This window comes from Priestia sp. YIM B13491 (genome assembly GCF_042787605.1).
Classification (GTDB): domain Bacteria; phylum Bacillota; class Bacilli; order Bacillales; family Bacillaceae_H; genus Priestia; species Priestia megaterium_E.
Window position 1 is genome coordinate 1089701 of record NZ_JBHZOR010000001.1, and the last position, 97224, is coordinate 1186924.

At 34.9% G+C, this 97224-nt stretch carries 105 protein-coding genes and 4 pseudogenes; 76 read left to right on the top strand and 33 right to left on the bottom strand.

What is annotated here, in order from left to right; translation table 11 throughout:
- Positions 1-380 precede the first annotated feature (380 nt).
- On the bottom strand, positions 381-758 hold the full coding sequence (locus ACFX4E_RS05635) for a winged helix-turn-helix transcriptional regulator (RefSeq protein ID WP_060747240.1): 378 nt from the start codon (positions 756-758) through the stop codon (positions 381-383).
- Positions 759-877: 119 nt separating this feature from the next.
- Here ACFX4E_RS05635 and ACFX4E_RS05640 point away from each other — a divergent pair, with 119 nt between their 5' ends.
- Both ACFX4E_RS05640 and ACFX4E_RS05645 read left to right on the top strand, forming a co-directional pair.
- Positions 878-1450, top strand: a complete 573-nt coding sequence (locus tag ACFX4E_RS05640; RefSeq protein ID WP_098334106.1) for an NAD(P)H-dependent oxidoreductase — start codon at positions 878-880, stop codon at positions 1448-1450.
- 486 nt (positions 1451-1936) lie between these two features.
- Positions 1937-2200, top strand: coding sequence for a DUF3973 domain-containing protein (locus ACFX4E_RS05645; protein ID WP_051421118.1), 264 nt, complete (start codon positions 1937-1939; stop codon positions 2198-2200).
- A gap of 47 nt (positions 2201-2247) precedes the next feature.
- On the opposite strand, the gene ACFX4E_RS05650 is transcribed toward ACFX4E_RS05645, so the two are convergent.
- Positions 2248-2889, bottom strand: coding sequence for a DUF1232 domain-containing protein (locus ACFX4E_RS05650; RefSeq protein ID WP_264388212.1), 642 nt, complete (start codon positions 2887-2889; stop codon positions 2248-2250).
- A 62-nt stretch (positions 2890-2951) separates the two neighbouring features.
- Between ACFX4E_RS05650 and ACFX4E_RS05655 the strand changes: the two genes are divergently transcribed.
- Together ACFX4E_RS05655 and ACFX4E_RS05660 are read left to right on the top strand one after the other, a co-directional pair.
- Positions 2952-3590, top strand: a complete 639-nt coding sequence (locus tag ACFX4E_RS05655; RefSeq protein WP_377258942.1) for a manganese efflux pump — start codon at positions 2952-2954, stop codon at positions 3588-3590.
- Positions 3591-3966: 376 nt separating this feature from the next.
- Positions 3967-4536 (top strand): MEDS domain-containing protein, encoded by a 570-nt coding sequence (locus ACFX4E_RS05660; RefSeq protein WP_377258897.1) that lies wholly within the window; start codon positions 3967-3969, stop codon positions 4534-4536.
- Between the two features lie 122 nt (positions 4537-4658).
- Here the strand turns inward: ACFX4E_RS05660 and ACFX4E_RS05665 are convergent, their stop codons facing one another.
- Positions 4659-5111: a DUF4288 domain-containing protein gene (locus ACFX4E_RS05665; protein ID WP_377237791.1), complete on the bottom strand. Its 453-nt coding sequence runs from the start codon at positions 5109-5111 to the stop codon at positions 4659-4661.
- Positions 5112-5279: 168 nt separating this feature from the next.
- Between ACFX4E_RS05665 and ACFX4E_RS05670 the strand changes: the two genes are divergently transcribed.
- The 6 genes from ACFX4E_RS05670 to ACFX4E_RS05695 all read left to right on the top strand — a co-directional run bounded on the left by ACFX4E_RS05670 (position 5280) and on the right by ACFX4E_RS05695 (position 9418).
- Positions 5280-5777 carry an ankyrin repeat domain-containing protein gene (locus ACFX4E_RS05670; RefSeq protein ID WP_377237790.1) on the top strand — a complete coding sequence of 166 codons (498 nt, stop codon included), beginning with the start codon at positions 5280-5282 and terminating at the stop codon, positions 5775-5777.
- Between the two features lie 101 nt (positions 5778-5878).
- Positions 5879-6373 (top strand): DUF3267 domain-containing protein, encoded by a 495-nt coding sequence (locus tag ACFX4E_RS05675; RefSeq protein ID WP_377258945.1) that lies wholly within the window; start codon positions 5879-5881, stop codon positions 6371-6373.
- Between the two features lie 631 nt (positions 6374-7004).
- The gene (locus ACFX4E_RS05680) at positions 7005-7190 is read left to right on the top strand and encodes a hypothetical protein (RefSeq protein WP_377237789.1); all 186 of its coding nucleotides are present in this window, start codon (positions 7005-7007) and stop codon (positions 7188-7190) included.
- Between the two features lie 81 nt (positions 7191-7271).
- Positions 7272-7553: a hypothetical protein gene (locus ACFX4E_RS05685; RefSeq protein WP_025749994.1), complete on the top strand. Its 282-nt coding sequence runs from the start codon at positions 7272-7274 to the stop codon at positions 7551-7553.
- Between the two features lie 283 nt (positions 7554-7836).
- Positions 7837-8292, top strand: a complete 456-nt coding sequence (locus ACFX4E_RS05690; RefSeq protein WP_377237788.1) for a hypothetical protein — start codon at positions 7837-7839, stop codon at positions 8290-8292.
- Positions 8293-8899: 607 nt separating this feature from the next.
- Positions 8900-9418, top strand: a complete 519-nt coding sequence (locus tag ACFX4E_RS05695; protein WP_336128570.1) for a YfiT family bacillithiol transferase — start codon at positions 8900-8902, stop codon at positions 9416-9418.
- 208 nt (positions 9419-9626) lie between these two features.
- Here ACFX4E_RS05695 and ACFX4E_RS05700 read toward each other — a convergent pair whose 3' ends face one another.
- The 5 genes from ACFX4E_RS05700 to ACFX4E_RS05720 form a co-directional block, all read right to left on the bottom strand.
- Complete coding sequence (locus ACFX4E_RS05700) at positions 9627-10097, bottom strand: hypothetical protein (RefSeq protein ID WP_028409834.1); 471 nt, start codon at positions 10095-10097, stop codon at positions 9627-9629.
- A 4-nt stretch (positions 10098-10101) separates the two neighbouring features.
- On the bottom strand, positions 10102-10890 hold the full coding sequence (locus tag ACFX4E_RS05705) for a hypothetical protein (RefSeq protein ID WP_263033854.1): 789 nt from the start codon (positions 10888-10890) through the stop codon (positions 10102-10104).
- 243 nt (positions 10891-11133) lie between these two features.
- The gene (locus ACFX4E_RS05710; RefSeq protein ID WP_102812878.1) at positions 11134-11625 is read right to left on the bottom strand and encodes a CBO0543 family protein; all 492 of its coding nucleotides are present in this window, start codon (positions 11623-11625) and stop codon (positions 11134-11136) included.
- Positions 11626-11999: 374 nt separating this feature from the next.
- Positions 12000-12512, bottom strand: a complete 513-nt coding sequence (locus ACFX4E_RS05715; protein WP_013058453.1) for a DUF3231 family protein — start codon at positions 12510-12512, stop codon at positions 12000-12002.
- 331 nt (positions 12513-12843) lie between these two features.
- The gene (locus ACFX4E_RS05720) at positions 12844-13053 is read right to left on the bottom strand and encodes an alpha/beta-type small acid-soluble spore protein (protein WP_013058452.1); all 210 of its coding nucleotides are present in this window, start codon (positions 13051-13053) and stop codon (positions 12844-12846) included.
- Between the two features lie 670 nt (positions 13054-13723).
- On the opposite strand from ACFX4E_RS05720, the gene ACFX4E_RS05725 reads away from it, so the two are divergent.
- From ACFX4E_RS05725 to ACFX4E_RS05770, 10 genes are all read left to right on the top strand, one after another.
- Entirely contained in the window at positions 13724-13930 is a 207-nt protein-coding gene (locus ACFX4E_RS05725; protein WP_013084439.1) for a hypothetical protein, read from the top strand.
- Positions 13931-14063: 133 nt separating this feature from the next.
- The gene (locus tag ACFX4E_RS05730) at positions 14064-14246 is read left to right on the top strand and encodes a hypothetical protein (protein WP_028409838.1); all 183 of its coding nucleotides are present in this window, start codon (positions 14064-14066) and stop codon (positions 14244-14246) included.
- A 220-nt stretch (positions 14247-14466) separates the two neighbouring features.
- Complete coding sequence (locus tag ACFX4E_RS05735) at positions 14467-15210, top strand: HAD family hydrolase (protein ID WP_263033855.1); 744 nt, start codon at positions 14467-14469, stop codon at positions 15208-15210.
- Between the two features lie 130 nt (positions 15211-15340).
- Positions 15341-15529 (top strand): hypothetical protein, encoded by a 189-nt coding sequence (locus ACFX4E_RS05740; protein ID WP_028409840.1) that lies wholly within the window; start codon positions 15341-15343, stop codon positions 15527-15529.
- A gap of 187 nt (positions 15530-15716) precedes the next feature.
- The gene (locus tag ACFX4E_RS05745; protein WP_377237787.1) at positions 15717-16055 is read left to right on the top strand and encodes a CotD family spore coat protein; all 339 of its coding nucleotides are present in this window, start codon (positions 15717-15719) and stop codon (positions 16053-16055) included.
- Positions 16056-16256: 201 nt separating this feature from the next.
- Positions 16257-16364, top strand: coding sequence for a YjcZ family sporulation protein (locus tag ACFX4E_RS05750; RefSeq protein ID WP_016766356.1), 108 nt, complete (start codon positions 16257-16259; stop codon positions 16362-16364).
- A gap of 287 nt (positions 16365-16651) precedes the next feature.
- The gene (locus ACFX4E_RS05755) at positions 16652-16804 is read left to right on the top strand and encodes a YjcZ family sporulation protein (protein WP_013058439.1); all 153 of its coding nucleotides are present in this window, start codon (positions 16652-16654) and stop codon (positions 16802-16804) included.
- Positions 16805-16995: 191 nt separating this feature from the next.
- Positions 16996-17409, top strand: a complete 414-nt coding sequence (locus tag ACFX4E_RS05760; RefSeq protein ID WP_098334117.1) for a helix-turn-helix domain-containing protein — start codon at positions 16996-16998, stop codon at positions 17407-17409.
- Positions 17410-18370: 961 nt separating this feature from the next.
- Positions 18371-19795, top strand: coding sequence for an SLC45 family MFS transporter (locus tag ACFX4E_RS05765; protein WP_377258900.1), 1425 nt, complete (start codon positions 18371-18373; stop codon positions 19793-19795).
- A gap of 166 nt (positions 19796-19961) precedes the next feature.
- On the top strand, positions 19962-20519 hold the full coding sequence (locus ACFX4E_RS05770) for a sugar O-acetyltransferase (protein ID WP_377237785.1): 558 nt from the start codon (positions 19962-19964) through the stop codon (positions 20517-20519).
- A 305-nt stretch (positions 20520-20824) separates the two neighbouring features.
- Here the strand turns inward: ACFX4E_RS05770 and ACFX4E_RS05775 are convergent, their stop codons facing one another.
- Entirely contained in the window at positions 20825-21373 is a 549-nt protein-coding gene (locus ACFX4E_RS05775) for a TetR/AcrR family transcriptional regulator (protein ID WP_377237784.1), read from the bottom strand.
- Positions 21374-21589: 216 nt separating this feature from the next.
- Between ACFX4E_RS05775 and ACFX4E_RS05780 the strand changes: the two genes are divergently transcribed.
- Positions 21590-22453, top strand: a complete 864-nt coding sequence (locus ACFX4E_RS05780) for an aldo/keto reductase (protein WP_377237783.1) — start codon at positions 21590-21592, stop codon at positions 22451-22453.
- Between the two features lie 81 nt (positions 22454-22534).
- Positions 22535-22945 carry a cupin domain-containing protein gene (locus tag ACFX4E_RS05785; RefSeq protein WP_114897429.1) on the top strand — a complete coding sequence of 137 codons (411 nt, stop codon included), beginning with the start codon at positions 22535-22537 and terminating at the stop codon, positions 22943-22945.
- Between the two features lie 112 nt (positions 22946-23057).
- On the opposite strand, the gene ACFX4E_RS05790 is transcribed toward ACFX4E_RS05785, so the two are convergent.
- The 3 genes from ACFX4E_RS05790 to ACFX4E_RS05800 form a co-directional block, all read right to left on the bottom strand.
- Positions 23058-23765 carry an SDR family oxidoreductase gene (locus tag ACFX4E_RS05790; protein WP_377237782.1) on the bottom strand — a complete coding sequence of 236 codons (708 nt, stop codon included), beginning with the start codon at positions 23763-23765 and terminating at the stop codon, positions 23058-23060.
- A 131-nt stretch (positions 23766-23896) separates the two neighbouring features.
- On the bottom strand, positions 23897-25066 hold the full coding sequence (locus tag ACFX4E_RS05795; protein ID WP_377237781.1) for an MFS transporter: 1170 nt from the start codon (positions 25064-25066) through the stop codon (positions 23897-23899).
- An 81-nt stretch (positions 25067-25147) separates the two neighbouring features.
- Positions 25148-25657 (bottom strand): cyclophilin-like fold protein, encoded by a 510-nt coding sequence (locus ACFX4E_RS05800; RefSeq protein WP_377237780.1) that lies wholly within the window; start codon positions 25655-25657, stop codon positions 25148-25150.
- Between the two features lie 178 nt (positions 25658-25835).
- Between ACFX4E_RS05800 and ACFX4E_RS05805 the strand changes: the two genes are divergently transcribed.
- From ACFX4E_RS05805 to ACFX4E_RS05865, 13 genes and pseudogenes are all read left to right on the top strand, one after another.
- Entirely contained in the window at positions 25836-26726 is an 891-nt protein-coding gene (locus tag ACFX4E_RS05805; protein ID WP_377237926.1) for a LysR family transcriptional regulator, read from the top strand.
- A gap of 1098 nt (positions 26727-27824) precedes the next feature.
- Positions 27825-28616: a rod shape-determining protein MreC gene (gene mreC / locus ACFX4E_RS05810; protein WP_377237779.1), complete on the top strand. Its 792-nt coding sequence runs from the start codon at positions 27825-27827 to the stop codon at positions 28614-28616.
- 181 nt (positions 28617-28797) lie between these two features.
- Positions 28798-29493 carry a response regulator transcription factor gene (locus tag ACFX4E_RS05815; RefSeq protein WP_028414892.1) on the top strand — a complete coding sequence of 232 codons (696 nt, stop codon included), beginning with the start codon at positions 28798-28800 and terminating at the stop codon, positions 29491-29493.
- A 261-nt stretch (positions 29494-29754) separates the two neighbouring features.
- Positions 29755-30438, top strand: a complete 684-nt coding sequence (locus ACFX4E_RS05820) for a response regulator transcription factor (protein ID WP_028414891.1) — start codon at positions 29755-29757, stop codon at positions 30436-30438.
- Positions 30439-31857 carry a HAMP domain-containing sensor histidine kinase gene (locus ACFX4E_RS05825; RefSeq protein WP_377237778.1) on the top strand — a complete coding sequence of 473 codons (1419 nt, stop codon included), beginning with the start codon at positions 30439-30441 and terminating at the stop codon, positions 31855-31857. It begins immediately after the preceding gene.
- A gap of 140 nt (positions 31858-31997) precedes the next feature.
- Positions 31998-32666 (top strand): phosphatase PAP2 family protein, encoded by a 669-nt coding sequence (locus ACFX4E_RS05830; RefSeq protein ID WP_377237777.1) that lies wholly within the window; start codon positions 31998-32000, stop codon positions 32664-32666.
- A 499-nt stretch (positions 32667-33165) separates the two neighbouring features.
- A pseudogene (locus tag ACFX4E_RS05835) lies at positions 33166-33320 on the top strand (hypothetical protein).
- Positions 33321-33674: 354 nt separating this feature from the next.
- Positions 33675-34004 carry a PadR family transcriptional regulator gene (locus ACFX4E_RS05840; RefSeq protein ID WP_033580026.1) on the top strand — a complete coding sequence of 110 codons (330 nt, stop codon included), beginning with the start codon at positions 33675-33677 and terminating at the stop codon, positions 34002-34004.
- Positions 33991-34554, top strand: coding sequence for an HAAS signaling domain-containing protein (locus tag ACFX4E_RS05845; RefSeq protein WP_165636209.1), 564 nt, complete (start codon positions 33991-33993; stop codon positions 34552-34554). The genes ACFX4E_RS05840 and ACFX4E_RS05845 overlap by 14 nt, the downstream gene beginning before the upstream one ends.
- Positions 34544-35407, top strand: coding sequence for a DUF4097 family beta strand repeat-containing protein (locus tag ACFX4E_RS05850; protein ID WP_377258903.1), 864 nt, complete (start codon positions 34544-34546; stop codon positions 35405-35407). The genes ACFX4E_RS05845 and ACFX4E_RS05850 overlap by 11 nt, the downstream gene beginning before the upstream one ends.
- A 365-nt stretch (positions 35408-35772) precedes the next feature.
- Complete coding sequence (locus ACFX4E_RS05855) at positions 35773-36939, top strand: alanine dehydrogenase (RefSeq protein WP_377237775.1); 1167 nt, start codon at positions 35773-35775, stop codon at positions 36937-36939.
- A 21-nt stretch (positions 36940-36960) separates the two neighbouring features.
- Positions 36961-38379, top strand: coding sequence for a sodium/glutamate symporter (locus ACFX4E_RS05860; protein ID WP_033580029.1), 1419 nt, complete (start codon positions 36961-36963; stop codon positions 38377-38379).
- Between the two features lie 385 nt (positions 38380-38764).
- Positions 38765-39151 (top strand): hypothetical protein, encoded by a 387-nt coding sequence (locus ACFX4E_RS05865; protein WP_377258906.1) that lies wholly within the window; start codon positions 38765-38767, stop codon positions 39149-39151.
- 153 nt (positions 39152-39304) lie between these two features.
- On the opposite strand, the gene ACFX4E_RS05870 is transcribed toward ACFX4E_RS05865, so the two are convergent.
- Complete coding sequence (locus ACFX4E_RS05870) at positions 39305-40417, bottom strand: type II asparaginase (RefSeq protein WP_377258948.1); 1113 nt, start codon at positions 40415-40417, stop codon at positions 39305-39307.
- 207 nt (positions 40418-40624) lie between these two features.
- Here ACFX4E_RS05870 and ACFX4E_RS05875 point away from each other — a divergent pair.
- Positions 40625-40903 (top strand): annotated as a pseudogene (locus tag ACFX4E_RS05875) (glucose PTS transporter subunit IIA); the annotation flags it as partial.
- Between the two features lie 178 nt (positions 40904-41081).
- Complete coding sequence (locus tag ACFX4E_RS05880; protein WP_377258909.1) at positions 41082-41465, top strand: PTS sugar transporter subunit IIA; 384 nt, start codon at positions 41082-41084, stop codon at positions 41463-41465.
- 108 nt (positions 41466-41573) lie between these two features.
- Here ACFX4E_RS05880 and bioC read toward each other — a convergent pair whose 3' ends face one another.
- From bioC to bioF, 3 genes are read right to left on the bottom strand one after another with little or no spacing between them, the layout of a single operon-like run.
- Positions 41574-42398: a malonyl-ACP O-methyltransferase BioC gene (gene bioC, locus ACFX4E_RS05885; protein ID WP_263035569.1), complete on the bottom strand. Its 825-nt coding sequence runs from the start codon at positions 42396-42398 to the stop codon at positions 41574-41576.
- Positions 42391-43137: an alpha/beta fold hydrolase gene (locus ACFX4E_RS05890; protein WP_377237772.1), complete on the bottom strand. Its 747-nt coding sequence runs from the start codon at positions 43135-43137 to the stop codon at positions 42391-42393. Before ACFX4E_RS05890 ends, bioC begins: the two co-directional genes overlap by 8 nt.
- Positions 43134-44312 (bottom strand): 8-amino-7-oxononanoate synthase, encoded by a 1179-nt coding sequence (gene bioF / locus ACFX4E_RS05895; protein ID WP_098433139.1) that lies wholly within the window; start codon positions 44310-44312, stop codon positions 43134-43136. The genes ACFX4E_RS05890 and bioF overlap by 4 nt, the downstream gene beginning before the upstream one ends.
- A gap of 936 nt (positions 44313-45248) precedes the next feature.
- Here bioF and ACFX4E_RS05900 point away from each other — a divergent pair.
- Together ACFX4E_RS05900 and ACFX4E_RS05905 are read left to right on the top strand one after the other, a co-directional pair.
- Positions 45249-46169, top strand: a complete 921-nt coding sequence (locus tag ACFX4E_RS05900; RefSeq protein WP_377258912.1) for a CPBP family intramembrane glutamic endopeptidase — start codon at positions 45249-45251, stop codon at positions 46167-46169.
- Between the two features lie 43 nt (positions 46170-46212).
- Entirely contained in the window at positions 46213-46359 is a 147-nt protein-coding gene (locus tag ACFX4E_RS05905; RefSeq protein ID WP_169305188.1) for a hypothetical protein, read from the top strand.
- A 53-nt stretch (positions 46360-46412) separates the two neighbouring features.
- Here the strand turns inward: ACFX4E_RS05905 and ACFX4E_RS05910 are convergent, their stop codons facing one another.
- Positions 46413-47126, bottom strand: a complete 714-nt coding sequence (locus ACFX4E_RS05910) for a hypothetical protein (protein WP_025749947.1) — start codon at positions 47124-47126, stop codon at positions 46413-46415.
- A 653-nt stretch (positions 47127-47779) separates the two neighbouring features.
- Between ACFX4E_RS05910 and ACFX4E_RS05915 the strand changes: the two genes are divergently transcribed.
- The 5 genes from ACFX4E_RS05915 to ACFX4E_RS05935 all read left to right on the top strand — a co-directional run bounded on the left by ACFX4E_RS05915 (position 47780) and on the right by ACFX4E_RS05935 (position 51969).
- Entirely contained in the window at positions 47780-48349 is a 570-nt protein-coding gene (locus ACFX4E_RS05915) for a TetR/AcrR family transcriptional regulator (protein ID WP_098249003.1), read from the top strand.
- Positions 48350-48654: 305 nt separating this feature from the next.
- On the top strand, positions 48655-49776 hold the full coding sequence (locus ACFX4E_RS05920; RefSeq protein WP_377237770.1) for an ABC transporter permease: 1122 nt from the start codon (positions 48655-48657) through the stop codon (positions 49774-49776).
- Entirely contained in the window at positions 49777-50463 is a 687-nt protein-coding gene (locus ACFX4E_RS05925; protein WP_028409862.1) for an ABC transporter ATP-binding protein, read from the top strand.
- A 411-nt stretch (positions 50464-50874) separates the two neighbouring features.
- Positions 50875-51384, top strand: a complete 510-nt coding sequence (locus ACFX4E_RS05930) for a GNAT family N-acetyltransferase (RefSeq protein WP_377239001.1) — start codon at positions 50875-50877, stop codon at positions 51382-51384.
- A 417-nt stretch (positions 51385-51801) separates the two neighbouring features.
- On the top strand, positions 51802-51969 hold the full coding sequence (locus ACFX4E_RS05935) for a hypothetical protein (protein ID WP_169305189.1): 168 nt from the start codon (positions 51802-51804) through the stop codon (positions 51967-51969).
- Positions 51970-52367: 398 nt separating this feature from the next.
- Here the strand turns inward: ACFX4E_RS05935 and ACFX4E_RS05940 are convergent, their stop codons facing one another.
- Positions 52368-52559, bottom strand: coding sequence for a hypothetical protein (locus ACFX4E_RS05940; protein ID WP_195696209.1), 192 nt, complete (start codon positions 52557-52559; stop codon positions 52368-52370).
- 476 nt (positions 52560-53035) lie between these two features.
- Here ACFX4E_RS05940 and ACFX4E_RS05945 point away from each other — a divergent pair, with 476 nt between their 5' ends.
- The gene (locus tag ACFX4E_RS05945) at positions 53036-53926 is read left to right on the top strand and encodes a LysR family transcriptional regulator (protein WP_028409867.1); all 891 of its coding nucleotides are present in this window, start codon (positions 53036-53038) and stop codon (positions 53924-53926) included.
- Between the two features lie 344 nt (positions 53927-54270).
- The gene (locus tag ACFX4E_RS05950) at positions 54271-55473 is read left to right on the top strand and encodes an iron-containing alcohol dehydrogenase (RefSeq protein WP_377239000.1); all 1203 of its coding nucleotides are present in this window, start codon (positions 54271-54273) and stop codon (positions 55471-55473) included.
- Positions 55474-55582: 109 nt separating this feature from the next.
- On the opposite strand, the gene ACFX4E_RS05955 is transcribed toward ACFX4E_RS05950, so the two are convergent.
- Positions 55583-56812 carry an MFS transporter gene (locus tag ACFX4E_RS05955; protein WP_028409869.1) on the bottom strand — a complete coding sequence of 410 codons (1230 nt, stop codon included), beginning with the start codon at positions 56810-56812 and terminating at the stop codon, positions 55583-55585.
- 395 nt (positions 56813-57207) lie between these two features.
- Between ACFX4E_RS05955 and ACFX4E_RS05960 the strand changes: the two genes are divergently transcribed.
- From ACFX4E_RS05960 to ACFX4E_RS28245, 8 genes and pseudogenes are all read left to right on the top strand, one after another.
- Positions 57208-58200 carry a LacI family DNA-binding transcriptional regulator gene (locus tag ACFX4E_RS05960; protein WP_098334131.1) on the top strand — a complete coding sequence of 331 codons (993 nt, stop codon included), beginning with the start codon at positions 57208-57210 and terminating at the stop codon, positions 58198-58200.
- Positions 58201-58439: 239 nt separating this feature from the next.
- Complete coding sequence (locus ACFX4E_RS05965) at positions 58440-60149, top strand: alpha-glucosidase (RefSeq protein WP_377238999.1); 1710 nt, start codon at positions 58440-58442, stop codon at positions 60147-60149.
- A 54-nt stretch (positions 60150-60203) separates the two neighbouring features.
- Positions 60204-61718, top strand: a complete 1515-nt coding sequence (locus ACFX4E_RS05970; protein WP_377238998.1) for a glycoside hydrolase family 32 protein — start codon at positions 60204-60206, stop codon at positions 61716-61718.
- Between the two features lie 160 nt (positions 61719-61878).
- Positions 61879-62076, top strand: a complete 198-nt coding sequence (locus ACFX4E_RS05975) for a ChaB family protein (protein ID WP_377238997.1) — start codon at positions 61879-61881, stop codon at positions 62074-62076.
- A 438-nt stretch (positions 62077-62514) separates the two neighbouring features.
- Positions 62515-63147: a TetR/AcrR family transcriptional regulator gene (locus tag ACFX4E_RS05980; RefSeq protein WP_098966727.1), complete on the top strand. Its 633-nt coding sequence runs from the start codon at positions 62515-62517 to the stop codon at positions 63145-63147.
- 136 nt (positions 63148-63283) lie between these two features.
- Complete coding sequence (locus ACFX4E_RS05985) at positions 63284-64981, top strand: MFS transporter (RefSeq protein ID WP_377238996.1); 1698 nt, start codon at positions 63284-63286, stop codon at positions 64979-64981.
- Positions 64982-65181: 200 nt separating this feature from the next.
- A complete protein-coding gene (locus ACFX4E_RS05990) occupies positions 65182-65688 on the top strand; it encodes a DinB family protein (protein WP_272801181.1) in 507 nt (168 codons plus the stop codon).
- Positions 65689-65760: 72 nt separating this feature from the next.
- Positions 65761-65907, top strand: a pseudogene (locus ACFX4E_RS28245) (SF0329 family protein); the annotation flags it as partial.
- Positions 65908-66306: 399 nt separating this feature from the next.
- Here the strand turns inward: ACFX4E_RS28245 and ACFX4E_RS05995 are convergent.
- A complete protein-coding gene (locus tag ACFX4E_RS05995; RefSeq protein ID WP_377258915.1) occupies positions 66307-66501 on the bottom strand; it encodes a hypothetical protein in 195 nt (64 codons plus the stop codon).
- A gap of 564 nt (positions 66502-67065) precedes the next feature.
- Here ACFX4E_RS05995 and ACFX4E_RS06000 point away from each other — a divergent pair.
- Positions 67066-68511, top strand: a complete 1446-nt coding sequence (locus tag ACFX4E_RS06000) for a DHA2 family efflux MFS transporter permease subunit (protein ID WP_377238994.1) — start codon at positions 67066-67068, stop codon at positions 68509-68511.
- A 252-nt stretch (positions 68512-68763) separates the two neighbouring features.
- Positions 68764-69231 (top strand): hypothetical protein, encoded by a 468-nt coding sequence (locus ACFX4E_RS06005; RefSeq protein WP_045293493.1) that lies wholly within the window; start codon positions 68764-68766, stop codon positions 69229-69231.
- Between the two features lie 264 nt (positions 69232-69495).
- On the opposite strand, the gene ACFX4E_RS06010 is transcribed toward ACFX4E_RS06005, so the two are convergent.
- The gene (locus tag ACFX4E_RS06010; protein WP_045293495.1) at positions 69496-70794 is read right to left on the bottom strand and encodes a CitMHS family transporter; all 1299 of its coding nucleotides are present in this window, start codon (positions 70792-70794) and stop codon (positions 69496-69498) included.
- A 728-nt stretch (positions 70795-71522) separates the two neighbouring features.
- Complete coding sequence (locus ACFX4E_RS06015; protein ID WP_048019337.1) at positions 71523-72374, bottom strand: MurR/RpiR family transcriptional regulator; 852 nt, start codon at positions 72372-72374, stop codon at positions 71523-71525.
- Positions 72375-72810: 436 nt separating this feature from the next.
- Between ACFX4E_RS06015 and ACFX4E_RS06020 the strand changes: the two genes are divergently transcribed.
- The 4 genes from ACFX4E_RS06020 (at position 72811) to ACFX4E_RS06035 (ending at position 76100) form a co-directional block, all read left to right on the top strand.
- Positions 72811-73491 (top strand): RraA family protein, encoded by a 681-nt coding sequence (locus ACFX4E_RS06020; RefSeq protein WP_377238993.1) that lies wholly within the window; start codon positions 72811-72813, stop codon positions 73489-73491.
- Between the two features lie 20 nt (positions 73492-73511).
- Entirely contained in the window at positions 73512-74402 is an 891-nt protein-coding gene (locus ACFX4E_RS06025; protein ID WP_045293501.1) for a prephenate dehydrogenase/arogenate dehydrogenase family protein, read from the top strand.
- 45 nt (positions 74403-74447) lie between these two features.
- A complete protein-coding gene (locus tag ACFX4E_RS06030; protein WP_377238992.1) occupies positions 74448-74600 on the top strand; it encodes a hypothetical protein in 153 nt (50 codons plus the stop codon).
- A gap of 1023 nt (positions 74601-75623) precedes the next feature.
- Positions 75624-76100 carry a hypothetical protein gene (locus ACFX4E_RS06035; protein ID WP_377238991.1) on the top strand — a complete coding sequence of 159 codons (477 nt, stop codon included), beginning with the start codon at positions 75624-75626 and terminating at the stop codon, positions 76098-76100.
- 244 nt (positions 76101-76344) lie between these two features.
- On the opposite strand, the gene ACFX4E_RS06040 is transcribed toward ACFX4E_RS06035, so the two are convergent.
- Genes ACFX4E_RS06040 through ACFX4E_RS06050 form a run of 3 tightly spaced genes read right to left on the bottom strand, consistent with a single transcriptional unit; the run spans position 76345 to position 77694 of the window.
- A complete protein-coding gene (locus ACFX4E_RS06040; protein WP_377258918.1) occupies positions 76345-76755 on the bottom strand; it encodes a DUF5360 family protein in 411 nt (136 codons plus the stop codon).
- A 4-nt stretch (positions 76756-76759) separates the two neighbouring features.
- Positions 76760-77122 carry a DMT family transporter gene (locus tag ACFX4E_RS06045; protein ID WP_328107772.1) on the bottom strand — a complete coding sequence of 121 codons (363 nt, stop codon included), beginning with the start codon at positions 77120-77122 and terminating at the stop codon, positions 76760-76762.
- Positions 77123-77136: 14 nt separating this feature from the next.
- Entirely contained in the window at positions 77137-77694 is a 558-nt protein-coding gene (locus ACFX4E_RS06050; protein ID WP_328107773.1) for a TetR/AcrR family transcriptional regulator, read from the bottom strand.
- Between the two features lie 271 nt (positions 77695-77965).
- Between ACFX4E_RS06050 and ACFX4E_RS06055 the strand changes: the two genes are divergently transcribed.
- The 9 genes from ACFX4E_RS06055 to ACFX4E_RS06095 all read left to right on the top strand — a co-directional run bounded on the left by ACFX4E_RS06055 (position 77966) and on the right by ACFX4E_RS06095 (position 84804).
- Complete coding sequence (locus ACFX4E_RS06055) at positions 77966-78331, top strand: DUF2089 domain-containing protein (protein ID WP_377238989.1); 366 nt, start codon at positions 77966-77968, stop codon at positions 78329-78331.
- An 11-nt stretch (positions 78332-78342) separates the two neighbouring features.
- Positions 78343-78732: an SHOCT-like domain-containing protein gene (locus ACFX4E_RS06060; RefSeq protein WP_016766321.1), complete on the top strand. Its 390-nt coding sequence runs from the start codon at positions 78343-78345 to the stop codon at positions 78730-78732.
- 10 nt (positions 78733-78742) lie between these two features.
- Positions 78743-79024: a hypothetical protein gene (locus ACFX4E_RS06065; RefSeq protein WP_377238988.1), complete on the top strand. Its 282-nt coding sequence runs from the start codon at positions 78743-78745 to the stop codon at positions 79022-79024.
- Positions 79025-79563: 539 nt separating this feature from the next.
- Positions 79564-79962, top strand: a complete 399-nt coding sequence (locus ACFX4E_RS06070; RefSeq protein WP_377238987.1) for a DoxX family protein — start codon at positions 79564-79566, stop codon at positions 79960-79962.
- Positions 79963-80103: 141 nt separating this feature from the next.
- Entirely contained in the window at positions 80104-81042 is a 939-nt protein-coding gene (locus ACFX4E_RS06075) for a ring-cleaving dioxygenase (protein ID WP_377238986.1), read from the top strand.
- 155 nt (positions 81043-81197) lie between these two features.
- The gene (locus ACFX4E_RS06080; protein ID WP_028409904.1) at positions 81198-81764 is read left to right on the top strand and encodes an NADPH-dependent FMN reductase; all 567 of its coding nucleotides are present in this window, start codon (positions 81198-81200) and stop codon (positions 81762-81764) included.
- Between the two features lie 174 nt (positions 81765-81938).
- Complete coding sequence (gene ycaC, locus ACFX4E_RS06085; RefSeq protein ID WP_377238985.1) at positions 81939-82583, top strand: isochorismate family cysteine hydrolase YcaC; 645 nt, start codon at positions 81939-81941, stop codon at positions 82581-82583.
- Positions 82584-82839: 256 nt separating this feature from the next.
- The gene (locus ACFX4E_RS06090) at positions 82840-83931 is read left to right on the top strand and encodes a low temperature requirement protein A (protein ID WP_141235301.1); all 1092 of its coding nucleotides are present in this window, start codon (positions 82840-82842) and stop codon (positions 83929-83931) included.
- A 36-nt stretch (positions 83932-83967) separates the two neighbouring features.
- Complete coding sequence (locus ACFX4E_RS06095; protein ID WP_217598715.1) at positions 83968-84804, top strand: alpha/beta fold hydrolase; 837 nt, start codon at positions 83968-83970, stop codon at positions 84802-84804.
- Between the two features lie 337 nt (positions 84805-85141).
- Here the strand turns inward: ACFX4E_RS06095 and ACFX4E_RS06100 are convergent, their stop codons facing one another.
- Entirely contained in the window at positions 85142-85759 is a 618-nt protein-coding gene (locus ACFX4E_RS06100) for a methanogen output domain 1-containing protein (protein ID WP_098334154.1), read from the bottom strand.
- Between the two features lie 303 nt (positions 85760-86062).
- A complete protein-coding gene (locus ACFX4E_RS06105; protein ID WP_377254505.1) occupies positions 86063-86962 on the bottom strand; it encodes an alpha/beta hydrolase family protein in 900 nt (299 codons plus the stop codon).
- 210 nt (positions 86963-87172) lie between these two features.
- Between ACFX4E_RS06105 and ACFX4E_RS06110 the strand changes: the two genes are divergently transcribed.
- The 3 genes from ACFX4E_RS06110 (at position 87173) to ACFX4E_RS06120 (ending at position 89230) form a co-directional block, all read left to right on the top strand.
- Positions 87173-87955 (top strand): GNAT family N-acetyltransferase, encoded by a 783-nt coding sequence (locus tag ACFX4E_RS06110; protein ID WP_377258921.1) that lies wholly within the window; start codon positions 87173-87175, stop codon positions 87953-87955.
- A 250-nt stretch (positions 87956-88205) separates the two neighbouring features.
- Positions 88206-88637 (top strand): terpene synthase, encoded by a 432-nt coding sequence (locus ACFX4E_RS06115; RefSeq protein WP_377254499.1) that lies wholly within the window; start codon positions 88206-88208, stop codon positions 88635-88637.
- Positions 88638-88804: 167 nt separating this feature from the next.
- Entirely contained in the window at positions 88805-89230 is a 426-nt protein-coding gene (locus tag ACFX4E_RS06120) for a GrpB family protein (protein WP_377258924.1), read from the top strand.
- A gap of 622 nt (positions 89231-89852) precedes the next feature.
- Here the strand turns inward: ACFX4E_RS06120 and ACFX4E_RS06125 are convergent.
- A complete protein-coding gene (locus ACFX4E_RS06125) occupies positions 89853-90443 on the bottom strand; it encodes a LysE family transporter (protein WP_098966773.1) in 591 nt (196 codons plus the stop codon).
- 113 nt (positions 90444-90556) lie between these two features.
- Between ACFX4E_RS06125 and ACFX4E_RS06130 the strand changes: the two genes are divergently transcribed.
- Positions 90557-91111, top strand: coding sequence for a helix-turn-helix domain-containing protein (locus ACFX4E_RS06130; RefSeq protein ID WP_377258927.1), 555 nt, complete (start codon positions 90557-90559; stop codon positions 91109-91111).
- A gap of 748 nt (positions 91112-91859) precedes the next feature.
- Here the strand turns inward: ACFX4E_RS06130 and lepB are convergent.
- Together lepB and ACFX4E_RS06140 are read right to left on the bottom strand one after the other, a co-directional pair.
- Positions 91860-92414, bottom strand: a complete 555-nt coding sequence (gene lepB / locus ACFX4E_RS06135; RefSeq protein WP_377239140.1) for a signal peptidase I — start codon at positions 92412-92414, stop codon at positions 91860-91862.
- Positions 92415-92974: 560 nt separating this feature from the next.
- Positions 92975-93379: a hypothetical protein gene (locus tag ACFX4E_RS06140; RefSeq protein ID WP_377239139.1), complete on the bottom strand. Its 405-nt coding sequence runs from the start codon at positions 93377-93379 to the stop codon at positions 92975-92977.
- A 554-nt stretch (positions 93380-93933) separates the two neighbouring features.
- Here ACFX4E_RS06140 and ACFX4E_RS06145 point away from each other — a divergent pair.
- Positions 93934-94347 carry a DUF6892 domain-containing protein gene (locus tag ACFX4E_RS06145; RefSeq protein ID WP_098332770.1) on the top strand — a complete coding sequence of 138 codons (414 nt, stop codon included), beginning with the start codon at positions 93934-93936 and terminating at the stop codon, positions 94345-94347.
- A gap of 65 nt (positions 94348-94412) precedes the next feature.
- Positions 94413-94751, top strand: coding sequence for a hypothetical protein (locus ACFX4E_RS06150; RefSeq protein WP_377239138.1), 339 nt, complete (start codon positions 94413-94415; stop codon positions 94749-94751).
- Between the two features lie 170 nt (positions 94752-94921).
- Here the strand turns inward: ACFX4E_RS06150 and ACFX4E_RS06155 are convergent, their stop codons facing one another.
- Complete coding sequence (locus tag ACFX4E_RS06155) at positions 94922-95548, bottom strand: type 1 glutamine amidotransferase family protein (RefSeq protein WP_136789749.1); 627 nt, start codon at positions 95546-95548, stop codon at positions 94922-94924.
- A gap of 493 nt (positions 95549-96041) precedes the next feature.
- Between ACFX4E_RS06155 and ACFX4E_RS06160 the strand changes: the two genes are divergently transcribed.
- Entirely contained in the window at positions 96042-96482 is a 441-nt protein-coding gene (locus ACFX4E_RS06160) for a YaiI/YqxD family protein (RefSeq protein WP_028409936.1), read from the top strand.
- 114 nt (positions 96483-96596) lie between these two features.
- Here the strand turns inward: ACFX4E_RS06160 and ACFX4E_RS06165 are convergent, their stop codons facing one another.
- Both ACFX4E_RS06165 and ACFX4E_RS06170 read right to left on the bottom strand, forming a co-directional pair.
- Complete coding sequence (locus tag ACFX4E_RS06165; RefSeq protein WP_028409937.1) at positions 96597-96896, bottom strand: DUF2653 family protein; 300 nt, start codon at positions 96894-96896, stop codon at positions 96597-96599.
- Positions 96897-96909: 13 nt separating this feature from the next.
- A pseudogene (locus tag ACFX4E_RS06170) lies at positions 96910-97224 on the bottom strand (hypothetical protein); the annotation flags it as partial.

Consider the following 97224-nt stretch of genomic DNA (forward strand, 5'->3'; position numbering starts at 1 on the left):
TCAAGATAAAGATAGGGAAAATGGTGAAGGAAGCATTATTTATAAAGGACCCAATAAAGATAATATTGGAGAAGTTACATATAAAATTGAAGGTAGTTATGGCAGTATCGATGTAACTTCAACACCAGTGGATGGCAAAATGGGTATCAATGATGCTTGTGAAGGGTGTGCAAAACAAGATAGTTCTGATCCCTTTCATGTAACTATCAAATGGGACGGTAAAACAGAAGAATTTGATTTAAAAGCAAAATAAAAGGTGGTGAAAGAGAAACTTCTTTCACCACCTTTTATTTTTACTACCTAGAATGGTAATTACGGTAACTACTCGTGTATAGGCCATATCTAAAATACACTAATTTATTAATTAATATATTCGATGTTTAAATTTCTTCTTTTTCTACTGTTCTCGCACTAATAATTCTGTTCTTATGTGTTTCTCCCCAGTCTTTCATAAGTAAAATGATTGGTTCGAGAGATCTTCCAAATTCGGTTAGGGAGTACTCTACTTTTGGAGGAATTTCTTTATAGATCTCACGGTGAACAATCCCGTCCTTTTCTAATTCTCTTAATTGCAAGGTCAGCATCCGCTGGGTAATAGCAGGATACAGTTTTCGGAATTCATTAAAACGTTTCTTTCCATCGATAAGGTGATAAAGTATAATCCCTTTCCATTTTCCCCCTATTACGTCTAATGTGGTTTCGACCGGGCACCCGACTTTAGTGGGGGGGTAATCAAATCCCATTTTTTGGTTTCTCATCCATTTTCACTCCCTGTAGTATACAGTTTTATACTATGTTTAATTAATGTGCGTACTTCCTCTAATTTATTACAAAATATACAATATAATCATACCAAAAATAACAAGGAGGTCTAGATATGAAAACATTAGTGCTTATTGCACATCCAAATATTGAATCTTCCCGAGTAAATAAAAAGTGGAAGGAATCAGTTTTGAATGAAACGGATCTAACAGTTCATGACCTTTATGAAACATATTGTGATCAGCCTATTAATGTGGAATTTGAACAACAGCTGCTTCTTGCCCATGATCGTATTGTTTTTCAGTTTCCACTGTACTGGTATAGCAGTCCGCCACTTTTAAAACAGTGGTTTGATGAAGTGTTTACCTTTGGCTGGGCTCATGGTCCTGGCGGAACGAAGCTGATAGGAAAGGAGTGGGTATTGGCTATTTCTATCGGTTCACCTGAACATTCTTATCAAGCAGGCGGGTATAATTTATTTTCGGTAAGTGAATTAACAAAGCCGTTCCAAGCATCTGCTAGTTTAGTGGGGATGAGTTATCTTCCTCCTTTTGTCGAGTATCGTGCAAATAAAATCAATGACTATGATATCATTCAAAGTTCAATTCGCTATGTAAAGCATATTACAAATACAGAATTAAATTCGAAAATTCGCCTTCGTAACTATTTAAAACAGCTAGCTGAATAATGTGTGAGGAACTGACTTTATAGAATATTTAATTTTATGGGAAATGAGATGTTAGATTATTTACTATTTAGAAGTATTGAATATCTTGAGGATGAAGCGTATAAAGATATGTAAAAAAAGTTGAAGATAAAATTAATCATCACTTTTTTTAACGCAGAAAAAGCTCCCTATTTCCGTAGGGAGCTTTTCTGCTAGGAGAATTATTCTCACATAGTCGATACGTTGCGGTATCTTGAGTAGTTTAAGCAAAAAGTGGAATATTATTCGTTCTTTAACTAACAGCTTTTAGTTTTGATTTAGAGTTCAAGCTCCATAAGCTAAATAGTACGGTTATTAACCCAAGTATGATGCTAGATTGAGGTGTGTTGAATATCCTTCAACGCCTGTTGAGATTTTTTCAACTTTTAATATAGGAACAAGCACTTCTGTTGATGAGTTCTCATAAGATGTTTCAAAATCAAATATAAGAAAGAGAGTGGAAAACGAATGTACTATTGCGTTACTTGCTGCAGATTGCAAAATGAAAATGTTATTAAGAGTACGCTGTTTGAAAATGGATTTTATATAGATCCATTTTTAGGAGAGAAAATTCCTTTAGGTATGTGTGCACATAGGTGTAACCATGAGCTATGCAAAAAAGAAAAAGTGATTAAAAAGATTGCGCCAAAGGAAGTATTTAAATTAAAGAAAGCAATAGAATATTTACCTGCTCATCGTCATGATCAAGAAAAAGTTCCATTTTCACAATAAATAGAGAGCGGTATGCCACGTTCATTTCACTTAATAGAAAGCCGTTGTTATTCCGCAAGTTGATTCATTACCAGTTGTACAGCTATTGCATCGTCTAAATAGCCGATTGGAAAGACATAGTCTGGGATAATATCGGTAGGCAAAATAAAATACAGTAGCGCACTTCCCAATATCGAGCGCTTGGCAGCTGATGTTTTTTCATCACAATATTCAAGATACATTTGCTTTAATTGATCAATAAAGGTTCCGACGCTGCCGACTTGCTCTATTTTGGTTTGAAAGTTATTACAAATCATGCTGTGTCCTTCGTCTGTTTGTGCATATTGCTTATATTTTGTTAGCTCTTGTTCGACACGTTCAATCGTAAAGTTTGTATCTACTATATTAAAAGATTTAAGTATTTCTTGAATTTTATCAATGGAGTAATGAATGCCTGTTTCTAATTCATTTTCTGTATTGTTTGAAGCAGCTCCAGCAGGATCAATTAATGCTTCAAGAGGAGTATTTAAATAGTGCGCAAATTGTTTTAAATGATGTAGATTTGCTTGCTGTTTTCCATTTATAATCCGTGAGATAGTTGCCGTATCAATCCCCGTAAGTGAGCTAAGTTTCCGCATAGATAAAGCATTTTCCTTTAATAAAGACCTTAATAACAAACCAAGGCTTTGATCATTTTGGATGTTAGACATAGCGGTTCACCTCTTTCTATTTTTCAACGCGCAGTAATCATTTTATTGAAGGTTTATCAACAATATATGCAACAAGGAAGCAAATCTCCTCAACATTATCAACAAAAGGAGAATACAAAATGGAATGGTTATTCATATTAGGTTTTGCACCATCGTCGAGTATAGATAACTTCGGTGTAGGAATATCATACGGAGTTCGAAAGGTAAGGATAAAATGGCTTTCTAATTTACTGATAGCGGCTATTTGTTTCCTCTTTAGCATGGTGGGGATTACGTTTGGCAGGTGGATTTCAACCATCTTGCCAGGGGTGTTCCATGTTATTGTAGCCGTCGTATTATTAACGCTAATTGGGATTCGCATTATTTTATTAGTTGGATCTCAAAGAAATAACGGAAGTGATGAATTAGATAGTAGTGGTCAAGAAAACGTACGATATATTGGATGGATCGAAAGCAGTGTCCTAGGTGTTGCACTTTCAGCAAATGCACTCACAAACGGTCTGGGAGCAGGCTTACTGGGTTTATCGCCTTTAGCTATTTCGCTTACATCAGCCTTTGGCAGTTTTATAACAGTATGGCTAGGAGTAATGGTGGGGAAAAAAGCCGCAAATGTGCAAATCGGGAAATTTACATTGAGTCAATTTGGAACGTTAATAAGCGGGATTACAATTTTAATTGTAGCTTTTACTCAAATATTTTAAAAGAAAAGGCGCCACTTACTAAAGCAAGTGGTGTTTTTTCTCTGTATTTTGTAGCAACTAGTTTTAAATAGGTTATACAAAGTAAAAAATAAATGGCTAATACTCCTATCAATGCTGCATGAGAATTTATTTTAATGAAAGGATAAGTAAACTTAAGTCTGTCATTATTTTTTATTAGGTTTTAATCATATTCAAAAAGGGTATAGTATCCTTTAGTCAAGGCCTTAGAATAACTGTCTCACCTCAAAATAAAGGCTAGAACATCCAGCTTTGACAGACAAGAGCGCGAAGCGTAAAATCGTTCTAATAGATAGACAGTTTACTAGTTTAAGCATTTTAAAAATTAGGTTGATCTTATATAAGGGAGCGTACACACTTGAAGAATCAGTTTGCTCAATTGATAGAGAATAATAAAAGCGTTCATATTTACTATAATATTGACGATATGAGAAGTTACGTAGACAATCTTGTGTCTTATATTGTTTCGGGGGTTGAACAGGAGAGACATACGTTAGTGATAGAAAGTGAAAGACTAATTCCGCTGATTTTCAAAAGATTAGAGGGGATTTTAACTAAAGACCAATTAACATATATACATACCATTAATAATTTTGATTATTACTGTTCAAGTGGAAGTTTTCAGCCTGCCATAATTTTTGAACATCTTTCTAAACATTTAGATCCTTTCTATAAAAACAATACATCTTTTCAAATATGGGCTCATGTAGAATGGGGACAGCAAGAAGGAATCATACCTATTTTAGAAGAGTTTGAAAATGAAGCAGACACCTTAGTAACGGAAGGCGGATTATATTTAGTATGCGCGTATGATGAAGAGAGAGTACCAGAAGCTCTGAAACTCGCTTTAATGAAATGCCATCCATACTTAATTTTAGAAAACAAAATTAGGTCATCTGATTTATATATAATGACAGGTGCAGTGTAATTAATAGTGTGCTTGAGCTTTTATTCTTGAAAAACAAAGGTAAATAGAGAACAAATAAAGAGCCTTATTTAAGGCTCTTTGTTTGTTGTTTCCACAGAGTATGGATACCATATACCGAATCTTCAATTAAAATCTCTATCCCTTAAAATGAAGTTTTTCCGTATCTGCTCTGTTTCATTTTCCATAACTTCTGGATAGTGCCTAGATAAGACATTAGCTAAACTTTCTTCTTTAGATATATGCAAAAAACGTGAATATACTTCCGTACCGCTTGGTAGCTCATCTTCTTCACACAAGAGAAAGGCATCTAAACTCTCAATCAATTGGAAGTTCACAGTCTGGTCATAAACGTTGATATAGCTATCTTCATATTCTTTTGCTTTCTTTTCTGCAATTTCATAGGCTTGGTCAAATGATCGGGCTTTAATTAATAAAATACTTTCTTCAAATATCTGATGTTCTTCATAATTTTCGTCAATCTTTTCTATATTAGGTTTATCCACTATTAAGTACTTATAAAGAACCTTTACGCCATACCACTGGAAGTCTAACTCTTCGCTATTAGTTGTTTTCATATCAACTCTCCATTCTTAACTAAAGGAACTATAATAATTAATTTTATCATCGTATTCTTTATTGGATTTCTTACTTATATACCTAAGTTTGTATGTCGTGTTCATCCACTAACCTATGATAAAATGGAAATATAATCAAGGTATTTCTATATATTAGGGGGATGTAAAATGGAGTATATTGATCAAATAACAAATGCGGCGGTGAATGGAGAAAGTGAAGAGATAAAAGCGTTATTAAATAAAGAGCCATCTTTACTTAACGCTTTTAATTCAGATGGGTGGACGCCTTTACATTTAGCTTGTTATTTTGGGCAAGTGGATAGCGCTAAGTTATTGTTGTCGCTAGGGGCGGATATTCATATTAAGGCTAAAAATTCGAATGAAAACATGCCTCTTCATGCAGCAGTAGCAAATAAGCAAATTCAAGCTGCAGACTTGTTGCTTACAAAAGGCGCAGATGTAAATGCAAAACAAAGCGGTGGATGGACGAGCCTTCATGAAGCCTCGTTGCTAGGAGATGAAAATATGATTAAACTTCTCATCGAAAAAGGTGCAGATATTGAGATACAAAAAGGTGATGGGAAAACACCTTTAGAGGTTGCAGTAGAGAAAAAACAAGAGAGCGCAGTTCATTTGCTTACTCAGTATTTAAATAATAAAGCTTAATATAGAGTAGGAAATTCTATTTTAAATAAATTAGCGGAAGTTTACATGAAGGAGAGGGAACGCCTATCATCATTTGGTTTCGCCACTTGCCACAAATAAGCATGAACTTTTCTGAATGGACGCCTTTTATCCAGAATACGTGGTATCGAAAATACTATATGAAGTTTGTATATTTACTTCAGATTATTATTCTATTGATACCTTATTTCTTTGAAGCAGACTTTACTCACATCAATCTATTTTATCTCATCATAATAGGTATCGTTGTCTTTGTTATTCACGAATGGCTACACGTTTTAGTCGTATATAAAAAAGGTGACATGAGCTTGACATTTAGCGGGATATTTTTCTGGCTCAATACAAATGCAACTCTATCTAAAACGAGATATTGGATCTTTATGAGCTTGCCTTTTCTTGTATTATCGGTAGTTCCAGCTATTACGTCGTTCTATGTATCAGGAAACATCAAATCAATCTTATTATTTGTATGCTGGATAAATGCGTTCATTTCTGGCTCGGATATCTATAATTCATTTTTAATTGCGATTAAACCGAAGAACTCGTTTTTTTGCAGAGGTTATTATCAAGTGAAGTAGTAGGACAGGGGTCTAGTTGTATTAATACCTAAAAAGGAGCACTTATAGTAATTAGGTGCTCTTTTTGTGCTGATAATCGGTTTTATACTAGTTCATTTCGCATAACATATCTCTGTTAAAACAGTACCCTGAAGGTATGTTAAAATGTAATTATAAGGAAGAAGAGGTGAATATAGTTATGTTGACTGCAGTAGCTGTAACTGTTTCTATTTTGGCGTTAGCTTGGGTTACTGGACAAAGAGAACAACGCCAGTAACTTTATATATTATTTATATATAGAATTGAGATGGTTATATAAATGAGCAAAAGAAATGTTTTAGTCAAATTGATGTTCTTTTTGGGATCATTTTCTATTATAATTTTTGGGTTTGTTTTAAAACAAGGATTAACAGGACTACTTTTATCGGCTGCTTGTATTATATCCGCAGGGTTTTTAATGAAAACTTGAGTTACAAAAAGAAGGGGAAATTAACGCAGCTTAGCTTTTGCTTCTTTCTCCTTCTTATAAAGTACTACGGTGACTACATTTAAATATTGTACACAGTGTAAAAATGGAAATAACTATTTAATAAGTGAAAAAAACATAATTATGTTAATATATAACTATATTTGTTTTTTGGTGGTGAAATAGATGGATAATCGAAGCTTGGGATTAGTTCTAGTCGGTACAGGAACAGTCTTTTTGATTTTGACTTTAACATTACATATTACGGGATTACTATATGGTGTTATTTTAGGTAGCAGCATCGTATTAAATGTTTCAGGTGCAGGTATACTTATGAAGTCTATAGCTGATAAAAAGCTGGCTAATCTGTAGAGGCCTTATAAAGTAAGGTCTTTTTTTTTATGAATTTTATGATGGGATTTATTTTATGAGTATGTTTGGAGGTATCCTACTTTGGAAATGAACTTTTTTTGGTTAGCGTTAGGATTAGCTGCCCTTGGTTATTTTATAGGCGATGGTTTAAAGAATTTCAGCAAACCTCAAAGAAAATCAAAATATCCTTATTTGATTAAAGAAAAAGATCTACACTATCACTTTCACTTAAGCAAAGGTGAAATTGAAGAACTGTTAACTAAATATCCCGGAGCTCCAAAGATAGAGCTGAAAGGGACTACCTATTATCCGTATCATCAATTCGTTGACTGGCTGTCGTCTAATGAAATTTATAAGGTGTAAAGGAGAGGAAGCATTTAGTCTTTAAAGGCTAGATGCTTCTTTTTTGAAGGTTGGATTCTAATGCCATCGTCACTAAAAATAAACGCTATATCACTAAAAAAATAATTTAACCTTATTAAGATTCACCATTAAAAAGTGCAAAAGTAGAACCGTTTGGAAATATAAAAATTCATGCATGTCATCCTTAGCTGGTTTATCTTTGCTTGAAATTATTGCAGCATTACATAAACCTTCAATTTTAGGTAATAATATTTCCGAAACTATAGTTTGAGGAGAAAATTACATGCGTAAGTATAAAAGAAAATTGATCATTTCTTTAAGTGTACTAATTTTCCCATGGTTAACCGCGCCTTTTATAGGAACAAAATCATTTGTCCGCTTTTTGCCTGTAGCTACTTTCGCTAACCTATTCATCATTGTGTTTACCGTCATTGCCAATCAGAAAAAATGGTTTAGAAACAACAATCCTTTATTTCCTAAAGCTCCGATAGATTTCACTTATATTTTAGGTCCGCACTTAATAGGAACGCTTTGGATATTTAAGCTAACGTACGGCTCTTTTCTAAAATACATACTTGCCAATACGGTGTTAGACTGGTTTAATATTTTTCCTTTTGGCGGTGCCTTGAAAAAAGCGGGTATATTTAAAATGAAAAGGATGTCGCCAAGCATGTACTGGGGAATGACTACGGTTTTAGCCGTTGTTTTATATGGATATCAGTACATCGTGGAAAAGTGATTAGGCAAACAAATGATTCTCAATCAAGATTACAAACGCTTAAAGCAAATATCCAAAAAAGACCTTCCAATAGCTGAAGGTCTTCTTTTATTTCTGTGGGGATTATGACGTATTTATTTAACTCTTTTTATTTTCCATAATAAGTTTGCAAGGAAGGCACTAAAAAAGCCAATAGAAATTAAACAAAAACCAATTTGATACAAGATGAAATTCCAGCTGTCTCCAAAAGAAAAAAGTGTGATTCTCCCTGATTCTATAATATCAACACTAATAAATAAGGAAACGGTAATAAAATATATTAAAAAGAACTTACTGTAGAAATAGCTTTTATAATCACTGCTCAATTTGCTCACCTCAACTTAATTTTACGGCAAGTTTATCTATATGTTTATTGTTTTAATTAAAAGGGGCCTAATTCAGGAAAATAATTATCATGAATTATAGCAAAGGCAGATCTTTGTACTGCGGAGAAGGTACATGATGGTAACTGAAAGTACATACCATATTTATAAATTATAATTTTTCACCTATATTTAATTCCGAATATTTAAATTTATTTAAAATTGCTATAATAGATAGTAATAAAAATAGAAAGAGAGGCAGAAATATGTTTAATCAATATCCTATTGGGAAATTTACGGTGAAAGAAAATATTCAGAAAGAAGATATTCAAGGGTGGATTCATGACATTGGAGATGCCCCAAAGCAATTAGCTGATGCTGTAGAAGGACTGACAAAAGAACAATTAGCCACGCCTTACCGAGAAGGCGGTTGGACATTAAGTCAAGTTGTCCATCATTTAGCTGACTCACATATGAATGCTTATACTCGTTTTAAACTAGGCTTAACAGAGCAAGCGCCTACTATTAAGGCTTATGATGAAGTGGCTTGGTCAACTCTGCCTGATAATGATTTACCGATAGAAGTTTCTCTTCAACTTTTTTCAGCTTTACATAAGCGGCTTCATAAAGTGTTGAACTCACTTGATGAAATAGATCTAAAGAAAACGATCCACCACCCTGAAAACGGGGAAGTGACGATTGAGCAATTAATAGCTACTTACGCTTGGCATGGAAAGCATCATATTGCTCATATTACGACATTAAGAAATCAAAGAGGTTGGTAGAATGGCATTTAATTAACATATGTTAGAACCAAAAAAGCTCTTTTTAAAAGCTTTTTTGGTTCTAATAAATGACATTATATTAACTAAAGAGTATACAGCTTAAAAACAGAAAAACTCCCTCAATGCGTTAAGGAAGTTATCTCTAATCCTGAATAGTAATTTATTCATCCTGTATCTGGTCATTATATTGTACGATGATGACTTATTTTTATAAGCCATCAGATCGGACTTTTGAAACACCTAAGGCAAGGTTTTTCCACAAAGTTTGTTCAACAACTCCGGCGTCCACCGTACGACAATCAACAATGAGTATGACTTCAGAATGTTTGCCGCGTAAAAGCCGTTGGTTTTTCCTGATTACTTTAAACATAAATAGTTTAATTCCTAGCCCTAAGATAAATCCGATAAAAGCACTAATTATTCCCCAGTAGATGGGGCCCCAGCTTAGTTTAAACCCAATGCTTGCACCAATGACTGAAAAGGCTGTGGCTAGAGCCATTCCTAGATCAATAAGAGAAACTCCATCTGCTCGATGAAGGCTATCAAAAAGCCGGCGATCTTCCGTTCGATTATTAAGGGGGACAATAAATATATCTTCTTTCTTTATCCCTTTTTTTTCTAGCTCTGAAACAGCTAATTCTATGTAACTGGAGTATTCAAATGTAGAAAAGACCTGCATGTTTTCACTCCACCTTTTTTCTTCTCCCAATACAAAAGCTTGGATGTTGATACGTTTTCTCAAAGAAGTTTTTCTGCACTTTTTCAGCAAGTTTATTATTCTCAACCGTATTTATATAGGAATCGAAGGTAGCAAAACCATATAGGGAAGGGAAAAATAACAGCCATTCTTTATTTAAAACGGAAGTAGCCTGTTTTATTTCTCCTAAAAATAGAAGAGAAATTCCTTCAAGCAGGTGAGAATAATAAAAGAAAATGACTGCCCAAATGATAACAAAGAAAGCACCAATGATGCGATGAATATAGAGTTGTCCTAGACCTGGCATCACCAAGGACCAGAAAACGGACAGGATGGGATTCCGTTTATCTAAATAGTTTATTTCCATGGCTCCTATACTGAAGGTGTTGAACCGATGGTTTTCTCGTTCAGCTAACACGTATATTTTATTTAAATCAACGGTTGTTCGGTAACTATCCCATATAGCAAAAATATAAACGGGAATATAAATAAGAAGCCACCTTGTATTAAGCACGTCTTTGGCCATATCAATGTTTCCTTGAAAAGAATAAATCATAGCTAAATTCACATGAGATTTAAGGTTTATGACGACTTCCCATACAAATAACACAAAGCCGCGAAGGTATTTAGACAGTAGTAGGTGCCCAAACCCTGGAAAAGCTGCTGACCACCAAGCGATAATATAGGGGTTTCTTAAATGGATTTGAGTCGTTCCAAATATACTGACATGAGCAATATAGCGTCTTGCAGTATTGTCATTTTTATAATTATTCATTTACGATCTCCTATGGATTCGAAAAAATATACTTTTTATACCTATCATCCATATTTAATATGGTCTTGTTCATTTATTTTATACAGTTCATTGATATACAACTAATCTTTATCGAAATGAAGAGTTCTTTGACGAGAAAAAGCTCTTTATTTTTCCATAAAGAGGTGGTTAGATGCTTCACGGCTTCTTGACTCATTTGTTCAAGATATAGAAATATCTTCAACTTAGTTTTTATTTCATGAATCAAGAACTTTTTTCTACTTTTTCATCTAATGCTCTTATAGCCCCGATCATTAACCTGTTTAATACTGATTTGACTGTAAGACTAAGTAAAGTATGATACCATTTCCAAGGTCTTCTCCATCTAATTAAATTTGTCTTTTTTTCTGCCCAGAGTTCAATTAAAAACATTGGAAAGATGAATAAAATAATTTTATATATGATAACTAAGGGTTTATCGTTTTTTGTTAGTTTGTTGATGATAACGGAGACAGTTGGATATAGCAAAAAGTCAAATAGAACATGTATCTTAAACTCTTTTCGAAAATAGCGTACAGGATATTTAATGAGCTTATGAGTAATAACAAATCTGTCAACTATGCCGTTGGTATACCCATTAAGTAGAAAAGTCAATATTGAGTCTTTCACAGGAGGCTTTCTTAATAAAAAAGGCAAACCCGATAGAGTTAAAATAAAGATAACCCTCAAAAAACGCTTTTCAAATTTATTATTCAATTGGTTTTATCTCCTTAACTATACTGGAAGTATCTTTTTGTACATTGTTAGTAGTTTCTCTTAAAAGATTATTGTGTATTCCAGAATTAATTTGGTACTGCTTATAAACGTAGATTATGTTCGCGATCTTTTTCTATTCTCTACAGTATCAAAATGGAAAAAACTACTGCTTCTGTGCAGTAGTTTTCCTAGTCGTTGAAATATAGATGTTATTATATTGATAATGCTCTACTGCATCTTGAGTAGTTTGCTCTCATTAGTGCTCTTTATTCGAGAAAGAATTACTAATGTGGAATGAATCAGCAGTTCTTTCTTATAGCGTGCTGTGGGGTTGACTTAATGTGAAATCTTCACGTTTTATACGAATTTTACGATTAACAATCCGTGTTTTTTGACTTGTGAAGAGGTGGTGGAACTAACCAGCCTTTTTCTTTGTTAAGTCGCAAAAACTTTCCACCAAGAGCTACTTTTTGCATGTGAATTTGACCAAACATTGCTGCAATATCTTCGCGAATAGATTGGCCAATCAGTTGACTGCAAGCAACTAGACCAGCAGCTATATCCAGTGAAATAGCCGCAGCAACTTCGGGGTCTTGAACACGTGCACCTACTGGAATATCATCTAAACAAGCTTCTGGACGTTCAGGCGGAGTTGGAGGTAAAGCCACTCCATTTTCTTTTAATAGCTTTTCTACACCTTTCATTTCCTGCTGACATTGTTCAATCGTTTCTTGTACCAACTTATGTAGATCCTTGTCTCCTACATGATTTAGAAACGTTTGATAACCAGCTACTAATCCTTTTGAAGCAGAAAGAAACGACCATGTTCCAAAGACTTCACCGTAATGCATCGGTTCATCTGTAGGATTTCCACTTAAAATACCCATTGTTAGCCTCCTTAACATATTCATAGCAATGTGCCACCTTTCTTACTATGCACACACTTAACGTCTCCATATCATGTTTGATTATTCTTCTAGATATAAAAAAGGAATTTTATCAGTGAATACAATCTACTATTTTACACATACTATTCAAGATGCCTATAAGGGCATCAGTCACAATACCCTTGTTATAAAGAGAGCTGCCTTCTTTGGCAGTTTTTTGTTTTGTCGTGCTTTATGTGGTTTTCTGCTTGTGATGTTCAATAGAAAATGTCCATAATAAAAGGAAGAGTGGATAACCACTCTTCCTTCAGCCATCAATTATAAAGTTGTCTTAGAAGCGTCCGCCGCCAAGTTGTTGCTCAGCTAATTGCACAAGACGTTTTGTGATTTCGCCACCTACTGATCCGTTTGCACGTGCAGTTGTATCAGCACCAAGGTTTACACCAAACTCGCTAGCGATTTCATATTTCATTTGATCGATTGCTTGTTCAGCACCGTATACTAATAATTCATTGTTGTTGCTGCTTTTGTTGTTTGCCATGTTGTGTCACCTCCTTGTTTTTCTTAAGTTTCCTAGAGGCCAAGAGGTATATGCGTGGTAAATGATGGATGTTTATTTTGTTTTCAGGATGACATACTAGTTTTTAGAAACAATCGACACTGTAAAAAGTGGAATTAGATGTTTCATTTCCTTGTGACTAAAAATTAAACGCTTGCCATGTGTAGGAGAAAGAATGACATTTCGTTTGTCATTCTTTTTTCATGTTCATGTGTATACCATTTAAATGACAAATGACTAACATCTTTTGGTGATCCATGAGATGTCCTCCTCGTCATGTAAAAGGATAAAGTGATCAAGCTTATTTATTTTCTCTTCCTTCTTGCTGATTCTGTCCTTTTTCAATTCCAGTGTTTGACTGAAATCCGACTCGATAAGTTCCTGATTTTTGTTGCTTTACTGACTCTGGCATTTGATACTGCTTTAAATCATCCTGAAACTATCTTGTGTTTGGATTTCTTTCCACTTATATTCCTTCTCAGTAAAGTGAGTTTTGACGTTTTAGTTTCCCCAGTTCGTAAAACAATTAAGCATGTTGTACATGTCTCTTAGCAACCCGTATCTAATTAATTCTCGGGAAATAAAAATATAACTTAACCTTCCACTTATTTTATCTTCAAATTTTCAAACAATAGGGCTAGGAGGTGTTTTTATGCCAAAGAAAGACTTTACAGGCGTTGATAATTCAGGAATTGCAGAAAGAGTTGATTATAACAACTATAAAAATAAAGATAGCAATAATGATCCTACGCTTAACCGTATTGTCGAAGAAGATGGGCGTGCTCTCGACCCGAGGGAAACCTTAGAAAATTTCTTTACTGACCTTGAAGGTGAAGAGCCACAAGAAATTACAACTTAATAAAAAAAGTAGAAAATGACGGATCTTTTTTAGCGAAAAGACCTATGAAACGCAGATATTTTCATTAAAGAACCTGCTGTAAACGAGTTAACAGGATTTGAAAAAATGAGGGCTATTAATAGAGGTGAAGTTAATGTCGCACACAGAAACTGAACGAAAAACGTATATGTATGATCCTTTCACTATACAAGGTCTTGAAATGAATATACCTAAAGAAGGCGAAGGCAGCCAACCGCTAATAAATCGTTCAGGACTGAGTACCTCTACGTTCAAAACAAACATGAATAGAAAACATTTTGAACGTTATATGTATTAGCAGGAATATCCTGCAGCTTTTTATCTTATAAAAAGATCCTTCTATTTTATACGCTAGAAGGGTCTTTCCACTAAATATTCTCATTTCAGTATAGTAATCAATTGCTTGTGCCTAACGTATTGGGAAATTCACCTTCGTGTTAGGTTTGGATAGATAATAAAAGTGGTTAGTGTTTTTTTATATATTGTCTGTACATCCATTGTAGAAAGGATTTAACGAAATGCAGAAGCAAACCTTACTTTTTAATTTAGACGATACGCTTGTTCACTGTAATAAATATTTTAGAGACACCATAAATGCTTTTGTGGCTCAATTGCAGGAGTGGTTTGAGAATCTGACTAAGGAAGAAATAAAACAAAAGCAGTTAGAGATAGATTTAAAAAGTATTGAAAAGTATGGCCTTCATTCTTCCCGTTTTCCAGAATCATTAGTAGCTACTTATTTATTTTTTAGTGAACAAAATCATCAAGATATCCATGAAGATAGAGTCGAACGAGTGAAAAAAATTGGTCAAAGTGTATTTGAAGTACCGATAGAGCCTTTGCCAAATATGTATGAAGTATTAGATAAGCTAAAAGAACAAGGACATAATCTCTACTTACATACAGGTGGAGACGAGGAAAATCAAGGTAGAAAAATTGTTCAGCTAGAGCTAGCTAAATACTTTGAAAAAAGAGTGTTCATTTCTGAACAGAAAGATACATCTGCATTAAAAGAGATACTAAACCAAATTAAGTACGATCCAAAAAAGACTTGGATGATTGGCAATTCATTAAAAACCGATATAAGACCGGCAGTAGAAGCTGGAATACATGCGATTCACGTGCCTTCTGAACTGGAGTGGAGCTACAACGAAGTTAAAATTGATATTGCGCCAAAAGGTAAATTGATAACCGTTAATTCGTTGCTGGAAGTTCCAGAAATCATCCAAAAGCATGCTCAAGAAACGGTTGTGTCCACCTAATATTAGGTCATATGTAAACACAATATACAGAAACAGCCAACCGTTGATTAAACCTTACCCAACAGTAGCCAGATAAAGTTCTTATGTTTTTTCTAATCAACTCACATACTATACAGAGGAGGTGACTGATATGGCGGATCAATCCAAAGAATCAGAAAAAATGATATGTGAAGATCATAATTCTCCAGTTGATGAAAGAAGCTACGATTTATACAAAGCGACGCGTAATTCACTTTTACGTAATGAATTAGATGATAAAAACAAAACCATTTTAAATAATATTGATAACGCAGCGATGGATGTTAATCTTGAGGAATAATGGACATTAAAAAACCTTCTATTTCTTAGTCTCATAGCTATGTTACTAAGGATACATGTTTCTTTTTCTCTTGGTAAAGAAGACCCTAAATCATTAGGGTCTTTTTTAGGTATTTGTCCAAACATTCTATGGTTGTTTCACATACAGTAATAGGAGTCTACTAACAGAAAGGAGAAGATTTTTTAATATGAGAAACAACTATCCTTATCAGCACTCTAATTACGGTGGTTATCAAGGGGCTATGTATCCTCAGCAAAGTAATTGCGGTTATCCTCAAGCTAAACCATGTGGTCAATTGCCTCCTCAAACCATGCCTGCTCAGTATGACCCAGTTAAACAAAACACATCTTTTACTGGTCAAAATGTGTTTATACCAGTGGTGCATCCTAGTCATACCACAAATGTTTATCAAAAAAATTATAAATATATGCACTCATTCCCGCATACAGAATCCGTTGTATGTCAGGAAACGCATCAACATTTTTGTGCTCCAAGCTGTCCTCCTAGACCTCGTCCTTGGTGCTGATAGCCAAAAAAGCCCCTTCATTTTAGCAATGAAGGGTTTTTACTATGTGAAATTTAGGATGTTATTTAGCTATTGTTAAACAAAGTAGCCTATTTTTGACAAAAATCCAATCGATATGAGCTATGTCTACATATAATACCTTAACCCATGTATATTTAAAGTTTTTTCCTTTAGTTAAATACCACGAAAAGAGGTGTTTGTATGTCTAGTTATGGTGGAGCTGGTTCTGGTTTTGCTTTATTAGTTGTCTTGTTTATTCTTCTTGTCATTATTGGATGCAGCTGTTACGGCCGCGGATTTGGCTATTAATAACAATAAAAAAGTCTTTCTCTAATGTGAGAAAGACTTTTTTATTCTAGGTTGTGCGGGGGTGCTTTTATATGCAATAGAACTGATCGGGCGGAATTCAAGCAATCTATTGCAGAGGGAGTCAAACTCATATATGGGATCTGAGGATGCTTCATTGTATGTAAAAGAAACTAAAAGGTTATTATTTTTTTATTTATAGTGATATAAAACGTAGTCTATCCACTTCGTGGAGCAAATTTCGTTTTTCATCATATGCTAAATGTATGAACGAGAAGGAGGTGAAGTTTATGTTCTTTGGCGGTTATGGCGGAGGTTGTGGCTATGGTTATGGCGGCGGCTGCGGTTACGGCGGTGGCAGTGGTTTTGCTTTAATTATCGTGCTGTTTATCTTATTAATCATTATTGGCTGTGCTTGTTGGGGAGGATTTGGCGGTTGCTAATTATTAGCCTGCCTTTCTCTCTAACTTAAAAAAGTTAGCTTTATGCTAGCTTTTTTTATTTGTTAAATGAGGACATGTATAGTGATTAGTACTAATACCTGCTGTGTTAACCAATGGTTTACAGCTTGTTACTAAGCGTTTATGGAATTTTTTACATATTTATTGTAAGCTAAGCCTTAGAGGTGATGAAGGTGAATTTAGGGGAACAGCTGCAGAAGTTAAGAGAAGAGAAAAAGATGTCCAGGGAAGAATTAGCTGGGGAAATGAATGTATCTAGACAAGCTGTATACAAGTGGGAGAACAACAAAGGGTATCCGGATATTGAAAACCTTATTAAGTTAAGTGAGTTATATGATGTGACGTTGGATGAATTAATTAAAGGGGATCAGAAGTTTCAAAAGAAAATTGCAATAGATGAAGAGGAAGAGGAGCCATCTACTCCAGGGTTTGTCATAGGGATTATCATTGTATTTATAGGAATATTTTTTGACTGGGGTAAATTTTCATTCTGTGTTTCGATACTAGGGTTTGCAATTATGCTTTTTTATAACGAATTAAAACAAACGTTTTGGAATATAAAAAAGGATTTTAAGGAAGAAAGGTAAGTGGACAGGCTTTAAGGAACCTTAAAGCCTGTTTTTGTACTTGTAGTCATAAAAACATTAACATTGGTTATTATTTTCTTTTAGAGGGTTTATTAAAAATGTTAGTAGTAAGGAAATGAGCGGTTTTCCACAAAATTTCGTAGTCTAATTCACAGTTTCGTCTGTAAACGAATGGTTTACGGGCGAGTACCATACGTTTTCGACTCTATGATTTTTTTGTATGATTTAGGTGTTTATGTTAAGTTATGGGTATCCTCTAATTGTTTTAGAAAGGAGTATTGGATGTTAGTTAAAGCACTAATTACAGCAATCATTGGAGGCATTCTGTTTCCATTGTTCTTCAAGCTATTTACCCGAAAATCCTTAGATAAAAAGACTACTAGTCCTGTCAGTCAAGGATTTTTCTTCGCGGTTATCTTCTTTATAATCCTTATGGTTACAAAAACCTTCAGTTAAAGTTATATTACAGATAATCTCTGTTCTATTATGGATTGCTCCAGAAGGAAATTAAGTGAATTAAAGGAACTCAAACCCAAGGAATACGTATATTCTTTGGGTTTTTTATAAGATTTCAAGAGTAAAGTCTCCTTTTACTTAGAAATATTAAAGCGATGATAATGAGTATGTACGCATAGTGTCACGAGATTCAAAGGTCTTTAAATATTTAAAAAATAATTTGTGCAAACGATTGCATTAAATTATTAGTTTAGTATATAATGTTCAAATAAAAGTATTCTAATGTTTTTAATAATTAGATTTTATGAAAATTTTAAGAAGGTATAAGCGATAGTCAGCAGCTTACGGATGAGCAGATAGTGAAAATTCTTACATACTCAAACAGCATTTTTAGACCAGGACTATTATGCCGTATTCCTGAGGTAAACTAGCAAAATAGAAAACAGCCAGCCAAAGACACTAGCATTTACAGTATTCATCGTTGTTTTGAAAACGTTAACAACATATGTTGTGGCACTTTACATCAGAACATCTATCTTTTGCGACTGTTAATTCAATCATAGGAGGCAGTTATGTTAGAAGAAAAATCGTTGAAATCAGTGAAAAAAGGGTTCAGCCAAACTTACCTTATCTACCGATCAGTACCATATGGTTAATTAGTTTTGGATTTTTAGGTGTACAAATGGCATTCTCATTACAGAGTTCAAATATGGGACGCATATTTCAAACAATCGGTGCTGATCCAACTACATTAGGCTTTTTCTTTATTTTACCGCCGTTGGCTGGTTTAGTGGTTCAGCCCTTAGTTGGTTATTTTTCCGATCGCACCTGGATGCCAAGGCTTGGCCGTCGTATACCTTATCTACTGATTGGCGCAATTGTAGCCGTAATTGTTATGTGTTTGCTGCCAAACGCCGGCAGTTTTGGTTTTAGTGCGGTGGCTGCCATGACTTTTGGAGCTATCACTATTTTGTTTATGGACGTATCATCAAATGTAGCCATGCAGCCATTTAAGATGATGGTTGGAGACATGGTCAATGAAGAGCAAAAAAGTTTTGCCTATTCTATTCAAAGTTTTCTATCAAACAGCGGTGCTGTGCTAGCCTGTATTTTCCCTTTTGTATTAACGGTATTAGGTGTGTCAAATAGTGCACCAAAAGGAGTAGTACCGCAATCAGTTGTTATTTCATTTTATGTTGGGGCCGTTGTGTTAATTATTTGTAGTTTATTTACAATACTTAAAGTAAAAGAATATTCACCTGCAGAATTTGCAGCATACCACGGTATTGCAGACGAAGCTACAAAAGAAAATGTAAACGTTTTTAAACTGCTTCGTAACGCTCCAAAGGTTTTTTGGACGGTCACGCTTGTTCAATTTTTCTGCTGGATGGGCTTTCAATATTTGTGGACGTACGGTACAGGTGCAGTCGCTGAAAACGTTTGGTATACGAATCAGCCGTCTAGCTCAGGCTATCAAGCAGCGGGCAACTGGTTCGGTATTTTATCAGCTGTACAGTCGGTTGCCGCAGTCATTTGGTCACTAGCTTTGTCACGCGTAGCCAACAACAAACGTAAGCCAGCGTATGCTTTTAGTTTACTGCTAGGTGGTATCGGTTTTGGGTCTGTCTTTTTTATTCACAATCAATGGATGCTGATTGCTTCATTTATTTTAATTGGCATCGCTTGGGCTGCTATGATGACGTTTCCGTTTACGATGCTTACCAACGCCCTGTCAGGAAAGAATATGGGAACATATCTAGGATTATTTAATGGAAGTATTTGTTTACCGCAAATTATAGCTTCTTGCTTGAGTTTTGCTTTGTTCCCAATAATCGGATCTTCTATGCCAGGCATGATTTTAATCTCAGGTATTTTACTTGTTACGGGAGCAGCGTCTGTTTCAATTATTAAGGAAACATATACAAACTAATTAGTAACTGTCCATGGTACAAAAGCAGCGTGGTTTCTTAGCTTTTTTGTGTTCGAGCTATTGATCGGAATCTATAAACATCTCATTTTTGTATTGACTATCATGATAGAATGTAAACGAATTCAATTTAGTGGGAAATTTGATAACAAGAATGGAGAATGAATCAATGAAAACTGAAAAAGAAAAAATGGTGGATGGCGAGCTGTATTTTCCAGCAGACCAAGAATTAGTAAAGGACCGGGAAGATGCAAGAAGGCTTGTTCGTTCGTTTAACGATACAGATGAGACGAATTATGAAAAGCGTACGGAGTTACTAAAAAAACTATTCGGTTCAACTGGAGAACGTATCTACCTTGAATCCAACTTTCGATGTGACTACGGATACAATATCCACGTAGGAGAAAATTTTTATGCGAACTTTGACTGCACACTTTTAGATGGGGGACGAATTACTATAGGGAAGAACTGTATGATGGCACCGGGCGTACATATTTATACGAATACTCATCCTGTGAATGCAGAACAGCGAATTACAGAAGTTGAATATACCAAGCCCGTCACGATTGGAGATAATGTATGGATTGGAGGACGAGCTGTCATCAATCCAGGCGTTACAATTGGACATAATGTTGTAATCGCTTCCGGATCTGTTGTGATAAAAGATGTTCCAGATAATGTAGTAGTGGGAGGGAACCCCGCAAAGATTATAAAGAAGTTGGATTAGTTTTTACGAGCTAAACATCGTTTATAAAGCAATTGGAAAATAAAGTATTATCAATAGAAATGACTCCTTCTGTAAAAATCAATATCCGTTAAAAAAAACACAATGTTTGAGCAGCACTAAACCTATGGATACTCAGCAGGTTTAGTGCTGTTCTTTTATGTTGAGATGATCTCTTTATCTGACTGCAAGTCATATCATCTCATCTCTAACTCAGCTTATTAACATAATCTTCTAATAAGAAAGTTTCTGCCACTTTTACACTTTGGGGGAATTTTCATTTATGTGTACGTATAAAACGGATTAAATTATTCCAAATTCCGATCTAACAATATACCGGTTTGCTCCGCTATTACATCGGTTGGAACGTGCATCCCGTTTTTAAACCACCATTCTACTGTCCCTACAACGGCCGAGGCAAAGAACTGAATAACAACCTCTTTACGCAGCCCTTTATTTTCTCCTTCAGTTGTATCAACTTCAGGACCATACTCTTGGATGACTAACTCGAGAAAACGACTCCGAAAATAATGAGCACCTTTACTTTCTAACATGGTTGAAAAGAAGAGATGGTGACCCTCAAAATATTCAAACCAAACATAATTTCCTTCTTGAAACGTCATATCAGCAGCCGAATGACATAGTTCTTCGAGGTTGTTCATATGTTCTTCAATCATCTTATCTAATAAATCATATTTATCCATATAGTGAAGATAAATCGTGCCTCGGTTAACATTTGCTTTGTCGGCAATATCCTGAATGGTAATGTCATCAAATCGTTTTTGGGTCATTAATTCAGTCACTGCGGTTTTTATAGCCTCTTGGCTCTTGAGTATTCTTCTATCCACTTTCGCCATTTTAAAAACCTCACTTTTTTTAAAAGATATTCAACAATACCTCTTCATTTGTTGAGTAATCAACGAATCGCCTTCAATTAACGATTGAAAGGATTTTATTTGCTTTTATAATTATAGACAGATGTTGATTAATCAATCAATATTGATTTACTTTTAACAGGCAGATAGATGCTTTTAAAGTATAGAAAAATAAACAATTCAAAGGAGATAAAAAACATGTTTAACGAAACGTATAAATTATCAAACGGTGTAGAAATTCCACTATTAGGTCTTGGTACGTGGCTGCTTGATGACGAACAGGCAGCTCAGGCAGTGCGCGATGCGGTATCTAGCGGGTATCGCCATATTGATACGGCACAAGCTTATATGAATGAAGCTGGCATAGGCGAAGGAATCCGTTCATGCGGTGTTGCAAGAGAAGAACTTTTTATTACAACAAAGGTTGCAGCAGAAGCAAAAACTTATGAGGAAGTTACGAATTCCATTGATGAGTCTTTAACAAAGTTGGGGTTGGATTACATTGATCTTCTAATTATCCACAGTCCACAGCCTTGGACGGAGTTTAGAGAAGAGAAACGTTACTTCGAAGAAAACAAAGAGGCATGGAAAGCAATGGAGGATGCTTATAAGGCAGGGAAGGTAAAGGCAATCGGCCTTTCTAACTTCCTTCAGGATGATATAGAGAATATTCTTTCTAGCTGTGAAATCAAGCCTATGGTCAATCAAATATTGGCACATGTGAGCAATACGCCTTTGGAGTTAATTGAGTTCTGCCAGAAGAATGGCATCTTGGTAGAAGCATATTCACCAATTGCGCACGGTGCGGTTCTTGATAATAAAGAAGTGAAGGTAATAGCTGATAAATACGGAGTGTCTGTTGCTCAACTTTGCCTGCGCTATGATATTCAGCTTGGTCTTGGAGTCATTCCTAAGACGGCAAATCCAGATCATATGAGAATCAATGCAAAGCTTGACTTTGTGATCAGCGATGCAGATATGGAGACTTTGAAAAATGTAGAACCTATTCAAGATTATGGTGAGCATAGCTACTTCCCGGTATTTGGCGGGAAATTAAAATAAACGGCTAACGAATGAGGACTTTTTATAGCAATGAATGAGCCAAGAGATACAACTATGAATAATAGTATTGGAGGAATCAAAATGGCAAAACATGAAGAAGTAAAAAATGGCGTTATTTTTCCAGCAGGTGAAAAGAATGAAGCATATGCACAATTTTTTGTTGGACAAAGCTATCTTCAAACCTTAATCGCAGATCCTAAAGTGAACGTTGGAGTTGGAAATGTAACCTTTGAACCTGGATGCCGCAATAACTGGCATATTCATCGTGATGGATTTCAGCTTCTATTAGTAACGGGTGGCGAAGGTTGGTACCAAGAAGAAGGAAAACCTGCACAATTCTTAAAAGCTGGAGATGTTATTGTGACGCATGATGGTGTCAAACATTGGCATGGTGCTGCAAAAGACAGCTGGTTTGAACACATTGCGATCACTGCCGGTACGCCGGAATGGTTAGAACCAGTAACGGATGAGGAATATAACAACATAAAATAATAGATCGTATGTATCTTAGAAGCAAAAACCCTACGGATTATTCCTAATAATCCGTAGGGTTTTTATTATGCATTCAAGATGTCATAGGAAATAGCCTTAACGCTATAAAAGTTCACCAATCGATTTGTTTTCCGTCTTTAAAAAAGCCTCCGGAAGGTCCTTCGGGTCCAATCGTTGCTAACCAAAGAATAGAACGAGCAGCTTGCTGCGGCGTTCTTGGAGCTGATGGTCCATCCATATCTGAGCTTACCCATCCCGGATCGACCGCGTTAATTTTGATATCTTTGGTGCTTTCTGCAGCTATTAATTGCGTTAAGCCATTTAGAATAAGCTTGGATAACTTATAAGCGCCCACTCCTGGAGATGACATTTCACTCATTGCGCCATATTCTGATGAAACATTAATAATTCTTCCGTAGGCTTGCTGTTCCATAAGAGGCATAAAGGAACGGATTACGTGGTAAGCACCGAAGAAATTCGTTTCTAGCGTTTTTTCTAGAATAGAAGGGTCCAAGTTCACTAATTTTTGATTTTTATCTAAATATATGCCCGCGTTATTAATTAACACATCTAATCGTCCATATTGTTCACTTACTGTAGCTGCAGCTTGGCGGATACTGGCTTCACTGCTTATATCCATCACTACAAACGAAACATCAAGATGAGAGTCTTTAAGCTTTTGCACGGCTTTATGTCCGCTTTCTGAATTTCGGCTCGTCAAAATGACTTTAAAACCATCCACCGCCAATTGTCTCACTAGTTCATATCCAATACCGCGATTTCCCCCGGTGACGAGTGCAACTTTAGTGTGTTTTTCCATTTCAAGTCCTCCATTTTTTATTTATTAATTCTGTAAGCATTGACTATAATAGAATGCAGCTTTTCATAGATGTAATAAAAGAAAACAAAGGGATCCTACTAGGGATCCCGAAAGAAAGTTGCGTTGATGTCTTATTTTGAAAGTTGACTTACAGGACGTTTCATATAACTTCTTGGTAAAATAAATATTGCGCTCAATACTAATGACAAAATCCCCACTAGTACAACGTATTGTATACCCATTCCTGATATAAACAGTCCACCTACGGCTGTACCAATGGTTGTTCCTAAGTTAACGGATGCTAAAAATAATCCATTCGCGAAATCAGGGGCTTCTGGAGCTGCTGATGAAATCCAGTATTGATTAATATTCGTTCCTATACCAGCAAATATTCCCCAAACTAAAGTCATGATAGCCATCGGCCAAGTAAACTGTCCGATGAAGAATAAAATGATGTAAACGACTCCCAATGCGAAAGGAAAAACGACTACAGTTTTAACGGCATTTTTCGTAAGTAATTTCCCTGCGATAATGTTTCCGATAATATTTGCCACACCGTACAGCACCAGCATGAAACTAATTAATTGTCCAGAGAGGTTCGTAACGCTTTTAAGATACTCAGCAAGATAGCTATATACCCCAAATACTGCTGAATTGAGTAAAAGGACAGCAATGATCGAAAGCCAAGTAACGTGTTTTTTTAATACGCTGAGCTGTGCTCCGTATGAAAGTCTTTCTTTAACAGGCATTGAAGGGAAGAATGCCCACGTAGCAATAAATACTATCGCATTAATAACAGCAAAAAACGTCATGGACAGTTGAAACGAGACTGTACTTGCAAGAAAACTTGCGATCGGCACACCAAGTACCATACCTGCAGATACGCCAATAAAGACTTTTGAAACAGCTTTTGGAGCCTCTTCCTTGCTGACTGAGTTCGCTGCCATTGTAAAAGCTGCTGAAAAATAAATTGGATGAAAAATAGCTGGAATCACACGCGCAATGATGGCAATAGCAAAATTAGAAGTAAAGATAGAGATAATGTTACCTAAAATGAAAATACCAAGTACAAGCAGCATTGCCTTCTTGCGATTGACTCCCGAAAATAATAACGGCATCGTTGGACCGGATATTGACACGGTAAGCGCAAAGAGACTCACCAGCCATCCTGCCTTTGATACACTGATATGAAAGTGATCCGCAATGTAGGGTAATATCCCTATAACGCCCATTTCGGTATTGATAATACCGAAAGCTCCTAAAGTTAAGACAAATATAAATAGCTTAGTTTGTTTAGACATAAAATAAAGATCCTTCTTTCTAAAAAATGTTGTGTTCTAGTGGCTGTAAAGCGGTTTGTTGAAAGGTGTATTGTCATGTTTTTACTTAGTGACTTTTTCAATTCTACCTGTAAAATCACCATCAACATTTTCAACATTTTCTTTTCCTGATTCAATTTGACCTAGTATGATAAGGTCGTTTGTAGCATCTTCAAGACCTTTGTAAAAAATAGCTACATTTCCCCAAGGACCGTAATAAGCAAAGTCTCCTTTTTTGGATAGGTCTTCGGCCTGTACATCATCTATAGATAATCTTTTTTGTAAAATACTAACTTTCTCTTTACCTATATAATCTTCAAACGTTACGGTTAAAGGCAGTTGAGCTAGAAAATCCTTACTTGCTGGGTTATCGTACATCCTAACAAACACTTCTTTGTTGTTGAACGTTAACTTTATTCTTGTATTTGAAATACTATCTTCTTCTGTTTGTTCTGGTACTCGGTTTAAATGCTTACTGGCATTATGGTCGGTTGCAGAAGAATGATTGTTGCCGCAAGCAGTGAGTGCAGCGCTTATTACTAAGATAGAAGGCAGATGTAACATTTTTTTCATCTTAAGATCCTTTCCACATTGAATTATTAAAGATGTTGCTGGTGTGACATGAACTTCTTTGTTGTTTATTCTAACGGCTTCTTCCAAATATAAAAAATACTTATATCTTATATCATGATATGTTTGATAAGCATTTCTGGAGTGTATATACTAAAGCTTATGAAAGGAGGAGAGGGATATAGAAATTCGAGTTTTGCGGTATTTTCTTACGGTTGCAAGAGAAGGAAACATCACGAAGGCCGCTGATGTTTTGCATGTGACACAGCCAACACTGTCTAGGCAATTAAAAGATCTTGAACAAGAGTTGGGCAAAAAATTATTTATTCGCAGCAGTCACAGTATCATTTTGACAGATGAAGGAATGCTTCTGAGAAACAGGGCAGAGGAAATTGTTAATATGGTCGATAAATTAGAGGCGGAGTTTAGTTCCATGGAAGAAACAATAGGTGGTGATATTTATATAGGGGGCGGGGAGACAGAAGCAATGAAACATATTGCACGAGTCGCAAAAGATGTGCAGTTACGTTATCCAAATATACGATATCACCTCTACAGCGGAAACGAAGAAGATATAACGGAACGACTTGACAAGGGGCTGCTTGACTTTGGCATTTTAATTCAACCGGCTGATATTTCAAAATACAATTATCTTAATATCCCTGCCAAAGATGTTTGGGGCGTTGTGATGAGAAGAGACAGTCCTCTTGCCCTCAAAGAAAGCATTCAAGCTGCGGATTTATTGAACGCTCCACTAATCTGTTCACGACAGGCCATGAAACAGACATTTTCAAAAAATGAATTTTCGGATTGGTTTGGCGAAGACTTTCATAAATTAAACATCGTTACTACATACAATCTTGCATATAATGCGGCCATTATGGTTGAAGAAGGCATTGGGTATGCCATAACACTTGATAAAATAGTCAATACGTCTACTAATAGCAACCTTTGTTTCAGGCCGTTACAGCCAAGACTTGAATCAGGTTTAAATATTGTGTGGAAAAAGCATCATGTTCTTTCAGCTGCAGCTGATGCGTTTTTAAAAGAACTGCAGGGGGAATTTTCATAAACTCTAAACTGACAGCGCATCGGTCTAGTTCAAACAAATGGATTAAAAAGACTTATCTATACGGTATGGTAGATAAGTCTTTTTACTGGGGGTATGGAGGTGATGTTAAGAGCCCTAGGATGTTTTATTAGGATGTATTAACTCCCATTCGCCAGGGTTAGTGTCATCTGGCGATAAACCGTTAATAATATCAAGATAATGATTAGCTTTTTCGTCCATATATTTTACAGTTCTTTTAGCTTCCTTTACGGAGAGCGATTGAAGATAAAAGAGACGTACCTAAAAATAGCAGGCTTGAACGAGTAAGCGCTGATTAGAGACCGGTTAACTTTCATAGATCTTAATGGAATATAGATGTATAAAAGCGTAGCCTGTCACGAGTTCACGCTTTTATAGTGATAGCTTAAAACGTAGACTTCATTTTGCAAAGAAGAAATTTTTAAAAAGATAAGTGAGACGAACATTTCACCAATTTTTCACTATTAGATGTTAGTATAAACATCAGTAATGCAATACAACATTTTCTATAGAACTCCCCTATTTAGGCTGACCTTTTAAGGTGAGCTTTTTTTGTGTCTGCAATTAATATGCTCCATAGAATATTGTACATACAGGAAATAAAACAAACGACTAACAGTCATATTAGTCGTTTGTTTTAGGAGAGGAACCTACTTGTTTGGGTTTAATATATAGTATATCTTTCTGCTATTTATTCATATAGAGCAACAGTCATTAAGGAAGATGCTACTGGTGTTGATTGGAGTAGATGAAATCACTAATGACTTTGACGAACAATCCAATTGGGGAGACGGTTATAAATGCCTTCCATAAAAATAAAATATTTATTTTTTATCGAATTCTCATTTTAATTTCATTTAAATTTCATTACACAGTATTAAATTTAAATTATGTGAGCCAAGTTTTTTAAACATAACGTTATGCCTTCAGCTTTTGAAACTAGAAAATAAGTACAATTCATTAAAAGAAGGAGAGCGTTGAACAGTTGTTAAGAGGTCAAAGATGATGATACTTAAGAAATTTTTAAGAAACAGCTAGTAAGATTATAAATAGCATGACTATTGGTAGGAAGGTGCCATTTTGATACGTTTTCAAAGAAAGAAGAAAAGACATACATATATTTTGATAGGAGGGATTCTTACTGTAGGAGGACTTATTTTTGTTGGAACCTTGTACAAAGGTAGCTTACTTTCTTTAGACAAGCTTTCTTGGAGTGAACCTCAACAAGTGAGTCAATTATTTTCCACTTACAAAGAAAACTCTATCTTAAAGAATAAGCTAGCCACTGAAAATCAGGAGGAAGCAAATGCTTATAAGTTGGAATATGAAAATAAAGTCTTAAAAAAAATTTTAAAAGCAGAAGATCAGGTGAAAACCTATAATCCTGTAACAGCTACCGTAATTGGCCGCTCAACGAACAACTGGAACAATGAATTAACAATTGATAAAGGAAAGAAGCAGGGGTTAAAAATAGATATGAATGTGCTAGGTACAAATGGAGTCATTGGGAAGGTATACAAAGTTTTTTCGTCAACCTCTATCGTAGAACTAATTAGCTCAAACCTTAGGACAAATCGTATGGAGGTAATGTTAAAGGATAGGAAAAGCGTGAATGGAACATTAGAAGGCTACGATGATAAAAAAGGTAATTTAATTATTAGAAAAATCCCTAGTGAGGCTGAGGTTAATGTAGGAGATAAAGTTCAAACCTCTCCTATCAGTTCAATCTTTCAAAGGAAATTAGCCTTAGGAAAAGTCATCAAAGTAAAGCCTGATGAATATGGACTAACGCAATTGGCCGTTGTAAAACCCTCATCCAACTTTAATGATATTAGTGAAGTAATTGTTATTAAAGCAAAGAACAATGGGTAGGGAATTTAATATCACATTCTAATAGAAGTCTTTTATCTTATGTTTTTATGTTCAGCACTTAAAATTTCTTATTGTCCACTGAGATGTTGGTTTGTGATAGCTATACACTTCTCTTTATTATTGGAAAGAGCGATCGATATGCAAAGCAAAAATATAGAGATTGAAAAGAGGGGTTAGTTAGATGAAAGAAAGTATTTTAATTGTGGAAGATGAAGTAGAAATAGGCAATATATTAAAAATGGAACTTGAACATGAAGGTTACCAAGTGAAAATTAAAAACAATGGAAGAGATGGTCTCGAAATGGCCTTATCAAATATGTTTGATTTAATTTTACTTGACATTATGCTACCGGAAATGAGTGGTATAGAGGTCTTGCGTAAAGTAAGAAAGAGAGAAAATTACGTGCCTATTATTCTTTTGACAGCTCGCAACTCAACTCTAGACAAAATACTGGGGTTAGATCATGGCGCAAACGATTATATAACTAAGCCATTTAAAACTGAGGAATTGCTGGCTCGGATACGTTCTTTACTACGTTATAAGCACCTTGTTATTAGGAATAAGGTAGAAAAAGACTCGTTATTATTAATTGAAGATATGGTTATAAATACTGAATCAAGAGAAGTAACTAGAGCTGGGCAAAAAATCAGCTTAACCCCTAAAGAGTATGATTTATTAATTTACTTAGTCATCCATAAAAATAAGACGGTTACTCGTGAAGGAATCTTACTAAATGTATGGGGATATGAATACGAAGGAGATACAAATATACTTGATGTTTATATAAGTTATTTGAGAAAGAAAATTGAAGAAGGATTTAGTCCCTCACTCATTGAGACTGTTCGAGGTATAGGATACACCATTAAAGAAAGTTAAAGAAACAAGGAAAGCAACTTTATATGATTCATTAAAGAAGATTAAGAAATAAATTCATTTATTCTTAATCTCTTTTTTATTCAAATCTAATTTTTATTTGATAAATTGAAGAAAAGCCTATAAAGAAGAAAGTCATAGAAAACTTATTTCATATTTCTTCTTATTATCTTTCAAAATTGAGGGATATAGTACTAGTACTCATATTCATTTGTAGAAGCAGTTTTTACGTTTTTAATTTTTAGACAAAGGAGAGTACTTTATATGCAAAAGGTACTAATTGTAGAGGATGAAGAAGGATTAGTAGAATTTTTAGAATTAGAACTAAAATATGAAGGATATTTAGTTGACGTAGCTTACGATGGTCGTACTGGTTTAGATAAAGCAACCAAGCAGAAGTACGATATTATATTATTGGATTTAATGATGCCTGGATTAAATGGAATTGAGGTATGCAGAAGACTAAGAACAACTAAGGATACTCCTGTTATTATGCTCACAGCTAAGGATAGTGTCATGGACAGGGTAATGGGGCTTGATAATGGAGCTGACGATTATTTGTCCAAACCATTTGCAATTGAAGAATTATTTGCAAGAATGCGAGTCATTTTTAGACGTCAAGAAAACAACAAGATGCTGGATCAGAAGCTACTATTAACATTTAAAGATATTGAACTTGATTTGGAATCAAGAACAGTGATAAAAGAAAAAAAACTAATTGAACTCACGAATAAAGAATTTGAACTCCTAGCCATTTTTATGCGTAACATTAACAAAGTATTAACGAGAGACATACTTTTAGAGCAAGTGTGGGGGTACGATTCAGTTGTTGAAACGAATGTTGTCGATGTATATGTTAGATATTTAAGAAATAAATTAAGTGCGCAGGACAAAGAGTTATATATTCAAACCATCAGAGGGGTTGGGTACGTGATGCGTGATGTTTAAATGAGAAAGTGGATAAAGTGTATAAAAGATTTGCCTATAAGATGGAAGATAACGTTATGGTCTTCCATGTTTTTATTTTTTCTTTTTCTCTCTTATAACCTCTTTCAATACATTGTGATTGATAACGGTATTTTAAATTATGAGAAGCAAAATGGTATTCATCAATTAAACGAGGTTCTCGCTTTTATTCAATCTGATGATGAACCTTTATCCTTAAAACAAATTGAAAACAGTGAAGGATACTTATCGAAAATTAATGAAAAGAATCAGTTGATTCGTGTTCTTGATAGGAAAGGGAACATTATAACCAGTACCTCAAACAATGTTTCACCAAACTGGCAGCAACCGAAGGCGGTGAAGCACCAAGAGTATAAAGTGATTCGAAACCACGATGAACGTCTACTCGTTCTTCGTTCTCCAATTGCCACCGACAACTTCACTGGAACGGTTGAAATTGTTAGAAATATGGAGATGTCTGATGCTTTTATGGACAAGATTTTTTTATTAATGCTTGCTGCAGGGATAGGCTCACTAATCTTTAGTATTCTAGGTGGAACCATTCTAGCAAAGAAAATACTATCTAACGTTCAAGCGTTAACATTGACGATGAAAAAAATAAAAACAAATGGCCTTGAAGAACGTGTTCCAGTTAATGAAAAAAACGATGAATTTGCTCAATTAGGCAGTTTATTTAATGAGTTGATGGATAGCCTCGAAGACTCTTTTTTACAGCAAAAACAGTTTGTAGAGGATGCTTCACATGAATTAAGAACTCCGTTAGCCATTATCCAAGGACATTTGACATTGTTAAATCGCTGGGGGAAAAATGATGCAGCAGTATTAGATAAATCCTTGAAATCCAGTCTGAAAGAAGTAGAGCGTTTAACGAATCTTGTGCAAGAATTATTGGAGCTATCCCGAGCTGAAAATAGTCTGATAAATCCTGTAGATGTTGAACCTATTAACGTATTGGCCACTGTTCAACATGTTGTAAGAAATTTTGAAGTACTGTATAACAACTATGAGTTTAAAATAAGACACTCACATGAAAATCTGTACGTGAATATTTCTTCTCGCCATCTAGAACAAATATTAATCATTTTGTTAGATAATGCAGTCAAATATTCTAAGAAGGAAGAGAAAGAGGTAGTTATAGACTGTTCTCTCATCAATGAAAAGGTATCCCTTAAAATAATGGATAAAGGAATTGGAATTCCAGAAGAGGATATACCTTATATTTTAAATAGATTTTACCGAGTGGATAAGGCAAGGAGCCGAAAACAAGGAGGACTTGGCTTAGGACTGGCTATAGCCAAACGATGGATTGAAAAGTACCACGGTACGATTAACATCGAGAGTAAAGAGGGCGAAGGAACAAATGTAACGGCTGTATTGCCTCTGTTTACTAACTCTCTATAAATGTGCATATCAAACAAGCTCTGTATTTTTAATACTCCTAACTTCAAAAGCAAAGAAGCATCAAAATCTAAAAGTAAAAAGACCTTATCACATTTCATCAAAAGTAGCTTGATAAAGCACAGAAAGTAGAGGTGTCTAGTATGAAGTTGAAGTTTCAATTTACACTTGCTTTTATATTAAGCTTGTTGTCCCTTATTTGTTTTAGTGGGATGGCTCTTTTAATTAATGGATCAAAAATTGTCGCATTTGATCGGTCTATTATATCGCTAATTCAAGGGTTCGAAACTCCTGGGCTAACGACTATTATGAAATGCTTTACTTTTATTGGCTCTACGCCATCTGTGGCAGTGATTTCTCTCTTTATTTTGTTTTTTCTCTATAAAGTATTAAAACATCGAACGGAGCTTATTTTATTTATCGCGATTATTGTAGGTTCTCCAATCCTCAATGAGCTGCTAAAACTACTTTTTCATCGTGCACGTCCTGATTTCCATCGATTAATCGAAATCAATGGTTATAGCTTTCCAAGTGGGCATGCTATGAGTGCTTTTGCTGTTTACGGCGTCCTTTCATTTTTGCTCTGGCGTCATATTTCTACTCGCTGGGGACGTACACTTTTAATCGTTATTAGCACTACAATGATTCTAGCAATAGGTATTAGTCGTATTTACTTAGGTGTGCATTATCCTAGCGACGTTATTGGAGGCTATTTTGCTAGCGGCTGCTGGCTAGCTATTGCTATCTGGTTCTATCAACGCTATCAGGAGAAGAAGGTTGAGAAAAGAAGATCTACTCAAAGTAAAGAATGAATACGATGATATATCAACGCGGAAATAACCATATACCATATAGGGTAAGGATGCAAGTGACTGGCTTCATAATTAAGTGTGGATTATCAAAAGTACTGATATGAACAGCCAGCATTGATTTATGGACGTTTTTTCAGTAGGGGGAATAAAAAACGAATCTATAAGAACTGCATTTTTTATAAAGGTGATACACCACCTAGGAAATGAAATTTTTGATAGCATTCTACTTAAAACAGTCATAAAATTGACTGTTTTTATTATTAGAAAATGTAAAATAACGGTTACTTTTTTCTTGAACTTATTACAAAAAAATCAAATGAAATTGATCCATTTCTATCGATTGTGGCGGAAACTGTTAAATTTTATCTTAAAAAGTGATATTCTTACAGGAATTCAATCAATATACTTTCAAAGCCATTTGTGGATTTAATTTTTACAGTATAAAAAATATTGAGAGTCATGATTACTGTATTACTCTGAGACTAAGGATGAGCAATGTATGAACAAACTTATAATACCAGCCATACTCGTTATATTCGCTTTGTGGATCTTATTACAATTAGCTTTAGACGGGAATATCTTTAAAAACCCGCTAAATTATTTTATCTTAATTACGGTTTTTTTTTATTTATCAAGCAAGCAAAAGAAAAATAGCCTAGAATGTTCGCTGCTGAGTAGTCTATAGTTATAGGCTGCTTTTTCTTTTGGTGCATTAAAAATAATTCTATCTACAACCTTCTTTTTAAAAAGAAGGTTCAACCTTTCTTTATAAAAAACACCTTACGCAGTTATTATCTAGCTGAATTTAGCACGCCATGTATCTTTTTCCAATAAGTTATTCTAGTTTGATCATACTCGCTATAAAATGGTTAAAATTCGAAAAAAATATTAAACAGTACCTTGTAATAAACAATAGCTGGTGATATATTGTAATTATTAGGAAGTTATTATAAATCAGTACTATACAATAAACAGTAGTGGACTGTGAAAAGAAAAGGGTGAAGAACAGTGAACGTGCAATTTAAAAAAGGAGTTTTAGAGCTTTGTGTCCTTGTATTACTGGATAAGAAAGACCGCTATGGATATGAATTAGTTCAAAAAATCTCCGATCAAATTGAAATATCAGAAGGGTCGGTATATCCTCTTCTGCGCCGATTAACAAAAGAAGAATATTTTACAACGTATTTAAAGGAATCTACAGAAGGTCCTTCAAGGAAATATTATCAGCTTACCGATAAAGGCAGGGAGTATTTATACGAACTTATCGATGAATGGAATGAGTTTTCAAGAGGTGTTAATCAATTAATTAAAGAAGGTGTGAACAATGTCGAAGAGTAAATTTTTACAGCAATTAAATGAATCATTAAAACCATTATCTTCAAAAGAACGAGCAGATATTTTACAAGATTATGAAGAACATTTTTCCATTGGCTTAGAAGAAGGAAAAACAGAAGAAGAAATTGTAGCGTCGCTAGGATCCCCGAATCAAATAGCCAAAGAATTACTGGCAGATTATCACGTTGAGCAAGCAACAGCTAAGGCAACAACTCAAAATATTTTGAGAGCCACTTGGGCCGTAATTGGTTTAGCTTTTTTTAATGTAGTAATTGTTCTTGGTCCGGCCGTTGCATTAGCTGGCTTTATTTTATCAGCTTGGGCCATAGGTCTATGTTTCTTGCTATCTCCTATTCTAGTTCTCGGTGAAGCTATTGTACATTGGAGCGGCTTTTTTCTCTTTAATTTATTTATGTCGTTAGCATTTTGCGGAATTGGATATTTTATTATGCTAGGTATGTTCGTTGTAACGAAGCTAGCTATAAAAGGCTTTGTACGTTATCTGAAATACAATGTATCATTGGTGAAAGGCGGTTTAAAACGTGCTGAATAAAAAGAAACTCTCCGTTCTTGCAGGCATTCTCATTCTTATTGGGATTATAGGAAGTCTCCTTACTTATCGTGCTATTGATCCTGAACCTATTTCAAAAGAAAAAACGATCAACAGCAATCAAGTATCCAAGGTAAACATCGATACGGATAATACCCGGGTTCATGTGTACCCTATCAAAGGCGATAATATTAAAGTAACATTAAAAGGCGAAACATCTCCTAACATAAAAAGAGACTTCACTACTGCCGTTAAAAATTCAACGCTTTTCATCTCCTATAATGAACAACAGCGCAGCTGGGTCAATTTTGACATTGTTAGTATATTAAAACCGCTATCCATCAACGTTTATCTGCCTGAAAAACAGTATAATTCATTGGGGATTTCCAGCAACAATGGGTATGTATCTGTTAAAAAAGTACGCGCAGCAGATGTTTCCATTCGTGCAAACAATGGACGTGTGGAATTAGAGGACATTGATTCACAAAACTTGAACACCAGCGTACACAATGGACTTACAAGCATAAAAAATGCTGCAGCCAAAACAGTTCAAGCAAAAGGAAATAACGGAAAAATAACGCTGAGTAACGTGCAAGGTAGTTTAAAAGGTGAAACCCATAACGGAAGTATCGCTCTTGAAACAGAAGAACTTGATCGAGACATTGACTTTAAAACGCACAATGGAAAGGTTGAAATTACAACGGAAAAAGAACCAAGTAACGTTCAATTTAACGTTTCTGTTGATAATGGAAAAGTCGATATTCTGAATAAATATGATCGTAACGCTGTTATTGGAAATGGAAAGAATATCATTAAACTAGCTACTCACAACGGCAGTATTTCAGTAATAAAGTAACTGTTTGAATAAGCTTGCCTACAAAAAAGCAGAGACACAGCTAGCCTGAGATAATCAAAAAAGGGTTTCACTCATTGAACGTTGATGAGTGGAACCTTTTTTCTATGCAAGATTAATAAGCTAAAAGCTTGTTACTACACAAAAAATAGATAGTAATATTATATTGTTTTGAATTTTTATTCATTTTAATTTATAATTTGGTAAGTGAATGCAGAATAAGGTTCTACTAGAACAATCTCTCTATAGTTTGTGTGTAGCAAGATAAGGTATATTTATTCTAGTCTGAAAATTTATAATAATTTATTTAATCTTAAGATCACGCATGAAGGAGAAGCATTTACAAAAACTAATTTAGGGGGATCAACATGGTATTTGGCGTATTAAGAGATAAGAAAGTGGGAGAATATCGAGTCATTATGACGCCTTTAGAGGTTGCTGCTATTAAAGATGACGGCCATACGGTCCTTGTTCAAAAAGATGCGGGCGCATTAGCGGGATTTACGAATGAACAGTATGAAGAAGAAGGGGCGGAAATAGTAGAAACAACAGAAGAGATGTATGAAAGATGTGACTTTATCGCAAAAGTTAAAGAGATTGAAGAAAGTGAATATAAGTTGCTTAAGGAAAACCAAATTATCTATACGTGTATACATCCAGCTGCACATAAAGAGCAGGTACAGGCTATACTCGATAGCAAATGTATTGCGTTCACAGCAGAGGATTCTCATAGATTTGGTTCAGTTAACTGTGAAGCAGCGGGAAAACAAGGTGCATTGATGGGTCTGCAGGCTATGCTGACGATTAACGGCGGGAAAGGAAAATTTGTTAGTGGCTTAGCCGGAGCCCCTGGTATGAAGGTACTTATCCTTGGAGGAGGGCTAGTAGGAAGGTCGGCGCTGCAGGTACTACATTCTTTAGGTGCGTGGTGTACTGTAATGGATATCAATTACGGAACATTAAGAGATATTGGCAAAACGTATAATGAAAAAGTAAATACGCAGCTATCAACTAAGCAAAATATTAAAAAATTGCTTCCTGAAATTGATATGGTGATTAACTGTGTAAAATGGCCAAAGGAACGCGAAGATTATTTAATAGATCGTGATATGCTCAATTTAATGGAAAAAGGATCAGTTATTGTAGATATTAGCAATGATACTGACGGTGCGATTGAGTCCTTCCGTGAAACAACTCATGAAAATCCTACATATATCGAAAATGGTGTCGTTCATTATTGTGTCAGCAATATTCCTGGAGCTATTGCTAATTCTACTTCTGTAGCTTATGCGGCATCTGTATTGCCACATATCCAATCTATCCTAAATTCAGGTGTGAAATCAGCCTGTATTAAAGACGGATTTTTAAGACGAAGCTTAACCGCTTATAAAGGATACCTTACACATGAAGAAACAAGTGCTATCCAAAATAGACCTTGGATCAAACCAGAAGACGTATTACATATACAAGAAGAAAAACTAGACCCAGCACCACCGGCTACATCAACAAGATCAACTAATTTTTTAAGCATGTAACGTTACGAAAGGAGGATATGAATGACTGTATATACGATACTAGTAGATTTTGCTTGTGCCAGCGTCCTGATTCTAATAGGCATGCTGCTTCGCGCAAAATTTAAATTTATTCAAAGAAGCTTCATTCCAGCAAGCTTATTGGCAGGTTTTTTAGGTTTAGCACTAGGACCTAGCTTTCTAAATGTTCTACCTTTTTCTGAAGATATTAGCTCCTATGCAGGAATCATCACCATCTTTGTGTTTGCGGCAGTTGGGATAAACGGGTTTTCTTTTTCACCAGGCAACATGAAAAAGGATATTAATCGAATGGGCGCATATGCCACTTATAAAATTCTTTGTATAGGTCTTCAAATGTCTATTCCAATTGTTTTTTCAATTTTAGTGATTTCAAAGTTTGCCCCGGAGATTAATAACGGATTTGGTTTACTTTTAGCAGCTGGATTTTATGGAGGTCATGGAACGGCGGCAGCGGTAGGTACAACCTTTGAAAATTTAGGATGGGAAAATGCAACTGACTTAGGAATGACAGCTGCTACTGGGGGTATTTTAGCAGGTATTTTTGGCGGATTGATTTTTATAAAATGGGCAACTCGAAAAGGTTATACTCATTATGTAAAAGATTTTTCGGAAATTTCGGAGGATCTAAAAACAGGATTAGTTCAACCTAAAAATAGAACGGCAATGGGGAATGACACTATTTCACCAATTGCCATGGATCCATTAGCCTTTCATTTAGCATTATTAGTGGTGCCATCAGGTTTGGGCTATCTATTAAATAACTATATTGCTACTGCTTGGGGACTAGAATTCCCAACGTTTACAATAGCATTTTTAATAGCACTGCTTATGTACATATTGCTAGGCAAAGGAGAAAAAGGCGTTTACAAATACGTTGATAGTAAGATAGTCGATCGTTTAGGAAGTGCAGCAACTGATTTTCTTGTATTTTTCGGTGTAGCATCAATTAAATTACCGATTGTGGTTGAATATGCACTTCCGCTTGGTTTATTAATGCTTTCAGGCATAGTAGTAGTGGTGGTGATGCTAGTCGTAATTGGACCTGCTATGAACTATGAAAGCTGGTTTGAACGTTCTATATTTGTGTATGGCTACTCAACAGGTGTATTCGCTATCGGACTTACATTACTAAGAATTATTGATCCTAACAATAAATCAAAAACACTTACAGACACAGCGGTAGTTGGACCGCTTAATACGCCGTTAGAATTATTTGCATGGTCAGCGGGGCCTGTTATGCTGCTAAGCGGACAGCACTGGACGTTTGTTGGGATTTTTGCAGGCATATCAATTCTATGTTTCGTCATCGCTCGAATCTTCAAATGGTGGCACTGGAAGGTTCCTTTAGGCGAGCGTCCTCCTGTTCCATTAGATAGAAATGAAGGCTTTATTCGGATATCGGGAGAACATATTGAAAAATAACGTAGGTTAAATAAAATATGTATACTTGACTAATTATATTTATATCTTATGAACGAGAAACAAGAGCCCGTAAACATATGTTTACGGGCTCTTACAATCCGATGAGAAGTTTGTGATAGAGAAGGATAAATTCGTCCGTTTTCTACCATGATTTATCTCTTGTTTTTCTTAATTAATGGATTGTTAGTGCTTGACCTATATTAAGCCGATTGTCTAGATATTTGTAGTCTCCGTAGGTAGAAATCTTTAAAAATATACCTTCTTTTACTCGGAAACCGGAATATTTTTCAGAGTTGTACGATACTATTTTCTGATACAACCTATTCTTACAACAGGTATTTTCTTTGTTTTACCTATAAATCGCTATTGAAAGGAGCAAAAATAAATGAAACGAAATGTTGTGTATGGTTTATTACTAACAGTGTCTTTAGTATTTGCGCTTTTTTTAATTGTTGATTGGCGCCAATATGAAACTGGGTTAGAACATGCTATTAAACCTGCTGATCAAAACTATGAAAACAGCGAAAACTATGTTTCTGACAAACGTATGATAAATGTAATTGTAAAGCTAACGGAAGAAAGTCCTGCAACATTTGGAACGAGATTAAAAAGTGCGCAAAGAATAGATGAGAAGCGTGTCCATGTGAATACCAATAAGCTAGAGGGCATTATCCAGTTAAAAGAAATAGAAGGTAAGACCTTGGTATGGCGTGTGCTAGACAACACATCAACTCATTTAATTATAGAAAGTAAGAACTGGGGAAATGAATAAGGGACCTGCGGATGGTTTCTTTCCTAATTAAAAGAGGCTGAGATAAAAGTATGTTAGTGATGTCTCAACCTCTTTATGTCCTTCTTATAAGCTGCCGTTACCGATTGTTCTTAAAAAATTTAGTCAAAACAGAGGATGAAAGGTATTTTTGATTTAATACTCATTAAAGTAGGTTTGAATCTTTTGAGGATCCGTTGTTTTCGTTAAAGCAAGCATTAAAAGAATACGGGCTTTTTGTGGATTTAGCGAATCGGATGTCACAAACGTATCTTTATCATCTGATTCTTCATGTGTCACAACTCCGCTTCCTACCCGGCTAGATCTAACAATAACTACGCCTTTTTTTACCGCATCTCTAGCACCTGTCAGGGCAGCATCGGATAGCAGTCCATTTCCTGCTCCTGCAACGACGATTCCTTTTGCTCCAGCTTTTACGGCTGTGTCATAAAAGTTCCTAGAATCGTTTTGATACCCGTATATGATATCTACTTGAGGAAGCTTATCTAATTTTGATACATCGAATATTGAGTGTGTTGTATGCTTGCGAGTTGGTTTGTTATAAAATATTACCTTATCTCCAGCTATTTCTCCTACATATCCTTGTTCAGGGGATTTAAACGTATCTACTGCCGTTGTATGTGTTTTTGTTATATAACGAGCTGCACCAATTCGATCGTTAAGCGCTACTAAAACGCCGGTATTTCGTGCGTCTTTCGTAGAGGCAATTTTCACTGCATTATACAAGTTTAGCGGTCCATCTGCACTTATAGCGGTAGCTGGTCTCATTGAACCAACCACAAGCACAGGCTTGTCACTCTTTACGACTAAATTTAGAAAATAAGCCGTTTCTTCCATCGTATCAGATCCGTGCGTCACGACAATTCCATCAACATCTTTAGAAGCTAATAGTGTATTAATTCGCTTCGCTAGCTTTAACAAAATGCTGTTATCTATATTTTGACTTCCGATATTTACGACCTGTTCTCCGCTTACTTTCGCTATTTTTTTCAACTGAGGAACAGCTTTGATAATTGTTTTAATGTTAAGAGCTCCTGATTCATATCCAGTTGTGTCTGTGCTGCTTTCAGAAGAGCCTGCAATCGTACCTCCAGTGGCTAAAATCTTTATATTAGGCTGCTCTTCTTTCACTGAATGTTTTACAGTCATTTTAGAATCATTTACCGATGCATTGACCAATGATAAAGGTCCCGAAAATAAGATAACGCTTGATAAAAAGGTGATGCCTACTATTCTTTTCAGTTCCATCATTACTTAGCTCCTTTTAGGCAAAAGACATGTAACGGTATTATTGGTAATTTGAATTTAAAATATCCAATCATTTGTCCGCACGAAGAATAAATGGATAAACGCATTATTCTTATGAGATCCTTCTTGTTTTTTCTGCTTTTTAAGATACATGATATAAACGTAAAACGGATTTCAGAAAGGGGTAAAGCAGTCTAGTAGCATCCTCTTCCTGTCGGAATATTAGGTATTGGAGAACCACTTATTTATGGAGTTATTCTTCCATTAGGACGCCCATTCATTACTGCTTGTATCGGTGGAGGAATTGGAGGAGCTGTAATCGGAATGTTCGGAAACGTTGGTTCCATTGCTATCGGTCCATCTGGCCTAGCTTTAATTCCATTAATTGCTCATGGTTTATGGCTGAAATATATCATCGGCTTACTTGCAGGATATGCTGGAGGATTCATCTGCACATATTTATTTGGCATACCAAAAGAGGCTATTACAGAAGGCTCTAATAACAAAGAAGTACCTGAAGCGAAGACAAAAACTGAAGTTGCTGCAACAGGTGAGAAAAAAGAAATGAACGATACAACTTTAGGAAGCGCATTCAAACTTCCGTTTGACGGATATATTGTGCCTCTAGAAGACGTCCCTGATACTGTTTTTTTCTTCAAAGATGATGGGAGACGGTTTTGCCATCGAACCAACTAATAATATTCTTGTTTCTCCTATCAATGGGGAGGTTGTTAGCATCTTTCCTACAAAACATGCCATAGGTCTAAAAACAGATCAAGATCTAGAGTTATTAATTCACGTAGGGTTAGAAACAGTGAACTTGAACGGGAAAGAGTTTACATGTCTAATTAAAGAGGGAGAAAAGGTTACACAAGGAACCCCGCTTTTAAAAATAGACCTAAACTACATTAAAGAAAATGCTAAATTACTTGTTACACCAATCATCTTTACAAATTTATCTGAACATAATCAAATACAGTTATTAAAAACAGGGTACAATGAGCAAGGTATAACAAATATTATTGAGCTAGTTTCTAAAAAACAGTAAGTTAATTAAATCTAATTGATTATTTAAGGGTACTTTTCTAAATAGAAGAGTACCCTTTTTTACTGGCGGCAATTCATCACCTCTAGAGAGTAACCAGGGCTGGATTGGCTATTGGTTCGTTTTTGTAATATTAAACATTAAGCAATGATAGGTTACTTTTACGCCATTTTCGTCACGATGATTATTTTCATATAAATTGATCAACTGACGAAAAAAGGAAGGGCGCTGACAGTAGCTTTCCTCGTTACTGTTACTTGCTCCAATCTTTTTTATTGATGTAAAAAATGCCTGGACCGTCGGAAAGTATTGAATCTCTAGTTTCTCCATTTTTGATAGTTTAAATGGATGCTCTCTCAATGGAACTAATGCTTGTTCACAAATTTGAGACAACTCTTCAAGAGAAAAAAACGATTGGCCAGGTGAACTGTTATTGAAAAGACCAAGCTTTTGTTTCGCATGGCTGTAGCATGAGTGAAGCTCTTGAAATGTACGGTTACCAAAGGTTGAAAATAGTAAGCTGCCTGTAGGCTTAAGTTGTTTATACAATTTTTTAATTGTCGTATGAAGACTATTAAACCACTGAAATGTTGCATTCGAAATAATAAGGTCATAATGTTTTTCTATACTTAGTTCCTCGATATCTCCGCATATGAAAGAAACTCGATCTTCCCTTATTTTTTTCTTTGCTAACTCAATCATTCCTGATGACAAATCAACTGCTGTAATAGCGGCCTTAGGAAATTTTTTGCACAATAATTGTGTTAAATAACCCGTGCCGCAGCCAACTTCAAGAATAGCTATTTTCTGGTTAAAGAAATTAGTGGGAAGCTGATCTATTAACTGGTTTGCCATGCTTTTTTGTACATCGGCATAAGCATCATAAGTTTTAGCATGATTATTGAACCTTTTCTTTAAAAGTTGCTTATTAATCATAAATGAGCTCCTTTTCGAGAAATTTTTCTATAAGTTGCGTACAGTGCTGAGGCTTTGTAAAAAAAGGAATATGGCCAGCTTTTTCTAAAATACACAGCTGCGCTTTTCCACCAATTCTTTCAGCTATGAAAGAAGAAGACTCAGGTAAACATATTTGATCATCTTTTCCATGGATCAACAAACAAGGAGTTTGAATTTGATTAAGTTGCATTCTAACATCTTTTTGGAGTAAATAATCCAGCCCTGTAAGGAGGGAGTACGTACTGTCTCCTTGATAATCACGCTGAACAACTTCCATAAATTGATGATGAAATTCTTCTTCTTTTTCAGATTTAGTGAACATAGCGTTATAAAATGAAGTAAGGGTTTTTTCTTTATTACGCTGTAGTTGCTTTTTCATACGTTCAACGATACGTTGTTCCCATCCAAATGTATTATGCACGTCGTTTGTAAAGCGACTAGTTCCGCCGATTAATATGAGTCCTTCTATCTTGTTAGGGTATAAACTAGCAAGTTCAAGCGTTACAAGGGAACCTAATGACCAACCCATTAAATAAACAGTACCTGCAGTAGAAGTAAGCAATTGGATTGCTCGTTCTCTAAAGTCACTTAGTTCTTTTAGACCTTTCCAGTCTGTGCACAAAACGTTACATATAGCAGACAATGATTTTATGATTGGGTGAAACGCTGCTTTTTCCATTCCCCATCCGGGAAATATTATAATAGTGGATGGTTTCATTGAATCACACTCATTTCTTTTCCAATTAGAGAAATTCTCTTTATGGCCCAATCTAAATCTTCTCGAGTATGATCGGCTGTTACAGTAAAACGAATTCTTGCTTTATTCTCAGGAACAGTAGGGGGCCTAACTGCAATAGCAGCAATTCCTTCTTTCTGTAAACGCTCTGCAAACTGCATTGTTCTTTTGTTTTCTCCCGTCAAAATTGGAATGATTTGAGATTGACTTTCGCATGTGTCGAATCCTTCGTATGTAAGTGCTTTCCTGAAAAATAGTGCATGTTGTTGAAGAAGTGCGCGACGCTCTGTGTCTTGTTGCACCTTTTCAATCGCAGCCGTTATTGCACCGAGTATAGCAGGGGGAAGAGCAGTTGAATAAATGAATCCTCGCATTCTATTTTTTAAATAATCTATGACCCACTGTTTTCCGGTAACATAAGCTCCAAATGACCCCAGCGCTTTACTAAACGTTCCCATTTGAATATCAATTTTATCTTGCAGATTAAGAAAATGCGCATATCCTTCACCATTTTTTCCGTATACACCGCTTGCGTGAGCTTCATCAACCATTAACATTGCGTTATATTGCTCTTTTAATTTAACAAGATCCTCGAGCTTGGCAAAATCACCATCCATGCTGAAAACAGTATCTGTTACAATTAACTTCCGTGACTCCATGGGAACTTTTTTTAATGAATTTTCTAGGTGGTTCATATCGTTATGGCGATAGCGTTGAAGTGTTGCGCGGCTCAGTAGGGCGCCATCAATGATACTTGCATGATTTAACTTATCGCTGAAGATGAAGCCGTTACGCGGAACCAAGGCTGAGATGATTCCTAGGTTTGCATTATAACCACTATTGATAATAAGTCCTGCCTCAGCTTTTTTCCAATTAACAAGTGCTTTTTCTGCTTTCTCGTAAAGAGAGTGATTTCCTATTATTAAGCGTGAAGCTGTTGCTCCTATTCCATATGTCATCACAGCATCACTCATTGTTTTCTTCAGGCCATTATCTCCTGCGTAGCCTAAATAGTTATTAGAGGCAAGGTTTAACATCCTATGTCCATTGACTATAAGCCATGGTTGTTCAGCAAATTCTGTAGTAACAAGGTGCCGTTTTTGAAAAATTTCATCTAAATAGGCAAGTTCTCTTTTAATATCTTCTTCCCAATCCAATACGCTTTCACCACCGACAATAAGATTAGTTAACTTTAATTTTAATATGGTTAACATATATATCTAATCACTCCTTTAGAAGAGTGTCAAGATAAAATGATTAAGTGTCATGTTAAATCAGGAGACGTAGTTTATAGCTTATTACTTCATAAATCTCAACACTACATGAGATGAAAGAGGTTATAAAAACAACTCTTAAATAAAAGAAACAAACTCCTAATGGTAGGGAGTTTGCTTCTTTTTGTTTTTTTAATACTGCTGTTTAATAACAAACGTCTTTTCCAACATGTTTTCGATTTATTTACACGCATCATATTAATCTAGCAATTTTATTTGCTTTACTAAACACTTCATATTGATTATCCTCTTTTTCTTAGTTATAATGTAATTGTTACATTTGTAATAATAATGTAATATATTTGTAACTTATATCATTTTTGCGATGTTAGATAGAATGGTAGCTAATTTTAAAAAATGAAAAGCTGTTTATGGATAAGCCCTTAGCGGTTGTGGTAGCAGCTGTGAGGGGAAAACTTTAGATAAAAAGGTGAGGACGATGTTGAAAAAAATATTTATTTTAGTTGTTCTAGGATATATATTCTTGAGTAGCAAGTATTTTCTTCAAAATTATGTGTATGCGGGCACGTATGAGCAAGATATAAAGATTAACGATGACTTGGTGTCGAGTCTTCTTTTAGAAAAAGCTGTTTTTTAACGGCTTTTAAGACGCTAAATTTTATATAAAGAGGTAATGGGTAGAGTTGTAATTTCTGAATATTGTCAGTCTCTTTCCTTATCTTCAAAGGTAAAAAGCAGGCGGTAGTTAAAATGATTGCAGGACTTCGGTTCCTAATAGATTTTTACATTGCCTAGACAATAACAAAGTAGAGAAGAAAGATGTAATTGAGAAGAGAAGGCTGAGGGAGTAAGAATAAAATGAAAAACTATTTAAATGTGGAAGAAGGAAAAAATAGCTGGAAGCGTTATGTAAGTACAACAATCCTTGCTTCTATGTTTATGCTGTTAGGATCAGTTATTTATATTATTGCTGAAATGATAATGGTTGCAGCTGATGAAAGTGGAAAATCATATGTTGATTTTGATAGCGGAGTAGCTGTGGGAATCAATGCTAATCTTGATTTTCTGTTGTCTCATATTATGTACATATGTTGGATTTTTGGTTTATGGATCGGGATTCGTTTTATTCACAAACGAAAAATGAAATCATTAATCACTGCTAACAAACGTGTGAATTGGAAGAAAGTAATATGGGCTTTTGGAGCTTTTAGCCTGTTACTAATCATTTCACAATTAATTGATGTTGTGTTTAACCATTCGGATTATTCATGGAACCATGTAAGTGTAAAAGAGTATGTACTATTAATACTTATTACATTTTTGTTAGTACCTATTCAAACAACAACGGAGGAGCTTTTCTTTAGAGGACTTCTTCTTCAATGGGTGAGTAAGAAAGTGAAGCGTCCAATTTTACTTGCGATTATTGTGGGACTAATGTTTTCAATAGGTCATTTTGCTAATCCTGAAATGAATAAATCCATTATATTGGTGGGACTAGATTATATTGTAGCTGGTTTTGCTCTTACATATATCGCGATTAAAACAAAAAGCTTAGAAATTACCATTGGCGCACACGCAGCCAACAACATGTTTCTCGCTCTGTTCCTTACAACGGACGATTCTGTTTTCGGATCTATACCGAGTTTGTTTAAGGTAGCTGACACTGAGCCAGGAGCTAATCTTATTTGGTCGATTGTTATGTTTAGTGTTTTCTATATCTTATGTAGAGGGAAGATAAAAAAGGAAGAAGCAGCTGACAAAGATCAGCTTATTGCTTAAATTGGCAGAACCAATAACTAAACAGGATAGGAGATGTAACAGAGTGAGTGGAAATCACGATGAAAATAAACCATTGACTCGCGCAGAAATGAAGCGGGGCCACTTAGCTACTCAACATCGCATTTTGAATGTACTTATCGTTCTTGCATCGATTGCTGCAGTGTATCTAGCAATAAAAACCATACTTTAAAAGAGCAGCATTAAATGCTGCTCTTTTTATTTTGTAAAAACACGCGCACGAAACTACCAATTGAAAAAAGCTTTTAACGAAATCATTGTAGCCGCGTAGATAAGAGATGAGATTAAAAAGGTAGGCAAATGCGCATGTTTTTCAAAAGGGAGCTCTTTACTGATCACGTTAAATAACATTGCACCTGAACTAAAAGCAATCATCGACTCAATAAGCAGTCCTGATGAAGGTCCGAAAACGCCCAGAATGGACCCAAGAAAAGTTGCTCCGGCCAGCATATAGCGGCCTCTAGTTTTGTGTAAGCGCGGATGTTTTTTTCCTAGATGGTAAGACCACCCGATAAAATGAAGGCTGATAGCCAGTCCGTAGAATACTGATTCAACTCGCTTAACATCGGTTGAAAATACGACGTAAGAAATGATAAAAGAATAAACCATAAAAAAACTAGCCTGTACCATGTACACGGTCAGTTCCGTTAGGTGTGTGGCTGCTTTTGTCTGAGCAAATGAATACACAGAAAAATAGACGAGTAAGCCGAGAAGACCAAGAAAATATAGTTCAGTATCAAGGGCTAGCGACCCTCCAAACTCTTCTTGTTTCTTGTGAAGCGTCGGTAAGATATAAATAAATACATAGGCAATAGCTACACCGCCTGATAATGAGAGCAGCTTTTGCTCCCCGATTGGAGAACGTTCGACAATCGTTAATGCGTATAGTTGAATGAGGATAAAAACAATACCTATTATGATTGATTCAATTGTAACCATGATGGTCTCCTTTTAAGGTTCACTTTTATGGTTTAATTCCCTTTAATAGAAGAAGAGAAACCATACTTTAAGTGGATACTTCTTAAAGAGGCGCGTTCATTAATGGGATATTGTACCTTAATTATTTCTTAAAACGTATTATTAAAAAGATTTGCTTTTGGTTACCACAAACATGAAAAAACCTTGTTTGGTATACTCTGTTCAATAACCTGTTTGTTTTGACTTTATGTTACAATAAATTGATATCTAAATGAGAAAGAGTGATAACTGCCGTTTATCGGATATGAATGTGTATCAACTTTATTGAGAAATTTAGAATTTTAAACAGAAGCACTAATGAACCACGGGTGTGCAAAAGTTTTTTACGATAAAATGAGTGGAGAAACAAAATAACGACCTGGTCTAGAATTAGTAAAAATATAAATACCGAATAATACCATTTTTTACGAAAGTAGCAGGCACTACTCTTGGCTCGGTTTAGTAGAAGATGATCCATATAGCTAGCTCTCAATTAAAGTAATAGATAGTGTTAGCTAACTAGACTTTATACGTTAACATCATGGGACTGAACAAGAAGAAAAAGGGAAAGTTTAAAAGTGATTAAAGAACGATTGTGAAAATCACGCGGGAATGAATTGAAAAGAGGTTATAACATGGCTAGAGGTCGGAAATTTGATACAATTGACTTATTCCGTTCTACCAAAAAGCTTATTATCCAAACTGGATATGAAGGGTTTACAATTGGTCAATTAGCGAAAGAATTAAATGTTACACGAGCAGCAATTTATAAATATTATCAAAATAAAGATGAATTGCTATTAGACTTTATGTTAGATGAAATAACAAATACATTAACAAGCTTTTCCTCTATTCCAAAGGAATTACCTTTCTTAGAAAAGATAGACTTACTCTTGGAAAAAATATTCATGTACAAGGATTTACATTTAATTCTTGGAATTGGAATACCTACAAAAAATATCCCTTTGCTAGAAGCTAAGAAAGAAAAGCTTTCTCATATGCACCATGAGCTATACAAGCCTCTTATACATATAGTGCAGCAAGGAAAAGAAGAGGGCTTCATTGAAATGGATATGCCAAATGAAATGTTGTTAGGGTTTATATTTCAAAGTATTTCTATTCCTAACCATTCTGGAATGGACGCTGAACAAGTACTCATCTATACGAAAAAGTTAATTTTAGACGGTATTATAAAAAGAAAGTGACAAATGTGTAACTTATGTATATAATAACCTTTGTACGACACATAGGTTATTTTCGTTCAAAAGTAACAAATATGTAACTTATAGATGCAGTGAGTGGTGCGAAAATCACATCTGTTATTTTTTTGTTTAAAAGTAACAGATGTGTAACTAGTTTTAAAAGGAGAGTTTAAATTTATTTTTAGAAACTAAGTAATTAACTTACACATACTGACCTGCATATATAGTAATTTTTTTAAAAGTACATAAGTTATTTTTTTGTTTGAAAGTGACAAATGTGTAACTATTTTTGAAGGGAGAGTTTAAAGTTGTTTTTAGCAATTAAAGAATTAAAACATGCTAAATTTCGTTATGTAATGATGAGTATTATCATCGTTTTAATTGCTTGGCTAGTGTTTATTTTATCGGGACTGGGAAATGGCCTTTCGACATTAAGTGCTGCCACAATTAAAAACTTAGATGCAGATTATGTAGTTTATGAGAAAAGTGCTGGTACTACGTTTAGCAAATCTATCATGTCTGGTAATTTAATTAACGATATTAGAAAAAACACAGATGTAAAAGATGCCGCTGTTTTCGGATCATCAATGGGAGCAATTTCTAAAGAAAAAACGGATGATAGCAGCAAGAAAACAGATGTAGCAGTAGTTGGAATTACTGCAGGATCCTTCATTGAGCCAACCGTTATAGAAGGGAAGCAACTTTCAATTAACAAGAAATTTGGCGTTCTAGCCAATAGTAATTTGAAAGATGAAGGGTATAAAGTTGGGGATGAAATTCTTGTTTCTAATTCTAAATTGAAATTAACTATTATTGGTTTTGTCGAGAATGAAACATTCAACCATTTACCGGCGTTATTTACGAATATGGACACTTGGAGAGAGTATCAGTATGCAGCACCAGGGGCTGACAACGGCATTAAAAATCCAGTGCAATCTATTATTTTAAAAGCTCCTCAATTAGATGCAGCTAAGCTGGATAAACAGGTGGAAGGAATTAAAACTGTTACAAAATCGACCGCTGTAAAAGGAATGCCTGGTTATAAAGAGGAAAATGGAACCATTTTAATGATGCTTTCATTTTTGATTGTTATTTCAGCTTTTATCATCTCAGTTTTCTTTTATGTTATAACAATTCAAAAAACTCCTCAATTTGGTGTAATGAAAGCAATTGGAGCTTCAAATCGATTTATTTCTAAAGCTATTGTTGCACAGGTATTTATTCTGTCTTTCTTTGGAATTTTGGCAGGGATAGGCATAACATATGTAACGGCTCTTTTCTTCCCTAAAAATATGCCTTTTGATTTAGATGTTAAATTAGTAATTTTATATGCAATTACGTTATTAGTTATCAGTCTATTAAGTTCTATTGTTTCAGTCCGACAAATTACAAAAATTGATCCATTAACAGCTTTAGGGAGGTTGGAATAAATGAGCAGTATTCAGTTGCACCAAGTTACAAAACAATATACGGAGGGAACTTCTACTCTAACAGTTTTAAAAGAAGCTTCTTTAAAGGTTAATCCTGGAGAGCTGGCAGCGATTGTAGGACCATCTGGTTCAGGAAAGAGTACTTTACTATCTATTATCGGTGCATTAATGAAGTCAACATCTGGAAAAGTAATTGTAAATGGAAAAGATGTAGGGCTATTAAATGAGGAGCAGCTAGCCAAATTTCGTTTAAACGAAATAGGTTTTATTTTACAATCATCTAATTTAATTCCTTACTTATCTGTAATGGATCAGTTAATTTTAATTAAAGTAATGGCTGGTAAAGCAAGTAATGTGGATCGTCAGCTTGCCAAAAAAATACTGAATGAACTTGGGTTAGGAGATAAGATAAACAAAATGCCTAATGAATTATCTGGCGGTGAGCGACAGCGCGTAGCAATTGCCCGGGCCTTTTTTAACCAGCCAAGCGTTATTCTCGCTGATGAGCCAACAGCAAGCTTAGATTCAGAACGTGCTCATGAAGTAGTGCAATTAATTGCGGGTGAAGTGAAAAAACGAAAAAAAGCAGCAATCATGGTCACGCACGATGAACGTATGTTAGCTTACTGCGACCATGTATATCATATGGAGGATGGAAAACTAATATTAACTAATATTATTAACTAAGAGATAGAGATAACGACGCTTGATGTCACTAACCTTATTATTCTTTCTTTTATAAGGTGAATAACTAAACTAGTAGCTAACTAATTGCTTTGCATGGTGATTTTGCGACAGTTGGCGAATAAGAAATATTGGTATTTGTATGTGAATCTACAAACCTAACTAGACTTATAAAATATTCCCTCTGTGTCTAATAAATAAAAAACCTTTGCCCAGAAGGGCAAAGGTTTTTTATTTAACTATTTCTTAAGGAAGAAAACGAAATCCTTGAAAACAGAATTCCTTTAATTATAATTAATGGTAAAATAATCAATATAAAAAGAAATAAGATAACTGATTTAATATCTTAAACTAATGAATTAACTCTAATTAAGGATAAAGATTGAATATACGTAAAAAGGAGTAGATAAATAAATGAGTACAAAAAAAATACCCCTTACGCCGTTTGAAACAGCTCATATTCAATACTTACATAAATGGTTAAATGATGAACGGGCAATACGAATGGTAGGCAGAACACCTTTAACTTATGAAGAGGTAGTGCAAGAAGTAGAAAAGAAAAGAATGAACAACGATTTAATTTTAGGAATTGAAAGCGAGGAAAAAGAATTAGTTGGATGGGTATTTCTAAAAGATATAGAATACGCACATGGAAGAGCTAGTATAGGAATTCTTTTATCTTCAGAATCTAGAGGGCAAGGATACGGTCAAATGGCCATGGAGCAAATGATTGATCTAGGGTTTAAACAGCTCCGTCTAAATAAAATCTATTTAACTACAAGAGGAATAAACGAACAGGCAATTGCATTGTATGAAAAAATCGGTTTTGTTACCGAAGGGAAATTAAGAAATCATGCCTATGTGGATGGGAAGTACGTAGATACATACTTTATGGGTATACTGGCATCAGAATGGAAAAAGTAAACTTACTTCTTCACCATAAAAAGCTAAGCTTACAGACTATCATGAAAGTAAAAAAGCTAGTGCTTGTATTGTACAAAAGTCACGATTTCATATATCATTTATTTGCCGCCCGTAAGCGCAAATGATAAAAATGATAAAACTGTAATAATATACGAAGTACTTTAGTATTTACTAAATAAACTATGAATCTCAGGTAAGAGAAAATTAGAGTGATTATAACATTTTTAAACTTTGTATGTATATGAAACTACAAATCTGACTACACTAATAACGTATTCTCCCTATTACAATAAAGTTAAAAATCCTTTGCCTGCATGAGGGAAGGATTATTTTTTTATAAATCCTGCTTTTATTGGTTGTTAATCTAAATAAAGGGGAATCACATATATTAAGAGCACACAAAGGGGATAAATAGTAGTGACAAATTATAGGTACTATACGGGATCCCTGTTCACCAGGGAATTAGAACGTTTAAAAGAAGAATATATTCAACTTGATTTCGACGATGTGAAAAAAATGGTTGAAGAAGATATTTTACTGTTAGAAAAAGCGGTGAATATGTTGTCTACGAATACAGTTTATTAAATTAGGCAAACTGCTCAAGGTGCAATAAAGCATTATTTAACGACCGCTGTTAATTCAACTTAAAAAAATGGCTACCTCTTTTGACTGGGAAGAGGTGGTCTTTTTCAATTTACAGACTGGATAAGATATACTAAGTAAAAAAACGTTTGAAAGCATTTTATAACATTTCCTAGTTTCTAAGAAATGTTGCCCAAACAAAAAAGGACATTTCTTCTATGTCCTGTTCCCTCGTATCAGCCCCGCCTACGCTAAATACTATGACAGCCACTCATGCCATCCAACCTATACTTAGTATAAACGAAAGCGTTTACAAAGTAAAGATATTAATGAAATATTCTGTCTATTTTTATATGAAACTTATCTATATCGAATAACATCAAACATGATAGGTGACATTTTTAATGTCTAGAGATTAATTCACTCATTAATCTGTTTAAAGCAATGTGTAATATATCATGTTCTGTATACTCTTGTTCAAAGGCTAGACTTCTTTTTTCTTTTTTCTTCAACAACTTTTTAATTTCATCACATAAATAAATTTGAGAATCCAAAAGCTTTATTTCTCTTCTATCTTTTATTTGTTTAGACATGAAATCAACTCCTTTATGATTCTTTAAGGAACTATTCTATCTTGAAAAGTAAAATCCTTCTTCTATTACATCGGAATAACGTAATGGGGTTTATTTATCAGAAGGAATCATCTTAGATTAGAGAAAAATGGATCCTATTTTTAAGAAACACTGTGTCAATAATACTACAAGATGTTTCATTTTTTGGCTGGAAAGAGGTAGGTCTTTTCTGTTTTCACTCTGTATATCGTGTTCAATCTTAGTTACTATAATCATTTTTAAAGGAACCAATCAAGTAGAAGAACCCTTGGATCAGTCCTATTCACTGTCCAGGGTTCTTTTTCCGAAATAAGCAGCTTTGCATCATACATTCTTGGTATGCAAACGTTCCTCTGAGAAGCGAGCAGTGAAAGACATTATGCTTACAAGCAGCACGAGTGAAATGATATATTTAGAATAATATTATTATTGGTGAAAATGATTTAGGAGAGAAAACTATGGAACTCAAACAGTTAAAAATTTTTCAAATTGCTGCCAGAGAACTAAACTTTACTCGAACAGCTGAAATTCTTCACTATGCTCAATCAAGTGTAACAGCTCAGATTAAATCTCTTGAGGAAGAACTTGCTGTCCAACTTTTTGATCGGTTAGGGAAGCGAGTTATCTTAACTGACGCTGGAAAGCGCTTTAAGCTATATACGGACAAGGTGCTTGATTTAACCGAAGAGGCAAAGGAAACTGTAGGTGGGAATGAAGAGCCTAGTGGAACGTTAACAATATGTGCTTCAGAAACCCAATGCACCTATCGCTTACCAGCTTTGCTGAAACTATTTCAAGCTCGTTTTCCTAAAGTGAAACTGATTTTCCGACCTGGAATTTCTGAAAATGATTTTGAGGATTTACTTGCTCAAGGTCTCATAGATGCTGTTTTAATATCGATGACTTGCATTAACTCGGATAAGCTGATTGCCGAGCAGCTTGTCGCGGAACCTATTGTTATAGTAAGCCCGCCGAATCATCCTTTAGCCGATAAATCTGAAGTAAGGCCTGCGGACCTAGACGGTCAGTCGCTGCTTTTTACTGAGAAGTGCGATTATCGAAATATATTTGAAGCATCACTTGTTGATGCAGCCGTTCAACCGTTATGTGATCTTGAACTTGGTGATGTAGAAGCTATCAAAAAATGTGTAATAGCTGGAATTGGAATAGCAGCACTGCCTAAGCTAGCAGTGGAGAAGGAAATAGAGGAAGGGAGTATGAGTGTATTAAGATGGAAAGGTCCAGAGTTTCCAATCGTAACTCAGCTGGTCTGGCATAAAGACAAATGGGTGTCTCCAGCTTTGAGTGCTTTTTTAGATGTAACTAGAGAAGTAATACTGGATCATTAAGGGGATTAGTATTTGAATCTATTTTTATTGAACAACAAGATTGGGCTGCATAAATAAATTGATTACATAGTATAGAGGTTACTAATCGGTTTTTTAGATAGTAACAATCTAAATATTCATCTGTAATGATTGGGGCCGGGCTTGTATTATATATGATAAGAAGTTTGTTGGATATACATATAGTTTATTTATGTTCTCTACTACATTACTATTCTGTATGTGTATTGCCTAAACCACTATAAGTATAAGTTACCTGCAGCGTAACAGTTGAATCTGCTAATTGTAGAGAAGGTTAAAATTTAATTAAGGTATGTATTTGATTTTAGACAATGGGAGGGGTATAAATGAAATCCTATAACTATTTTTGCTCTACTCAAATTGAGGTAGGGACGGGAAAAGCTAAAGAATTGCCAGAAATGCTAAAATCTCTAAATATTGGTTCATCCATTTTAATTGTGAGTGATCCAGGTGTGGTCCGTACAGGACTAGTTTCACCAATTATAACGGCCCTTGAGGCTTCTGGTTATCGCGTATTATTATTCGACTCCATTGAACAAAATCCTCGAGATAAGAATTGCTTGGAAGGTGCTAAATTATTTCGTGAATTTGGTGCAGATGCAGTTGTTGCCGTTGGTGGCGGAAGTGCAATGGATACAGGAAAAGCTATTGCACTGTGCGGTCCAAACGGCGGGGAACCATCTGACTATGCAGACGGCCGACTTTTGTATTCAAACATTGCACCAGTTATTTGTATTCCAACTACTTCAGGTACGGGCTCAGAAGTTACTCGTTCTGCTGTTATTACGGAAGCATCTACACATCGAAAAATGACACTCAAACATAGTTTGTTAAGACCCGTCTTAGCGATTCTTGATCCTGAACTAACATTAAGTCTTCCGCCTTCTGTTACTGCTGCTACTGGCATTGATGCACTCGTTCATGCGATTGAAGGTTATACGTGTAAAGTAACAAATCCTATTTCACAAGCGCTCGGAGCTCAAGCAATGAGAACCATTGTTTCGGCATTGCCTATCGTTTTCCGCGATGGCAAAAATGAAGCGGCTCGTCAAGATATGCTGGAAGGAAGTCTCTTAGCAGGCCTTTGTTTTGGATCTGCAGATGTTGCTTCAGTACACTGCTTAGCAGAAGCGCTTGGAGGACTTTATGATACCCCGCATGGAGTTGCTAATGCTGTATTTTTGCCATATGTATTAAGATTCAATTCTATGGAGAATAAGCAATTGCATGCGACATTAGCACGGTATATGAACTTTGCCAAGGATTCAGATTCAGATGAAATAGCTGTTGAAAAATTAATTCAAGGGATTATAGAGTTAACCGAATCATTAAATATTCCTAAATTAAAAGATTTAGAGGGTGTAAAGAAAGAAGACTTTCCGAGCATTGTAAGGTTGGCCATGCAAAACAACTCAACATCAAGTAACGTCCGTTTAATTACGGAGACTGATTATATGCAAATTCTTGAACATGCTTACTTTAACTCTGTAGATCGAAATTGGAATTCTGGAGTAGAGAGCTTGAATTAAAAGATAAAGAGTAAATATAGAAGACACTCATCAAAAAGAAGCCCTTGATACAATTAGCAAGGGCTTTCAAAAATATGAGAATCACAGTTAATACATATTTTTCCTGGTTCTAAGCAGTAAGCTTTGAATCATTATTATCTTTAGATGCTTGATTCTTGTTTCTTAAAAGAAATGCACCAAATAGAGTAAAGATAGTAACAATAACCCCCATGATTAAGTATGTTTGACGAAAGCCAATGGAATCGTATAGATTTCCTACGATAGGAGAGAGTATAACAGCCCCTAGCTGCATTGCGAACTGGTATCCAACCAAATATAAAATTGAAGAGAATTTTGTATCAAAATGTGTAGCAAGATATTTAAACACAGAAACGATGATAATGGCAAACTCTGGTGCGTTAAGAAGCTTAATAAATGAAATGCTGTATGGATCTGATACTAACCCTGAACCTATCACGCGCAAAATCATAATGATTCCCGCTAAAATTAAACCTCCTTTAGGACCGACTTTACGGACAATGAATGGAGCAACTAACAGCATACCTGATTCCAAAAAGACCTGACCTGCGTTCAAGTAACCGAATATTTGGTTACCTAATTGTTCGGTTGGGAACAAAGAGGCATAATATACAGGGAATTGCTGATCAAACACATTATAAATACAGCCCGTCCCGAGCATGAAAATCATAAAAACCCAGAAATCTTTTCGTTTAAATAAACTGCCCAAATCTTGAATAGAAAGGGACTTTGCCTTTTTTTCTTCGATAGTGGATACTTCTACTTTTGTAAGAAAAATAACAAGTAATAAGAGAATGCCTGATCCCGATGCAATCCAAAAGTTGATATCAGGGTTAATATTAAGCATTCGTCCCCCGATGGCAGCTGCAACGGCAGCTCCTATTGATCCCCAAAGTCTTGCACGACCGAATTCAAACTCGTACTTTCTTCCAACTTTTTCAATATATGACTCGATAGCTGAGATACCAGCTAAAAAAGTGATGGCAAGATAAGACCCACCTGTCAGAGCTCCTAACCAAAAATTCCAGTTTAAAAGTGGTTGATAGATAAAAATGAGAAATGGTCCAGATAAAATAACTAAAATTGAAATGAAGTATAATAAATTCTTTCGTAAGCCCAATTTGTCAGAGATATATCCATAAAGCGGTTGGAAAAGCATAGTAAAGACAGCGTTTACAGAAAAAACAATACCTGTTTGTGCTCCGGAAAGGTTAAGGCTTTGTCCCAACCAGATAGCAAAAAAAGTGAAAATAGAGGCAATAGATAAGAAGAACAAGAAAAAGAAACTGCTTAGCTTCCAGTAAAGTTTATTGTTTTGCATATTTAAATCCCCTTTGCTGTTTATGTATCTAAATTTTATTTAGAAAGCGTTTTCGATTTGATTGTATTATATATGGTACCGATTTCATATGTCAATAAGAAATTAATTAACAAAAACACCTTTTAAAAAAGGTTTATTTAAGTATAATGTGTTTTTTTTGAGTATGGTACTGATTTCTTACTTGTGAAACAAACACTTTTAAGTACGCTGATTTATTAAGCATGAAACATTTTATATAAAAAGGTTCTGTTTTGAATAGTCACAGTGATTTTACTGGTAATCTTATTGAACGCATGATATAGAGATGCAAACGAATTCATTCATTGCATTGTGGCTCTTTCTTAACGTAAAATAAGTATGAAACTGATTTCAGTTAGTGATGGAGTGATAAATAAATGCCTACCATATATGACGTAGCAAAATTATCGGGGTTATCAAAAACAACCGTTTCCCGTGTTATAAACAATCATTCGTATGTTTCAGAGGAGAAAAAAAATCTGGTGCTAAAAGCAATGAAAGAGCTTAACTATACCCCGAACCCTTCAGCAAGAAAGTTAAGGGGACAGGTAACGACTACAATTGGTGTCATTGTACCAAGAATCGTAAATCCTTTTTTCTCTTATTTAGTCGATTCAATTGAACAAATTGCTTATAAAAACGGTTATCATGTATTAATTTTTCAAAGTAATGAAGACAAAGAGAAAGAATTGGCCTTTTTAAATTTACTAAAAACAAAGCAAGTTGACGGAATTATTATGACCTCTATTGAGAATGACTGGAGTATCATAGAACCGTTTACTGAATCTGGTCCTATTTTGTTATGCAATGAATATGTAAACAACGCAAGTGTTCCAATCGTTCGATTAGATCAATACAAGGGTGCGTATATAGGCGTAAAGCATTTACTTGAAAAAGGCCACCGGAAAATTGGGTACTGTACAGGTGGATTGTTTGCTGAGGAAGGTAAGGACAAGGACCGTAATCAAGGTTACCAAAAAGCACTTCAAGAGGCAGGGATCGAGCCAGATCCAAAATGGATCTTTGTTAATCAACACAGTATTGAAGATGGAAAACAAGTAGTTAAAAAAATCCTGTCAATGGAGGATCGTCCAACAGCTATATTTACAGGAAGTGATGAAATTGCCGGGGGAATGATGATTGAAGCCAAAGAGTGTGGTCTAAAAATACCTAATGATTTGGCGATTATTGGCTTTGATGATCAACCTCTTGCACAAATGTTAGATCCAAAGCTAACGACTATACGACAACCTATTGATCAGATGGGGATTAAAGCAATGGAAACCCTTATTGATATGTTGAATGATTCGGAAGTAAAAGTGGAAACTTTTGAACTTCCAATCGAGCTGGTTATCCGAAGTTCAACGTAATAGGAGGTCACATATGAAGGTGAGGACTGAACTTATTCGTTCTCACCTTTTTTGAAAAATTTTCAGAAAAATCATTGAAACCGTTCCCATGATGTAATACAATAAATTTATCTTAAAGAAGAAGGGTCATATCAGACTTTTTAGTAGCATAAATTTTTTTAATCATATATGGTATCGATACCATATAAACGAAGGATAAGTACATAATCTTAATACAAAAATATGGGAGCTGATAAGAAATGGTTCAACTAAGTGAAAGAAAGAATGAAGAGAGCGCTACAATAAAGAATAGACAATGGTGGAAGGAAGCTGTTGTATATCAAATTTATCCGAAAAGTTTTTATGATTCTAATGGTGACGGAATTGGTGACTTAAAAGGAGTTATTCAAAAATTAGATTACTTAAAAGAGTTAGGTATCGACGTTATTTGGTTAAGCCCAGTTTATCAATCACCAATGGACGATAACGGATATGACATCTCTGATTATCAAGCAATTGCAGAGGAATTTGGCTCTATGGAAGATATGGATCTATTAATCCGTGAAGCTAAAAAAAGAGATATAAAGATTATTATGGACTTAGTTGTTAACCATACTTCGGATGAGCATGAATGGTTCATAGAATCAAAAAGTGATGTAAATCATCCTAAAAGAGATTGGTATATTTGGAGAAACGGAAGAGAAGACGGGACTCCGCCTAACAATTGGAAATCTATTTTTGGCGGTTCGTGCTGGGAGTATGATGAGAAAACCGGACAGTATTATCTTCATGCATTTTCTAAAAAACAGCCTGATCTTAACTGGGAAAATCCTGATCTTCGAAATGCCGTTTATAAAATGGTCACATGGTGGTTAGATAAAGGAATTAGCGGCTTTAGAGTAGACGCCATTACATTTATAAAAAAACGACAGGACTTTGCTGATTCGCAGGATGGAATGAATGTAATTGAAACCAATCAACAAGGCATTCATGAATTTTTAAGTGAATTAAGTAAAGAAGCTTTTACTTCACATGATATTTTAACCGTGGCAGAAGCACCTGGGGTATCACACAAAGAACTACCTATTTATGCCGGAGAAGACGGGCACTTTAGTATGCTTTTTGAGTTCGATCATGTCGATCTAGATGTAGGAAAAGAAGGAAAATGGTATGAACCGTATAATTGGAATCTACTTGATTTCAAAAAAGCCATTTCTGACAGTCAAACGTTCTATAACAACACAGGGTGGGGAGCGCTTTATTTAGAAAACCATGACCAGCCTCGTTCTTTAAACAAATTTATTAAACCAGAAGATATAGGACCTATTCCAGCTAAAATGTTAGCTACCGTCTATTTCTTCTTAAAAGGAACGCCATTTATCTATCAAGGGCAAGAAATTGGAATGACAAATGTAGAGTATCCATCAATTGAGCATTACAATGACTTGGCTTCAATCGATCAATATTACTCTGCGCTGAAAGAAGGATTCTCAAAAGAGGAAGCATTAGCAGCGATTTGGAGACGCAGTCGTGATAATTCTCGAACACCTATGCAGTGGAATCATTCTGAACATGCAGGGTTTAGCCAAGGTACACCGTGGCTAGAGATAAATTCTAATTACTCTTCTATTAACGTCGAGAATGCTTTAAAAGATCGTAATTCTTTATTTTATTTCTATAAAAAGTTAATTAGTTTAAGAAAAAGCAGTCCATATTCAGATGTTATTGCTTTTGGTAAATATGAAGACATGTTTAAAGACAGCCTACAAATTATGGCCTACACGAGAGAGTTGAACGATAAAAAAATAGCGGTGATTGCTAACTTTGATAATAAAGAGTTAACTCTAAACTTAGATTGTAATATAAAAAATGTTATTTTATCGAACTATGATCATTTAGAGTTACACCTAAATCAAATAAAATTGCGACCTTACGAGTCCATTGTTTGTGAAATCGATTCATCATTTTAATCTCTTTTTATCATAATTGACTCATTCACGTATAGAAAGGCAGGGTGAAATCTTTTGAAAACATTAAGAAATCAACATCAAGAAAAAATCTCAAAGGCAATGGAATCTGTGTTAAACGAACAGGAGTCTGTTGATCAGAATCATTGGCGACTACAATACCATGTGTCTACACCAGCATTCTGGATGAATGACCCAAACGGATTCAGCTTTTATAAAGGTGAGTATCATTTGTTTTATCAACATCATCCTTACTCTCCCGAGTGGGGGCCAATGTATTGGGGGCATATAAAAAGTAAGAATCTTACTCATTGGGAACACCTTCCGATCGCTCTTGCTCCGAGTGAAGAATACGATCAAGACGGATGTTTTTCAGGAAGTGCAATTGAAAAAGACGGAAAACTTTATGCAATGTATACAGGGAATGTGTGGACAGGGGATAACTATGATACGGACTTAAGACAGGTTCAGTGTCTTGCTGTAAGCGAAGACGGCGTTCATTTTAATAAAGTGCCTCAAAATCCAGTTATTGGTTCAGTGCCTGAAGGGGATATTCATCCTCATCATTTTAGAGATCCAAAAGTATGGAAGAAAGACGACTATTATTATTGTGTTCTTGGATCACGCACAAAAGATCATGAAGGCCAAGTTCTTTTGTATCGTTCAAGAGATCTGTTGAAATGGGAGTTTATAAATGTAATGGCCAAAAGTCAAGGGGATCTTGGTTTTATGTGGGAGTGCCCGGATCTTTTTAGTCTCGAAGGACAAGACGTGCTTGTTATATCGCCTCAAGGAGTAAAACCAGAAGGAGATCTTTATCATAACTTACATCAAGCTGGATACGTAAAAGGGAAATTAGACTATCAAACAGGGCTGCTTCAACATGAAGACTTTCAGCTTTTGGACTATGGGTTTGATTTTTATGCTCCTCAAACGACAGAAGATGAACACGGCAGACGTATTATGATAGCGTGGATGGATATGTGGGAAAGCAGCATGCCCGAACAAAAACACAATTGGGCAGGCGCAATGACTATTCCGCGTGAGCTTTCTATTAAACAAGGGAATATAATTAGTAAACCAATTCCAGAGCTTAAGCAGCTTCGTCAAAATCAGGTGCAATATGAAAATATTATCGTTAATGGAGAACAGGAACTTGCAGGTATTTCAGGTGATTGTTACGAACTTGAAGTGAAAATTAACGCAAAAGCTTCTTCAAAATTTGGCATAAAAGTGAGAACACATAACGGAACTCATCAAGAAACGCTTTTAACCTACGATAAATTAGAAAGTTTGTTTATCTTTAATCGTGATAACTCAGGCAAAGGCGACGGAGGAGTAAGAAAAGCACCTGTTGGATTAAATGATAATCACTTACATCTTCATCTGTTTGTCGATAAATCGTCCATTGAAGTTTTTATTAATGAAGGCGAGAAAGTGATGACGAGCAGAATCTATCCTGGAGACAACGCGAAAGGTATTTGTTTCTTTGCAGATCAAGAAATTGAATTGGTTACCTTAAATAAATGGAACCTAAGCAAGGGCGTTTCCCCATTGGTTTTTAAAGGGTAATTAGATTTACTTGAAGAACAGACTTCCTAGAGAGGAGCTGTTCTTTTTTATGGAGTCAAAACTCCAATTCGTTTTCAAGCTTTATTATTTATTAAATGTTTATACTCATTAAGAACAGGTAAATCAGTAGTAAACGATGTTTTCAAGGAGGAACACGATTATGCCCTACAATTCGTTAAAAGAATTGCCTGATGGAGTAAAAGATAACCTTCCTCATCGTGCTCAGGAAATTTATAAAGAAGCATTTAATTCAGCTAGTGACGAATACAAAGAAGAAGCTACGGCTCATAAAGTCGCTTGGAATGCAGTGAAAACAAAGTACAAAAAAGATGATGATGACAACTGGGTGAAAAAGTAGCGAGAAAAGAGCTTAAGAGTAGTTTAGTGGAATGGAGATCCGAACGATAAAATGTTCGGATCTTTTTATTGTGATTTTGAACGCAGGTTTCCTGTATGCAGGTGCTTCTAGCTGGTGCATACTCAACTAAGTGATTGATTTCACCATTACCGTTTCTTTTGAACGTTTCTACAAAAGATTTTGTTCTTGCGTTCACGCCATCCATACCTAACAACCAAATGATTCGTTCTTAATCAGTTTTTGATATTGACAGATTGGTTATATTTTGTGAGACTTAATATACATAATGTTCATTAGTTTACATCGTGTGCAGAATGTATGTTGATGATACAGGGCAGTTTAAATAGTTAATCACCAGAAAAGGTCTAAATGGCTGCACCTATACAAGTCATAATCATATGCCTGAGACTCAATAAAAGTTATACAAGGAGACGAACGATGTCTAAAAAAACAAAAGTAGATCCTAGGATAAAAAGAACAAATAAATACTTAAGAGACGCTTTAGTCGAACTTCTTAAAGAGAAAGACGTTACATCTATTACGATTCAAGAAATTACGGAAAAAGCGGAATTAACGCGAGGAACATTTTATTTGCATTACCAAGATAAGCAAGACTTTCTCATGCAGAGTATGAATGAAGTTCTAGAAGAGCTAATAGAGAAAGTAAAGCCTAAACAAAATAATGAGGATTTCGCAGCAGTAGAAGAAAATGATGAATCCGTTTCTTTCTTAAAGCTTTTTGAATTCATCTATGACCATTCCGATTATTTTAAAGTTATGCTAAGCGATCGAGGATTACCTCAATTTAGAAGTCATATGACGGAAATTGTAAAGAAAAGAGTGTATGGAGAGTTAATCTCTTCGATTGGAGAAGCAGAGGATGGACTTGATATCCCTGAAGATATTCTGATTAGCTATATCACATCAGCTCATATAGGTGTCATTTGTTCTTGGCTAGAAAGTGATATGAAATTCAGCCCTGCATTTATGGCTGAAAAATTAACTCGCCTAACGCTTTTAGGACCAATTCGAGTAGCAGGCTTAGAAAATAAAATAAAGCTTCCTTACTGAAGCTTTATTTTTTAGTTTGTTCAAATGCGGATAAACATCTTTCTTCTTTACCCTAGCTACTGTGATGGTTGGAAGAAACATGAACGCCGCATTTTTAGTTTTTTTACAATCATGAAAGGCAGAAAGGAATTGTGGTATGAAAATAGAAAAACACTGGGAGATTTCCTTACTGGCAGTTTTAGCTATTGGTCCTGGTTTAATGTTAAACACGTCATTAAATTCTATACGTGAAATTCTCCAACAAACGTTTAACAATCAATCTTATATTTCGATAACACCGGTTTTAATAGGGGTTATAAGCTTTGCATTTTGTATTCCGTTTGGACCAATTCTTCGACACAAGCTAGGGGAGAGGAGTACTTATGTTCTTTCGATGTGTTTGTTTCTTATAGGAGCTATCGTAAGTATTGCTTCTAACAGCTTTTTAGGAATGGGCATTGGTCGGTTTTTACAAGGGACAGGAACGGGTTTAGCACTTATGATGATGATTCCAATGCTGGTTCTTTCTTTTCCGATTCAGAAAAGGAACTTGGCATTATTGATTCTTATTGGCGGATTTTATGGATCTAGCGTTGTGGGCATTTTTCTCGGAATGTTAGTGAACAGCTACGGACACTGGAGAGGGTTATTCTATATAGCGGCCGTACTTTCCTTACTGGGAATATGCTTCAGCTACAAATTTTTAACAAATGATCACGCCAAGCAACAGCACAAACACCATGAACCATTTGACATCATCGGTGTAGCGTTAATGTTTATGGTTACTGCATTTATTACCTTTACATTACTTAATCTCCAAAAATCAGGATGGGCATCTACTTATGTATGGATAGGCATAGTGGGAAGCATCACTTTTCTATGCTTTTTATTCGCAGCAGAATGGCATATTAAAAATCCGTTAATTCCCTTTAGGTTAGTGGCTTCTCGAAAACCAGCTCTTGCTATCCTGATCGCTGTTATAGGCAATATTAGTATGAGTTTAACTCTTTTATCTCTACAAGGATTGCTTAAAAGCGGATCTAGTTTTGATAAAGGAGACACTTCACTGATCTATATCGGGCTTTTTGCTGGAATAGTAATTGCCGCCATATTAAGTGCCGTATTATATGATAAAGTTGGACCGGGCGTATTAGGTATTATAGGAGCGGTCATCATTATGGGAGTGAACATACAGTGGATGTATGTAGACGGTCATGCTTCAGTTTTTCTCTTTGTTAGCAGCTTTGCCGCTTTAATCGCAGGAGTAGGGTTCACAGTTGCTGCAGGTCTTATGGGTGCAGCTTTAGGCGGACCGCTACCAAGTTTAGTCCCTCGGATGGTCACGGTTCAATTTATAAGAGTTACAGTATCTGCGGTCATCCCTGTAATCAGCAGTATCGTCTTTGCAAAGGTGTATAAAGATCACCTTGCAACAGTAAGCGCAGAGAGCCAGGTGGCTAGTAAAGAAAATTTCACGCAATCTCTACATGTAAAATCTGAAATCATTACGTATCATACATTTTCTACGTTTTCCTGTGTATTGAGCATGGTGGTATTAATTCTTTCGTTTTTGATGTTCCTAACAGGTAAAGGCCACAAGCTGGCTCATAAGCCGCATGATAAAGAAAAAAATAAAGAAAAGCAGAGTACCGAAGAGGTTCACAGTAAAAAAGCTACTCCCGTTTTTGAGCGTTCATCTAAAGAGGCTATTTCGAATCGAGTCATTGGTGATAGCGAGTATAGAGCAGCTTTGAAAAAGTTTGGTCAACCTAAACCTTCTGCTGATAAAATGCTGCATATGAGAGATCAAGAATATAGAAAAGCTCTTAAGAGAATGAAGGATATAGGACAATAAGTTAAACTGAAGAAATTTGAATAAAGAACAGAAAGAGCAAACTCACGTGTCAGGGAGTTTGCTCTTTTCATTTCTACACGTGCGCTTTGCAGATATGTTGTTAATAAATTAATAACTAATACAAAAATACAGTGCAAATATGTGTTGAATTATGTATAATTATTTATAATATAGAATAAAAATCCAAAAGGAGAAACTAGATGAATCCCTTCATAAAAGAAAGCATTGAATCCCTTGATACACAATTAGATATAATCCAAACCTGTATTAGTAGATTAGCAGATGATGATATTTGGAAAAAGTTCCGCCAAGAAACGAATAGTATTGGAAACTTATGTTTACATCTTGCTGGCAGCGAATATGCATTTATCGTCAGCATAATTGGTGGTAAGCCTTTTATTAGACAGAGATCCAAAGAATTTACTGATAACAGAGTAATGGATTCCGAGCAGCTAATAGAAAATTTAATTCTTACACGACAACAAAGTAAAGAAGTTATCGCAAATTTTAATTTTAACGATTTAGAAAAATCCATACAAATGCCTTCTACAACAAGTACATTAATTCCAGAACCAGGAAAAATACAGTCCTGTTTAAGTGTTATCTTATATGCCGTTGAACATTATGCTTATCATACGGGACAAATCGTTTATATGACAAAGCTGCTTCAAATGGAAAATGAACATATCTTAAAATGGAGACATTGAATTTAATAATCCTGTTCAGAAATACTAATTATCCATATAAAATTCAACTAATGCTGCAGGTTAATTTTTAATGTAATAAAAATATTGTGTGTGTTGGACCGCCGTGTAGGGAAAAGAATTTTACGTAAAATGAAAGAATTCATTTTAGAAGAAAATACATTAGTTCAGGATTTTTATAAATTACGTTTTGACGCAGAAAATATACATAATAGTGAATAAACAAAACAGAGCTTTCATAAAATAGGGAGTTCTGTTTTTACGCTTAATATCAATATTAAAATTTGATGGAGCCTTTTGTTTAGATGAATTTAGTATGTGAATTCGAGTTGTTTGTCTCAAAAAACAATTTCCTCAGAGAGCGTTTGTCTGCACATTAAATGCATGTATTTAGCTTGTTTCTTACTTTATCTAAAAAGTATGAAATAATGAATTTTATCCAAAAAAGAAAAATTAGTAGACTAAATTAAAGGTACGCTTAGAGGGCGCAAAATCTATTTTGGCTTCAAGTCGGAGAAAAATTTTAGTGACTAGAATAGGAAAAAAGAGACTACCCTATAAGATATTGTATGGATAGAAAAGGACATTACTTTTGTAGATAACGTCCTTTTACATAGCTAATTATTCTTTTTCAACTACTGTAAAATATTGGACGTTCCTTTTAACAATGACCAAATCATTTGCTAGATCCAATATTTTACTTTTATCTTCAAACCTATACTGTATGTAGTTCTTTGCACGAATAAGTGATTTAGCTTCAACTAAATTACTTATTTCACCATTAATTAGATGAAACGTTACTTCATACTTTTTCATAAGAAAACACCTCCATAGTATCAATTTTTACTATTACTTCATTTCTGATACTCTTTCTTTTGACTGATGATTAAAAAGTTAGCTGTGTTCTATTAGGGTAAACGGAACAAAAAGCATCTAACAGAACCAAATTTTAATTGTCACAGAGCACTAAGTTAGGTATATAGCTGTTGTTATTTAGTATATTTTAGATAGAAACAGTACTTATAGCTGTGTTACAATATTCCTGTTATGTAGAGTGAAATTCATTTTATAGTTCTATTTCGTTTTAACTTGCTTATTAAAAATTTCATATTAGGAATAGAAATTAGTTTACATAGGAAGGTTTCTAGAGCTGATTTAGAAATGAAATGGAGAGGGATCTGTGGAAAGAAACGAATTTAGAAGACAAAAAGCACTTCGGTCAAAAGAGAAGAGAAAGAAAAAGCTTAGTCAACATAATGCCTTAAATCTATCTTTAATCTTTATATCAATATGCATTGTTTGTCTGCTAATCAACTTATCATTGAGATAGAAAAAACGTTCACCAAAAAGAGTACGTAAAAGAGAGGAAGACAATTTAATATGAGTAATCAACAAACAGCAGCCGAAAGCTCTAACATCAAAGTGCTGCCGATTATTACGTCGTTTCTTATTGCTGGATTTATCGGTTTATTTAGTGAAACAGCTCTGAATATGGCGTTAAAGGAGCTAATTTCTGGCTTTGGCATTCACGAAACAACCGCACAGTGGCTGACAACAGGGTATCTGTTAACGTTAGGAATTTTGGTACCTATTTCGGGTTTTATTCTTCAGCGCTTTACAACCAGACAGCTTTTTATAGCATCTCTAATTTGCTCCATTATTGGAACATTTATTGCCGCTATTGCACCAACGTTCGGGGTACTCATGATTGCCCGTGTCGTGCAAGCCGTTGGAACTGCTTTACTTTTACCGCTTATGTTTAACACGATTCTTGTTATTATCCCGCCGCATAAACGTGGAAAGTCAATGGGGATCATCGGCCTTGTTATTATGTTTGCGCCAGCTGTTGGACCAACTGTATCAGGCTTAATCTTAAAAACATTAACGTGGCACTGGATTTTCTGGATTTCACTTCCACTGTTATTTGCTGCCTTAGTGTTTGGAGCTTTCTTTATGCAGAACGTTACCACACCAACGAAGCCAAAAATCGATATGATTTCTGTTGTTCTTTCAACAATAGGTTTTGGCGGAATCGTATTTGGATTTAGCAGCGCCGGAGAAGGCGGAGGCTGGGGAAGTCTACAGGTTATTCTAACTCTTGTGATTGGAGCTATTGCATTAGTTGCATTCTCTATTCGTCAAACGAAGATGAAAGAGCCAATGTTAGACCTTAAAGCCTTTAAGTATCCGATGTTTACAATTGGTCTTTTATTAATTCTAGTCTGCATGATGGTACTGCTGTCTGCGATGATGATTTTACCTTTGTACTTACAAACATCATTAGCTTTATCAACCTTTGCCGCTGGCCTAATGCTTCTTCCTGGAGGAGTGATTAACGGAATTCTTTCACCGGTTATGGGGGGATTATTTGACCGCTTTGGTCCCAAATGGTTAGTTATCCCTGGACTTGTGATTGTAGCCGGCACCATGTATGGTTTTTCAACCGTAACGCTAGAAACGTCAACAGGGTTTATCGTTGCTCTGCACATTGCGCTTATGATAGCCATTTCGATGATTATGATGCCGGCTCAAACAAACGGATTAAACCAGCTTCCACCTGAGCTGTACCCGCACGGAACAGCAATTATGAACACTTTGCAGCAGGTTTCTGGCGCAATTGGAACAGCTGTTGGAATTTCCATTCTTTCATCAGGTTCAAGAAGCTTCCTTGAGACGGTATCAGATAAAATGGATCCATTAAACCAAGTTCTTGCCTTTACCAACGGTGTTCAACATGCGTTCATCTTTGCGATTATTGTTTCAATTGTTGGATTGGTTATCTCGTTCTTTATCAAGAGAGTCAATGTTGAACAAAAAGCACATTAATAAAAAACACAGACCATCCAATGGTCTGTGTTTTTTAGATTTACGAGAAAATTTTAAGGTTCTGTATCAGCCGTATTAATTTTTGAAAATCTGAGGCATTTGATTTATCCTGCTGCGACTCACCTCCAAGCACATTTTAAACAAAAAGTGAAGGCCATTAAATAGAAATTCATTGCTTAAAAGAAGGTTTTTTTTGTAATAAGTGGACACTATAAGAAGAACTAGATAAAGTACGTTGAGGTGAGTTCGCTTATGATATCAAGAAAACACTTAGGATTTAATCTATCTATAATAGCGATTCCATGGTTGTCGTTGTTATTTATAGGGAAACGCAGCATAAGACGTTATTCGTTAGCAGGGGTTTTTATTATTATCTTAGAAATTATTAATCATTTGTATGGGCATCAGAGGAAGTGGTGGAGGTTCTACGACAAAAAAGATTCGTTTATAAAAGATGAACTTCCTTTTAGCATTGGGCCTTATATGCCACTTTCAATGTGGCTGCTTAAATCTTCGTATGGCAACTTTAAGAAGTTTATATTATTGAATATTATAGTTGATGGAATCTTTGCTTTTTACTTTATTGATGTTCTTAAAAGGTTGAAAATTGTAAGTCTAAACCGATTAAGTCATTTTCAATTTTTTATCTACCTTCATTACAAAGCATATTTGTTATATGGAGTGCAGTATTTATTTGAAAAGGTGAAAAAATGGAGTTAATTTAAAACCCTAAGTGGGATTACGTAGGCATCATTTTTTAATTTGGCGGATATAGACATCCCCTTATTATTCAAGCAATTGAACATGAATTTGATGTCTAAACTGTTGAGATCAAATTGACAAACGGAGATACTGTATCAGTCATGATTGATTAGTGATTTGCTTATGTTATATTTCAATCTTTAATGTAATTTAAAGTTAAATATATAGAAGAGAGCTGTTTTGAAGAATCAGCTCTCTCTTTTGTATGTTCCCATAAATCATTCATATAGATAGTATTCCAAATAATACAGCCACAATCGTCATAACTAACGCTGTTCCAATGGCATACTTGGCAGCAAAGCGAATATGGTCACCTATATCAATGCCAAGGAGTCCTACTAAGACATAAATAGAACCTTGAAGTGGACTTAATAGATGCAAGGGTTGCCCTAGTAAAGAAGCTTGACCAATTTCTAGTGGAGGGATGCCAAAGTGAGCAGCCGTTTCAGACATAATAGGAATAATCCCGAAATAGAAGGGGGCATTTGCCATAAAAAATGTGAATGGCATACTTATAAGGGCAACAATTACTGTTAATTTTGGGCCAAGAGCATCAGGAATAACGGCTATTAAAGTATCCGCCATAGCTTTAACAATACCTGTTCCATCTATAATTCCAGTAAATATACCTGCAGCAAATATCATGGAAACCACCGTTAATATATTCCCTGCATGAGCATGCAAACGTTCCTTTTGATCTTGTAAATTTGGGTAATTAACAATCATCACGATAGCAAAACCAATCATAAACAAAGCTGGTAATGGTAAGAACCCTAGAACTAAAGCAGTAAGAAGTAAAAGTGTTAAAGCTAAGTTAAACCAAAATAATTTTGGACGCTTTATTGATGCATCCATTCCTACATCAAGAGCTGCAGCAATTTCATTATTAAATTCTGTATCTATATTGATAACTCCCAGTCTTTTACGCTCGCGTCGTCCAAGGAAATAAGAAACCCCTAAAACCCAGATAGTTCCTGCAATCATAGAAGGAATAAGTGGTAATAGCAAGTCTGTTACATCTGCTTTTACAGCCGCCGTAGCTTGTACAGCAGGACCACCCCAGGGAGTCAAATTCATAATACCCATTGCTAACGCAGGAATACAGGCTAGAATAAGTTTATTCATACCTAATCGATTGTATAGTGGGAGAAATGCAGTTACTACAATTAGATATGTAATGGTACCGTCACCATCTAAAGCAACTATTAAAGAAAGTACTGCAGTACCCATTACAATTTTTAGAGGATCACCGCCAACCATCTTTATAATCTTCGCTACTAAAGGATCAAATAATCCTGTATCAATTAACACCCCGAAATAGAGAATGGCAAAGATAATCATAATTGCTGTCGGAGCAATGGTTTCAAGACCCTTCATCATCATTGGTCCTAAATCAGTGAAGCCGCCCAATAAAGCAAAAACAATAGGAACCACTGTTAATGCACTGAAGGCAGACAAACGCTTACTCATGATTAAATACATAAATACTACAATCATCGAAAAACCTAAAAATGTTAACATATTATACCCCCTCTAGAACTTTCTTTCATTTTCCCTCTTGTTTATCTTTAATGTCATACTTTTTAAATTCTCATGAAACTATTTAACTATCATTCTTTATTATAAAGCTGCTTTGCACAATCATTCATTAGTAGAAAACAATTGGCTTTTTTTACATATTATTGGTTTAAAACCTGGTATCAGAACGAATGTAAGGGTTTACAAAAAATCTAGCGTGAATTCCCCGCTTAAGCCCACTGTATATATAGAATCATTAATAGATTATTTTCTATTCTCGTGTTTCTTTAACTAATCACTCCTTTACTAAAATCTTTTGTTGATGATTGCTTAGAACCAAAGGTAGCGCTCTCATCATTTTCGTGTTAACAAGCAAAATACAAGTGTTAGGATTAATAAACTTATAGTCACTTTGTAATATCTTAGTAGGGGAGCAGTCAGATATCTCCGGATGATATCTAAAAATGATTTTACAGAACTAACTATATTCATTATTACAACTCATCGTTTGAAGTAATAATTATTACTTTTTTATTTAATTGTTGTAATAATTGTGACTATTTAAAAGTATACTATCATGGCTTCTAATGAAAAGTAAATGTTTTTTTATAGAAATGAAAAGTGAAAGGGAAGTATTAGACTTAACTGAAAAAATAAAAAAGTGGTAAAAACATAAAATATCGAATTATTTTATACATTCGATATTTCATGCTTTTACCACATTCGTAAATTTAATCAGTGTAATGATAATTAATTTTTGTAAGGATTGAAGTGATTTTATCGAGACGATCCTTTGTCTTTTCTGGATAATTTATAGCTATCGCACTTACAAGATAATCGGCCACAAGTAGCGACGCTATAGGTGAATTATGAAAAGCGATACTACTCGAGCTACAAGTCAGTACTAAATCTGAGTACTTAACTAAAGGAGAAGAATAACTGTCGGTAATCGAAATGACCTTGGCATCGTTACTTTTGGCAGCTGTTACAAACTCAACAGTTCTTCTAGCGTACCTTGGAAAGGAGGTTGCAATAACTAAATCTTTAGAAGTTAAAGTAATTCCTTTATCCACCCAATCACTTAAGTCAGAGACAATTAGCTCACAGTTTCCGAGTAGTCGATTAAGCCCAAAAGATAGATGCTGTGCCACGGGTAAACCACTTCTAACGCTTGTACAAAATATTCGGTCTGCAGAGACAATCATTTCTAACGCTTTATTTAGGCTCTCTGTAGAAATCATTTCTACTGTTGATTGAATGTTATTGAATTGACTTTCTGCACAGCGCATCCACAAATCACTCTCATCTAAGCCCTTCAAATTTGTTTCTAATCTGATTTGAGGAGCAGCATTGTTACGTAAAAGCTCCTGAAGTCCTTTTTGAAACTCTGCATATCCAGAATAGCCTAGACTAAAAGCTAATCTCATTATCGTGGTCGTACTAGTTTTTACTGTCAAAGCCAATTGATCAACCGTTAAAAAAGCTACATCGACAGGATTTTTAAGGATATAGTCTGCTACTCTCCGTTGAGTTTCTGTTAGTTGTGAGATATTATCTTTTAATTTTAATATTGGATTTTCCATACCTTCGCTCCAATTAAACAGATTATATTGTAAATTTTATTTTTTTAAGCATATAAAAAGTATTTATCATAATACTTACTTGAATTTTAGCATGTTTACTTTTTTATGTAAAAATGTTTCTTCTAAGTAATAAAGCTTAGGATATGTTTTTCCTGTGCTTTATTTATAAAAATAGATTTACTTTATTAGGTACCGGTGATAAGATACATTTAAGATTATAGTAATAAATATTACTTAAATAAAAAAAGTAGTAATTTTTATTACTTTATTTATTTTTTACGATGTTTTTCTATCTTTTTCAAAAATGCAGCAAATAAACTGTAGATATTCTGCGAATAGGGGGGCAATATCTAATTTTATTACTTTAATTTTGTAAGCGTTATCCTGAGTAGAGCATTGATTAGAATATATTAAAATTGAAGAGGAGTGTATATCAGTGAGTAATTTAGCACCAGTATTATCTGAAGACATTATTAAGAGAGTAAACCTTCTTAATACAACTCTTATATCCGATGCAATGGGGTGTACAGGCTCAATGGATTATAAAATTAAGCCTGTATCTACAGGAATGAAGGTAGTTGGAACCGCTCTAACTGTAAGTTTAAGACCTGGAGATAACTTATTTCTTCATCAGGCAATCTATGACGGTACAGAAGGATATGTACTAGTTGTAGATGGAAAGGGGCATATGGCAAATGCTTACCTTGGAGAATTAATGGCAGCTGCAGCTAAAGCTATTGGACTTGAGGGGATTATTATAGATGGGGCAGTTCGGGACAAAGAGACCCTTAGTCAATCAGGATTTCCTATTTTCTCAAAAGGATTTATTCCGAATGGTCCTCTTAAAGATGGTCCAGGTGAGTTACATAAACCTATTTCTTGTGGAGGCGTAGCTGTTATTCCAGGAGATCTAATTATAGGTGATGATGACGGAGTTGTTGTAGTTCCAAAAGAAAAGATTGAAGAGGTTCTTTTTAAAGCCGAAAAAAAACTAGAGTATGAGAAAACACGTTTAGAAACGATCGAAGCATTTGAAAGAGCGCGTCTGCAAGGTGAATCTGGAGGTAACATTCAGCCTTCATGGTTAAGAGAACAGATGAAAGCATATGGATTATAAACAGAAGGGAGAGCTTTAAAGTGAAATTAGGTTTTATTGGATTTGGAGAGGCGGCCTTTGAGTTATCAGTTGGCTTAAAAGGCGAAGGTTTAGAAACCATTTTTGCTCATGATGTTATGATAGACCATCCTACATATGGTCCACAAATTAAAGAACGAGCTGCTCAAGCTCAAGTAGAACTTCTTTATAGACCCGAAGAAGTTTTAAAACAAGTAGATATAGTAATAGTAGCAGTACCCGCAGATAAAGCACTTGAAGTTAGTGAGATGCTAAAACCATTTATAAAGAAAGAATGTATCTATGTAGATGTATCAGCTTCCACTCCTATCGTGAAGCAAAAAATTAACATAAATATACAAGAGAAGAATGCATTCTTCGCAGATGCCGCAATGCTAGGTCCCCTGCCAGTTTATAAACATAAGGTTCCTATTTCAGCAAGTGGTAATGGTGTAGATCGACTGATTTCTTTAATGACTCCGTACAGTATGGACATAACTAAAGTAAGTGAAAAACCTGGTGATGCCTCTGCTGTAAAGCTAATTCGCAGCATTTATATGAAAGGTGTAGTTGCTCTTTATCTAGAGTTATTAGAAGCTTCTCATGAATTTAATGTAGAACAATTAGTCTTAGATTCTATTAGTGAAACTTTAGATAGTAAGAGCTTTAGAGAAACAATGAACCGATTGGTAACTGGAACCTCTATACATGCATTAAGAAGATCAATTGAGTTAGACGGCTCTATTCAAATGCTAGAGGCTTCTAATTTAAATTCTGTTATGTCTAGAGCAGCAAAAAGTAAGTTAGAAACATTGGCTTCATTTAATTTAAAAGAAAAGTTTAAAGGACAAAAGCCAGATCATTGGTTGGATGTTATCAAAGCATGTAAAGAAGATGCTGCTGTAAACAATTAAATAAACTAATCTATTATATCAATAGTAAGAGACGGGGAGATTTACTTGGGAACATGGAATTTTCAAAGCGGTTCTATTTGGTTAGAAAAGGGGTTTATTCCTAATAAGTCTACAAGTATAGCAGCTACTCATAATATTTCCAGAGATGTTCATTTATCAGAATCAAATTTAATTGTAACAGCCCTAGGAGATTTTTGATGTGGGTGGTTACTGTAATCAATGCTTATTCAAGAGAACATAATATTATCATGTTTGAATTTAACACAGAAAGGGAGGCAAGAGAAACTTTCGTGAAATTACAAAACCATAAAATTTTTTCTGAAATTATCTGTTGCTATAATCCAGCTTCTACTCTAGCTGTTAACTGAGTTCTTTTAAGCTTAGGAAATCTACTAAAAAAAGATAGTAAAGAAAGCCAAGCAAAATGAGTGAGCACGCAAATATAGTAATTCTCCAGAGCTTGACAATAAAAGAGATGTAAACGTTATGTTTAAAAATAAGATAGTGTTGGTAGCCAATGGCGGCCCAGGAATTAGAAAGGCTGCTTTCCATGATCAAACTTGTGGAAATTAAAAAATACCTCATATGACACTTATATAAAAGATAATTGCAGGTAAGGAATTATAAAAGAGGTTACAGGAAGAACTGTAACCTCGATTCAAACAACTAGAATTATATGTGTGTGAATTCTTATATAAGTGATTTTGCATTTCTCCCTAAAATATAAAAGCTACGTTAGAAATCCTCTTTTATTAAGTAGCACCTCAGTTGATCTCATTTCTTTCCTTTGAATCCAAAACTCGCGATATAGGCTATTACTAACGAAATAACCGCAGCAACACTAATTTTTATGTGAGAAATCCCCAAAGCCCAAGGACCATATTTATGGGAGTTCAAATGATACATAGACCACCATTCTCCACCTTGGCCTTTAGAAAAAGAGAAGATGATCCATAGAAGAAGCAAGAACAGAAACCACACAAAAAAGACGATAATATTAGCGGTTTTCTTATTTATTGGTTAACCCTCCATCTCATAATTTATAGGTAATGTGCTTCTTTCTTATTATAGTAACAATAATCAGAAAAACGTAAGAGTTTTTATTGAAAGGGGCTGAGTAATCTAATTGATGTCTGCTTTGTGTAATACTAAAATTAAATGTAGCAACCTAAAAACATATTTCTCCATAAGTAGTAAAAGCATAGAAGGGAGGGGGAATAAATGAGTGGTCTTGAGTTCTCTGAACGAAACTATACAATCTCTGACTTCAAACAAAATGGGTATGAAAAACTTGTCCTATCTAAACCATTTGATCAATACGAAGCGGAAGTTCCGGTTACAAGGCAATGGTTTTGGAGTACGGATATAGGAGAATGGGAAGAAGTTGAAATTACGATAGAGGGAAATAGTGAAAAGCCATACGAGGAATTTGTTGAAATGGCTGATTGTATATTGAAACAATTACATATCTATCTTAAAAGGTCATTCGAATATTTAGAGCAGTTCATCTCTGCACAAAAATTTAGTGTCTATTATCTGTCCGCTGTAAGTTTTGGGCGGCTTTTAAATTTTGACGGACATATTCTTGCAGGATGTTCTTTAGCTTTTGTTTACGGCGATTATCCCAATGTATTTCAATATAAAGTAAAGTTCAATAGAAGCGGATGGCCTATTGGTTTTGAAGGTGGACCGCTATAAAGAGATAAAAGCAGAAAACTTAAGTTTATTTGAGAACATAGTTATGAACAAATATATTGAATTCACAAGAATATCGCACCAAATGAATAGTAGAAGAGATAAGAAGCAGAACTTTTCTTGTAGGCCAGATTTTAATTGATTCCTAGAACTAAATTTGTATGAAGTGACGTATATAAAAAAGAAAGCCTCCTTTGAAGGCTTTCTTACTCGTTAACAATTACTTAAACTCATTTTACTATCTTTATTATATGGAAAGATTGCTTTTTTGATTGTCGCTATTTTTTATAACTAATTTTGTAAAGAATAGGGGGTAAATCATCAAGTACAAATTAAAAGCCCACCATGTGAAAGCGAAATCTTTAATAAATACCCAATACGCAATGGCTTGTAGCCCTGAGCAAAATGTTAACACTAGAGAAATTAAAGCGTATCCTTTCCATGATTCTCTATGCAGCTTGTATAAATATAGGCTAAATAAGCCAGTGAATGAAATAAGAATATCTAGAGGGAAGAACGACCAGTTCCAAGCCATGACTATAGGGTTATCATAATCTTTGAAGGCTGCACTTTTGGGTATCCATTCAAAGTAAGTAACAATCCAATAGATAATAAACCCAATATCTGTGACAAGAAAAAAAGGTTTTAAATATTTCATCTTTTTACCTCATGTGTTCTTCTAAAGTGGATTTACTAGTATCAGCTTCTTTTTCATCGGTCATATTTAATGTCACCACGCCGATAATAATTAGAGCTATAGCAACAATTTTTAGCAGGCTTACACTTTCATTAAAGTACATAAATCCAATTAGCGTAATAATTATAATCCCCATACCTGACCAAATAGCATAAGCAATTGAAATCTCTAAACTTTTTAAAGTTAACGTCAAAAAACACAAACTACAAATATAAAAAAATATGAGCAACACACTTGGTATAACTTTAGTAAAGCCGTCTGATAGTTTCATGGATGTAGTACCAGCCACTTCAAAAAGAATAGCTAAACATAGATAGAGCCAATGCAAATCTTTTCGCCACCTTATTTTTTTATAGAAATGCCATTCAAAAGAATATCAATAACAGATTTTAATATTTCACTCATTGTTAAGTTAGATTTTAGAGAGAAGCTTGGCTGATAAATTTGGTTGATTGCGCCTAGGTATAGCTCTATAAATAGTTGTGAATCAATTTCACGTAGAACTCCCGTTTCTATTCCTTTTTCCATCAGTTTTACCACTAGATCCCACTCTTGCTTTAAAAATTCATCTATCTTAACCCATTGATTATAGTGAAGGCGTTTTAAATCTATTAATAGGCGAATTTCCATTGTATTAAACTCTTCAGGAACACATATAAGAACTTGAGTAATCTTTTCAAGTAAACTTAGACTTTCATCATGGAAGATTTCTTCTTCTTTGTTCTTGATCTGTAGGATGAGATTTTCAATTATCGAGTCAATGATGTCGTCTTTGGAGCTGAAATGTTGGTACATGGTTCGTTTGCTAGTTCCTAAGCTCTTAGCTAAATCGCTGATAGTAAAAGAAAGTCCTTTTTGTTGAATTAAAAAAATTGCTTCATTTGTAATACGCTCTTTCATAATAACCCCCATTTGGTACCAGGAATAATTTTGTGGTACCGAATGTATTTTACAATATAATATTCCAAAAATAAACATATTTTTATCTTTTTTACTTTTTTAGATTAAAAGCATTCGAGATCTCATTGCTTGTGTTTTAAAAGAGTTAATTAATATTATTTAGATGATAATTTATATTTTTAATTTATTTGTTAAATTTATTTAATTTTATTGTTTTTTAAATTAATTATTTGTTATATAATCAAATTAACTAAAAGAAGGAGATTTGATTATGGCTTATAAAGTACTTACAAATTGTCCTGTCTGCAGTGAAACGTTAAAAATTACAAAGCTGCAGTGCACCCATTGTCACACAACGATTGAAAATGAGTTTGAATTGTCTAAGCTGGCATCCTTATCAAGTGATCAGCTTCATTTTGTAGAAATATTCTTAACGTGCAGAGGAAATATCAAAGAAGTCGAAAAGGAACTAGGAGTTTCGTATCCAACCGTTCGAGGCAAGCTTACTGACATCATTTCATCTCTTGGATATGTAGAGAAGAAGAAAAATGAAGTAGATGAGAAAAAAATTGTGTCTATGTTAGAAAATGGTGAAATTACAGCAGAAGAAGCCATTAAGCTCTTAAAAGAAGAATAGGGGGATTGTCTATGAAAGAGGAAATTACAAAAGTATTAACGATGGTTCAAGAAGGTAAAATTGATGCAGAAAAGGGATCAGAACTGATTCAAGTATTAAAAGAAAAAGAAGAAACAGGCAATAAGCTTTTGAAGAAACCGAATGCGTATCTAGATAAAACGTTAAAAATTCGAGTTGTGTCAACTGAAAATGATAATGTGAAGGTTAATTTGCCGATAAAGCTTGTCAAGCTGGTATTAATGGCGGGACACAGCATCGCAGCAAGTATTCCTCAATCAGAAAAATATGTGAAAGATATAGACATAAACCTTATTGTTGAAGCAATCGAAAACGAGTTAGATGGTCAAATTGTTGATATTAAATCGGCAAACGGCGATACCGTTTCAGTCATCATTGAGTAATGGTTCGCTTATGATTCATGTAAAAGTGAAAACCAAAGAAGCTCGGTTTAACATCCCTATTCCATATGCTCTTTTAAACGTTGCTATTAGCGTTGCTTTTTCAAAATTTATACAGAAGCATGCGGATAAATGGACAAAAGAACATTTTAAAAGAAAAGGGCTGAATTTCACTTTTCCGATAATAGATAAAAGCATGCTAAAGCCTATTGTTAAGGAACTGAAGAAGCATAAGGGAATGATACTAGTAGATGTCAAAGCTACTGACGGTACGGAGGTAAGAGTTAAACTATGATTTAGTATAAAGTACAATTAGCTTTAGAGAACTAAATTCCAAATGGCTCCGCGTGTTTGAGCTCATTTAATAAAAGGTCTTAAATATTTAAAAATAGAAAAAACTTTCGTTAGTCATACACACAAGTACTATCTAACAGTTGGGTATTCTCTATGTGCCTAAATAGAAGGAGCAAACTCTGGGGATAGGAGGATGCTTCTTTTATTTATGTATAAGCTTCTGTTTATAGGTCTTGAGATAAGTTTTGATACAAAAAAGTGTCTCAATTTGGCTTAGAATCATTAAGTATAGTTGCGTTTCGAAAACCATTCCACTTTTAATAAGAATAACAAAGTCCACCCATTATATTTTCCGTTCCCACGCTCATATCCATATAAAATGATGAATATGTTTTTAATACGTCGTTAAGCGTTTCAACTAGCTACAAAAAAATATAAAAATTTATATTGACAGGGGAATCATATAATTTTATAATTATCCTTAATTCAAGATATTTTAATTCGAGATTTTAAATTGATGAAAAATAGGAGGAATAAAAAATGGTGAGCATTGGTTTATTGTTAATACGTTTAGTCATTGGATTATCTTTTATGGCACATGGAACTCAGAAATTATTCGGATGGTTTGGCGGCCACGGATTAGAAGGAACGGGCGGCTGGTTTGAATCGATCGGAATGAAGCCAGGTGTTAGAATGGCGTTAATGGCTGGATTATCCGAGCTAGTAGGAGGAGCTTTATTTGCTGCAGGACTTCTTACACCGCTAGGAGCGCTTTTGATTGCGGGAACAATGGTCATGGCGATTGTGAAAGTACACGGTCCGAATGGATACTGGGCAACACAAAATGGGTATGAATATAACCTTACGCTTTTAGTTGTAGCAATCGGTGTAGCAATTGCAGGACCAGGTTATTATGCACTAGATACGTTTATTTTCTAAAAGAGAAAATGGGTTGAATAAGAAAGACGCTTTTATTTTTTGACTAATATCTCGAATTCGAGATATTTGCGATAAATAGTTGTAATTGTAAAAGGGATCACGAAACATTTGACGAAAAATGTATCGAAGGAGATGGTGGTAATGAGTAAAAAAACAGCGGGTATTCATCATATCACGGCGATTGTAGGTCATCCTCAAGAAAATGTTGATTTCTATGCGGGCGTGCTAGGATTACGCTTGGTCAAACAAACGGTAAACTTTGATGATCCAGGAACGTATCATCTTTACTTTGGGAATGAAGGGGGAAAACCTGGAACGATTATTACATTCTTCCCGTGGGCAAATGCACGACAAGGAAAAATAGGTGACGGGCAAGTTGGCGTAACTTCCTATGTGGTTCCAAAAGGTGCGATGGACTTTTGGGAACAGCGATTAGCAAAGTTTGGGGTTCCAGCTACAAAGATGGAGCGATTCGGAGAACAGTATTTAGAGTTTGACGACCCTCATGGTTTGCATCTAGAGATTGTGGAAAGAGAAGAAGGAGAAAAGAATACGTGGCAAGCTGGTGAAATTAAACCTGAAGTGGCTATTAAAGGATTCGGAGGCGCTACGTTATTATCTGTTAAGCCTCATGAAACAGCTCAGTTATTAGAAAACGTAATGGGTCTACAAAAAGTAGGGCAAGAAGGAGATTTTATACGTTTTCAATCATCAGCTGACATTGGAAATGTGATTGATTTAAAATTAACAACCATTGGACGCGGGCAAATGGGCGTTGGAACGGTTCACCATATTGCATGGCGAGCAAAAGATGATGAAGATCAATCAGAATGGCAGAAATACGTAGCCGACAGCGGATACGGAGTAACGGCTGTTCGAGATCGAAATTACTTTAATGCGATTTATTTTAAGGAGCACGGAGAAATTCTATTTGAAATTGCAACAGATCCTCCAGGCTTTGCTCATGATGAGTCACTTGAAACAATGGGAGAAAAACTCATGCTGCCTGAACAGTACGAAACCCATCGAGATCAAATTGAAAGAGCTTTGATTCCTTTTGAAGTGAGAGAATTAGACTGAATTTTGCTAAAAGAATTCTTTTAGTAATAGTAAAACGCTAGTTCAATCCCGAATTAGGTATAAAGAAGGAATTAATTTATCTATATATAAAACTAATATCTATATTTGAAACACCGTGGTAATATGAAATTAATTCCAAGTAAGGAGGTGAATAGATGACGAAAACTATTGGTCTTATTTGTGGAAGCTTACGAAAGAATTCGTATAACCGAATGATTGCTGAGTCATTGACTACATTAGATGACTCAGCTCAATATCGCTGGATTGAAATAAGCAGCCTGCCTTTTTTTAATGAAGATTTAGAAGCTGACGGATCACCAGAATCTGTCGCATCCTTTAGAGCTGCGATTCAAGATGTTGACGGCGTTATTATAGTTAGCCCAGAGTACAATTCAGGAATTCCCGGAGTGTTAAAAAATGCCTTGGACTGGGCATCAAGACCTCGGACCTCTTCTGTTTTAAACAGAAAACCAGTTGGCCTAATTGGAGCAACTCCAGGAGGCTTCGGTACGGCTTTTGCTCAAATGCAAACGAGAGAAGTACTGGAAGCTATGCAAGTCAACGTTTTACCATTTCAAAAAATGCTGATTTCGCAAGTTCATGAAAAAGTTGATGCTCAACAAAAAGTACTAACCGATGAATCAACAAAACGTTATCTTCAGCGCTACCTACAGCAGTTCATTCATTGGGTTGATCAAGCGCCTGTTCCTGTTCTAGATTAAGAAAGAGAACACACCTCACGAACCTTCACCTCAGAAATAGCTTTTCTTTCTATACATGTTTTACCTAACAGATCATAAATGAAATCCAAAAAACCGTTCAAATTATAGACCGCTTGTAAGGAATGGAAGAGGTACATGTATCCTTACTTGCCTTAATTTAAGGAGGATTATAAAATGTCTGATCTTTACTCTCGCCTTTCAAAAGATGATGCTGCCGTGCTTTTAGTTGACCACCAAACGGGGCTTATTTCCGGCCTTGTACGTGACTATGGTGTTGATGAATTTAAAAACAACGTATTAGCTCTTGGTCATACAGCTAAATTCTTTGATTTACCGGTTATTTTAACAACTAGCTTTGAAAATGGACCCAACGGCCCGCTCATGCAAGAACTCGTTGATCTGTTTCCTAATGCGCCAAAAATAGCTCGTCCTGGACAAATTAACGCGTGGGACAACGAAGAGTTTGTTAAAGCCATTAAAGCGACCGGGAAAAAACAGCTGATTATCGCCGGTGTAGTGACAGATGTCTGCGTTGCTTTTCCTGCACTTTCTGCCATTAAAGCAGGCTACGAAGTGTTTGTTGTGACGGATGCTTCCGGAACGTTTAATAAGCAAGTCGCAGATGCAGCATTAACGCGTATGGCTCACGGGGGCGCACAGCTTATGAACTGGTTTAGCGTAGCGTGCGAGCTGCAGCGTGACTGGCGCAACGACGTTGAAGGTTTTGGCAATTTAATTTCTAGTCATCTTCCTGGTTATCAAAACTTAATGGGCAGCTATAGAGGAGCACAGCGGGATTTCACCAAGCAAAGTGTCTAACATAGCGGAGCTTCATTTTGCTAAAGGTCGTTCTCTTTACATATAAGACATGAAAGTAGAATGGCATCTGTGGATCATTTATGTGACGGAGAAAACGTAACGACATAAAAGTAATTGTTAGATAGGTGAGCCGACTGATAAACAGCTGGCTCACCTATCTTTTACTACGCTACCTGTCATGAAATATGCGTCTCTTGTATATAAAATAAAGTATATTCACGACAGCCTGATAAATGATAGGAAGGGATGCGGAGTAGTGGAAGAAAAAAAAGTTACGTGGCTGGAGCTTTTTTATGATTTGTTATTTGTGGCAGCCGTTGCGACTGCTACGCATGTTTTGCTTCACGTTGAACAAGGGTATATTCATGGAGAGTATTTGTTAAAGTTTGTACTGATCTTTATTCCGATATGGTGGGCGTGGACGGGACAAACGATGTTTATCAATCGATTTGGACAAGATTTTTTGCATCAGCGCATCTTTATGATTCTTCAAATGCTGTTTGTTCTTATCATGATCTCAAGCCTGTCCGTAGATTTTGATCAATATTACGTGTCTTTTTTGATTGGCTATATCGGGCTAAGAGCGTTAACCTCGATTCAATATCTTATTGTCCAAAAATTTGAACAGAGTGAGAGAAAAAAAGTTGCTGTGTTTTTAGGAACATGCTTTGGAATTGGGATTGTTATCTCGCTTCTGTCGCTCTTTTTCGATTCCTGGGTCCGCTACGCCGTGTTATATACGGGAATTGCAGTGGACATGATTTTACCTATTTTAGGACATAAGCGACTGGCGAAATTACCGACCAACACGGCTCATTTGTTAGAACGCTTTGCGTTATTGACATTAATTTTGTTTGGAGAATCCGTTGTCAGCATTCTTGCTGTGATACAGCCACAAAAAGGGGACTGGAATACCATTTTATTTTCGGTTATTTCATTTGTCCTGATCATCGCCATGTGGTGGCAGTACTTTGAGAACGTAGAAAAGAAAGTGAACAAGTCTATTCAAAGAGCCGGACAAACGATTATTTACGGACACTTACTTATCCTCATGTCTCTAAGCATGATTGCAGCATCGATTAAGCTCATGTTTTTACATGAAGTTCAGTACACATTCAGCTTATATTTTGTATTCGGATCCGTGCTGCTTTACTTCATGGCAACCACTCTTGTTTTTCACCAGTATAGATTCGAAGAACATCGTTTGAAAGTGTATCATTTAGGCTTGTTTTTAGGGATTTTAGCTGTGTTTTTTATTATTAACTTACTTTTAGTCGTCCCGAACACCCTCATCATAGGAGAGTTAGCCATCTTTTTTATTATCTACGCTAGGTTTACGACCACTTAACCAAATAAAGAACGACTATATACTGGAGGTAGCGAAATGGCAAAAATTAATGTAGGAACAGAAAATGAAGCACCTATTGAACTATACTACGAGGATCACGGGACAGGAAAGCCGGTTGTTTTAATTCACGGCTGGCCATTAAGCGGACGATCTTGGGAATATCAAGTTCCCGCTCTTATCGAGGCTGGATACAGAGTCATAACGTATGACCGCCGAGGATTCGGAAAGTCTTCTCAGCCATGGGACGGCTACGATTATGAAACATTCGCTGCTGATTTACATCAGCTGCTAGAACATTTGGATTTAACAAATGTGACGCTAGTCGGGTTTTCAATGGGCGGCGGAGAAGTAGCTCGTTATGTAGGAACTTACGGAACAGATAGAGTAGAAAAAGCAGTATTTGCAGGAGCTGTACCACCATTTCTTTATAAGTCAGAGAATCATCCTGAAGGAGCATTAGATGATGCAGGAATCCAAGAATTTGAAAACGGCGTAAAAAATGATCGCTTAGCTTTCCTTGATGATTTTACAAAAACATTTTTTGGGGTTGAAGACGGAAATGACTTAGTCAGCGAACCATTCCGACTTTACAACCGCGATATTGCAGCAGCCGCATCGCCTAAAGGGACGCTAGACTGTATAGCTGCTTTCAGCAAAACAGATTTCAGAGACGATCTAGCCAAGTTTACAATACCTACTCTTATTATTCACGGTGATGCAGACGAGATCGTTCCATTTGAATATAGCGGAAAGCGAACGCATGAAGCCATTTCTGGTTCCAAGTTAGCTTTAATAAAAGGCGGTCCGCACGGCTTAAATGCAACGCATGCACACGAATTTAACGAAGCGCTGCTGTCATTTTTAAGAGACTAAATATAAATGATTATTTTGTAAGTGAAAATCTGACGTATGAATAGGAAAAGCGAAAAGAAGTTGCCGGAGGGCGCTTCTTTTTTATCAGTTCATGCAATTAACAAAGGCATCTGATCGCTCCAAGGATTCTTTAGGGTGACGCATCTGATTACAAATAAAATCCCTAAATAGCTATAATAACTTTTACTTTATTTTTTCTGCTTACCATAATAATTAAAATGATTGATGAAAACAAAGAGCAACCCTTTAATTAAAGGCTGCTCTTTGTTTTATACATCTTATTTTGCTTTTCTAACTAAAACAAAATGTCTTAATAGTTAAGTGTGGTAATACAATGCTATTTACGTAATTCTTCTAATTCCGCAAGAAGAGCTTCAATCATTTCATCGCTTCTTCGAAGTTCTTGATTAAGCATATGAATCGTTTCCTCTTCCCAATTGAAAGGATTACCATAAGAAGGCGTAATAGGAAGATCTTCATACACATCTCCATTTTCTTCACTGTGTTTTGTAAAATATATAGCAACTTCACACATTGGATGACCAAGAGCAATACGCTGGCGCAAGCTCACTTTTCCATAGCCAAATTTCCGAGCTGCAATTCCTCCAAACACACTAGACGTCATCTTACATAAATGAGGAGCATCCTGTACGACGTCACCAAATGGACATTGGGTAGCGCTTACAACCACATGGTCTGGATAAACCGACACAATTTCAAAGTGACCTCCAATTGAATTTTTAAGGTCAATTATAACTTCTGCATATTCCTCTACCGTCCACTTTTCATGCTTATCGCTATAAAAGTCTTCCATCCATTCTCCAGTACGAATACCAATTTGTTTAATATATTCTTCAGCTACGGGGCCTACCGTTTTTTCATGAATCATTGCGTACTGTGTAATAAGTTTAGACAAAAATATATGTCCGCTTAGCTGACCTTTTTTTAAAGCCATATTGTAAATCCCCCTTTTGTTTTGTAAAAGAGTAAAAATATCAATTCAATAAGCAGCACTTTTTCTATATATCTCTATTTCTTAATTATTACAGATTAACAAGATCATATGTTATCTTTTTTGAATTTAAAAATATTTATTTGTAAATGCTGGCTGCTTTTTAAAAAGAAAGAAGGAGACTAGCATAATGGGCTTTATGGAAAATGAAAATCCCTTAGAAGCTCATCAGTTTCTAAGAGATTTTCATTTCTTTTTCGAGATATAATTGCTTCAAGAGAAAAGGTGGTACAACTGACTAATCTGTTAAAAAGAACGTAATAAAAAGTTCAATATAGTGTTTTGAAGGTCCTCATGAAACTCCTTGCGATTAAAGCCTGCCGGGTCCTGAGAAGGGGGGAAAGAAGGAGATTTCATAAAGTCGGGAAATGGGCTGAGAAATGAAAAATGCCCTCCATTTTCTACAACGATATGCTGAACTTTTTCCTTATCAGAAACGCCATTTAACACAAATTCTCCGTGAAAAGAAGGAGTAATCGTATCCTTTTTGCCTGTAATCATTAAAATAGGTATATTCACGTCTTCAAGAGCGCCTTTTTCCCTGAACCATCCGGCGGCTGGCGCTAAAAGAATAAGTGATTGAACCCGCTTATCATGATCAACAGATAAACAATAAGGCTTTTGATCAGGAGATTCAGAAGGAAAAGAAGTGGGAACTCCACCTGCTACAGCAAGAGCCGTATATCCTCCCATTGAATGGCCAATAAGAGAAATATTATTTGATTTAATGGATGGAGAAAAGGAACTTTCTTTTAAAAACCAATCGATTACAGTACGTATATGGGTAGACCGATTTTTTAGGTTATCTATTGTTCCAGATAGCGTATTATCCTCTCGATTATTAAAGAGATGTTGTGGTATTCCTACAATAAAACCATTACGTGCTAAAAACTGGGCAATGGTTCGATAAGCAAGAGGCGTGCTTCCATCTCCATGAGAAAGAATGACTAAAGGAAATGATCCATCTGAAAGCGGAGCATTTTGCGCAGCGCTTATCGTGTAAGGTCCCATCTTTTCAACTTGTTCTTCTTTATATGTAGGATACATAATAAGGAGAGGCAAGGCGTGTTCATTTGCTTGATCTTCTATATCTACGAATTGACATCCGGCATAAAATGACTGTCTTTCAAGTTTTCTTATTTGCACTTATATACTCCTCCTTGCTTTTAACAATCTTTATTATAACAAACTTATATATGAATTTTTTTTGATTTAGCTCTCTTGAAAAAGAGTAATTAACCTTTATTTTAATTATTCGTCGGGCTGTTTTTGTATCGATAAAGCACATTATGATAACTAAATTTATGCATACACTTATATAATGAAGACAGTGATATGTATTAAGGGGGAAATAAAATGCATTGTTTAGAACCAAAAGATTATTACAAGATAAATAACATGTTAGAAGCGTCATTTAAGACTCCTACCTTTGCTTTTTCTGTCGTTAATCATGTTATTCCAGGAGCTGTGTACGTAAATGATATTGTGAGGCCATCATCAGGATTTCTTAGAATACGTGCAGGTGACTATTATGTATTTGGACAAGGGAATGACGAGGTATTTAATAACTTTCTCTATCGTTATTTTGTTGAGAACGTGTATGGTAAGGAGAAACGGTTTACAGTTTTTACTCCATCCACTGACTGGGAAACTGTTTTTGACGAAACTTTCAAAACGTATGTAAAGAAAATGACGCGTTCTAAGTATAGGTTTCTTCCTTCAAAAGTGCATTCTACATACAGCTTGTCCAATCCCTATGAGTTACAAGATTTTAACGCTGATTCTTTAAGGAAAAGTGAGAATTTCAATGAATCATATATAGTGGAGTACTGGGGATCAGAAAAAAATTTTCTGAAAAACGGATTAGGAGTTTGTCTAATCCATAAAGAAAAGATTATCGCTGAATGTGTGTCTATTTTTCATAGTGGAACCATAGCTGAAATCGATATTGTGACTAATCCTAACTATAGAGGACAAAGATTGGGAAAGATAGTGGGCCAGGCGTTTATAAATAAATGTTTAGAAAAGAATGTTATGCCTGCTTGGGATTGCGATAAGAACAATAAAGCCTCGAAAGCACTAGCCAATAAACTTGGGTTTTCGAATGAAGAGGATTACGCTTTATATGTATTAAAATGAAAAGAGAATGAGACATAAATAAATCAATACAATCTACAGACGAACGAATGGAATGCATGAGCAAATGGCTTGTTACACCGCGGTTGATTTCCGTGTAAGACGTTGCTTTCCGCAGGCGGCCGATAAGCCTTGCCCTCTAATTACCAGCACACAAGATGATTTTACTGTAAACTGAATCCTATGCTCGTTAGGTTTAACAGTATCTACTTTATTAAAATATCCTGAATTCTTATTTGGGTAGGAGGACCTTATGATATCGTTTAATAGAATTATAAAATTGCGAGATTTGGAAATTTTTCGAGTGTCAAAAAACGGAACAATCTTTTCTTATGTAGTTATTGAAGACACGAGAAAGCCATTTACAGAAGAAGATAAAAAACTAGATCCATTATGTTATATGGAGGAAGAAGATATTAACGCGATTTTAAATGTGTTTAGGATTTCATTAGTCAATGATGAAAAATTAAGTGAAGAAGAGTCACTTTTTCTAAAATCGTTCTTTTCAGATTTTGTTAATAATACAAATTTAACGAATTTTATTATTACGGAATATATTCAAGAAGATTTGTATGATCATGACGTTAATATAAAATTTTTCAATAAAATTTTAAAGGATATAGGTTCAAATTATATTATTGAAGAATTTGATGAAATGAACTGGATTTATTTATCTCAAGATTAAAATATAACGATGTGTACTATATACAAAGCTAGTTTACATAAACACTTTTCTAAGAAGGCATATATTATAATTTAGAAGATACTAAGATTTTTGCAATCAATTTAATCCTTTAATATATTGTCCATGTGATCAAGGATTAAGGGGGAGAAAAATGAATATTACAGTAGTTGCACATAATCCAAATTGGAAGTACTTCTATTCAAAACTTAAAAGCAAAACCTATTATTGATATTCTATTGGTAGTTAATGACATTAGCAGGTTAGATAATTACTCAGACCAATTTGAGAAGCTCGGATATGAAGTAATGGGGGAGTTTGGAATCAAAAGAAGAAGGTATTACCGTAAAGGTGGGGATAATCGCACCCATCAAATTCACGCTTTTCAGTATGATAATATTCAAGAGATTGAAAGACACTTATCTTTTAGAGATTATCTTCGTCAAAATCAAATGATGAGCAATGAATATGGAGCATTAAAAGCTGAGTTAGCTCATAGATTTCCCAATGATATCGAGGGCTATAGTGATGGTAAGGATGCATTTGTTAAAAGAATCGAAAAAGAAGCGCTTAAATGGCATTGGCTTAATCGTTGAAATTAAAGAAAAAGAGTTAAACTAGTTAATATAATATTGTGTCTCAATACATTGTATACTCCATCAAAGTTAGTTACCATGATCATTCTTTCCCTAATTTATAAAAGAACGATCTCTTAATACACAGGGGATCGTTCACTTTTTGACTCTCTCATTTATACACGACTTTATACATTGTTAAATTATCAACATTTCTATCACTTGTGAAACTGGAAGACTTGCATGAAAAACACTCTTTTTTATAAATATGGTAGTATTTTATATCTTGTCTTATATCTACCCTGAAATTTTCTAACCTAATTTTTGTGTAGAAATGGGCTGCTGTAGCTAAATATTAAATAACTATTGAAATTTCATAACAAATTAATATTGATCATATTTTATAAAATTAAAAAGGTAAGCAAATCAATAGATACATAAGAGTATCCTTCTCGAATTATGCATAACTGGTCAATTTATATTTTTAAGTAAAATAGTGATATAAAGTACAATATGTACGTTATAACGTTCAAGGAGGGGTTAATATTTCGCATAAGAGAAGTACTGACTCTTCAATAAAACGAATATTTCTAACGTTAAAATGATTCCATTGTTAAAATGGATCCTTAATCAAATAAGCAAGTTATTTGATAAGAATGGAGACTGCACTATACATTAATAATAAAGCCATAACTATATTAAACTGGCTTTTATACTTTGAGAGAAATTTTTGAAAAACCGAACCAAATAAACTCCAACAGAAAGTACTTACAAAGCCCACAAAAGCTAGAAATAAAGAATACATTATTAAACTAAAATTCGAGTTGTGATATGGAAGAATAAAGGTTGCTATAGCCGTTATACCATACAGAATACCTTTTGGATTTATAAATTGTAAAAGCATCCCCATGAAAAAACTGTTATTCCTGTTTTCATCGTTATTTTTATCGTCATCTTTATCTTTACTCAAAATAATTTTTATAGCTAGATAGACCATATAGATTGCTCCTAAGACCGTCATGAAAAACTCAATTTTCGGGATGGAATTTTGGAGTAAAACATTAAAATAACTACATAACAACATTACTACGAGAAAGCCTGCACCTACTCCTAAACAAAATTTTGTAGTCTTTCTCAAACCGTATTTGTTAGCAAATAACATGGCCATAATATTGTTAGGACCAGGGGTAAAACTGGTGACAAAAATATATAGCAAAAATGATAATAATGGCATATTTGTACCTCCTCTAATATGTATATTATAATGTTCAAAAAGGACGATATAACGTCGTGCTTTTTATTTTACATTACGGTCGTTATATTGTACATAGTGATAGGAGTGTATTTATGGAGGAAATAAATCTTATTATCGCCAAAAACCTAAAAAATTTTAGAGAAAGTAAGAAATTAAGTCTCGAAAAAGTTGCAGAATTAACTGGGGTAAGCAAGACAATGATAGGGCAAATTGAAAGAGGAGAATCGAGTCCTACAATTACAACTATTTGGAAAATAGCTAATGGATTAAAAATTTCTTTTACTTCATTAATAAATAATCCTCAGCCAGACACCAAAGTCATTTCAAAAACCGACATTCAAATATTATCTGAAGACAACGGAAAATATCAAGTCTACCCTTATTTTCCCTTCGAGGATGATAGACGCTTTGAAGTTTATTCTGTAGAAATAGAAGAAGGTGGATCTCTAGACGCTGATTCGCATAGGGAAGGGACTGAAGAGTTCATAACTGTCTTTGAAGGTGAACTCACTATAAGTGTAAATAGCAATGAATATACGATAAAGAGTGGGAATGCTATTAGGTTCAAAGCTGATAGAGCTCATTCTTATTATAATCGCGGAAAAACATTAGCTCAATTAAGTATGATCATATATTATCCAGTTTAAATAGCGTTCTTCAAGAACGCTATTTTATTTTTGTATTAAACCGGTACAACTAATGAAAGATTTAATGGCCAACCAATAAAGCATTGAATCGTTAGATACTATGTAGAGCGGTTAACCAGTAGCGGCATAGAAAGTGGAAAGACTACTTCCTATGATTCTTAGACTTTTGTATTATATAGGTTTTTATGTTAGGTTATGGATATCCTTCTGTTGTGTTAGAAAGGAGTGAATTCATATCTTAAAAATAGCAATTGCTTCAATCATTGCAGGCCTTTTATTTAGTCTTTGTGCAAAATTAGTGATGTATACGAGATGGTCTAAGCTGTTTGTAAAGGCTAATGAAGATACTCATAAACCAATTAACTTTGTTCTTCAGGGGGCTTTATTTGCCGTTATTATGTTCATCATGTTTTTAATTGTAAAACCTTTTACATAGGAATAACGTTATAGCTGGAGTGATCAATTATTAATCTTTCATATTTAGGAATAGGTTTTGTAGCTATTTTTCTATCTGCATTTTTGATGAAGGCGTTTGTTGCCAATGATACGCTATCTACTATTTTTTCAGTTTTGACTGCTGCTGTAGGAGCAGCAGCTATTTCTCACTTTCGCAGAAAATATAAGGAAAAGTGAATTTAAACAGGGGCTGCAGTTAGTGTAGGGCTTAAAGCAACAATGCTTCATTTCATGCGACGGACTGAAAAAGAAAGAGAAAAAGCTCCCTTTCATAAGGGAGCTTTAAAAGATTTTACTTAATCCATTCAAATTCTTTTAAAGGCCAATAAGCTAATTTAGCTTTTCCTACGATTTTGTCCACGGAGATTGTTCCTACTTCGGGTGATCTGCTATCTAAGCTGTACATTCTATTATCTCCCATGACAAATAATTGACCCTTTGGAACGGTTTTGCTGCCTGTATGATCTCCAAGTTTAAAATCCTCAGTTAATGGGCCTGTTCCTATTTCTTTTTTATATTGATCTAAATAAGGCTCTTCATATCTTTTACCGTTTACATATAGCGTGTCATTGCGATATTCTATATGATCACCAGGTAAACCAATGACTCTTTTAATATAGTCTTTTTCCTTTGTAGCATGAAAAACGATAATATCAAATCTTTTTATATTATCTGGGTTATTTTTACCCAGTTCATTAAGAATGATATGTTCACTATCTTTTAAAGTAGGCATCATCGATTCGCCGTCTACTACTATAGGGGTAAATAGGTACTCTCTTACCACAAAAGCCAGAATACAGGCAATAATAATGGATTTAATCCATGAAAACAATTCTTTTTGTTTCAATTTAAAACTCCTCTACAACCGTAATACATGTTTAAAAGTATAGCACAATATATAGAAATAAACCTTTAATTTAACAATTAAAGGTTATATATGCTAGCATTTACAGCGGAAAAGAAGTAATTAATTCTGAGTATATTGGAAACTATAATTATGCATATACAGGAGAATTAGTATTTAGTAAAAAATCCATACTTATGGGTGGCGGTGGAGTAGGGGTTGGACGACCAGAAGATTCTAAAGATAAAGATACAATAAAAAAGGATTATAATGCTGCTTCGTACTCGGATAAGTATGAATGAACACTTATAAAGAGCAACCTCGTCATTGGCAAACGAGGCTGCTCTTAAATTTTTTTTGGTACTTGTCATACAAATTTTATTTTTCATCTTCACACGCAGAAAAGTTTGTGATATAATTCACATGTGAAGATATCCATAAGGATCTAACACACTCTTGAATGTAAAGTAGAAAAAGCTATTTCACTCCGATGCCAATACGATTGAAATAGCTTTTTTTGCGTTCAGATTATAGATGCGAAAAAATTGTTAGCATAGGGAAGTTTATTTTTCGATTCTAACTAATGTTTTTTCAGGCATCTCAATAGCATCTATATCAAAGTAATGGATGTTTAAAGTTAGTTCTCCTTTTCGCTTTTCAGCTTCTTCTCCTATCCAACAACTATACAATTCAAAAAAATCTCCTGATTTAAGATAGTGATCCATCAATCGACATAGTGCAAGTAGTTTCTCTTTTGATTCTTTCAGTCTGCTTTTATTCATATATTCCGTAATTTCAATTCCCCAGTCACTTGACACTTCATAAACATAAGAAGTAGTAAAATGATGTTTTTTTATGTTTAATCGATGCATTTCATCTGAAAAGCAGCTTCCAATAGTAACTATATCATCCATTTCGTCATTAATAGACAATTTTACATTCAAACCTATATAGGTGGCTAAACTCATTTGTATTCACTCCTTTTTCCATCTGAATAATCTATTAAATTTCATAGAATTAATCTAATAAAAACCTACATAGTATGATCAAAAAGGCTTTTCCTTAGATTTTATTATAGATGGTCGGGTTTTATTCGAGCTTGACTATTATTCTATTTAATATAAAGGGTAAAATTCTAATTTTTATAAAAAAATATTGAAATACCAGAAGGATCACTATTTGTTAGAGGAGATGAAAGTACTATTAAAAGAGGTTCGTAATAATTTAATTTCTAATGGCAATTCAGTATGATTTAATAAGTGGAAAATGATTATTAAACAATTGAAAGTGTATTTATGAAAAAGGTTTTAACAACTTCTGCTGTACTGTTGTTAGCATTATCAGCTTGCAGTAGTAATCAAACCGAGTAAATGAGAGCAGACCTTCTTTTACAAGGGCTGTTATTTCTCTGCCTGTCAAAGTCAACAATATAAACAGGTTTTATTTATATATGATTGTTATAATACTAACAGTTCAGATTAAATTATAAGTTTAGGACAGAAATAAAATCGGAGGTAGTAAAATGGGGAAAAGTGAAATGTTTAAAGATTTTAATTTTAAACTAGTGGTTATTGAAGCTTTATTAGATCAAGATCCGTTATTTCTAAAAGAATTAACCGATTTAAAAGATAAGTATATCAATAATTTCGAATGGTATTCTGGAGCTGGACCCATTGTTGAAATCAGAGATTATTTAGAAGAGTTAACGTTGGAAAAGAGTGATTTAGAAAAGGTTGAATGCCTTTGCTTTGATGGAGGTAATGAAATTTATCATATCCTAAAGCCAGATTGGGACGGCGAAGATAGTTTATTTGACGTACTATCTGTTGAAGGATTTCAGAACTTAAAGAATCTAAAAACAGTGGACTATATTTCAATGTGCGATCCAGAAGTATTAGAACCATTCAAGGAAGCCGGAATTACGATTGAGGATTAATGAGAAGGACGTATTGTAGTAAGGGAAGCAATTCGTCTTTATGAAGAGTAAAGGGAGAACCAGTAATGAAATATAATGTTCAAATCTATGAAGATAACCAAGGAATGCTTATGGTAGATGTGCCTGATGAAAATTTTTTAGTTATAGATTTATTATTAAGTGATGTACAAGAAGATGGATCAAAATTATGGCTAGATTTAATTGATAAAGTACTTTCAAAGAAATCTTCTTATGAAGAATTAACTGGAAATGCCTGTACTATAGAAATTAAATATGATGTAACAAAAATTATGAATGAATATGCTGAAGAAGAACAAAATGCGAATTGTCTAATTGAAACAGCTGAGCTAAAACAGATTCTGCTTATGTGGGATAATGCTGTTAGAAATAAATACGCAGAATAGAAATTAATTAATTTAAAAGTATAGTGGAGCCTTTATACGAGATGAAGAAAAAATAAATCTCTTATAAAGGCTTCTTTTTGTTTCTTTCTAGTCAACATAAAACAGACTAGAGGTATCTACAAAAATAAAAAAGAAAATTATTGTAATCGACCTTGTATATAATTAGGAATCTATAATGAGCTCATTAACTGAAAAAAGTATTCGGACTTCTGAGTTTTATTTAAGCTATACCATGAATCTAATGTATTTGATGCAAATACATCTAATTTTTTTAATACATCCCTCGCGAATTCTAGAGGTGCTACTCCTGAAGCAGTAATCATGTTATTATCGGATACTACAGGTCCAATCTCATACAACTTCTCTCCTTTATAATTAGGACAGACCATTTTTGTATATTCTAGGTTATTAAGCGTATGCTTTCTAGAATCTAAGTATCCATTATTTGCAAGGGCATCAGTAGCACCACAAATTGCAGCTACAATAGTACCAAGCTCTAAAACTTCCCCAACTTTTTTCAATATAGGTTGATGAATCTCCTCACTCCATGTAGTTCCTCCCGGTAGAATTAAAAGATCTTTATCCAGAAGAGTGCACTCATCAAGAGAAATATCCGGCTGTATACTCAGTCCCCCCATTGTTTTAATAATTTCTTTATTAACTCCTACCGTCATTACTTTTAAAGGGGCTAAGCCTTGCCTGAAATATCTTCCTGAATTTAGTTCAGCAATTAAATATCCATACTCCCAATCTGACATTGTATTAAATACATAAATATAAACTTTTTTTGTTTGCATAGTAAGCCTCCCGAACTGACGTTCTCTATATTATACCATTTTAAAGACGTATATTCATAAAAAATGTTAAAATATTCAGAAAAAGTTAAGAAGATTGAGAATCATTTGAAAGAAAACAAAATAGAAAAAGTCGTAATAGTAGGATTAACAACTCCACACTTAGAGTATTTATATTTTGGATCTATTTGAGTTGTTATTTCCTCAACATTACAAGGTTCATATAAATGAATTAAAAACAAATCTCACCACACTCCCAATAAATAGAAAACACATTATTATTATGGGTTTCATAAGTGATAATAACATCTTTTTCATACTTTAGAAGATTACGTGAGATCAAATTAGCTTCTCCTTTTAAAAAAGAGAGCATCAAACGCGCGCTTTAATACAACAACTGTGTTTTAATAATTTTAGGTAAAATATCTTTATCATTTGACAAAGGATAAGTCTTCCATTATCATCAACTCAAACTTATTTACGGGGAGAGTTAAAGATGAAAATTTATGTTGATGCAGATGCTTGTCCGGTAAAAGATATCATTATCTCTGAAGGTACGAATGCTGAAATTCCTGTTATCCTTGTTACTAGCTTTTCTCATTTTTCTAATGTGGAACAACCATCAGGAGTGGAAACCATTTATGTTGATTCTGGGGCAGATGCTGCGGATTATCGGATTATGGGGTTAGTAGAAAAAGGGGATATAATCGTTACGCAAGATTATGGTCTTGCTTCGCTAGGTTTAGCAAAAGGGTGTGTGGTACTTCACCATAATGGCTCTAGCTATACAAATGAAAACATTGACCAATTATTACAAACACGTTATTTGAGTGCAATGGCTCGAAAAAGTGGAAAGCGTACAAAGGGGCCAAAACCATTTACACCCGAAGATAGAGAGAAATTTAAGGGGCTTTTTAAAAGAGCAATTTCACGTTAAAAAAGAACCATCCATTTTCAAGAAAAACCCAGAAAAACAAATTGTCCAAATATTAAACTAAACTTATTGGTTCCAGTACGAAAATGCTCGGAAGTCTCATGTCAAAAGTAATTACTAATTACTTAATACTTGAATAGATGCAGTAAATCTATTCTTTTCCGAAAAAGATAAATTAACTTGTAGATGATTCGCGACTAACTGGTGATAGTCCTGTAAATATACTGCAACAGCATCAATGATGTCTTGTTCATGCAATCGCGCTGTACGTCCTAATGCTAAGGTGGAAGCAGTAATCCCAAGGGAAGGATGAAGCTCCAAATCTACTTCTACCTGTTCAGGTTCAATTCTTTCTTTTAGAGCAATATAAATACAAACGCTATCCACAATATCTTGTTCGTTAAATAGTACTTCCATTCTAAATTTCTCCTTAATATCTTCTTCTTGTAAAGATGTTTTTAACTACCCAAATGATGACTAAAATCACAAGTATATCTACAAGAATTCCTAAAAAAGAAAATCCATGTGAAGGATTATTTCCATATGCACCGTTATAATTTCCACCAAATGGATGAAGCATATGCCCTAAAAACGCACCTGTTCCAAAAGCTGCAGCATGAGTCAGTATACTTTTTGCTCGTGAAGGCGGGGTCTGGTTATATGTCGTGTGAGACCTAGTATATGATGGTGTTCTTGTAACGTTGCTTGACGGAGACTTATATCCAGAATGATAAGTGCCACTTGA

Coding starts and splice junctions, on each gene's coding strand:
- ACFX4E_RS05910 (WP_025749947.1), bottom strand. CDS start 47,126: ATGGTTACAATTGAATCAATCATAATAGGTATTGTTTTTATCCTCATT.
- ACFX4E_RS06130 (WP_377258927.1), top strand. CDS start 90,557: ATGGAGGAAATAAATCTTATTATCGCCAAAAACCTAAAAAATTTTAGA.
- ACFX4E_RS05795 (WP_377237781.1), bottom strand. CDS start 25,066: ATGTCTAAACAAACTAAGCTATTTATATTTGTCTTAACTTTAGGAGCT.
- ACFX4E_RS06145 (WP_098332770.1), top strand. CDS start 93,934: ATGGGGAAAAGTGAAATGTTTAAAGATTTTAATTTTAAACTAGTGGTT.
- ACFX4E_RS05700 (WP_028409834.1), bottom strand. CDS start 10,097: ATGCAGGTCTTTTCTACATTTGAATACTCCAGTTACATAGAATTAGCT.
- ACFX4E_RS05690 (WP_377237788.1), top strand. CDS start 7,837: ATGCGTAAGTATAAAAGAAAATTGATCATTTCTTTAAGTGTACTAATT.
- ACFX4E_RS05830 (WP_377237777.1), top strand. CDS start 31,998: ATGAAGTTGAAGTTTCAATTTACACTTGCTTTTATATTAAGCTTGTTG.
- ACFX4E_RS06060 (WP_016766321.1), top strand. CDS start 78,343: ATGAAAGAGGAAATTACAAAAGTATTAACGATGGTTCAAGAAGGTAAA.
- ACFX4E_RS06155 (WP_136789749.1), bottom strand. CDS start 95,548: ATGCAAACAAAAAAAGTTTATATTTATGTATTTAATACAATGTCAGAT.
- ACFX4E_RS06075 (WP_377238986.1), top strand. CDS start 80,104: ATGAGTAAAAAAACAGCGGGTATTCATCATATCACGGCGATTGTAGGT.
- ACFX4E_RS05750 (WP_016766356.1), top strand. CDS start 16,257: ATGTCTAGTTATGGTGGAGCTGGTTCTGGTTTTGCTTTATTAGTTGTC.
- ACFX4E_RS05860 (WP_033580029.1), top strand. CDS start 36,961: ATGACTGTATATACGATACTAGTAGATTTTGCTTGTGCCAGCGTCCTG.
- ACFX4E_RS06115 (WP_377254499.1), top strand. CDS start 88,206: ATGATATCGTTTAATAGAATTATAAAATTGCGAGATTTGGAAATTTTT.
- ACFX4E_RS05955 (WP_028409869.1), bottom strand. CDS start 56,812: ATGCAAAACAATAAACTTTACTGGAAGCTAAGCAGTTTCTTTTTCTTG.
- ACFX4E_RS05865 (WP_377258906.1), top strand. CDS start 38,765: ATGAAACGAAATGTTGTGTATGGTTTATTACTAACAGTGTCTTTAGTA.
- ACFX4E_RS06040 (WP_377258918.1), bottom strand. CDS start 76,755: ATGAAATATTTAAAACCTTTTTTTCTTGTCACAGATATTGGGTTTATT.
- ACFX4E_RS05785 (WP_114897429.1), top strand. CDS start 22,535: ATGGCAAAACATGAAGAAGTAAAAAATGGCGTTATTTTTCCAGCAGGT.
- ACFX4E_RS05915 (WP_098249003.1), top strand. CDS start 47,780: ATGGCTAGAGGTCGGAAATTTGATACAATTGACTTATTCCGTTCTACC.
- ACFX4E_RS05735 (WP_263033855.1), top strand. CDS start 14,467: ATGCAGAAGCAAACCTTACTTTTTAATTTAGACGATACGCTTGTTCAC.
- ACFX4E_RS06005 (WP_045293493.1), top strand. CDS start 68,764: ATGATATCAAGAAAACACTTAGGATTTAATCTATCTATAATAGCGATT.
- ACFX4E_RS06100 (WP_098334154.1), bottom strand. CDS start 85,759: ATGGCTTTAAAAAAAGGTCAGCTAAGCGGACATATATTTTTGTCTAAA.
- ACFX4E_RS05680 (WP_377237789.1), top strand. CDS start 7,005: ATGGATAATCGAAGCTTGGGATTAGTTCTAGTCGGTACAGGAACAGTC.
- ACFX4E_RS05665 (WP_377237791.1), bottom strand. CDS start 5,111: ATGAAAACAACTAATAGCGAAGAGTTAGACTTCCAGTGGTATGGCGTA.
- ACFX4E_RS05980 (WP_098966727.1), top strand. CDS start 62,515: ATGTCTAAAAAAACAAAAGTAGATCCTAGGATAAAAAGAACAAATAAA.
- ACFX4E_RS05715 (WP_013058453.1), bottom strand. CDS start 12,512: ATGGGTATTTTAAGTGGAAATCCTACAGATGAACCGATGCATTACGGT.
- ACFX4E_RS06050 (WP_328107773.1), bottom strand. CDS start 77,694: ATGAAAGAGCGTATTACAAATGAAGCAATTTTTTTAATTCAACAAAAA.
- ACFX4E_RS05640 (WP_098334106.1), top strand. CDS start 878: ATGAAAACATTAGTGCTTATTGCACATCCAAATATTGAATCTTCCCGA.
- ACFX4E_RS06095 (WP_217598715.1), top strand. CDS start 83,968: ATGGCAAAAATTAATGTAGGAACAGAAAATGAAGCACCTATTGAACTA.
- ACFX4E_RS06055 (WP_377238989.1), top strand. CDS start 77,966: ATGGCTTATAAAGTACTTACAAATTGTCCTGTCTGCAGTGAAACGTTA.
- ACFX4E_RS05820 (WP_028414891.1), top strand. CDS start 29,755: ATGCAAAAGGTACTAATTGTAGAGGATGAAGAAGGATTAGTAGAATTT.
- ycaC (WP_377238985.1), top strand. CDS start 81,939: ATGTCTGATCTTTACTCTCGCCTTTCAAAAGATGATGCTGCCGTGCTT.
- ACFX4E_RS05930 (WP_377239001.1), top strand. CDS start 50,875: ATGAGTACAAAAAAAATACCCCTTACGCCGTTTGAAACAGCTCATATT.
- ACFX4E_RS06035 (WP_377238991.1), top strand. CDS start 75,624: ATGAGTGGTCTTGAGTTCTCTGAACGAAACTATACAATCTCTGACTTC.
- ACFX4E_RS05730 (WP_028409838.1), top strand. CDS start 14,064: ATGTCGCACACAGAAACTGAACGAAAAACGTATATGTATGATCCTTTC.
- ACFX4E_RS05770 (WP_377237785.1), top strand. CDS start 19,962: ATGAAAACTGAAAAAGAAAAAATGGTGGATGGCGAGCTGTATTTTCCA.
- ACFX4E_RS06140 (WP_377239139.1), bottom strand. CDS start 93,379: ATGAGTTTAGCCACCTATATAGGTTTGAATGTAAAATTGTCTATTAAT.
- ACFX4E_RS05815 (WP_028414892.1), top strand. CDS start 28,798: ATGAAAGAAAGTATTTTAATTGTGGAAGATGAAGTAGAAATAGGCAAT.
- ACFX4E_RS05990 (WP_272801181.1), top strand. CDS start 65,182: ATGAATCCCTTCATAAAAGAAAGCATTGAATCCCTTGATACACAATTA.
- bioC (WP_263035569.1), bottom strand. CDS start 42,398: ATGATTAATAAGCAACTTTTAAAGAAAAGGTTCAATAATCATGCTAAA.
- ACFX4E_RS05635 (WP_060747240.1), bottom strand. CDS start 758: ATGAGAAACCAAAAAATGGGATTTGATTACCCCCCCACTAAAGTCGGG.
- ACFX4E_RS05775 (WP_377237784.1), bottom strand. CDS start 21,373: ATGGCGAAAGTGGATAGAAGAATACTCAAGAGCCAAGAGGCTATAAAA.
- ACFX4E_RS05670 (WP_377237790.1), top strand. CDS start 5,280: ATGGAGTATATTGATCAAATAACAAATGCGGCGGTGAATGGAGAAAGT.
- ACFX4E_RS06165 (WP_028409937.1), bottom strand. CDS start 96,896: ATGGAAGTACTATTTAACGAACAAGATATTGTGGATAGCGTTTGTATT.
- ACFX4E_RS05900 (WP_377258912.1), top strand. CDS start 45,249: ATGAAAAACTATTTAAATGTGGAAGAAGGAAAAAATAGCTGGAAGCGT.
- ACFX4E_RS05725 (WP_013084439.1), top strand. CDS start 13,724: ATGCCAAAGAAAGACTTTACAGGCGTTGATAATTCAGGAATTGCAGAA.
- ACFX4E_RS06070 (WP_377238987.1), top strand. CDS start 79,564: ATGGTGAGCATTGGTTTATTGTTAATACGTTTAGTCATTGGATTATCT.
- ACFX4E_RS05780 (WP_377237783.1), top strand. CDS start 21,590: ATGTTTAACGAAACGTATAAATTATCAAACGGTGTAGAAATTCCACTA.
- ACFX4E_RS05925 (WP_028409862.1), top strand. CDS start 49,777: ATGAGCAGTATTCAGTTGCACCAAGTTACAAAACAATATACGGAGGGA.
- ACFX4E_RS05675 (WP_377258945.1), top strand. CDS start 5,879: ATGAACTTTTCTGAATGGACGCCTTTTATCCAGAATACGTGGTATCGA.
- ACFX4E_RS05740 (WP_028409840.1), top strand. CDS start 15,341: ATGGCGGATCAATCCAAAGAATCAGAAAAAATGATATGTGAAGATCAT.
- ACFX4E_RS06010 (WP_045293495.1), bottom strand. CDS start 70,794: ATGTTAACATTTTTAGGTTTTTCGATGATTGTAGTATTTATGTATTTA.
- ACFX4E_RS06125 (WP_098966773.1), bottom strand. CDS start 90,443: ATGCCATTATTATCATTTTTGCTATATATTTTTGTCACCAGTTTTACC.
- ACFX4E_RS05890 (WP_377237772.1), bottom strand. CDS start 43,137: ATGAAACCATCCACTATTATAATATTTCCCGGATGGGGAATGGAAAAA.
- ACFX4E_RS05720 (WP_013058452.1), bottom strand. CDS start 13,053: ATGGCAAACAACAAAAGCAGCAACAACAATGAATTATTAGTATACGGT.
- ACFX4E_RS06080 (WP_028409904.1), top strand. CDS start 81,198: ATGACGAAAACTATTGGTCTTATTTGTGGAAGCTTACGAAAGAATTCG.
- ACFX4E_RS06150 (WP_377239138.1), top strand. CDS start 94,413: ATGAAATATAATGTTCAAATCTATGAAGATAACCAAGGAATGCTTATG.
- ACFX4E_RS05755 (WP_013058439.1), top strand. CDS start 16,652: ATGTTCTTTGGCGGTTATGGCGGAGGTTGTGGCTATGGTTATGGCGGC.
- ACFX4E_RS05995 (WP_377258915.1), bottom strand. CDS start 66,501: ATGAAAAAGTATGAAGTAACGTTTCATCTAATTAATGGTGAAATAAGT.
- ACFX4E_RS05870 (WP_377258948.1), bottom strand. CDS start 40,417: ATGGAACTGAAAAGAATAGTAGGCATCACCTTTTTATCAAGCGTTATC.
- ACFX4E_RS05940 (WP_195696209.1), bottom strand. CDS start 52,559: ATGTCTAAACAAATAAAAGATAGAAGAGAAATAAAGCTTTTGGATTCT.
- ACFX4E_RS05985 (WP_377238996.1), top strand. CDS start 63,284: ATGAAAATAGAAAAACACTGGGAGATTTCCTTACTGGCAGTTTTAGCT.
- ACFX4E_RS05880 (WP_377258909.1), top strand. CDS start 41,082: ATGGGAGACGGTTTTGCCATCGAACCAACTAATAATATTCTTGTTTCT.
- ACFX4E_RS05790 (WP_377237782.1), bottom strand. CDS start 23,765: ATGGAAAAACACACTAAAGTTGCACTCGTCACCGGGGGAAATCGCGGT.
- ACFX4E_RS05965 (WP_377238999.1), top strand. CDS start 58,440: ATGGTTCAACTAAGTGAAAGAAAGAATGAAGAGAGCGCTACAATAAAG.
- ACFX4E_RS05800 (WP_377237780.1), bottom strand. CDS start 25,657: ATGAAAAAAATGTTACATCTGCCTTCTATCTTAGTAATAAGCGCTGCA.
- ACFX4E_RS05975 (WP_377238997.1), top strand. CDS start 61,879: ATGCCCTACAATTCGTTAAAAGAATTGCCTGATGGAGTAAAAGATAAC.
- ACFX4E_RS05765 (WP_377258900.1), top strand. CDS start 18,371: ATGTTGTGGCACTTTACATCAGAACATCTATCTTTTGCGACTGTTAAT.
- ACFX4E_RS06000 (WP_377238994.1), top strand. CDS start 67,066: ATGAGTAATCAACAAACAGCAGCCGAAAGCTCTAACATCAAAGTGCTG.
- ACFX4E_RS05950 (WP_377239000.1), top strand. CDS start 54,271: ATGAAATCCTATAACTATTTTTGCTCTACTCAAATTGAGGTAGGGACG.
- ACFX4E_RS05695 (WP_336128570.1), top strand. CDS start 8,900: ATGTTTAATCAATATCCTATTGGGAAATTTACGGTGAAAGAAAATATT.
- ACFX4E_RS06110 (WP_377258921.1), top strand. CDS start 87,173: ATGCATTGTTTAGAACCAAAAGATTATTACAAGATAAATAACATGTTA.
- ACFX4E_RS05845 (WP_165636209.1), top strand. CDS start 33,991: ATGTCGAAGAGTAAATTTTTACAGCAATTAAATGAATCATTAAAACCA.
- ACFX4E_RS05855 (WP_377237775.1), top strand. CDS start 35,773: ATGGTATTTGGCGTATTAAGAGATAAGAAAGTGGGAGAATATCGAGTC.
- ACFX4E_RS05825 (WP_377237778.1), top strand. CDS start 30,439: ATGAGAAAGTGGATAAAGTGTATAAAAGATTTGCCTATAAGATGGAAG.
- ACFX4E_RS05960 (WP_098334131.1), top strand. CDS start 57,208: ATGCCTACCATATATGACGTAGCAAAATTATCGGGGTTATCAAAAACA.
- ACFX4E_RS05945 (WP_028409867.1), top strand. CDS start 53,036: ATGGAACTCAAACAGTTAAAAATTTTTCAAATTGCTGCCAGAGAACTA.
- ACFX4E_RS06065 (WP_377238988.1), top strand. CDS start 78,743: ATGATTCATGTAAAAGTGAAAACCAAAGAAGCTCGGTTTAACATCCCT.
- ACFX4E_RS05705 (WP_263033854.1), bottom strand. CDS start 10,890: ATGAATAATTATAAAAATGACAATACTGCAAGACGCTATATTGCTCAT.
- ACFX4E_RS06015 (WP_048019337.1), bottom strand. CDS start 72,374: ATGGAAAATCCAATATTAAAATTAAAAGATAATATCTCACAACTAACA.
- ACFX4E_RS05645 (WP_051421118.1), top strand. CDS start 1,937: ATGTACTATTGCGTTACTTGCTGCAGATTGCAAAATGAAAATGTTATT.
- ACFX4E_RS05650 (WP_264388212.1), bottom strand. CDS start 2,889: ATGTCTAACATCCAAAATGATCAAAGCCTTGGTTTGTTATTAAGGTCT.
- ACFX4E_RS05745 (WP_377237787.1), top strand. CDS start 15,717: ATGAGAAACAACTATCCTTATCAGCACTCTAATTACGGTGGTTATCAA.
- ACFX4E_RS06160 (WP_028409936.1), top strand. CDS start 96,042: ATGAAAATTTATGTTGATGCAGATGCTTGTCCGGTAAAAGATATCATT.